This is a genomic window from Rhodanobacter sp. FW102-FHT14D06 (assembly GCF_043950705.1).
In the GTDB taxonomy this organism is placed as follows: Bacteria; Pseudomonadota; Gammaproteobacteria; order Xanthomonadales; family Rhodanobacteraceae; genus Rhodanobacter.
Genome location: NZ_CP170722.1, coordinates 2,273,103 through 2,388,445 on the forward strand (window position 1 = coordinate 2,273,103; position 115,343 = coordinate 2,388,445).

The window sequence follows — 115,343 nt, forward strand, 5'->3', positions numbered from 1 at the left end:
GTCGCGCTGGGCGGCTACAGCGTTGCGCCGGGCTTCCTGGGCACGGCGCTGGGCTACAACTCGATGGCCATCGGTGACTACTCCCTGGCCAGCGGCACGGGTGCAGCGGCCAGTGGCGCCAGCAGCGTGGCGGTGGGCGAGAACTCGGCGGCCAGCGGCGACGAGAGCGTGGCCGTGGGTGGCAGCGCCGTCGGCGGGCAGTTCTTCACCGAGGCATCGGGCGTCGGCGCGACCGCGCTGGGCGCCGGCAGTTACGCCACCGGCGACTATGCCGCGGCGTTCGGCTGGCTGGCCGGCGCCGACGCGGTCAACGGCACCGCTCTGGGTTCGGGCGCGTGGGTGCAGTCCACCGCCGACAACGCGGTGGCGCTGGGCGCGCAGTCGCTGGCCGATCGCGCCGACACGGTGTCGGTGGGCAGCGCCGGCTTCGAGCGCCAGATCACCAACGTGGCCGCCGGTACCCAGGGCACCGATGCGGTGAATCTGGACCAGCTCAATGCGCTGCAGGCGCAACTCGACCTGACCGGCACCGCGCTGGGCGACAATACCGCCGCGATCACCACCAACACCGCGGCGATCGGCGCGTTGGACGGCCGCGTCACCACCATCGAGGGGCAGATCGGCGATCTGCGGCAGAGCACGATGGAGCTGGGCGCGGTGGCGATCGATACGGTCGGCGACGGCAGCGACGACGCCAACGTGCTGGCCGGCTCCAGGGGCCTGGCGATCGGTTCGGCAGCCTCCGCCGGTGGCGATCATGCCACCGCGATCGGCGGTGACAGCCTGGCCGCCGGCGCGAACGACACCGCGATCGGCGGCAATGCCAGGGTGAACGCCGACGGCAGCACCGCCGTGGGCGCCAACAGCACGGTCGCGGCGAGCGCCACCAACGCGGTGGCGCTGGGCGAAGGCGCCTCGGTGACCGCTTCCGGCGCCGTCGCGCTGGGCCAGGGTTCGCTGGCCGATCGCGCCAACACGGTGTCGGTGGGCACGGCCGCGAACAACCGCCAGGTCACCAACGTGGCGGCCGGCAGCCAGGCCACCGACGCGGCCAACGTGGGCCAGGTCGAGCAGGCGCTGGTGACGGCCAAGAGCTACACCGATGCCAACGCGCAGCAGACCCTGCGCAGCGCCAACGCCTATGCCGACGCCAAGTTCGCCAACGTCGCCTCCACCGCCGACGTGAACGGCTTGCGCGACCAGATGAACGACCGCTTCCACGGCGTCGACAAGCGCATGGACCAGGTCGGCGCGATGGGCACGGCGATGGCGCAGATGGCGTTCAGCACGCAGGGCATCAACACGCCCAACCGGCTGGGCGTGGGTGTGGGCGGCTACCGCGGTGAAGCGGCGTTGTCGGTCGGTTATTCGAGGCAGCTGTCGCCGCGCGCCAACCTGACCTTCGGCGCGGCGGTGAGCGGCAACGAGGCATCCGGCGGCGTGGGTGTCGGCTTCGGCTGGTGACACGGTGGGGACGGCGGGCGGTCTGATGCCCGCCGTCCCCGTTTCGCGGTGGGTAATGCCCCGCAGGCTCCGTTGTGATACCAATGGCGTTTTCCGCGCGGTGTCGGGGGGCGCCGCGTATCGGGCATGCATTGAACGTGAGGTGACGGATGTCGGCAGCCATCGAGCCGGCGGGTGGCGGGGCAGGCGTGGGCGATGACCGCGAGGCCGCTGTCTGCGCCTGGCTGGTCGCGCGCGGCCGGCTGAAGGATTCCGACCTGGGCCGCGCACGGCGCCTGCACGAGGAATCCACCGAAGGTACGCTCACCACGCTGATGGCGCGGTTGGGGCTGGTTTCCGAACGCGACCTGGCCGAGGCCTGGGCCGAACTGCTGCAGGTGCCGCTGCTGGCCGCGCGCGACGCGCCGGAATTGCCGCCGGCCGAGCTGGAACTCTCGTTGCGCTTTCTCAAGCAGCAGCATGTGGTGCCCGTGCAGGAAGGCAGCGACGGGTTGGCCCTGCTGGTGGCCGATCCGGCCGATCCGTATCCGCTGCACGCGGTCGAGCTGGCCGCCGGACGCCCTGTCGCATTGCGCGTGGGGCTGCGTTCGGAGATCGATGGCCTGATCGAGCGCTATTACGGCTCCGGCCGTTCGGCGATGGGCACCATCGTGGAGAACCTCGACGGCAGCGCCGCCGAGGAGGACGACGTCGAGCACCTGCGCGACCTCGCCTCCGAGGCGCCGGTGATCCGGCTGGTGAACCTGATCCTGCAGCGCGCGGTCGAGCAGCGCGCCTCGGACGTGCACATCGAGCCGTTCGAGAACCGCCTGAAGGTGCGCTACCGCATCGACGGCGTCCTGCATGAAGTCGAAGCGCCGCCGTCGTCGTCGACCGCCGCGGTGATCTCGCGCGTGAAGATCATGGCGCGGCTGAACATCGCCGAGCGCCGCCTGCCGCAGGACGGTCGCATCCAGCTGCGCGTGCAGGGCAAGGAGCTGGACCTGCGCGTGTCCACCGTGCCGACCAGCTTCGGCGAATCGGTGGTGATGCGCATCCTGGACCGCGAATCGGTGGTGTTCGATTTCGAGTCGCTGGGTTTCACCGACAGCTTCAAGCAGCGCTTCGTCGAGGTGCTGAACAAGCCGCACGGCATCCTGCTGGTCACCGGTCCCACGGGCTCCGGCAAGACCACCACGCTGTACACCGCGCTGAGCCAGATCAACACCAACGACGTGAAGATCATCACCGTCGAGGACCCGGTCGAATACCAGCTCGAAGGCATCAACCAGATCCAGGTGAAGCCGCAGATCGGGCTGGATTTCTCCGGCGCCCTGCGCTCGATCATGCGCCAGGACCCGGACGTGATCATGATCGGCGAAATGCGCGACCTGGAAACCTGCCGCATCGCGATCCAGTCCGCGCTTACCGGCCACCTGGTGCTGTCCACGCTGCACACCAACTCGGCCGCCGGCGGCGTCACCCGACTGCTCGACATGGGCGTGGAGGATTACCTGCTCGGCTCCACCATCAACGGCATCCTGGCGCAGCGCCTGGTGCGCCGGCTCGATCCGGAAACCGCGATTGCCTACGAGGCCTTGCCCGAGGTGATCGCGCAGTTCGAACTGGAGAAATACACCGACGAACGCCCGATCCGCCTGTGGAAACCCGGCACCAGCGCGGCCAACCCCAGCGGCTACCGCGGCCGCCGCGCGATCATGGAGTTCCTCACCATGAGCGACCCGCTGCGTCGCCTGGTGATGCAGCGCGCCAGCGAGGGCGAGATCGAGAAACAGGCCCGCGCCGAAGGCATGCGCACCATGTACGAGGACGGCATCGCCAAGGCCGTCGCCGGCATCACCACGCTGGAGGAGGTGATGCGTGTCACGCAGGAAGGCTGAATCCCGGCTCACGAGGCACGCCCCGTGAGCCAATACCGCTACAAGGCCGTCAACGACGCCGGCGAAACGCTGCAGGGCCAGATGGAAGCGGGCAGCGTCGACGAGGTGATCGCACGGCTGCAGGACCAGGGGCACACGCCGCTGGAGGCACGCTCGGCGGAGGGCGCGGCGACCGGCAGTGGCCTGGCGGGCATGTTCAAGCGCGGGCCGTTCACCGGCGACCAGCTGGCGCTGTTCACCCATCAGCTGGCGACCCTGCTCGGCGCGGGCCAGCCGCTGGACCGCGCGCTGACCATCCTGCTCGACCTGCCCGAGGGCGAATCGGCGAAAAAGCTGATCGAGCGGGTACGCGACCGCGTGCGCGGCGGCACCACGCTGTCTGCGGCGCTGGACGAGGAGCACGGCGTGTTCCCGCGCCTGTACATCAGCCTGGTGCGCGCCGGCGAGGCGGGCGGTTCGCTGGAGGAAACCCTGCGCCGGCTGGCCGACTACCTGGAGCGCGCGCAGGCCTTGCGCGGCAGCATCACCAACGCGCTGATCTATCCGGCGTTCCTGATGGTCGGCGTGCTCGGTTCGCTGGTGCTGCTGCTGGCCTACGTGGTGCCGCAGTTCGTGCCGATCTTCCAGGACATGCAGGTGCCGATCCCGTGGATCACCGCGGCGGTGCTGGCGCTGGGCAACCTGCTGGCGGACTGGTGGTGGCTGATCGCGGTGCTGCTGATCGGTGGCGGGCTGGTGTGGCGCGCGCGGCTGCGCGATCCGGCGACGCGGCTGGCCTGGCACACGCGCCTGCTGGGGCTGCGCGTGATCGGCCCGCTGCTGCTGAAGATCGAGACCGCGCGCATCGCCCGCACGCTGGGCACCTTGCTGCGCAACGGCGTGCCGCTGCTCGGCGCGCTGACCATCGCGCGCCAGGTCACCGGCAACGTTGCGCTGGACGCGGCGCTCGGTGCGGCGCACGAACAGGTCAAGGGCGGTGCCGGCCTGAGCCTTGCGCTGGGCCAGTCGAAACTGTTCCCGCGCCTCGCGCTGCAGATGGTGCAGGTGGGCGAGGAAGCCGGCCAGCTCGACGGCATGCTGCTGAAAGTGGCCGACACCTTCGAACTGGAATCGCGCCGCTCGATCGACCGCCTGCTCGCCGCGCTGGTACCCGCGCTGACCATCGTGATGACCGTGCTGGTGGGCATCATCATGGCCGCCATCCTGCTGCCGCTGCTGAGCATGACCAGCAGCATCCAATGATGGCCGGGCATCGGGAATCGGGAATCGGAAGAGCGGCTTCCGGCGGGTGTCGCCACGAGCAACATGACGATGAATTCATGATGGAGAAAGCGTGATGAAGATGACGGGATTCGGGATGACCAGACGTTCGTCTGTTGAAAACCGGGATTCGAGGTGGGTAATAACCAGGGCAAGAGCGGACGGCCGGCGCGCGCGCGCTTTTCCGGTTCCCGATGCCCGACGACCGTCCGGAAGTCCCCTTGCGGGGTTCCCGCACCCCGGGCGCGCGCAGCGCGCCGGCGGCTTCACCCTCCTCGAAATGCTCGCCGTGATCGCGCTGATCGGCATCGTGGCGGTGGCGGTGATCACCAAGGTCATCCCCAGTTTCGACAAGGGCAAGTACAAGACCGGCAAGATCCAGTTGAGCACGCTGTCGCAGGACATCGACAACTACATGCTCGACAACGGCACGCCGCCGCAGCAGCTGGTCGACCTGGTGAAAAAGCCCGGCAACGCGCCCAACTGGCAGGGCCCGTACGCCAAGGAGTCGCAGCTGAAGGACCCCTACGGCCACGACTACGGCTACCAGTACCCCGGCCAGCACGGCAAATACGACCTCGTCTTCTACGGCGAGGATGGCAAGCCCGGCGGCGACGGGCTGAATGCGGATGCCGGGAACTGGCAATGAAACAGGGAATAGGGAATCGGGAATCGGGAATAGGAAGAGCGGCGGATTCGCGCGCTTTTGCCGTTCCCTATTCCCTATTCCCCACTCCCTATTCCCGGCGCGCGCAGCGCGCCACCGGCTTCACCCTCCTCGAAATGCTCGTGGTCATCGTGCTGATCGGGTTGGCGGCGGTGGCGGTGTCGGTGTCGGTGACGCGGGGGCTGGCCGGGGCGCGGGTGCGCGCGGCCAGCAGCGAACTGGCCGGGGCGTTGCGCGCGACGCGGGCGCAGGCGATCGTGCATGCCGACGAGCAGGTCTTCGACGTCGATACCCGCGCCAACAGCTACCAGGGTGCCGGCCATCGCGACGTCGCCCTGCCCAAGGGCCTCAAGGTCAGCATCACCAGCGCAAAGGAAGACCGCCCCGACGACCATACCGGCCGCATCCGCTTCTTTCCCGACGGCAGCTCCACCGGCGGCCGCATCACCTTGAAAGCCGGCCAGCGCGAATGGCACGTCAACGTGTCGTGGCTGACTGGCGAGGTGCGGGTGGTGGATCAGCCATGAGGGCGGGGAACAGGGAATCGGGAATAGGGAATAGGCAAAGCAAGTTGCCGCGGGGCCGTGGCTGTTGCTCTTCCCATTCCCTATTCCCTATTCCCCATTCCCGGCGCGCTCCGCGCGCCAACGGCTTCACCCTCCTCGAAGTGATCGCCGCGATCGCCCTGCTGGCGATCGCGTTCACCGTGTTGATGCGCGTGGCGGGCGGCTCGATTCGCCTGAGCGAGAATGCCGCCGACCACAGCGAGGCGGCGTTGTGGGCGCGCAGCCTGCTCGACACGGCGTTCACCAACGAGCCGGTGCGGCCGGGCAGCACGTCCGGGCGGTTCGACCAGCGCTTTCGCTGGCAGTTGAACGTGGCGCCGTGGCGTCCGGGCTCGACGCCGGCGCAGGCACCGCTGCAGCTCTATCAGCTCGATCTGGAAGTCAGCTGGGGTCCGGCGGTCCATCCGCAGGTGGCCCATTTCCGCACCCTGCGGCTGGCCGCGGCGGAGCCGGCGCAGGCGCAGCCATGAAGAAGCGCGCCGCCGGCTTCACCCTGCTGGAAATTCTCGCCGCGCTGGTGCTGCTGGCGCTGCTGCTGCTGGGCGTGTACTCGGGCATCGCCAGCGCCAGTCGCAGCGTGCGCTCGGGCACCGCCGCGATCGAGCGGATGGACCAGCTGCGCGCGGCGCAACAGTTCCTGCGTCGCGAACTGGCGCAAAGCCTGGCTGCGCCGATCAGCCGCACCGATCGTGGCGAGCCGGTCTATTTCCAGGGCGACGCGCACGAGATGCGTTATGTCGCGCCGCTGCCGGGCTACCTCGGCAAGCTCGGGCCGCAATTGCAGCAGTTGCAACTGGTCGACGACGGCGCCGGCGGCCTGCGCCTGGAGCTGCGCCTGGCCCTGCTGCCGCCCGATGGCGGCCCGCCGCAGGCGCTGGGTGAGCCGCAGGTGCTGTTCGACCACATTCGCGCAGGCGGCTTCCACTACCTGGGCACCGATGCCGACGGCAGCGCCTTGCCGTGGGCAGGCGAGTGGACGGCCGACCGCTCGCTGCCGCAAGTGGTGCGCATCGAGCTGCAGCCGCAGGGCCGCGCCAGCTGGCCGCGGCTGGACATCCCGCTGCGCATCGAACCGCTCGACGCCGGCGGGCCGTTGCGCATCCACGTACTGCGACGTACCCCGCCATGAGCGGCCGTCTCGCGAATGCGTCCAGCCAGCGCGGGGTCGCCCTGCTGCTGGTGCTGTGGGCGTGCACCTTGCTGGCGATCCTGCTCGGCGGTTACGCCGCGCTGGCACGCACCGAGGGCTTGCAGGCGCGCTACCAGTTCGCCGGCACGCAGGCGCACTACGCCGCGGAGGCCGGTCTGATGCGCGCGATCTACGGCTTGCAGGACCCGCGCATCAAGCAGCGCTGGATCGGCGACGGGCGGCCTTACCCGTTCACCTACGACCACGCCAGCGTGGTGGTGCGTGCGATCGACGAGGACGGCAAGGTCGATCTCAACAGCGCCACGCCGGAGGTGCTGCAGGGCCTGCTGCATGCCGCCGGCTTGCGGCCGCGCGAGGCCGGCGAACTGGTCCGGCACATCGTCGACTGGCGCAGCCCGCCCAGCCTCGCCGGTGAAGTGGACAGCCAGCGCGCCGCCTATGCCGCGGCCGGTCGCGACTACGGCCCGCGCCACGGCCCGTTCGTCACCGTGGAGGAGCTGCAACTGGTGCTGGGCATGACGCCGGCGCTGTACCGCCAGCTGGCGCCGGTGCTGACGATCTGGTCCGGCAGCCCCAGCCCCAACCCGAACACCGCGCCGCCGCTGGCGCTGGAGGCGATTCCCGGGATGACTCCGCAGCAACTGGCCGCGATCCGCGCCACCCGGGCGAAAAACGCCAGCGATCCGAGTCTGGCTCTCAACAACGGAACCACGCATAGTATCGAGTCCGTCGCCACCCTGGCCGACGGGACGAGCGCGGTGTTGCGCGCGACGATCCGCATGCAGCCGGGGCAGGCTGGCGAGAAGCCTTACGCCGTGTTGCGCTGGCAGGAGGGAAAGTCCGAATGAGTACGGCGATGCCGTCGCTGCAGCCGGGTTGGGAGCGCGTTCGCCGCCAGTGGCGCGCCTCGCCGCTGCCGGGCTTTCTTGCCTGGTGGGGCGGCGAACTGCGCGCGCTGCTGCCGCCGCGCTGGCGCAGCTGGTTCGGCAGCGGCGCGGACTGGTACCTGCTGCAGGTCGAGGGCGAGACCTGGTCGCTGCGCCGGCGTGGCCATGCCGAGGTGCTGGCGCAGTGGAACGAGGCGGTCGAGGATCTGCCCGGGCGCAGCTTCGGCGCGGCGCTGGCACAGGTCGATCGCGAGGATCTGCGCGTCGCCCTGCTGCTGCCGTCCGCCCAGGTGCTGCGCCGCAGCCTGTCGTTGCCGCTGGCCGCGCGCGACAACCTGCACCAGGTGGTCGGTTTCGAGATGGATCGGCAGACCCCGTTCGGCGTGGCGCAGGTGTATTACGCCGTGCGCGAACTGAACGCGACGGCCGCCGGGCGCTGCCAGGTGGAACTGGTCGCGGCGGCCCGCGCCGGCGTCGATCCGCTGCTCGCGCGCCTGCGCACGCAGGGCATCGCGGTCGATGCGGTGGACGTGGCCGCGGCCGACGGTCGCCTCGGCGTGAACCTGTTGCCGCCGGAACAGCGCCCGCGCCGCGCGCATCCGCGGCGACGGCTCAACCTGATCCTGGCTGCGGGCGTGGTGTTGCTGTTGCTGCTGGCCGGCCTGGAATGGCGGCACAACCGCGAGGTCGCGCTGGCCACCATGCAGGACCAGGTCGCCGCGATGCGCGGCGAGGCGGCGCAGGTCGCCTCGTTGCGCCAGCAACTGCAGGACAACGCCGGCGCGGCCGGTTTCCTTGCCCAGCGCAAGAAGAACGCCGTCGGCATGCTGGAGTTGCTGCGCGATGCCACCGCGCGCCTGCCCGACGGCACCTGGCTGGAGCGCCTGAGTGTCGATGCCACCGGCCAGATCGGCATGCAGGGACAGAGTCAGCAGGCGGCCAAGCTGCTCGATGCCTTGAAGGATTCCGGCGTGATCACCGATGCCGGCTTCCAGGGCAGCATCCAGCCCGACGCCGCCACCGGCAAGGAGCGCTTCTACCTCACCGCGCGCATCAAGCAGGCCGCCGCGGCCAGGCCCGCGCCGACCGCCGACGGCGGGGACACGCCATGACGCGCCCGACCCTCGCGCCGCGCGAACGCCGCATCGTTGCGGTGGCGCTGCTGCTGCTGGCGGTCGCGCTGGCTTACCTGGTGCTGCTGCACTGGTGGTTCGTCGCGCCGCTGCGGCAGATCCACGAGGAGATGGCGCACCTGCGCGACACGCACAGCCGCTACGCCGCCGCGATCGCGGAGAAGCCGGCGCTGCAGCGCCGGCTGGACGAGATGGGCGCGGGCCAGGCCGCCAGCGACGCGTTCCTCGCCGCCAGCGATCCGAACAATGCCGCCGCCGACCTGATGCAGCAGGTGGTGGACGTGGTCGGCCGCAACACCGGGCGCGGGCGCTGCGTGGTGAGCCAGAAGATGCCGTTGCCGACGCCGCCGACGTCGGCCGGCGAGCCGTATCGCAAGGCCGCCGTCAGCATCAGCCTGAGTTGCGACATCGAACCGCTGGCGGCGGTGCTGCAGGCGCTGGAGCAGGGCCGGCCGTACCTGTTCGTCGACGACCTCAGCATCTATCGCAACCCGGTCGCCGCACAGCGCGAGCAGGGCGCGCCGCTGGAGGTGCAGTTCACGCTCTCCGGTTACGTGCGCCCCTCGGCCGGCACGCCGATGCCCGCCGATGCCGATGCCGGAGCCGCGCCATGAACGCCGCCCAGCAACGTCGACTCACTCCCGTGCTGGCCGGCGTGGCCGTGCTGCTGGGCGTGCTGCTGCTGATGCTGCTCGGCGGGGTCGGCCGCGCCATTCGCTGGACGGCGCCGCGCACGCTGTCGCCGCTGCCGCCGGCCGGCAGCGCCGACCTGCCGCAAGCCGTGCCGCTGCAGCAGTTCAGCGTGGTGTGGAGCAAGCCGCTGTTCAATCCCGACCGCAAGCCGGTGGCGCATGCCAGCGAGGGCGGCAGCAACCTGGGCGACCTGGAGCTGACCGGCATCATCATCACCCCCAGCCTGCGCATGGCGCTGCTGCACGACAAGAACGGCAACCACGAGATCCGCCTGCGCCAGGGCGAGAGCCTGCCCGACGGCAGCGTGACCCTGGTCGAGGTGCAACAGCGTTCGGCGGTGTTCGATTCGGCCGCCGGCCGCACCGAACTGAAACTGCCGGCCGGCGCGCCGATCGACCAGGTTCGCGGCGACGCCGCACCGGATCGCGACCGACCGCCGGCGGCGGGCGCCTCGATGCTGCACCCGCAGCCCGATGCCTCGGCGCGACCGCACTTCGAATCCGGTCCCGGGCCCGCCCGCTCGTCCATGGCGCCGGCCGCCTCGAACAGCCCATCCCGGTCGACGCTGGAACAACTGCGTCGCACCATCGAAAAACGTCGTGCGGAACGCGCTGCCGCGTCCCACGAAGGAGAGCACTGAACCCATGCCTCGCCGATTCCTCATGCGCACCGCGCGCACCGCCATCCTGGCCGCCGTGGTCGCACTCGCCGGCTGCGCCAGCCTCCCGCAGCCGCGCGACGACGGTGCGCTGCAACGCGAAGCGATGGCCGGCACGCACGCCCCGGTGCCCGCGCCGCTGCCGCTCAACCGCGACCTGGCCGCGCCCACCGCCGCGCCGCCGGCGGCCACCATCAGCGCCGGCAGCGGGCAGTTCGTGCGGCCCCCCGCGCTGGTCACGCCGCGCAAGAGCGCCACCGGCAAGGATGCGGTCACCTTCAACTTCGAGAACCAGCCGGTGCAGGCGGTGGTCAAGGCGATCCTCGGCGACCTGCTCAAGCAGAACTACACCATCGTGCCGGGCGTGGAGGGCAACATCTCCTTCTCCACCGCCGAGCCGGTCGAGCAGGAGCAGGCGCTGCCGATCCTGGAAACCCTGCTGGGCTGGACCCACAACGCGCTGGTCAAGCGCGCGGGCGGTTACGTGGTGTTGCCGGAGAAGGATGCCGTCGCCGGCAACCTGGTGCCCAGCCTCGGCGCGGCCGCGCCCGGCGGCGGCCTGCAGGCGCGGCTGTTCCCGCTGCGCTACATCTCCGCCACCGAGATGCAGAAGCTGGTCAAGCCGTTCGTGCGCAAGGATGCGGTGCTGCTGGTCGATCCCTCGCGCAACCTGATCGTGCTGGCCGGCACGCCGCAGGAGCTGGCCGACGACGAGCGCATGATCCGCACCTTCGACGTGGACTGGTTGCGCGGCACCTCGGTGGGCGTGTTCAACCTGCAGTACGCCCGCGTCGCCGAGCTGATGCCCAAGCTGGATGCGTTGTTCGGTGAACACGGCAGCACGCCGCTGGCCGGCATGCTGCGCTTCATCCCGATCGAGCGCACCAATGCATTGGTGGTGATCAGCACCCAGCCCGACTACCTGCGCGAAGTGGGCGAGTGGGTCGCCAAGATCGACGCCGGCGGCGGCAACCAGCCGCAGCTGTTCGTCTACGACGTGCGCAACCTCAAGGCCTCCGACCTGGCCCGTTACCTGGCGCAGATCTACACCAACGGCGCCGGCAGTGGTGGCGACAACGGCGGCCAGGTCGGGCCGGGCCTGAGCAGCGGCACGCTGGGCAGCGCCGACAACGTCAACGCCAACCCGCTGGGCAGCACCGCCGGCAGCTTCGGCAACACCGGCACCGGCGCGGTCGGCGGCGGCGCGATGAACGGCGCCGGCAGCGGCGGCTTCAACAGCGGCGGCGAGAGTCGCGACGGCAGCGGCAACGGCCAGCCGGGCGCGATGTCCGGCGGCATGGCGACCAGCTTCGGCAACAGCGGCGGCAACGCGGAAACCAGCCAGCAATACGCCTCCAGCGACGGCAGCGTGCGGATCAGCTCGGTGGACAGCAACAACCAGTTGCTGATCCGCGCCCGCCCCTCGCAGTGGGAGGAGATCAAGCGCGCGATCGACAAGCTCGACAACGTGCCGCTGCAGGTGCAGATCGAGACGCGCATCCTGGAAGTCAGGCTCACCGGCGCGTTCCAGTTCGGCGTGCAGTGGTACCTGAAGGGTTTCGTCGGCAGCACCGTCGACAACAACGGCAACTTCATCCCCGGCTCCACCACCGCCAGCCAGTACGGCGCGCTGGGAGTGGGCGGGCCGGCGTACGGCGGCCAGCCGTTCTTCTACTCCTTCCTCAACTCCAACATGCAGGTCGCCGTGCGCGCGATGGAGACCAGCGGCAACACCAAGACGCTGTCGGCGCCCTCGATGGTGGTGATGAACAACCAGGTCGGCGCGATCCAGGTGGGCGACAGCATTCCGATCAACCAGACCACGGTCAACACCGGTATCGGCACGGGCACCAGCTACAACTCGGTGGACTATCTCAACACCGGCGTCATCCTCAAGGTTCGCCCGCGGATCAATCCCGGCGGCCTGGTCTACATGGACGTCAGCCAGCAGGTCAGCCAGCGCGATTCCTCGCAGCAATTGGTCAACGGCAACCCGTCGATCTCGCAGCGCGCGCTGTCCACCCAGGTCGCGGTGCAGAGCGGCCAGACCGTGCTGCTCGGCGGCCTGATCCAGCAGGACGAGGGCGTCACCAACACCGGCATCCCCGGCCTCAACCGCATCCCCGTCATCGGCCGGTTGTTCGGCAACACCAACCGCAACCGCGACCGCACCGAACTGATCGTGCTGATCACCCCGCGCATCATCCGCAACAGCGACGAGGCCAAGCAGGTCACCGACGAGTACCAGGAGAAGTTCGAGTCGCTGGCGCCGCTGCGCCAGGGCGGCGAGGCGAGCGCCGCGAGCGTGACGCCGGTGGCTGCCGCACCCGCGCCGAGCTGGCCCGAGCAGTTGCAGCAACATGCCGAGCTTGCGCTGGGCAAGGCCGACTACGCGAACGCGGAGCGCCTCGCGATGCAGTCGTGGCAGCAGGGCACGCGCCAGGGCAGCCTGTGCGAGCGCAACTGGCAGGTGATCGCCCAGGTGCGCCAGCACAACCAGGATGCCGCCGGTGCGCAGACCGCACGCCAGAGCCAGCAAGCCTGCCGCCAGCCGTCGCCCTGAGAGCGTGTGAAAAAATCCCCCGCCTGCTGCGGACATCGCCGAACGCCCCTGGCGGGGGCCGCGCCGTTGAATCAGCCTGGGGCGGCCACGTCATCGAGCGACAGGACGGACAGGTAGCCTTTGGCGACCAGCACGTCCAGATCCACCGTGATTTCCCCTGGGTCGGTGGCCAAGGCCGCATCCGTCGGGACAACCCCGACCCAGCGGTTGCGGCCATCGCGTTTGGCCCGATACAGGCACTGATCGGCCAGGTTGACCACGTCCTCCCAGCCAAAGTTGTGCTTCGATGCGGCAAACACCGGGTACGAGGCAAAGCCGACCGAACATGTGCGGTGTATCGTCAAGCCGTTGCCGAGGTCGAAGGGATGATCGGCAACCATGGTGCGGATCCGGTCGGCAACGACGGGGCCGAAGGCATTGTTGGCGAAGCGCGCGACGATGAGGAACTCCTCGCCGCCCCAGCGTACCGGGGTGTCCGTCTCGCGCGTCGCCGCGACAAGAATGTCCCGCAGCTGCGCCAGGACGCGGTCGCCGGCAGCGTGCCCGTAGCGATCGTTGACCTCCTTGAAGTGGTCAAGATCCATCATCAGGAACAGCAGATTGATGTTGGCGTCGGCGTGATCGGCATAGCCCAGGGCGAGGTTCCGGTAGTTGCGCTGAACCGTGGCGATGTCCTTGTCGACATGGTCGATGACGTAACGCCGGTTTCTGAGTCCGGTCAGTGCATCGGTAATCGTCTGATCGACCAGCGCGGAGTTGGCGCACTCCAGCGCTTCGGTACGTTCCTCCACCAGCTTTGTGAGCGCCTGGTTTCGTCGACGCAGCGTGCGCAGACGCCAGCGCATGGCCCCTTTGGCGACAAGCAATAGCAGGGCGCACCACGTCAGGTAAGCCCACCAGCTGCGATACCAGGGCGGCAACACGCGAAAGCTGAAGTTTGCCTCGCTGCCGAGACCGCCATAGGCGTCGCGCGCGCGAACGCGAAAACGATAGGAGCCCTCGGGCAGGTTGGTGTAGTCACGATAAGTTTCGTTGGTCCACGCCGACCAAGTGTTATCCATGCCCTCGAGCATGACCTGGTAGCGCTCGGCAGCACCCATTTCGAAGTCGGGTTGCGCGTAGTCGAAGCGCAAGCTGTTCTCGCGCCAATCCAGCTCGGCGGGGGCAACCCTGCCGGCCCCGCCCCAGAGCAGTTTCCCGCCGTGCGTGGCGACGTTCCGCAGCAGCGTCGCGGCAGGTGTCGCGTAGTCTTTTTGCCTGTGGGGATCGTGGCGATAGAGACCGTCGTTCGTGCCCACCCAGATCACGCCATCCGGTTCCGACGTCAGGGCGAACACCGTCTTTCCCGACAACGCCTGCAAGGGGCGCTCCTGCCAGTGATAGCGGCCTTGGGCGTCGGCCACGGCGACACCCAGCGCCTTGAGGTGGCGAGCAGGGTCGACCGTGTACATCCACACGCTGCCGAACGCATCCTGCTCAAACTTCCAGACTTGCCGGGTGCCGGACCCGAACAACCCGGAGAAGCGTTCGTCCGGCACCAGCGCGCGCCCGCTCGCGTCGAGTTCTTGAATGCCTGAGGCCGTACCGAATCGGATGTCGCCGTTGATAAGGCCAAGAGTGACGAAGCGAGGTTCCTCCGGATGGGTCACACTCGGCTGGAGCCTTTCCATCCGGGGTGATGTTGCTGGCCGCGCCTGTCCGGAGAGATCAAGCCTTGCCGCACCTTCATCCATGAAGCCGATCCACAAGGTGCCGGCGGCGTCCGCGAGCAGCGAATGGATTTCGCCCGCCACGACCTTGCCCTCGTCGACCAGCCTGCCCGATGCAAACCGCATCGACAGCAAACCGTCACGCTGGCCTGCCAGCAAACGGTCATCGTGCGGGGCAACGCGCGCAAGGGTGAAGGAAAACTCTCGCGAGAGTTGCCGCGCCGCACGGTTCCCATCGACCTCGAAAAGACCTTGCGCGCTGGCAACCAGCAAGGACCCATCCATGTCCAGCATGTCCCAGACCTGGCCATGGATGCCCGCAACCCGAGTGAACCGGGCCTTGGCCTTCGTCTCGTCGAGTCGGAACAGACCCTTGGCCGTGCCTGCGTACAAGGTGCGTCCATGGCGGTGGATCGCCATGACCGAACCGTCCAGGCCGCTCATGCGGGTGAAACGGGTCAGCGGCGAACCCACTTCGACCCGCGCCAGGCCATTGTCCAGCGCGAGCCAGAGCCCGGCGTCGCGATCCTGGGTCATGCCGTAGACGGTGTCGCCGATGAGACCTTCTGCCATGCCGATACGGCCCACTTCGTCGCCCTGGCGGTCGAGCAGCATCACGCCACCCTGCAGCGTGGCAACGGCGAGCCGGCCGTCGGCAAGCCACTGCGCGCCGTAGATCTGGTCGGCTTTGAGCGCTTCGGCGCTCCGGGTGGACCAGGGACGGTAGGCATGCCCGTCGAAGATCAACCATCCGGCCTGCCGGCTTCCGATCAGGATGGACGCGGGTTTCCCCGCCTCGTCCCAGGGAACCATGGCGTAGATCCTGTCGGTCGCGAATCGCGCGCCGCCCTCGACCCGTTCCAGCCGACCGGCCACCAGCTTCTCCAGCCCCTGGTCCATTTGCTGGATGTACAACTGATGATCCAGGTAGTAGGCGAGGTGGAACTGGGTTTGTGCCTTCCACACCCGTACCTTGCCGGATGCCAGATGGAACAGCCGGCTGCTGGTTGCAAAGTAGATTCCATCGTCGCCAGGCAGGACGTTCCACACGTCGGCGAAATCGCGATCCGCTGGCGGTATCCGGTCGAGCAGCGACACGTAGTGCATGCGACCTGCGGCATCCGGCGCGAGATATCCGAAATCGCCGACGCAGCCGACGTAGACGCGCCCCCGCGCATCGGTGGCCAGTGAACGCACCGTGCTCTGGCGGGGAACCGCGATGTGCCGCCAGTGGGTGCCATCGAACTCCATGACGCCATCGTCGCCATTCCCGACGTAGATGATTCCCCGTGCGTCCTGCACCACGGCCCAGTTCTGCGGGTAGCCGCCGTAGTCCTCGGGATTGAAGTTCTTCAGCAGCGGCATGCCGATCGGGCGTGCGGACGGAGGCGCGACATCAGGCGCCGGGGGCGCGGCCCAGGCGGCGGCTGCGAAAACCCAAAGGCCCCCAAACAGGCAACGCAGGAAGCGAAGGCGCCGCCCCTTGCTGGATGGTGGCATGGTGAACAATCGGGATACCCCTGGTTCCATGAAAACGTGTGGCGACCCATGAGCGGTTAGCCCAATCAGTACATCGGCCACCTGAAGCCACGCTTGAGGCCAGCTCGCGGGCAGTACCCCTGCTCTCGCGAATCCCGAATCCCGACGCGGGAGCATCGCTCGCGAGCGGCTCCTGGGTGTCCTGGTGGGGCGGGCCTTTATCATGCAGCGGATGACTGCGCCCGATTTCCCGATCCTCCCGTTGCTGCCCGAGATCCGCGCCGCGCTCGCGGCAAATCCGCGGCTGGTGCTGGAGGCGCCGCCCGGCGCCGGCAAGACCACTCAGGTGCCGCTGGCCCTGCTCGATGCGCCGTGGCTGGCCGGCCGCAGGATCGTGATGCTGGAACCCCGCCGTCTCGCCGCGCGCGCCGCCGCGCAGTTCATGGCGACGCAGCTCGGCGAGCCGGTCGGGCAGACGGTGGGCTACCGCATTCGCTTCGAGTCGAAGGTGAGCGCTGCCACCCGCGTCGAGGTGGTCACCGAAGGCATCCTCACCCGGCTGATCCAGGCCGATCCCGAACTGGCCGGCATCGGCGCGATCATCTTCGACGAGTTCCACGAGCGCCACCTGGCCGGCGACCTCGGCGCCGTGCTCGCGCTCGACGTGCAGGCCACCTTGCGGCCGGACCTGCGCCTGCTGCTGATGTCGGCCACGCTGGATGGCGAGCGCATCGCCGGCTGGCTCGACGCGCCGCGCCTTTCCAGCCCCGGGCGCAGCTTCCCGATACGCATCGAACATCCGCCGGCGCGCGTGCAGGAAAGCGCCGAGCAGCATCTCGCCCGCACCGTGCGCCAGGCGCTCGATGAAACCGACGGCGACGTGCTGGTCTTCCTGCCCGGTCGGCGCGAGATCGCGCGAACGCAGGCGCTGCTGGAGAGAATGCTCCCCTCCCCGTTCTGGGGAGGGGTTGGGGGAGAGGGTGCGGTCGGAGCCGAGCGCCCCGCTCCGCCCGTACCCTCTCCCGCCCCTAAAGGGGCCCCCTCTCCCGGAGGGAGAGGGGAACAAATCGACATCGTGCCCTTGCACGGCGAGCTGTCCCTCACCGAACAGCAATACGCCCTGGCCCCGGCCGAACCTGGCACGCGCCGCATCGTGCTGGCCACCAACGTGGCCGAATCGAGCATCACCTTGCCCGGCATCCGCGCAGTGGTCGACAGCGGCCTGGCGCGCGAGCCGCGCTTCGATCCGCACTCCGGCTTCACCCGGCTGGAGACGGTCACCATCTCGCAGGCCTCGGCCGATCAGCGCGCCGGCCGCGCCGGTCGCGTCGCGGCGGGCGTGGCGTATCGGCTGTGGCCGCAGAGCCGCCGGCTGGAGCGCAGCCGTGGCGCGGAGATCGCACAGGCGGAGCTGTCCGGCCTGGCGCTGGAGTTGGCGGCCTGGGGTGTCACGGCGGCGGATGGCGGCGACCTGGCCTGGCTCGACCCGCCGCCGCCCGGCGTGCTGGCCCAGGCGCGCGAACTGCTGCAGGCACTCGACGCGCTCGACCGCGACGCACGCATCACCGCGCTGGGTCGGCGCATGCTGGAGTTGGGCGCCAGCCCGCGGCTGGCCGCCGCCGCGCTGCGCACGCCGCACGAACAACGCGCCGTGGTCGCCGACCTGCTGGCCCTGCTGGAGGCGCGCTCGCCGTTGCGCGGGGCGCAGGCGCGCAACGACGATCTGCGCGTGCGCGTGGCCGCCTTGCACGCCTGGCGCGACCGCCGCGGCGGCGCGCCGCGCGGCGAGGTCGACGCCGGCGCGCTGGCCGCGATCGAGCAGGCCAGCAAGGGCTGGCGCAGACGTCTGGACGTCCGAACCGCGGCCACCGGCGTACCCGACAGCCACGCCGTGGGCGACCTGCTGGCGCACGCCTTCCCCGACCGCGTCGCCCATCGCGATGGCGACGATCCGCGCCGCTACGTGCTGGCCAACGGCCGCGGCGCCCGCCTGCACGAACACACGGCGCTGCTCGGCGAACCCTGGCTGGTGGTGACCGACCTGCGGCTGGAGTCGCGGGACAGCCTGGTGTTCAGCGCCGCGCCGCTGGACCCGCGCACGCTGGAGCGCGACTTCCCCGCGCATTTCACCCGCGAACGCACGCTGCGCTGGAACGGGCAGCGCGGCGCGGCCGAGGCGTTCGAGGAAAGCCGCTTCGGCGCCATCGTGCTGAGCCGCCACAGCGTGCCGGTGCGCCCGGCCGATGCCTTGCCGGCCATGCTGGCGGCGATCCGCGCGCGCGGCCTGGACGCGCTGCCGTGGAGCGACCACGCCCGCCGCCTGCGCGCGCGCATGCAGGCCTTGCGCGCATGGCTGCCCGAGCGTGGGCTGCCCGACGTGTCCGACGCAAACCTGCTGGTCACGCTGGAGCAGTGGCTGGCGCCGTACCTGCATGGCAAGCACCGACTCGACGCCCTGGGCGCGGAGGAGTTGTCGCAGGCGCTGGCGTCGCTGTTCGACCATTCGCAGCGCCAGCTGCTGGACGCCCAGGCACCGGAACAAGTCGTGGTGCCCAGCGGCCAGTCACGCCGCCTGGAATACGCCGGCGCCGACTCGCCGGTGCTGGCCGTGAAACTGCAGGAACTGTTCGGCCTGGCCGACACCCCGCGCGTCGGCGGCGGCCGCATCCCCGTCACCCTGCACCTGCTCTCCCCCGCCGGCCGCCCGATCCAGGTCACCCAGGACCTGCGCGGCTTCTGGGAACGCACCTACCCCGAGGTGAAAAAGGAACTCAAGGGCCGCTACCCGCGCCACCCCTGGCCCGACGACCCGTGGACGGCGCAGGCCACGCATCGGGCCAAGCCGCGGGGAAGGTGAGGCCGGCCAGCAACAGCTCAATCATCCGCCCCCGCGGCCGATAGCCGGGAAGGGGGAGATTCCGCCGGTCGACATGGGCGGGGACCCTGCGGCCGTGCGCTTTTCATCTGGCGCGCGCATTCTGCTCCTGTAGCATCGAACACACTGGACCCCATGGCAGCGGAATTGCCACAGCTTATGGATCTCCACGAGCTCCATCCAACGCGAACGGATCGCCGGACCGGCGGTGCGTTCGAGCCCGTGGCTGTGGCAGCTTCGGGCTGGCGCCGCAGCGCCCTGTGGTGGAGCTTGCTCGCCTTGCTGGCGGGCCTGGCGCTGGCCTTCGCGGCCCACCTGCAACAGCAGCGGCGGCATCTCACCGAGCAGTCGCTGGTGCGTGGCGAGATGGCGGGCAAGACCTATGCGGCCCTGCTGAACCGCCTGCACGAGTCCGAATCGCTGCTGCGCGCGGTGCAGACGCTGTTCCTCTCCTCGGACGAAGTCACCGAGACCGAGTTCACCAACTTCTACGACAACATGCGCCCGCACGTGCAGTTCCCCGGCCTGCTGGCGCTGGCCTACGCGCAGCGCGAGAGCGGCCCGCAGGGCGAGCATTTCATCACTAGCTGGGTGCAGCCGCGCAAGGGCAACGAGGCCGTGGTCGGCCTCGACGTCGCGGCGCAACCGAGCAACCTGGCCGGCCTGCTGGCGTCGCGCGACAGCGGCGAGGTGGCGTTGTCCGCGCCGTTCCGCCCGGTACAGCAGACCGGCGCCGGCGCACCGGACGGGTTCACCATGCGCCTGCCGGTGTTCAGCCCGGGCGATCCGCCGCGCACCATGGCGCAGCGCCGCGAGCGCATGCGTGGCTCGATCGCGGTGTCGTTCCGCATCAGCAAGCTGCTTGGCAACGTGCTGCAGCCGGACGTGGGGCGGCAGCTGCGGCTGACCTTGCACGACGTCACCGACCCGGCGCGCGCAGTGCCGATGTTCGATTCCGCGCCCGCGGCGGCGACCGGCGACGACTTCCGCTTCGAGCGCCGGCTCGCCTATGGCGGGCGCGTGCTGGACGTGGTGATGCGCTCGCGCCCGGTGCGCCCGACGGCGTTCGACTGGAGCCAGTCGGCGCTGCCGGTGGGCGTGCTGGCCAGCGTGCTGCTGGCCATGCTGGTGTACTCCATGGTCAACACGCGGCAGCGCGCGCTGGAACTGGGCTGGCAGATGAGCCGGCGCTACCGCGAGAGCGAGGAGCGTTTTCGCGCGCTCAACGAGTTGTTGCCGGCGCTGGTGATGCTGGCCGATGCCGACGGCGGGCGCATCACCTACGCCAACCAGGCGTCGCGCAATCGCCTCGGCGACCGCATCATCGATCAGCGCCTGCCCGAACTGTTCGACGACGACGACCTGCACCGGCAACTGCAGGCGCGCGACACCAGCGGCTGCGGCCGGATGGAGGCGCAGTTGCGGGACGCCGGCGGCGAGCGCTTCTGGGCCAGCGTGGCGGTTTCGCGGGTGGAGCTGGGCGGCCACGCCAAGCTGCTGCTGGTGGCCAGTGACATCAGCGAGGAGCGCCAGCTCAACCAGTTGCTGAGCTACCAGGCCAGCCACGACGTGCTGACCGACCTGTACAACCGCCGCGAGTTCGAGCACCAGCTGCAGGCGCTGCTGGCGGCCGGGTCGTTCGCCTCGCCGGTCGCCGCCCTGCTGTACGTGGACCTGGATCAGTTCAAGCTGGTCAACGACACCTCCGGCCACCCCGCCGGCGACCAGCTGCTCACCCAGCTGGCGATCGTGATGCGCCGGCAGCTGGGCACGGGCGACGTGCTGGCGCGGCTCGGCGGCGACGAGTTCGGCGTGCTGCTGACCGGCGTGGCCGACCGCGAGGAGGCCGAGCGCAGCGCCGAGCGCATCCGTCGCTGCATCGACGGTTACGTGTTCATCTGGGAGCAGACCAGCTACATGGTCAGCGCCAGCATCGGCGGGGTGGTGATCGACCACTCCGGCGTGTCGGCCCGCGACCTGCTCGCCCAGGCCGACACCGCCTGCTACATGGCCAAGGAGATGGGCCGCAACCGCGCGCATTTCTACTCCGGGCGCGACGACCAGACCGTGCGCCGGCGCAGCGAGATGGACTGGGCCAACCGCCTGCGCTGGGCGATCGACGAGCGCCGCCTGCAGCTGGCCTACCAGGAGGTGTGGCCGCTGCCGCCCGGCAGTGGCCGGCCGGGCATCGAGATGCTGCTGCGCTTCCGCGAGGAATCAGGCGAACTGATACTGCCCGGCGTGTTCGTGCCGGCGGCCGAGCGCTACGGACTGATGCCGCTGGTCGATCGCTGGGTGATCGAGACCACGCTGGCGAATTTCGACCGGCTGCATCCGGACGGCAGCGCGATGGAGATGGTGGCGATCAATCTCTCCGGCGCCAGCATCGAGGACACCGCCCTGGTCGAGGACATCATCGACTGGTTGCGCCGCTACCGCGTGGAGCCTGCGCAGGTGTGCTTCGAGATCACCGAGACGGTGGCCGCGCGCAGCCTCTCGGCGGTGGCGCGCTGCATGGCGCAACTGCGCGCCGCCGGCTGCCGCATCGCGCTGGACGACTTCGGCGCCGGCATGTCCTCGTTCACCTATTTGAAGCACCTGCCGCTGGACATCATCAAGATCGACGGCAGTTTCGTGCGTGACATGCTGACCGATCCGGTCAGCCACCTGATGGTCAAGGCGGTCACCGACATCGGCCACCGGCTGGGGCTGGAAGTGGTCGCCGAGTGGGTCACCGACACGCCCACCGTGCAGGCGCTGACCGCGCTGGGCGTGAATCGCGTGCAGGGCTTCGGCCTGCACCGGCCGGAGCTGGCGCTGTTCCAGCGCGAGTAGCGTTTGGGGAAGGTCCGGACAGTCCGTCATCCCGGCGAAAGCCGGGATCCAGCGCCTTGGCAGCGCCTTGACGACGCTGGATTCCGGCTTTCGCTGGAATGGCGCCATTGAAGGCTGATGCAGGTCATGGGGCCGGCATGCATGGCTGTGGCACGATGGGAAGTCATTCGCATTCGCGGGATCACGCCATGTCCGACCAGCCCTCCACCTCGTCGCCGCTTGCCGACATTCCCCGGCTGCTGGCGGCGGCGCCGCACCGGCCGCTGTTCCTCGCCGGCACGGTAGCGGTGATGTTGAGCATGGCGTGGTGGGCGCTGGAGCTGACCTCGCTGCGTTTCGGCCTGGCCGGCTGGCCGCAGCCGTCGATCCCGCCGCTGTATGCGCACGGCGTGCTGATCCAGTACGGCCTGTTCCCGCTGTTCATGTTCGGCTTCCTGATGACCACCTTCCCGCGCTGGCTGGGTCGCCCGGACCTGCCGCGCACGCGTTTCCTGCCGGTGGCCGGCTGCCTGTTCGGCGGCTACGTGCTGGCGCATGTGGGCCTGCTGGCGCTGCCGCGGGTGCTGGAGCTGGGCGTGCTGCTGATGCTGCTCGGCTACGCGATCGGCGTGTGGACGCTGGCCGGCGTGCTGCGTGCCTCGGTGGCCGAGCGCAAGGGGCATGCGCGCTCGTGCCTGGCGGCGCTGTCGCTCGGCACGCTGGGGCTGGCGATCTTCCTCGCCTACCTGTTCGGCGCGCCGGCGGAGTGCGCGCTGCTGGCGGTCAGGATCGGCACCTTCGGCCTGCTGCTGCCGATCTATTTCACGGTGATGCATCGCATGCTGCCGTTCTTCACCGGCAACATGGTCAAGGGCTATGCGGTGGTGCGCCCGGACTGGAGCATGCCGGTGGTGTGGATGCTGCTGCTGGCGCACCTCGTGCTGTCGTGGCGCGGCGTGCTGGGCTGGCTGTACATGGTCGACGTGCCGCTGGCGCTGGTGTTCGCCTGGCACTCGCTTACCTGGCGGCCGTGGCGGGCGATGCACCCGGGCCTGCTGGCGGTGCTGCACCTGGCATTCGCGTGGCTGCCGGTGGCGTTCGTGCTGTTCGCGGTGCAGGACGTGGTCTACGCCACCAGTGGCCAGTTCATCCTCGGCCGCGCGCCGCTGCATGCGCTGGGCATCGGCTTCTTCGGCTCGATGCTGGTGGCGATGGTGACCCGCGTGACCATGGGCCACTCCGGCCGGCCGCTGCAGATGGGCGCGGTGCCGTGGCTGTGCTTCGTGCTGCTGCAGGTGGTGGCCTTGCTGCGCATTCGCGCCGAACTGGGTGGCGACATGTACCTGTGGCTGGTGATCGCCGCCTACGGCTGGCTGCTCGCCTTCCTGCCGTGGGTGCTGCGCTCGGCGTGGATCTATCTGACCCCGCGGGTGGACGGCAAGGCGGGGTGATGGCGGAGCGCGGGCTGCGGCCTTCGCTTCGCGAGGTCGGCGAGCCTTCCCGGTTTCTGCAGGTTCTCCATGCCGCACCGCTCGCCCGCCGGTTGCCGCAATTCTCCCCGCCGTCATTCCCGCTTTCGCGGGAATGACGGCGGGGATATGGCGATTCTTGCGGGTCAGGCGCGCCGGCTGAAACCGATGTGGCGCGGTGACGCAGCGGGCGGGTTTCGGGGAGTCTTTTGACGCCGGTCAAATGGCGGCGGGTTTTGCCGGGCATGCTTCGCGCAGGCACAACCAACGGGAAGATCCCCCATGTCGCGTCCGCTGTCCACCGTTCTTGCCGCCCTCGCCGTGTTCGCGCTGGCGGCCTGCTCCGACAAGCCCCCGGCGTCGCCCGCCGCGGCCACCCCACCGGCCAGCACCTCGGTGGCTTCCCAGCGCGGCGATTTCGGTCCGCCGCAGGGTGAGCCGATCAAGGCGGTGCTGACCAGCCCGCCGCACGTGCCGCCACCGATCCATCGCAACTACCCGGCGAAGGTCATCGTCGAGCTGGAGGTGGTCGAGAAGGAGATGCAGATTTCCGAAGGCGTCAGCTACACGTTCTGGACCTTCGGCGGCACCGTGCCGGGCAGCTTCATCCGCGTGCGCCAGGGCGACACGGTGGAGTTCCACCTGAAGAACGCGCCGGACAGCAAGATGCCGCACAACATCGACCTGCACGGCGTGACCGGGCCGGGCGGTGGCGCGGCGTCCAGCTTCACCGCGCCGGGGCACGCCTCGCAGTTCACCTTCAAGGCGCTGAACCAGGGCATCTACGTCTACCACTGCGCCACCGCACCGGTGGGCATGCACATCGCCAACGGCATGTACGGCCTGATCCTGGTCGAGCCACCGGAAGGCCTCAGCCCGGTCGACCACGAGTACTACGTGATGCAGGGCGACTTCTACACCACCGGCAAGTATCGCGAAAAGGGCCATCAGCCGTTCGACATGGAAAAGGCGATCGACGAGCACCCGACCTATGTGCTGTTCAACGGCAAGGAAGGCGCACTCACCGGCGACAACGCCCTGACCGCCAAGACCAACGAGACGGTGCGCCTGTTCATCGGCAACGGCGGCCCCAACCTGGTCTCCAGCTTCCACGTGATCGGCGAGATCTTCGACAAGGTGCAGCCCGAAGGTGGCACGGAGGCCCAGCACAACGTGCAGACCACGCTGATCCCCGCCGGCGGCGCGGCCACGGTGGAGTTCCACACCGACGTGCCGGGCAGCTACGTGCTGGTCGACCACTCGATCTTCCGCGCGTTCAACAAGGGCGCGCTGGGCATCCTCAAGGTCGACGGGCCGGAGAACAAGCTGGTCTACTCGGGCAAGGAGGTCGACTACGTCTACCTGGGCGACCGCTCGGAGCCGAACCTCAAGGCGGTGACCGCCGCGGCCAAGGCACACGCGGCCGGCACGCTGACCAAGGACGAGCAGATCGCCGCCGGCAAGCAACTGTTCACCGGCACCTGCTCGGTCTGCCACCAGGCGAATGGCGAAGGCCTGGCCAACGTGTTCCCGCCGCTGGCGAAATCGGACTTCCTGGCCGCCGACCCGAAACGCGCCATGACGATCGTGACGCACGGCCTGACCGGCAAGATCACCGTCAACGGCCACGAGTACGATTCGGTGATGCCGCCGATGAGCCAGCTCAATGACGACGAGGTGGCCAACATCCTCACCTACGTCATCAACAGCTGGGACAACCCGGGCGGCCAGTACAGCAAGGAAGACGTGGCCAAGGCGCGTGCCGAAGCCGGCCCGCACGCGGACCCGGGGCACTGAGCATGCGCATGCGGCTGGCCCTGGCATGGTTCGGCCTGGTGCTGGCACTCCCGGCAGCGGCGGCGGAATACGCCGCGCTGCCGGGAGGCACCTTCGCCAGCGTGCTGCCCGCCGACGGCAAGGCGGCCGCGGCGCAGGTCGCGCCGTTCCGCCTGCGCACCGAGCTGGTCACCAATGGCGAGTACCTGGCGTTCGTGCGCGAGCACCCGCAATGGCGGCGCGACAAGGTCGCCGGCATCCTCGCCGACGCGCGCTACCTCACCCAATGGGCCGGCGCCGATGAACTCGGCGAGCAGGCACTCCCGCGCCAGCCGGTGACGCGGGTGAGCTGGTTCGCCGCGCAGGCGTATTGCGAAAGCGAAGGCGCGCGGCTGCCGAGCTGGTACGAGTGGGAGTTTGCCGCGGCGGCGGACGCCAGCCGTCGCGACGCGCGGGCCGACCCGGCCTGGCGCGAGAACATCCTGGGCTGGTATTCGCGGCCATCGAACGCCGCGCTGCCCGCCGTCGGCGGCACGGCCAACGTCTACGGCGTGCGCGACATGAACGGCCTGGTGTGGGAGTGGGTCGACGATTTCAACGCACTGATGGTGGCCAGCGACAGCCGCCAGCAGGGCGATCCCGACCTGTTGAAGTTCTGCGGCGCCGGCGCGATCAGCCTGCAGGAGAAGGAGAACTACGCGGTGCTGATGCGCATCGCGATGCTCTCCGCGCTGAAGGCCGCCGACACCACCAACAACCTTGGCTTCCGCTGCGCGAAGTCGAACTGAAGGAGCGGCGATGAAACACTTTCTGCGTGCACTGGTGCTGCTCGCCGTGCTCTTCGGCGGCAGCGCCGCGGCCGCCACGCCGCTGCCCGGCGATTCGGTCTACAACCTGCCGGTGCAACTGACCACGCAGGATGGCCGGCAGCAGATGCTGGCCGCGCGTCGCGGGCGGCCGCAGCTGGTCACGATGTTCTACACCTCGTGCCAGATGGTCTGCCCGATGATCATCGACAGCCTGCGCCTGACCCGCAACGCGCTCGATCCGGCCGCGCGCGCGAAGATCGACCTGCTCGCGGTGAGCTTCGACCCGGCGAAGGACGACGTGGCCACGCTGAAGAGCTATGCGGAGAAGCGCAAGCTGGACGGGCGCATCTGGACGCTGGCCCGCGCCGAGCCGGCGCAGGTGCGGCAATTGTCCGGCGTGCTCGGCCTGCAATACCGGCAGCTGCCCGATGGCGAGTTCAACCACTCCAGCGAGCTGATCCTGCTCGACGCCGAGGGCCGCATCGCCGCGCGCACCACGCTGATCGGCCGGCTCGATCCGGCGTTCGTGAAGGCCATCGAGGAGACGCTGGCGAAGCCGTGAACCGGTGCACCAAGTGGACGTCCATGCGTCCGTTGCCGAAGCCGCCGTCATGGCGGCTTTTTCGTGCACCCGCGCGGCGTGTTGTCACAGTCGCCACCTCGATGGCGCCGAGCTGACGGCGGTCAACTGGCCGGAGGCGGGCAGTCCGCAGACTGCGCGCATCCAACAAGGGGACATCCGATGAAGCCGATCCGCCACATGCTTTCCGCCAGCTGCGTGCTGGCCGCCACGCTGGGTGCACCAGCGGCCCGGGCCGCCGTCGACGCGATCGCGCCGCCAGCGGCGAACGCGCCGCTGCAGCTGGAATGGGATGCGCGACTGCGCCACGAACAGGTCGACGACGACGCCTTCAGCCGCGACGCGGCGGCCACGACCTTGCGCCTGCGGCTGGGCCTGCGCGCCAGCTTCGGGGAAGGCTGGAGTGCGCTGCTGGAAGGTGCCGGCGTGGCCGCGGCCAACGAGCACTACAACAGCGGCGCGAACGGCCGCACGCAGTATCCGGCGATCACCGACCCGCGTGGCAGCGAACTCGACCAGGCCTGGCTGGCATGGCAAGGCGACGTGTTCGGCGCCACGCTGGGGCGCCAGCGACTGCTGCTGGACAACCAGCGCTGGGTCGGCAACAGCGGCTGGCGCCAGCACGAGCAGACCTTCGATGCGCTGGCGCTGCAATGGCAACCGCTGGACAGCGTGACCGTGCGCTACGACTGGCTCGACCGCGTGCACCGCGTGGCCGGCCGCGACGCGCTCAATCCGCTGGCGCGCGAGCGCGCTCTGGACACGCACCTGCTCAACGCCGCATGGGTCCGCGGCGCGCAGCAGTGGGTCGGCTATGCCTACCTGCACGAGGACCGCGACGTGGCCAGCGCATCGAGCGCCACCTGGGGCGCGCGCTGGAGCGGCAAGGCGCTGCACGACGGCAACGGCGCGGGCTGGACGCTGGAAGCGGCGCGGCAGCGCGACTACGCCAACAATCCGCTGCATTTCGCGCACAACTACTGGCTGCTGGAACCGACCTGGACGCAGGGCGGCATCACCGCGAAGCTGGGCTGGGAACATCTGGGCGGCAACGGCCAGCATGCGTTGCAGACGCCGCTGGCGACGCTGCACGCGTTCAACGGCTGGGACGATCAGTTCAACGTGACGCCCGCCGGCGGCCTGGAGGATCGCTACGTCGGCGCCGCCGGCAAGTTCGGTCGCAGCGGGCTGGCCGGCAAGCTCGCCTGGGTGGTGGCCTACCACGACTACCGCGCGGATCGCGGCGGCCGCTACGGCAGCGAGTGGAACGCATCGCTGAGCCTTCCGCTGATCGCCGGCCTCGACGCCATGCTCAAGCTGGCCGACTATCGCGCCGATGGTCTCGGTCGCGACAATGCGCGGGTGTGGCTGCAGCTGGAATGGCGCGGTCGGCAGGCGCTGGCGGGCGCGCGTTGAGCGTCGCTGGCGCGGCTGCGTTGACCCAGGTCAGCGCGCCCGCGCCCCTGCTGCGTTGAGATGGCCGCATGCCTGTCTCTCCACCGCCGGCCCACCACGACCACGCCACCGACGATGGCACCACCATCGCGCTCGACCTGCGCGCGCTGCCGGCGCCGGAGCCGATGATGCGTGCGCTGGAGGCAGCCGATGCGTTGGCGCCGGGGCAGACGCTCGAGCTGCTCACCCCGCTGCTGCCGACGCCGCTGCTCGATCTGCTGTCCGGTCGCCGTCTGCATGTCCGTGCGGAGATGCTGCCCGCCGGCGGCGCGCGCGTGCGGATCCATCGCCCGGACGACGATGGCCCGACTGGCGCTTGACCAGGCGCCGCCGGCGTCGTTGCCGCGGCGGTTCCTGCTGAGTGCGCCGCTGTGGGGCGTGCTCGCCGGCGCGCTGCTGCTCGTCGACGGCGACGTTGCGCTGCGCACGCGCTGGCAGCCGGCCACGCTGGCGCTGGTGCACGTGTTCACCCTGGGCGTGTTCGGCAACGTGATGTTCGGCAGCGTGCTGCAATTCCTGCCTGCCGCCGCCGGCGTGCGGGTGCGTGGCGGCGTGCGGCTGGGGCGACCGCTGCACGCCGTGTTCAACCTCGGCGTGCTGTTGCTGGTGGCCGGCCTGCACGAAGGCTGGCGCGGCGCGCTGCGCGGCGGTGCCGTGCTGTTGCCGCTGGCGTTCGCAACGTTGGCCGGGATGACCGTGCCCGGCCTGTGTGTCGCTGCGGGTCAGCGGCTGCTGCGCGCGGGCATCGGCGCGGCGATCGGCTTCGGCGTGCTGACCGCGCTGCTCGGCGCGCTGTTGGCGCTCGCGCTGGTCGACGGCACGACGCTGTCGATGGCGGCGCTGGTGGACGTGCACGCCAGCTGGGGCGTGCTGGGCTGGATCGTGCTGCTGCTGGCCAGCGTGGCGCGGATCGTGATGCCGATGTTCCAGGGCACGGCGGCCATGCCGGCGCGGGCGCAGACCCTGTGGCTGGCCAGCGTGCTGCTGATGCTGCCGGCCGCGGCATGGTGGCGCTGGGCCCGCGACGACGGCCGCTGGCTGCTCGCCACCGTGGCGGTGCACGTCGCGCTGTTCGCCGGCGCTGCGTTGTGGCTGCAGTGGCGCTCGCCGCGCGTGCGTCGCGCACCCTTGCTGTGGAGTTGGCGCGGCGGCCTGATCGTGCTGGCGCTGGCCGCCGTGCTGCTGACCGGCGGCGCGCGCGGCGCCGTGCTGGCGGCGACGCTGGGGCTGGGCATCGCGCTGCCGCTGCTGCTTGCCGGCATGGCGCTGGAGATCGTTCCCTTCATCGGCTGGATCGACCTGCACCGACGCTGCGGCCGCGGCCTGCAGTTGCCCGGCGTGCAGCGGCTGCTGCCCGACAGCGACAAGCTCGGCGTGCTGCTGGCGCAATGGCCGCTACTGCTGTTGCCAGCCGCGGTGCTGTGGCCGTCGCCGTGGCTGGCGCGTGCGGCCGGCGTGGCGCTGGCGTGCGCGTGGCTGGGCACGTGGTCGGCGTTGCGCGGCGTGCACCGGCGCGCCGAGGCATTCGTGGCGGCGTTGCCGCAGCACCCGTGAGCGGAAAGCGTCCGACGTCATCGCGGTGGTGCGTCGGTTGCGGTTGACCTCGATCAAGGCGCGCCCGCGCGGTTGCCGGCGATGATGCGCGCCATCATGCCAAGCCTCTCGTTGCGTTGCTCCGTTCTCCCGCGCCTGCGGCCGCCGCCATCGCGGTTCGCCTCGCGCCCGCACATCGGGTTGCACTGCCTTGCGCGCATCGCGGCTCGTCGGGCGGACTGAACCGGCCAGCTGCGCCCTCGGATACTTCGCCCACCCTCCACCGCGGATCGCCATGCACGACCTCGCCGCCGTCCCCGTGCCTGTCTGGCGCGATGAACTCGAACACGAATACGCCGCGCTTGCCGAGCGGCTCGAACCGCTGGTGCCGTGCCTGGAGATCCCGCTGCACCTGCCGTGGATCGACGCGATCAACAAGCTGAAAAAGCAGCGCGGCGCGGTGATCATGGCGCACAGCTACCAGTCGCCGGAGATCTTCCACGGCGTGGCCGACATCACCGGCGACTCGCTCGGCCTGGCCCAGGCCGCGGCCGAGTGCGAAGCCGAGCTGATCGTGCTGTGCGGCGTGCACTTCATGGCCGAGACCGCGAAGATCCTGGCGCCGCACAAGACCGTGCTGCTGCCCGATCTCGAAGCGGGCTGCTCGCTGGCTTCCTCGATCACCGCCGCCGACGTGCGCGCATTGCGCGCGCAGCACCCCGGCGTGCCGGTGGTGAGCTACGCCAATACCTCCGCCGCGGTGAAGGCGGAGTCCGATGCGATCTGCACCTCGGCGAACGCGGTGCAGGTGGTGGAGGCGATGGGCGCGCCGAAGGTGATCTTCCTGCCTGACGAGTTCCTCGGCCGCCACGTGGCCAAACAGACGGCGGTGGAAATCATCCTGTGGCACGGCCGCTGCGAAGTGCACGAGCGCTTCACCGCGCAGGAAGTGCGGCACGTGCGCGAGCAGTTCGGCACCCGGGTGGTGGCGCATCCGGAATGTTCGCCCGAGGTGCTGGCCGAGGCCGACTTCGTCGGCTCCACCACCGCCATGGGCAAGTGGCTGGCGCGCGAGAAGCCGGCCCGGGTGGCGATGGTCACCGAGTGTTCGATGGCCGACAACCTCAAGTCGCAGTTCCCGCAGACCGAGTTCATCAAGCCGTGCAACCTGTGCCCGCACATGCAGCGGATCACCTTGCAGAACATCTACGCCTGCCTGCGCGACCTGCGCCACGCGATCGAGATTCCCGCGGACGTGAGCGTGCGCGCCCGCGCGGCGCTGGAACGCATGCTCGCCGTCGGCCGGCGCGAACGCGTGTGAGGCGAGCGCACCTGCCGATCGTGGTGGTGGGCGGCGGCGTGGCCGGGCTGGCGACCGCGCTGGCCGCGGCGCCCGCGCCGGTGCGCCTGCTGTGCCGCGCCCACGACGGTTGCGGCAGCGCCACGGCGCTGGCCCAGGGCGGCATCGCCGCGGCGCTCGATCCGCATGACAGCGCCGCCGCCCACGCTGCCGACACGCTCGCCGCCGGCGCGCAGCACAACGACGCGGCGATGGTCGCGTGGCTGACCGCCGCGGCACCGGCGGCGATCGACTGGCTGCAGGCGCAGGGCGTGGTCTTCGATCGGACTTCGGATGGCGCGCTGCAACTGGGTCGCGAAGGCGGCCATGCAACCGCCCGCATCGTGCACGCCGGCGGCGATGCCAGTGGCGCGGCGGTGTTCTGCGCCTTGCGCGAGCAGGCGCAGGCGGCCAGCCACATGCAGTGGCGCGGCGGCGTCGATGTCGATGGCTTGTTGCTGCGCGGCGGTCGCGTGGTCGGCGTGCGCACGTGCGACGAGCGCGGCCGCCACGAACAGGTCGAGGCGGCGGCGGTGGTGCTGGCCACCGGCGGCATCGGCGCCCTGTACGCGCGCACCAGCAATCCGCCGGGTGCCGATGGCGCGGGCCTCGCGCTCGGCCTGGCCGCCGGCGCGGCGGCGCGCGACCTCGAGTTCGTGCAATTCCATCCCACCGCGCTCGACGTGCCCGGCCACTGCCTGCCGCTGCTCACCGAGGCGCTGCGCGGCGCCGGTGCGCGATTGCACGACGATACGGGCACTGCGCTGATGGCCGGCGTGCATCCGCTCGGCGACTTGGCGCCGCGCGACGTGGTGTCGCGGCGCGTGGCTGCGGCGCAGGCCGCCGGTGGCCGCGCCTGGCTTGACGCGACGGCGGTGGAGGGCGCCTGGGAGCAGCGTTTTCCCACCGTGCTGGCCGCGTGCCTGGCGCATGGCATCGATCCGCGCCGGCAGGCGTTGCCGGTGACGCCGGCGGCGCACTTCCACATGGGCGGGCTGGCCACCGATGCGGACGGACGCACCAGCGTGCCGGGTTTGTACGCCGTGGGCGAGGTGGCCTGCAATGGCGTGCACGGCGCCAACCGGCTGGCCAGCAATTCGCTGCTCGAAGGCGTGCTCTGCGGACAGCGGCTGGGTCACGGCTTGCGTGCGGCTGCCGCCGCGGACGTCGGCGTCGGCCCGCTGCGCGTCATCGAACGCGGCGCCAGCCTGCCGCCGGCAGAGCTTGCCGGCTTGCGTGCGCTGCTGTGGCACGCGGCCGGTCCGCGGCGCGAGGCGGGTGCATTGCGCGACGCCTGGCGGATCGGCGCGGCGCTGGCCGACTCCGGCTGGCAGGCATGCCTGGCCAAGGCGCTGCTGCGCGCGATGCGCCTGCGTCGACGCTCGCTCGGCGCACACTGGCGTGAAGATCGCGGCTGCCCGTCCTGATGCCTGCGGACGTCGTCGCGAAGGCTTCACGATGCGCTGGCGTACGGCCGTCGCACGCGTCGCACGTCAAGACAGGACGGCGTCCAACTGGCACACTTGGCATTCCCCCACCCCCGAGCATTTCATGACACGTCCTTCCTCTTTCGACTACGAGCAGCTGCGCGCCTGCGGGCGCGGCGAACTGTTCGGCGACGACAACGCGCGGCTGCCTTCGCCGCCGATGCTGATGTTCGATCGCATCACGCACATTTCCGAAGAGGGCGGCAGCCACGGCAAGGGCTGCATCCGCGCCGAAATGGACATCCATCCGGACCTTTGGTTTTTCGGTTGCCACTTCATCGGCGACCCGGTGATGCCCGGCTGCCTGGGCCTGGATGCCATGTGGCAGCTCAGCGGTTTCTACCTGCCGTGGCTGGGCGAACCCGGCCGCGGCCGCGCGCTCGGCGTGGGCAACGTGAAGTTCTCCGGCCAGGTGATGCCCACCGCCAAGCTGGTGCGCTACGAGATCGACATCCGTCGCGTGATGCGCGGCAAGTTGCGGCTGGTGATCGCCGACGGCAAGACCTTCGTCGACGACCGCCTGATCTACGAGGCCAGCGACATGCGCGTGGGCCTGTTCCAATCCACCGAGGGTTTTTGACATGCGTCGCGTGGTGGTGACGGGCATGGGCATCGTCTCGTGCCTTGGCAACGATCTGGAAACGGTGGCTGGCGCCTTGCGCGACAGCCGCAGCGGTATCCGCGCGATGCCCGAATATGCCGAGCTGGGCATGCGCAGCCATGTGGCGGGCGTGCCGAACATCGACCTGGAGGCGGTGATCGATCGCAAGCTGAAGCGCTTCATGGGCGACGCGGCGGCGTATGCGTACGTGTCGATGCGTTCGGCGATGGCCGATGCCGGGCTGGATGCCGATCAGGTGCGCAACCCGCGCATCGGCGCGATCGCCGGCTCCGGCGGCGGTTCGCCGCGCTGGCAGATCGAGACCGGCGACCTGCTGCGCAACAAGGGCGTGCGCAAGATCGGCCCGTACATGGTGCCGCGCACGATGTGCTCCACGGTGTCGGCCACGCTGGCCACCACCTTCGGCATCCTGGGCCTGAGCTATTCCATCTCCGCCGCCTGCGCCACCTCGGCGCACTGCATCGGCGCGGCCGCCGACCTGATCCGCCACGGCGCGCAGGACGTGGTGTTCGCCGGCGGCGGCGAAGAGGAACACTGGGGCATGACCTCGCAGTTCGACGCGATGGGTGCGCTGTCCAGCCACCACAACGATACCCCGGTCAGCGCCTCGCGTCCCTACGACACCACCCGCGACGGCTTCGTCATCGCCGGTGGCGGCGGCATGCTGGTGCTGGAGGAGTACGAGCACGCCAAGGCACGCGGTGCGCGCATCCACGCCGAGCTGGTTGGCTACGGCGTCACCTCCGACGGCGCCGAGATGGTCGCGCCGTCCGGCGAGGGCGCGGTGCGCTGCATGCAGATGGCGCTGGCCGACGTCAAGGCGCCGGTCGACTACCTCAACACCCACGGCACCGCCACGCCGCTGGGCGACATCGTGGAACTCGACGCCGTGCGCGCCGTGTTCGGCGACGCGGTGCCGCCGCTGTCCTCGACCAAGGCGCTGACCGGCCACTCGCTCGGCGCTGCCAGCGTGCACGAGGCGATCTACAGCCTGCTGATGCTCAAGGAAGGCTTCGTCGCCGGCTCGGCCCACATCACCGACCTCGACCCCCGCGCCGAAGGCTTCCCGATCCTGCGCGAAAGCCGCCCGGCCACCCTGAACACGGTGATGTCCAACAGCTTCGGCTTCGGCGGCACCAACGGCACCTTGGTGTTCGCGCGGGTTTAGGCAGCTCTGCTCATCCTCCTCCTGCTTGCAGGGGGAGGCTGGCGACCGAAGGGAATCCTTGAGGTGTGGGGGTTGCCCCATGCCGCACGAGCGACTTCGCTACAGCCATTTCACCTGGCATTTGCCCGGGCTGACCGGCGCCACCTGCGACCTTTTGCCGTGCTGCCTTGCGCACACTGATCGGCTTGCCACAGATCAAGAAGGCGGTTGTCCGGACGACCTACGCTGCGCGGCAATCGACTTGTGGAGCGGCCCGTGTCCATCGACGCCCGTAGCCCGCGCGCCCTCGCGGCGCGCCTGTTGTCCCTGCTCGACCTGACCAGCCTTGGCGAAGGCGACACGCCTGCGCGGATCGAAGCCCTATGCGCGTCAGCGCGTGCCGCGCCGGTCTTGCCAGCAGCGCTGTGCATCTATCCGGAACACGTCGGCAGCGTGCGCCGCAGCCTGCAGGGAACCGCCGTCAAGGTAGCGACCGTGGTGAATTTCCCCGATGGCGGCAGCGACCCGCAGCGGGTGGAAGGCGAGACGCAGCGTGCGCTGGCTGCGGGGGCCGACGAGATCGACCTGGTGTTGCCGTATCGGGCGCTGCTGGGTGGGGATGCCGCGGGTGCGCGTGCCGTCGTCAGGCGCTGCCGCACTGTCTGCGCCGACGGCGTGCTGCTGAAATTGATCCTTGAAACCGGCGAACTGGGTACGCCCGAGCTGATCCGCATGGCGTGCGCGATCGGTATCGAAGAAGGCGCGGACTTCCTCAAGACCTCCACCGGCAAGGTGCCGGTCAACGCTACCCCGCAGGCTGCCGCCGTGATGCTCGATGCGATCGCCGCTGCCGGTGGCCGCTGTGGCTTCAAGGCGGCCGGTGGCATTCGCACGCTGGCGGCCGCGGTGACCTATCTCGATCTGGCCGAAGCGCGGCTGGGCGCCGGCTGGGCCGATCCGGCACATTTCCGGATCGGTGCCAGCACACTGTTCGGCGAGTTGTGCGCCACAGCCTCGTCCGCTGCATGAACAGCCTGTCTGCCGCCGCCCTGATTCGCTGCAAGCGCGACGATAGGCCGCTCGATGGTGGTCAGCTTCATGCGGTGGCGCAGGGCATCGGGGACGGCTCGTGGAGCGAAGGCCAGATCGGCGCGTTCGCGATGGCGGTCGCGTGGCGTGGCATGAGCGCGGAAGAGTGTCGCCATTTCACCCTGGCCTTGCGCGATTCAGGCCAGCGGCTGCATTGGGAGCACTTGCCGGGGCCGGTACTCGACAAGCATTCCACCGGTGGCGTGGGCGACGGCGTGAGCCTGTTGCTGGCGCCGCTGCTGGCTGCGTGCGGCGGCTATGTGCCGATGATCTCCGGCCGTGGCCTGGGGCATACCGGCGGCACCCTGGACAAGCTGGAAAGCGTGGCCGGCTACGACGTTCATCCGGGCATGGCGCGCTTGCGCGAGGTCGTCGAGGAGGTGGGCTGCGCCATCGTCGGCCAGGGTGCCGAGCTGGTGCCGGCCGACTGCCGGCTATATGCGGTACGCGATGTCACCGCGACGGTGGACGTGGCCGAGTTGATGGTGGCCTCGATCCTGTCCAAGAAACTGGCCGGCGGCGCGCGGGCGCTGGTGCTCGACATCAAGACCGGCAATGGCGCGCAGTTGCCGGGCATGGCGGCGGCGCGCGACCTGGCCGAACGCATGCTGGCGACGGCGCAGGGTACCGGCATCGACGTGCGCGTGGTGTTCAGCGACATGGACCAGGTGCTTGGCCGCGAGGCAGGCAATGCGCTGGAGCTGCGCGCCGTGCTCGACCTGCTGCGCGATCGTGGCGACAACCCGCGGTTGCGTGCATTGACCCTCGAACTGGCTGCCGAGTTGCTGCGCATCGGAGGCCTGAGCCACGACCGTCTCGATGCCGAGCGCCGCGTGCGGGTGGCGCTGTCGTCGGGCGCGGCCGCCGAACGCTTTGCACGGATGGTGAGCGCGCTGGGCGGTCCGCCCGATCTGCTGGAACGGCCGGATGCGTATCTGGAGACCGCGCCGATTCGGCGCGTGGTGACGGCGTTCGCATCGGGCCATGTCACAGCGGTCGACGTGCGTGCGCTGGGGCAGGTGGTGGTGGATCTGGGGGGTGGCCGCACGCGTCCGGGCCAGGCTATCGATCATGCCGTAGGCCTGGCCGAGTTGATCGGGCGGGGCGACACCGTCGCTGCGGGCCAGCCGCTGGCCATCGTGCATGCGCGCACGGCGCATGCGGCGGACAAGGCCGAGGCGAGCGTGCGCGAGGCCTTCCGCGTCGCGCCGGAAGCTCCGCCTTGCGCACCGCTGTGGCAATGGCACACGCCGATGGAGCGTGTTGCATGAGCCGCGCGATCTGGCTGGTACTCGATTCGCTGGGGCTGGGCGCCGGGCCCGATGCCGCGGATTACGGTGATGCGGGTGCCGACACCTTCGGTCATGTCGCCGCCGCCTGCGCCGCGGCGGCGCGGGGACCGTTGCGCCTGCCGAACTTCACGACGCTCGGCCTGCCGCAGGCGCATGCAGCGGCGCATGGGCAGCCCGCGCCAGGCTTCGGGAAGCTGCCCCCACCCGCGGGGCTGTGGGGTTACGCGGTGGAGCGCGCCTGCGGCAAGGACACGCCATCCGGCCACTGGGAAACCGCCGGCGTGGTGCTGAGCGAGCCGTTCGGCGTCTTTGCGCAGGCGGAGCATGCGTTTCCGCCCGCCTTGCTGCAGGCGCTGGTGGCACGGGGCGGGCTGCCCGGTGTACTCGGCGACTGCCATGCCTCCGGCACCGAGATCATCCAGCGGCTCGGCGCGGAGCATCTGCGCAGTGGCTGTCCGATCGTCTACACCTCGGCCGATTCGGTGTTCCAGATCGCCGTACACGAGCAGGCGTTCGGCCTCGATCGCCTGTACCGCCTGTGCGAGCTGGCGCGCGAACTGCTGGAGGACTACCGCATCGGCCGGGTGATCGCGCGGCCGTTCGCCGGCACGGTGGAGTCGGGCTTCAGCCGCACCGTGCATCGACGCGACTACGCCCTGCCGCCACCGGCGCCGACGCTGTTCGACGCGCTGCTGGCTGCCGGTGGCGAGGTGGTCGCGATAGGCAAGATCGGCGACATCTTTGCCCACCGCGGCGTGTCCCGCTGCATCGAGGCACACGGCCACGATGAGCTGTTCGATGCCACGCTGGCCGCCATGACGCTGGCCGGCAGCGGCAGCCTGATCGCGACCAACTTCGTCGATTTCGACATGGTGTATGGCCACCGGCGCGACGTGTTCGGCTACGCCGCCGCGCTCGAGGCGCTGGATGCGCGGCTGCCGGAACTGCTGCATGCGCTGCGCCCCGGTGACCTGCTGGCGATCAGTGCGGACCACGGCTGCGACCCGACCTGGCCGGGCAGCGACCATACCCGCGAATGCGTGCCGGCGCTGGTATTCGGCCCGGGCCTGGCGCCGCGGGCGCTGGGACGGCGCGACAGTTTTGCCGACATCGGCCAGAGCATGGCCAGCCACCTCGGCCTGCCGCCGCTGGCGGCCGGTCGCAGCTTTCTTCCCTCTGCATGATCGCCATCGCATGAGCACGCCCCATCTCGACGCCGCCCCGGACATGATCGCCGACACCGTGTTGCTGCCCGGCGATCCGCTGCGCGCGCGACACATGGCCTGCGAGTTTCTCGACGACGGGCGCGAAGTGAACACGCGCCGCAACATGCTCGGCTACACCGGCTTCTATCGCGGCATGCGCGTCTCGGTAATGGGCAGCGGCATGGGCATTCCCTCCTGCGCGATCTATGCGACCGAGCTGACGCGCGTGTTCGGCGTGCGCCGGATCGTGCGCGTCGGCACCTGCGGCGGCGTGGGCGACGTCGAGCTGGGCGACTTGCTGCTGGCGCAGGCGGCGTCGACCGATTCGAACTTCAACCGCCTGCATTTCGGTGGCCATGACCTGGCCGCCTGCGCCGATTTCGGCCTGATGCGCGCGGTGGTCGACACCGCTGCGGCACAGCGGATCGACCTGCGCATCGGCGGAGTGTTCAGCACCGACTGCTTCCATGGCGGCGACCCGGGGCTGGTCATGCGGCTGCTGCAGCACCGCATCCACGGCATCGAGATGGAATCGGCCGGCCTCTACGGCGTGGCCATGCGCGAAGGCTTCCAGGCGCTGTCGGTACTGACCGTGAGCGACCACGTGCAGCGCGGCACGCACATGCCGGCGGTGCAGCGCGAGCAGGGCCTGTCGCGGATGACCGCGCTGGTGCTCGACAGCCTGCTGCCGGCATCGGGCTGAGCAGGGTCGATTGTTCCGACGCTCAGCCCGGTTCTGGCTTTGTGCGCCGGCGCCTGGACCGGCGTGGGGCGGCGTCGGCTGCGCAGTAGATCCCGTACAGCGTGGCGATGATGGCGTGCGCGGGGCCCGCAGGCAGGGCGTACCACACCGTCTGCGCCTCACGCCGGGTGCTGACGAGATTCTCGTCGCGCAGCCGGGCCAGGTGCTGGGACAGCGCCGACTGGCTGAGTTCGGGTAGCTGTTCGTTGATCTGGCCCACCGACATCTCGCCGTCCAGCAACAGGCACAGCACGCGCAGCCGTTGCGCGTTGCCCAGGGTCTTGAGCAGCTGCGACGCGTCTTCGGCGCGCGATTGCATGAGGTCAAGATCCGCATCGGCAGGGATGTTCAACTTCGGATTCCTCCGGAAGGGCGCGGCTGTCTGTTTCATGGGGTTGACTTTACCATGGAAAACTAATTAAGATAAACCTAATTTAGTTAATATGAATTTTCGGCCCGCCGCCGGGCCCGTGTCGGCTGGTTGCGCACAAGGTTCCACTCACTTCAGGAGTTCGCCGTGAACGTCGATCGCATGGTTCTGGGTTTTGCCGGCACGGTCGTGCTGGCCGGTATCGCGCTGGCGCATTTCGTGGCGCCGGGCTGGATCTGGCTGTCGGTGTTCGTCGGCGCCAACCTGCTGCAGTCCTCGTTCACCGGCTTCTGCCCGCTGGCGATGATCTTGCGCAAGCTGGGGCTGAAGCCCGGCTGCGCGTTTCCTTCCTGACCCGAGCGAGGCCACGCCATGTACCACATCGTCGAGACATCCAAGGGCTTCGAGCAGGCCGCGGCGGATCTGGCCACCGCCGTCGCCGCGCACGGCTTCGGCGTGCTGCACGTGCACGACCTGGGCGGCACCTTGCGCGGCAAGGGCGTGGAGTTCGGCCACGAGTGCAAGGTGTTCGAGGTGTGCAACCCGCGCCAGGCCGGCCGCGTGCTGGCCAACGACCTGCGGCTGAACATGGCGCTGCCGTGCCGGGTGTCGGTCTACACGGAGGAGGGCAAGACCTGGATCGGCATGATCCGGCCGACGCCGATGCTCGGCATGCTCTCCGCCGATCCCGCGCTGGCGGCGATCGCGCGCGAAGTGGAGCAGACCCTGGTGGACGTCATCGCCGAGGCGGCGTAGCGCCGGCGAGGCAGCCTCGAATTGACCAGGCTCAAATCCGTTGCGGTGCCGCCGGCGCACGCTGTCGGCACCTTCAATGCAGGAGTTAGTCACCATGAGCGACGTCGTCATCCTGGGGTCGGGCCTGGGCGGCACCAGTGCCGCCTATGAGATCAAGGCTGCACTGGGCGATGCCTACCGCGTCACCGTGGTCGGCGAAGGGCGCCTGTTCTCCTTCACGCCATCCAACCCGTGGGTCGGCATCGGCTGGCGGCAACCGGCCGACGTGCAGCTCGATGCGGCCGCGGCGATGGCACGGCACGACATCGCCTTCATCGATTCGCCGGCCAGCGCGGTGCGCCCGGCCGACAACCTCGTGGTGCTGGCTGACGGCCGCGAACTGAGGTACGACTACCTCGTCGTCACCACCGGCCCGCGGCTGGCGTTCGACGAGATCCCCGGGCTGGGCCCGGTCGACGGCTACACGCAGTCGGTCTGCACCACGCCGCACGCGACCGCCGCGTGGCAGGCGTACCGGCAGTTCCTGGAGAACCCCGGCCCGGTGGTGGTCGGCGCGGCGCAGGGCGCCAGCTGTTTCGGTCCGGCGTACGAGTTCGCGCTGATCCTCGACACCGACCTGCGCCGGCGCAAGTTGCGCGACCGCGTGCCGATGACCTTCGTCACCAGCGAGCCGTACATCGGCCACATGGGCCTGGGCGGGATCGGCGATTCCCGCGGGCTGCTGGAGCGCCAGTTGCGCCAGCGCCACATCAAGTGGATCTGCAATGCGCGGATCGACAAGGTGGAGGATGGCAGCATGCACGTCACCGAAGCCGACGCGCATGGCCAGGCGCAGGAGCAGCACGCGCTCGCGTTCCGCTACGCGATGGTGATCCCCGCCTTCACCGGCGTCGCCGCCGTGCGTGGCATTGAGGGCCTGGTCAATCCGCGTGGCTTCGTGCTGATCGACAAGCACCAGCGCAACCCGACCTTCCGCAACGTGTTCGCCGCCGGCGTGTGCGTGGCGATCCCGCCGGTGGAGGCCACGCCGGTGCCCACCGGCGCGCCCAAGACCGGTTTCATGATCGAGTCGATGGTTAGCACGCTGACCGCGAACATCAAGGCGGACATCGAGAACCGTCCGGCCACGGCCGAAGCGACATGGAACGCGGTGTGCCTGGCCGACATGGGCGACAGCGGCGCGGCGTTCGTGGCACTGCCGCAGATCCCGCCGCGCAACCTGACCTGGGCGAAGGAGGGCAAGTGGGTGCATCTGGCCAAGGTGGCATTCGAGAAATATTTCATGCACAAGATCCGCACCGGCAATACCACGCCGGTCTACGAGAAGTACGTGATGAAGGCGCTGGGCATCGCGCGCATCCGGCCCGGCACGGGTGGCGAATGAGTACTCCCCGCGAACCGCTGACGGAAGCACGCGATGCAAACCCGCCATCCCGCCTGGCGTGTCGCGCGCGCCCACGCCGACCCGCGTTGCGAGGTCGCGTCGTGATGCGCGCGCTGCGCCCGGCCGTGCTTGCGCTCGCGCTGGCCGCGCTGGCCGCGTGCGGGCGCACGCCGGCGCCGCCGGCTGCCACGGCACCGCCGCCGCTGGCCGCGCTGACCGTGCACCTCGAAACGGCGCACGACGAGCAGGCCTGGGATGGCGTGGTCGAGGCGGTGCACGAGGCGGTGATCTCGGCGCAGACCAATGCGCGGGTGGTCGAGTTGCCGCATGACGTCGGCGATGCCGTGCGCAAGGGCGACGTGCTGGTGCGTTTCAGCGACGTCGAGCAGAAGTCCGCAGGGCGCGCCGCGCAGGCGCAGATCGCCGCGGCGCAGGCGGCGTATACCGAGGCGGATACGTCCTACCGGCGCTTCGCCGGGATATTCGAGAAAGGCTTCGTTTCCAAGGCGCAGCTCGACGCCGAGCGTGCCCGTCGCGACGCCGCGCTGGCGGCGCTGCAGTCGGCCCGCGCGCAGTCCAGCCAGGTCGGCCAGCAGCTCGATTACACGGTCCTGCGCGCGCCGTACGACGGCATCGTCACCCGCCGCTACGTGCAGGTGGGTGAGGCGGTGCAGTCGGGGCCGCCGGCGCCGCAGCCGCTGATCGCGCTGGCCTCGCTGCAGGATCTGCGGGTCGGCGTGCAGGTGCCGCAGAGCGCGATCGCCGCGATCCGCCGCTACCACGCCGCCGAGGTGGTGCTCGACGACGGCCGCCGCGTGGCGGCCGGCAAGCTCACCGTGTTTCCCTATGCCGACCCGCAGACGCACAGCTTCCGCGTGCGGCTGGAACTGCCCGGCGACGGTGCCGGCCTGGTGCCGGGCATGACGGTGAAGGTCGCCTTCGCCAGCGGCGAGGCGAAGCGATTGCTGCTGCCGATGAGCGCGCTGGTGCAACGTGGCGAGCTGGTCGGCGCGTACGTGCTGGGCGCGCATGACGTGACGCTGCGCCAGTTGCGCCTTGGCCATCGCCACGGCGATCGCGTGGAGGTGCTGGCCGGGCTGGACGACGGCGAGCGCGTCGCCACCGATCCGGCCGCGGCGGCGCGCTGGCTGGTCGCGCAGCGACGCGGGGACGCGCCGTGAGCGGGCCTCGGCTCGGCTTCTCCGGCCGCATCGCGCGCGCGTTCCAGGATTCGCCGCTGACCCCGATCCTGGCGATCGCGGCGCTGCTGCTGGGCCTGGTCGCGGTGATGATCACGCCGCGCGAGGAGGAGCCGCAGATCGACGTGACCATGGCCAACGTGATGGTGCCGTTTCCCGGCGCCGACGTGCGCGACGTGGAGAACCTGGTGGCGTTCCCGCTGGAGCAGAAGCTCGCCGAGATCGAGGGCGTCAAGCACGTCTATTCGGTGAGCCGGCCCGGCATGGCAGTGATGACGGTGGAGTTCCAGGTCGGCGTGCCGCGGCAGGCCGCGATCGTGCGGCTGTACAACCAGGTGTTCCAGAACCAGGGCTTCGTGCCGCCCGGCCTCGGCATCGGTCCGCCGCTGGTGCGACCGATGGGCATCGACGACGTGCCGGTGATGGCGCTCACGCTGTGGAGCGACGACCCCGCGCAAGGCCCGGTGCAGCTGGCCGAGGTGGCGCATGCTCTGGAGACCGAATTGAAGCGCGTGCCCGGCACGCGCGACGTCTACACCATCGGCGCGCCCGCCCGTGCGGTGGTGGTGGAACTGGATGCAGCGAAACTGGCTGCCTACGGCATGACCGCGGGCGACCTGTCCGGTGTGCTGAAGGCAGCCAACACGGTGACCCAGGCCGGCGACCGGGTGAGCGGCGACCGCGATGTGCCGGTGACCGCCGGGCGTTTCCTCGCCGACGCGGCGGAGGTGTCGCAGCTGGTGATCGGCCTGAAGAACGGCCAGCCGGTGTTCCTCTCCGACGTGGCCACGGTTCGTCCGGGCGCGGACCTGCCCGACAGCTACGCCTGGTTCGGCGCGCCGGCGGGCCGGGCCGGGCCGGCCACCGGCCACGCGCCGGCCGTGACCATCGCGGTGGCGAAGAAGCCCGGCACCAACGCCGCCGACATCACCGGCGCGATCCGCCAGCGGCTGGCCGCGCTGCGCAACGTGGCGATTCCCGCCGACGTGCACGTGGTGGTCACCCGCGACTACGGCCAGACCGCCACCGACAAGGCGGACAAGCTGATCCACAAGCTGATCTTCGCCACCTTGTCGGTGGTGCTGCTGGTGCTGCTGGCGTTGAGCTGGCGCGCGGCGGTGGTGGTCGGCAGCGCGGTGATCGTCACCCTGGCGCTGACCCTGTTCGCCTCGTGGGCGATGGGCTTCACCATCAACCGCGTCTCGCTGTTCGCGCTGATCTTCTCGATCGGCATCCTGGTCGACGACGCCATCGTGGTGGTGGAGAACATCCACCGGCACATGGTGCTGGGCGGACGCACCTTGCGCGAGGCCATCCCCGAGGCGGTCGGCGAGGTCGGCGGGCCGACCATCCTGGCCACCTTCACGGTGATCGCCGCGCTGCTGCCGATGGCCTTCGTGTCCGGCCTGATGGGGCCGTACATGCGGCCGATCCCGATCAACGCCTCGGCCGGCATGCTGCTGTCGCTGGCCGTCGCGCTGGTGGTCACGCCGTGGCTGGCGCTGAAACTGCTCGGCCACCAGCCGCATGCCGAGGCCGCGCCGGCGGGCGCCGACGGCACGCACGACACGCGCCTGCACCGCACGTTCCGACGGCTGATGCTGCCCTTCCTCGATGGCCCCCGCGCGCCGCGCCGACGGCACCTGCTGTTCGCCGCGATGGGCGCACTGGTGCTGGGGGCGGTGGGGCTGGTGGTGGTCAAGGCGGTGGTGCTGAAGATGCTGCCGTTCGACAACAAGTCCGAGTTCCAGGTGGTGGTGGACATGCCCGAGGGCAGCACGCTGGAGCGCACCAACCGTTTGCTCGGCGAGCTGGCGCAGGCGGTGGCCAAGCTGCCCGAGGTGAAGGACTGGCAGGGCTATGCCGGCACCGCGTCGCCGATCACGTTCAACGGACTGGTGCGCCAGTACTACCTGCGCAGCGGCCCGATCGTGGGCGACCTGCAGGTGAACCTGGTCGACAAGCACGAGCGCTCGCGGCAGAGCCACGCCATCGCGCTGGCCGTGCGCCCGGCGCTGGCGCAGATCGGCGCGCGCTACGGTGCCTCGGTGAAGGTGGTCGAGGTGCCGCCGGGGCCGCCGGTGCTGGCGCCGATCGTGGCCGAGGTCTACGGCCCGGACTACGCCACCGTACGCAAGGTGGCGCTGGGGCTGGAACAGGATTTCAGGGCCAACCCGGACATCGTCGACGTCGACACCAGCGTGGAAGCGCAGGCGCCGCGCGACGTGCTGGTGGTCGATCGCGCCCGCGCGGCGCGGCTGGGGCTGGATCAGGCGGGCATCGCGCAGGCGCTGCGCACCGCCTTGTCCGGCGACGACGCCACCTGGCTGATGGACGGCCACGCGAAGTACGCGGTGCCGATCCGCCTGCGCCTGGGCGCGGGCGACCAGGCGTCGATGGAGCAGCTGCTGGCGCTGCGCGTGCGTGCGGCCGGCGGCGCGCTGGTGCCGTTGTCCGAGGTGGTCCGCGTGCAGCCGGCGCAGCGCGAGCAGGCGATCTGGCACAAGGATCTGCTGCCCTACGCCACCGTCACCGGCGACGACGCCGGCGCCACCGACAGTCCGCTGTACGGCATGTTCTCGCTGGTCGGCAAGCTCGGCCACGACAAGGTGGCGGGGCAGCTGCTGCAGCAGCACTTCATCGCGCAGCCGACCGATACCACCGACGCCGCGGTGAAGTGGGACGGCGAATGGCAGATCACCTACGAGACGTTCCGCGACATGGGCCTGGCCTATTCGGCGGGCCTGCTGCTGATCTACCTGCTGGTGGTCGGCCAGTTCAAGAGCTACCTGGTGCCGCTGATCATCATGGCGCCGATCCCGCTGACCGTGATCGGCGTGATGCCCGGGCATGCGCTGGTGGGGGCGCAGTACACCGCCACCTCGATGATCGGCATGATCGCGCTGGCCGGCATCATCGTGCGCAACTCGATCCTGCTGATCGACTTCATCAACCACGCGCTGGCCGCCGGCCGCCCGCTGCGCGAGGCGGTGGTCGAGGCCGCGGCGGTGCGCGCCAAGCCCATCATGCTGACCGGGCTGGCGGCGATGATCGGCGGCTTCTTCATCATCGACGATCCGATCTTCCAGGGCTTGGCGGTGTCGCTGATCTTCGGCATCCTGGTCTCGACCGCGCTGACCCTGCTGGTGATCCCGCTGCTGTACTACGCCTGGCTGCAGCGGCGCGCCGGCCCGGATGGCCGATTGTCGCAGGCGCCGCCGGCTTGACCCCGATCAGGCCGGAGTGCCGGCGCCGGGCGCTAGCATGCATGTGTCCGCGGCGTCCGCGCCGCCAAGCCGGAGATATCCGCATGAAAGCTGTACGCATTCTTCTCGCCAGCGCCTGTGCGCTCGGCCTTGCCACTGCGGCGCAGGCCGGTCCGCAACACGCCCACGCCGAGCACGACAGCCACGCGGCACACGCCGCCAGCGCCGCCACGCAGGTGCCGGCGCAGCGCTGGACACCGGATGCCCCGCTGCGCGCGGGCATGCGCCGCGCGCACACCGCGGTGGCCGAGCTGGCCCACTACGAGATGGGCCACATGAGCGCGCCGATGGCGGTCGATCGCGCCACCGAGGTGGAGAGCGCGGTGACCTACATGTTTGCCAACTGCAAGCTGTCGGCCGAGCCCGATGCCGCGCTGCACGGCATCCTGGTGCCATTGCTCACGGCCGCGCAGGCGCTGAAGGCCGACCCGGCGAAGGTGTCCGCGGTGGCCGACATGCGCGCGGCGATCGCGCATTACCCGCAGTACTTCGACGATCCCGGCTGGGACAAGCCGGTGCCGGCCGAACACGTGATGCACGACGAGCCCTGAACATCGCGCCGCGCCCGTGATCAGCCGATGCCGCCCAGCACCGCGGCGGCATCGCGCGCGGCGATCCATTCCTCGTTGGTCGGTTCGACGCCGACGATCACGCGACTGCCGTCGGCGGAGATGATCGGCGCGTGTGCCGCGTTGCGGCCCTCGTCCAGCGCGATGCCGAGGAAGGCAAGATCGCGGCACACGCGCTCGCGCACGAAGGCGTTGTGCTCGCCCACGCCGGCGGTGAACACCAGCAGCTCGAGCCCGCCCAGTACCGCCGCCAACGCGCCGATCTCGCGGACGATGCGGCGCACGTAGAGTGCGAGCGCCAGGCGTGCGCGTTCGCCGGGCTCGCCCGCGTCGCCTTCGTGCTGCACGATCACGCGCGGTTCGGACGACACGCCGGAGACGCCGAGCAGGCCGCTGCGGTGGTAGAGCAGGCGGCCCACCTCTTCGAGCGAGAGCTTTTCGATTTCCATCAGGTACAGCAGCGCGCCGGGGTCGAGCGCGCCGGTGCGCGTGCCCATCATCAGGCCGTCGAGCGCGGAGAAGCCCATCGTGGTGGCGACGCTTTCGAGCTTGTTCATCGCGCACAGGCTGGCGCCGCTGCCCAGGTGCGCGACGATGCTGCGTCCGCGTGCCGCCTCGCCGTGGCGTTCGGCCAGCGCGGTTGCCATGAAGGCATACGACAGGCCGTGGAAACCGTAGCGGCGCAGGCCGCGCTGCCAGGCATCCCACGGCAGCGGCAGGATCTGCTCGACCGTCGGCATGGTGTGATGAAAGCCGGTGTCGAAACAGGCCACCTGCGGCAGCTCGGGCGACTCCCGCAGCAGGATCTCGATCGCCTCCAGCGCGAACGGCTGGTGCAGCGGCGCCAGCGGCACGTAGCTCGTCAGGTCGGCCAGCACGCCCGCATCGATGCGCGTGGGCTGGAAATAGCGGCTGCCGCCGTGCACCACGCGATGCGCGACCACGGCGAGGCGCCGGCCATCGAGCCGTGCGCGCACGCGCTGCAGGATCAGCGTCAGCGCCGCGCGGTAGGGCTGTGCCGGGTCGAGCGAGATCGTGAACGGCGCGACCCCGGTCTCACCGAAGTCGGGCGTCGGGCCACCGATGCCCTGCACCTTGCCGTTCCACAATGGCTTGCGCGGCAGCGGCACGGCGGCTGCATCGAACAGCGCGAACTTGATGCTCGACGAGCCGCAGTTGAGGACCAGGATCAGGGGCGTCATGGCGACGGTCGGCTCAGGGCGGGCTGGTGCGGTAGTGGTGCGCCAGCATCAGCGCGATGGCGCACGAGGCGAGCCGCGAGCGGCGCGAATCGGAGCGGCTGGTGAGCACCACCGGCACGCGCGCGCCCAGCACGATGCCGGCGCTGTCGGCATGGCCCATGTATTCCAGCTGCTTGGCCAGCATGTTGCCGCTTTCGAGATCGGGCACCACCAGGATGTCGGCCTGCCCGGCCACGGCCGAGACGATGCCCTTGACGCGCGCGGCTTCGGGCGAGACCGCGTTGTCGAACGCCAACGGCCCGTCCAGCAACCCGCCGGTGATCTGGCCGCGGTCGGCCATCTTGCACAGCGCCGCCGCGTCCAGCGTGGAGGGCATGCGCGAGTTGACGGTTTCCACCGCGGCCAGGATCGCCACCTTCGGCTCGGCCACGCCGAGGACGTGGGCGAGGTCGATCGCGTTGCGCACGATGTCGGCCTTGTCCTCCAGCGTCGGCGCGATGTTGATGGCGGCGTCGGTGATGATGAACGGGCGCGGATACGCGGCCGTTTCCATCACGAAGCAGTGCGTGATGCGCCGCCTGGTGCGCAGCCCGGCCGCGGTCGGCACGATCGCGCCCATCAGCTCGTCCGAATGCAGGCTGCCTTTCATCAGCGCATCCACCTCGCCGCGACTGGCCATCGCCGCGGCTTCCTCGGCGGCGGCGTGGCTGTGCGGCACGTCGATGCACGGGATGCCGTCCAGGTCGATCCCCGCTTCCGCAGCAGCGGCCTGCAGCCGGGCGCGCGGGGCGACCAGCACCGGCCGGATGATGCCGGCATCGCGCGCGTCGATGGCGCCGGCAAGGCTGAGCGCGTCGCAGGGATGGACCACCGCCATGCGCACCGGCTCCATCGAGCGCACGTGCGCGATCAGGCGTTCGACCCCGCGCAGCACGGGTGGCGCCGATGGCGCGCGAACGGTGCTGGCAGGCTGGCTGCGGCTCATGGTGTTTTCCTCGTTGTGCCGGTGACCGCCCGCTGGGGTCACTCCTGCGTGCGCACGCCGGGCGCGCGCCCGGCAAGTGTCGCATGGGCTCGTCGTCGACGGATCAGGCGGCCTGCCGCCGGACTTCCGGCATGATCACGATGGCTTGCGGTCCCGGATCGAGCCCTGCCACGTCCAGTTGCGCACTTCGGGCAGGTCCTGGCCGTGCCGGTTGATGTACTGGCGGTGTTCGACCAGCTTGTCGCGCAGCTGCTGCTTCAGGTAGGTGCCCTGATTGCCGGTCTGCGGCAGGCGGTCGATCGCGCTGATCACCAGGTGGAAGCGGTCGAGTTCGTTCAGCACGGTCATGTCGAACGGCGTGGTGACGGTGCCTTCCTCTCGGTAGCCGCGCACGTGGATGTTGTCGTGATTGGTGCGCCGGTAGGTGAGCCGGTGGATCAGGTACGGGTAGGCATGGAAGGCGAAGATCACCGGCCTGTCCCGCGTGAACAGGGCGTCGAAGTCGGTGTCGTCCAGGCCGTGCGGGTGCTCCGCGCGAGGTTGCAGGCGCATCAGGTCGACCACGTTGACCACGCGGATCTTCAGCTCGGGCAGATGCTCGCGCAGGATCGACACGGCGGCGAGGGTCTCCAGCGTCGGCACGTCGCCGCAGCAGGCCATCACCAGATCCGGCGCATCGACCTCCTGGTCGTTGCTGGCCCACGACCAGATGCCGATGCCTTCGCTGCAGTGCCTGACCGCCTGCTCCATGGTCAGCCACTGCGGTGCGGGATGCTTGCCGGCGATCACCACGTTGACGTAATGCAGGCTGCGCAGGCAGTGATCCATCACCGACAGCAGGCAGTTCGCGTCCGGTGGCAGGTAGACCCGCACCACGCCGGCCTTCTTGTTGACCACGTGATCGATGAAGCCGGGATCCTGGTGGCTGAAGCCGTTGTGGTCCTGCCGCCACACATGCGAGGCCAGCAGGTAGTTCAGCGAGGCGATCTTGCGTCGCCACGGCAGGGATGCGGTGACCTTGAGCCACTTGGCGTGCTGGTTGAACATCGAATCGATGATGTGGATGAACGCCTCGTAGCAGTTGAACAGACCGTGTCGCCCGGTCAGCAGATAACCTTCCAGCCAGCCTTCGCACTGGTGTTCGCTGAGCATCTCCAGTACCCGGCCAGTGGCGGCAAGGTGCTGGTCGGTCGCCTGGGTGCCGGCGTTCCACTGCCGGTCGGTGACGTCGAACACGGCCTCCAGTCCGTTGGAGATGGTCTCGTCCGGGCCGAACACGCGGAAGTTGCGCTGGCTCTGGTTGAGCGCGGTGACGTCGCGCAGGAACGGCGCCAGCACCCGGGTATCGCCGATGCCGCGGACGCCGGGCTCCGCCACGGTACAGGCGTAATCGCGAAAGTCCGGCACGCGCAGTTCACGCAGCAGGCTGCCGCCGTTGGCGTGGGGATTGGCGCCCATCCGGCGCGGGCCCACCGGCGCCAGCGCGGCCAGCTCCGGCAGCAGCCGGCCCGCGGCGTCGAACAGTTCCTCGGGCCGGTAGCTCTTCAGCCACGCTTCGAGCTGCCGCAGGTGTTCGACAGGAGTCGAGGCGGAGACGGCGATCGGTATCTGGTGCGCGCGAAAGGTACCTTCCACCGGCAAGCCATCGACGACTTGCGGGCCGGTCCAGCCCTTGGGCGAGCGCAGCACGATCATCGGCCAGCGCGGTCGTTCGCGCCGGCCGTGCTCGCGTGCCTCGCGCCGGATCGCCTTGATCTGCTCCACCGCCTGATCCAGCGCGCTGGCCATCGCTTCATGCATCGCGGCCGGTTCGTTGCCCTCGACGAAGAATGGCGACCAGCCGTAGCCGCGCAGCAACTGCTCGAGTTCCTCATGGCTGATGCGCGCCAGCACGGTCGGGTTCGCGATCTTGTAACCGTTGAGGTGCAGGATCGGCAGTACCGCGCCGTCCGTGGCCGGGTCGAGAAACTTGTTGGAATGCCAGGCGGTGGCCAGCGGCCCGGTCTCGGCCTCGCCGTCGCCGACCACGCAGGCGACGACCAGTTCGGGGTTGTCGAAAACGGCGCCGAACGCGTGGCTCAGCGAATAGCCCAGTTCACCGCCCTCATGGATCGAGCCGGGGCATTCCGGCGAGGCATGGCTGGAAATGCCGCCGGGAAAGGAGAACTGCAGGAACAGTTTCTGCAACCCCGCCTCGTCCTGGCTGATTTCGGGGTAGATCTCGCTGTAGCTGCCTTCCAGATAGGTGTTGCCGACCACGGCCGGGCCGCCGTGGCCGGGGCCGGAGACATAGATCATGTCGAGGTCGTGCTGCCTGATGATCCGGTTCAGATGCACGTAGATGAAGTTCTGTCCCGGCGTGGTACCCCAGTGCCCCAACAGCATGGGCTTCACGTCGGCGAGCGTCAGTGGGCGCTTCAGCAACGGGTTGCTGCGCAGGTAGAGCTGGCCGACCGCCAGATAGTTGGCGGCGCGCCAGTAGGCGTCCATGCGTCGCAGCAGGTCGGGGGTGAGGCTGGGGGATTTCATCGGCAGTGACTCCCGTGGCGGGCAAATCCCCCGATGTCGGCGTCGGCTACGGTGGTGGGGGACACCCGTTCAGTGCCGGAGCATGCGACTGCCCGGCGTGACGACGGCGTATCGCTTGTTTCATTCTGGAATGTTTCCCGTGCCGGTCATTTGACGGCGATCAACAACGCTCATCGTTCGCGTCGGGCTCGGTCGAGCTTCACGCATGCTCAGCGTGATCCGCGCTGGTAGCGCGTGAAGAACCAGCGGTTCGCCAGGTGGACCACACCCAGATAGGCCGTCGCGACGAGCGCGAGTGCGGCCAACACCGGAGCGGGCAGCGGCACGAACCCCAGCCAGTGGGCGAGTGGCGAATAAGGCAGGCCCACCGCCACCGCGATGGCAAACAGGGCGCCCGCCACCAGCAGGGGATGCGGGTGGTCGCGGAAGGGGTTTCTGCTCCGGATGATGAAGATCACCAGCACCTGGGTGGCGAGCGATTCGACGAACCAGCTGGTGTGGAAAAGCCCTTCGTCGGCCTGGAAGACCCACAGCAGGAGCCCGAACACCATGAAGTCGAACGCGGAGCTGATCGGTCCGAAGGTGAACATGAATCGGCGCACGACGCCCAGATCCCAATGACGCGGCCGGGCCACCATCGCCTCGTCGACGCGGTCCAGCGGGATGGCCATTTCGGACAGGTCGTACAGCAGGTTGTTGAGCAGGATCTGGATCGGCAGCATCGGCAGGTAGGGCAACAGCAGCACGCCGCCGGCCATCGAGAACATGTTCCCGAAGTTCGAGCTGGTGCCCATCATGATGTACTTGAGGATATTGGCGAAGGTGCGGCGGCCTTCGCGGACGCCTTCCGCCAGCACGCCGAGGTCCTTGCGCAGCAGGATCATGCAGGCGGCCTCCCTGGCCACGTCGACGGCGGTATCCACGGAGAACCCGACGTCGGCGGCATGCAGCGGCGGCGCATCGTTGATGCCGTCGCCGAGGTAGCCGACCACGTGGCCCTTGCGGCGCAGCGCGCGGATGACGCGGGACTTCTGCACGGGCGTCATGCGGCAGAACAGCGTGGTGGCGTCGAGCCGGGCCGCCAGTGCGTCATCGTCCAGGGAATCGAGCACCGGGCCGGTCAGCGTGTCGCCCACCGCGAGGCCGAGCTCGCGGCAGACGTGCCGGGTCACCTGCTCGTGGTCGCCGGTGACGACTTTCACGGCGACGCCCAGTCCGGCCAGCGCCACCAGCGCTTCCCGCGCGCCGGTTTTCGGCGGGTCGAGGAAGGCGAGGAAGCCGGCGAGGGTCAGGCCGGTTTCATCGATGACCCCGGCATGCTGCCGGTCCTGTTCGACGGTTTTCCACGCGACCCCCAGTACGCGATAGCCTTCGCTGCCGAGGGCATCGAGAGTCCCGGCCGCGATGGCACGCGAAGCGTCGTCCAGCGGTGCCGACGGCAACCCGGGCCGCTCGTACGCCGTGGTCAGGCGCAGCACGTCTTCCGGTGCGCCCTTGACCACGAGCAGGCGCTGGCCGTCGCTTTCCACCAGGATCGAGACCCGGCGGCGCTGGAAGTCGAATGGCACCTCGTCGATCTTCCGCCATGCCGCCGGATCGAACGCGGCGGCTTCGAGGATGGCGTCGTCCAGCGGGCTCTTGAGGCCGGTTTCGAATGCCGCATTGACCTGCGCCATGCGCAGCACCGAGGCGCTTGCCGCTCCGCCCAGGTCGACCTCGCGCACCAGCCGGATACGGGCTTCGGTGAGCGTGCCGGTCTTGTCGCAGCACAACACGTCCATGCCGCCAAGATCGTGGATGGCGGTCAGGCGCTTCACGATCACGTTCTTGCGCGCCATGCGCAGCGCACCGTGGGCGAGCGTCACCGACACCACCATCGGCAGCAGTTCCGGCGTGAGACCGACGGCGAGCGCCAGCGCGAACAGGAACGATTCGAGCGCCGGTCGATGGAGCAGCAGATTGACCAGCAGTGCGAACAGCACCAGCAGAACGGTCAGGCGCACGATCATCATGCCGAAATCGCGGATGCCGCTGGCAAACACGGTGGGTGGCGGCGTCTTCTGCAGTGATCGGGCAATCGAGCCCAACTGGGTGTCGCGACCGGTGCTCACCACCAGCGCCCTGGCCGTGCCGCTGACCACGGAGCTGCCGGTGAAGACGAGATTTGCCGGAAAGGCGTCCTGCCCCGGGGTGGACGTGGCCAGCTCCGCTCGTTTCCCGGTCGGATACGGTTCGCCGGTGAGCAGCGCATCGTCGACGTAGAGGTCCCGCGCCTCGATCAACCGGCAGTCGGCCGGAACCAGGTCGCCCGCAGCCAAGAGGATCACGTCGCCCGGAACGAGGCCGACGGCGGCGACCTGTTCCGGGCTGCCCCCGCGCAGCACGCTTGCCGACAGCGAGACCTGGCTGCGCAGGCTTTCCGCGGCGTTCTGCGCGCGGTGCTCCTGGACCACGTCCAGCGCCATCGACATGGCCACGATGAGGGTGATCACGACGAAGCTGGCGACGTCGCCGGTGAACGCCGACACGGTGGCCGCGCCGAGCAGGACCAGGACGAGCGGGTTGCGGAAGCGCGCCGAGACGGCCGACCACAGCCGCCTCGGCGCCGCGGTGTCGATGCGGTTCGGCCCGGCCGTGGCGAGCCTGGCCGCGGCGGTGGCCGCGTCCAGCCCGCTGTCGGCGGAACCCAGCGAGCGGAAGAGATCGTCCAGCGGCAGCGTGGCCGTGCGGATCATCGCCGCCCCGGCCGCTGCCGGTCCTGCGGGAGTCGCCGCGGCGTCCTGGACGGGTGCATCGGAACGGCGCGTGCCCATTTCGCCTCTGCCGGCTCGCCGACGGGACCGTCAGCGCGACGGTGGTGAGCCGATGGCGGCCGCCGCTCCGGCCGGGCCGGAACAGCCGGGCGGCAGGCCGGTGCGATCGGCAAGCGGGTCCGGGCAAACCATCGGTGTCGGTTGCATGGCGGTTTCTTCGCGCGTGGGACGGGCAGCTCTCAGTGCGCGAGGAACAGCGGCAGGCTCGCGTTCCTGAGCATCCAGCGCGTGACGCCGCCCATGGCCAGCTCGCTGAGGCGCGAGCGGCCCCAGGCGCCCATCACCAGCAGGTCGGCATCGAATGCCCGGGCGGCGGCCAGCAGCGCGGGTCCTTCGTCGTGTTCGGCCGGGAACGGCTGCCATTGGGCCTCGATGCCGTGGCGCGCGAACCAGCCGCGCAGCGGCAGCGGCGGCGGGCTGATGCCGGGCAGGCCGCCGCGCTCGCCGTCGAGCACCCGCACGGCGGATGCCTGCGCCAGCAGCGGCAGCGCCGCCTTCACCGCCTGCGCGGCTTCGCCGGAGCCGTTCCATGCGATGACGATGCGCTGCGCCTGCAGCGTGTGGCTGCCGAGGTCGGGCACCAGCAGCATCGGTGAGCTGCGGGCGAACAACGCGCGGGTGACATCGTCGCCACCGAGCGCGGCATCCGGGTCGCCGACCTTCAGTTCGCCGATCATGAAGTCGGCCAGCCGCGAGCGCTTGGCCAGCGCCTGCGCGGAGATGCCGCGCATCACTTCCCATTCGCCCTCGACGCCCGCGCTTCGGCACTGCTGCAGCCACCAGTCGCGTCGGGCCAGCGCCGCCTGTTCCTCGGCGGCCAGCACGTCGATCACGTCCGGTATCGCCATCAGCGAAGGGCACACCGCGACCACCTGCAGCCCGGTGACGAAGGCGCTTTGGCGCTTGGCCAGCGCCAGCGCCGCGCCCGGCCACGACGGGTTGTCCGAGGTCCCGCCGACGTTGACGATGATGTCCAGCACGATCTCTCCCGCACCGGCCGTGATGGCCGGGCACGCTGGCATGCTCTGGCCGATGGCGCCGCGCGGTTTTGACCGTGGTCAAACCCCGGCACGAAAGCGGCGTGACCGGGCCGGTGGCGCGCCGCGGGACCCGACGGCCTACGCCATGTCGATGTCGCCGCCACACAGCTCGTCGAGCAGGTCGCGGCGCAGGATCTGCACCGACTTGCGATTCACCGAGAGGATGCCGGCCGATTCCATCTTGCCGAACAGCCGGCTGACCGTCTCCAGCGCCAGCCCGAGATAGTTGGCGATGTCCTCGCGCGACATCGGCAGGATCAGCGCCAGCGGGTCGCGCGACAGGCGCGCATAGCGGTCGGACATGCGCCGGATGAAGAACGCCAGCCGCCGCTGCGCCTGCTGCTTGCCCATCAGCACCAGGTGGCTCTGCTCGTTGACCAGCGCGCCGCTGATCACCCGCATCAGCTGGTGGTTCAGCGCCGGCAGGTTGGCGGTGGCCTCCTGCAACTGGGCGTAGCGCAGTTCGCACACGCTGGAGCGTTCCAGCGCCTGGGCAGTGCACGGGTAGTGCTCGTTGATGAGGCCGCCGATGCCCATGATGTCGCCGGGCAGGTGGAAACCGAGGATCTGCACGTCGCCTTCGGAACCTTCCACGAAGGTCTTCAGCGCACCGGCACGCACCACGTACAACGCGCTGAACTTGCGCCCCTGCGGGAACAGCGTCTGCCCGCGATCGAGCGGCAGCATGTCGTGCGCGGAGGCGTTGAGCGTGTGCAGGTCGCCCGCGCTGAGTCCCACCGGCAGCTGGAAATCGTGGATCGCGCAGTAGCCGCAGTTGCGCCTGAGCTCGTCAAGATCGAGATCTGATGTCATGCCGTTCGACGCCCTCGCTGCCTTCAATGGCTCATCCGCCGGCACACGTGGCAGCAGGATCGAACCTGCCGTGCGTCCATCGACGGGAGGCTCAGATTAACCCTTCTGCCGTCGGGCGGGCGCATCGCCCTCATTCGCATTCGGGCCGCGCCGCGATCGCCATGCCGTCGTCCGGGTCGACCAGCAACTGCCGGTGGATGCGCTCCAGTTCGCGCAGCAGGCTTTCGCGCGCTTCGGCGGCGTACGGGTTTTCGCGCTGGATTGCGCCGAACAGGTGGCCGGCATCGCCGCGCACCGCCTCCAGCATGCGCTGCAGGCCCTGGAACGACGGCGGCGCCATCGGCATGCCCTCGTCCACGCCCATGTCGATCAGCCCCTTGGCGATGAAGAACGCCAGCGCGTGCGTGCCGGCCATGGCGCGGTCGTGGCTTGCCGGGTCCTGCACGATGACCTCGCAGTCCAGTGCGCGGAACAGTTCGCCGGCGCGCGCGGCGGCTTGCGGGTGCGCCGCAGCGGGACACAGCACCACGCGGCGCGGGCGATCGCCGCGGGCGAGGCTGAGCGGGCCGAACAGCGGATGCGTGCCGAGGTGCGGGATGTCCGTGCCGAGCAGTTCGTCCATCAACGCGCACGGATGCAGCTTGACGCTGCCCACGTCGAACACGGTCTGCCCGGCGTGCAGCAGCGGGCGCAATGCCGGCAGCGCGGCGCGCAGGTGCGGCACCGGCATGGCCAGCACGATCCAGTTGGCGTCGGCAGTTGCCGCGACCAGCGAGGGTGCCGCCAGCTCCGCCGGCACCGTCGCATGCGGGTCGAACACCTGCACCGGATGGCCGGCCTGCAGCAGCAGTTCGACGAAGGCCTTGCCGAAGCGGCCGTAGCCGAGCACGGCCACGCGCGGCAGCGCGGCGCTCACGGCGGCGCGACCGGCGTCGCAAGCAGGCTGCGCACGCGACGGGCGAGGAAGTCGAAATAGCGGTCGATGTAGCTGATGCCGTTCTCGTGGTCGAGCAGGAACGGGTTCATCAGCGTATGGCGCAGGATCAGCAGGCGGTCGTCGTCGGCGACGAAGCTGGCCGGGTCCAGCCCGAGTGCGGCGAAGATGCGTGCGGTCTGCGCCGTGCCGAGCATGTCCGCGCGCAGGCTGGTCACCGAGCCGAAGAACTCCTTGGTCTGCAGTGGCTGGCGCGGATCGCAGCGCAGTTCGTCGTGCAGCGCGCGCACGAAGGCGTTGGCCGTCGCCACCGACGTGTTGCCGCGCGGGTTGAGCGCGAGGCAGACCAGGTTGCTGTCCGGCGCGAACGGCACCAGCGCGTGCACGCCGTCGGCCAGCTCCAGCGCGAAGCGCTGCGCACGCGCGTGGAAGGTCTCGGCGGCACGCACGGTGGCGCGCGGCAGGGCGCCGAAGTGGGCATGGTCCAGCGGCAGCACCTTGTGCGTCACGTACACCGCGGCCGCCGCGGCGCCGGATTTGGAACCTTCCGGGATGAACTGGCCGAGGCTGCGGTAACGCGCCAGGTAATCCTTCGGCGTGCCGCCGTGGAATACGTAATCCGCGCGCTCGGCCAGCAGCGCCATCGCGCGGTGGTCGCGGCAGACGAAGGCACCCGAGCCGTAGGGCAGGTAGCCGAGCTTGTGCGGGTCGACGGTGGCCGAGTCGGTATCGCCCAGCGCGGCGAAGGCGGCGTGCACTGCCGGCGTGGGGAACTGCACGTAGTCGGCGGCCACCTCATCGCGTGTGCGCAACGAGCCGTCCTCGTGGCGGAACACGGTGGCCAGGTAGCCGCCCCAGGCGGCGTCGACGTGCACGGCGAAGTCCAGCCCGCGCCCGCGTGATGCCTGCCGTGCGGCCAGCACGGCGTCGATCGGGTCGATGGTGCCGTACTCGGTGCCGCCGAGCACGGCCACGCACATCAGCACACTCTGGCGTTCGCGCGCGCAGCGTTCCAGCGTGTCGCACAAGGCGGCGCCGTCCAGCCGCATGCCGTCGGTGGGCAGCAGTTCGAGCTGGTCGCGGCCGAGGCCGAGCAGCTTCAGCCCCTTGCTCCACGAGTAGTGCGCGGTGACCGGTGCCAGCACCAGCGGGACCTTCAGCTGCACATGCGCGGCGAAGAAGCCGACCAGGCCGCGCTGTTCGATGCGCTCGCGCTCGACGCGCCGCAGCCAGCGCGAACGTTCGGCCGGCGTCTGCGCGGCGAGCCAGGCTTGCCACGCCGTCAGCAAGGCGATGCTGTCGGCCTGGGTGAGGTTGAAGGCGCTCCAGTCGTCCGTTGGCAGGTCGAGATCCGGCACCTGCGCCGCGCGCAGCGCCACCGGGAATGCCTTCAGCGCCAGCGCCAGGCGCAGCGCCTGGTAGTTGGCCAGGGTGCCGCCGGAGGTTAGGTGGCCGAACGCGCAGGCGTCCTGCGCCGGATCGTGCGGGTAGCCGAGCATGCGCGCCAGCTGCAGGCCGGCCTGCACCTCCATGTCGACGGTGACCGGGGCGGCGTCCTCGCTGACGTTGTTGGGGTTGTACGGCAGCGTGAGCATCTGCGCGGCCAGCCCCGGCAGCAGCAGGTCGCTGGCCATGTGCCCGATGTAGCGCGGGCTGTGGAACGGCACCGACTTCTTCAGCGCGGCGGAGAGCTGGTGCAGCTCGCGGCGCATGCGCGATTCGAACGCGAGGTAGTCCGGGTGATGCGCGGCGCCGGTGCCGATCGCCGGCGGATCTTCGGGGTGGAAATTGCGCCGCCAGTACACGTGGTCGCGCAGGAACTCGACCAGCATCTTCTCCAGCAGCGTGTCGTTCTCGCCGTAGGGGCCGAGGAAGCACGCGTCCAGCGTGTGGTCGCGCGAGACGTCGTGGTTGAATGGCTGCGCCGCGCTCATGCCAGCCATCCGTGCAGCCAGCCCAGCGGGTGGTGCATGCGCGCGACGCCGAGCATCCAGGCGTAGGTGGCCAATGCAGCCACATAGAAGATCATTCGGGCGCGCGGCGCATGCACGCGCTTCATCGCCAGCATGGCCAGCGCAACGTAGGCAAGCAGCAGGATCAGCTTGACCGTGAGCCAGCCGTTGGCGAACAGCGCACCGGGCAGGATCGATACCAGCATCAGCGCGGCGGTCAGCAAGACGGTGTCGATGGTGTAGCTGAGCAGGCGCAACGGCGCGCCCTGCGCCACGCCGGCCAGCCGCGTCTGTGCCATCAGCCCGCGCAGCGCGAACAGGCCGCCGCTGAGCAGCACGCAGAGGATGTGGACGGCCTTGATCTGGGGGTAGAACTCGATCATTTCGGCGCCGGGATTCGTGATTCGGGACTTGGACAAGCATCAGGGCGCGCCATGTGGCGCGCCCTGATGTGGGTCATGCGCTCTCGGACGCTGCGTCCGGCAGCGGCGTGGCGGCGACCTGTCGTTTCGGCCACAGCCACAGCGAGGCGACGAAGCCGGCGATCAGCATGGCGCCGATGGCGAACACGGTGTCGCCGGGCACGCGCATCCATACCAGCATGTGGATCAGCGGGCGGTCCATGAACTCGGCCGAGCGGGCGAACCAGTAGCCGTGTTCCAGCACGGCCTTCAGTTGCAGGATACCCAGCGGCAGCAGGGTCAGCACGGCCATCAGGCCGAGGCCGAGGTTGAGCGTCCAGAACGAGCCCTTCAGCCAGCCCTCGCGCCACTCGGCCTGCGGCTTGATGCCGCGCAGGCAGAACAGCATCAGGCCCATGCCGAGCATGCCGTAGACGCCGAACAGCGCGGTGTGGCCGTGCGCGGCGGTGAGGTTGAGGCCCTGCATGAAGTACAGCGCGATCGGCGTGTTGACCAGGAAACCGAGCAGGCCGGCGCCGACCAGGTTCCAGAAGCTCACCGCCACGAAGAACATGATCGGCCAGCGGTAGCGCGCCATCCACGGCGCGGCGTGCTGCTTCTTCCAGGTGTCCCAGGCTTCCAGCCCGATCAGTGCCAGCGGCACCACTTCCAGCGCCGAGAAGCTGGCGCCGAGCGCGATCACCGCCGTGGTGGTGCCGCTGAAGTACAGATGGTGCAGCGTGCCCAGCACGCCGCCGGCCATGAACACGATGGTGGCGAACAGCACGCTGGTGGTCGCCGTGCCCACGCGCAACAGGCCGAGGCGCACGAACAGGTAGCTGATCACCGCGGTGGCGAAGACCTCGAAGAAGCCCTCCACCCACAGGTGCACCACCCACCAGCGCCAGTACTCCACCATCGCGATGTGGGTGTGTTCGCCCCACATCAGGCCGGCGCCGTAGAGCAGGCCGATCGCCACGGTGGAGAGAAACAGCAGGCCCACGATGGAGGCACCTTCCTTGCCGCCGCGCATCGCCGGCCACAGCGCGCGGCCGACCAGGAACAGCCACAGCATCAGGCCGATGAACAGGAATATCTGCCAGAAGCGGCCGAGGTCGACGTATTCCCAGCCCTGGTGGCCGAACCAGAAGTTCTTCGACAGGTCCATCTTGTCCATCACCGCCATCCACTGGCCGGCAAACGAGCCGACCACGATGACCAGCAGGCACACCCACAGGAAGTTCACTCCGAGTCGCTGGTATTTCGGCTCGTGGCCGGAGATCAGCGGCGCGATGTACAGGCCGGTGGCCAGCCACGCGGTGGCGATCCACAGCACGGCCAGTTCGGTATGCCAGGTGCGGGTGAGGGCGTAGGGCAGGTAATTCGCCAGCGCGAAACCGTAGGCCTGCTGGCCTTCCACCTGGTAGTGCGCGGTGGTGGCGCCGAGCAGGATCTGCACCAGGAACAGGCCGATCACCGTCCAGAAATACTTGGCGGTGGCCTTCATCGAGGGCGTGGGTTTCAACTCGGTGAGCGGATCGCGCGCGGGGATCGGCGGCAGCGGCTCATGGCTCACCTGGCGCGCGTGGTGCCAGCCGAGCAGGCCGATGCCGAGGATCAGGAACAGCACGCTGAAAACCGACCACATGAAGTTGGCCGCGGTCGGCGTGTTGCCGGCCAGCGTGTCGTGCGGCCAGTTCTGCGTGTAGCTGATGGCGCTGCCCGGGCGTTCGGCCGCGGTGGCCCAGCTGGCCCACCAGAAGAACGCGGTGACTGCGCGGCGCTGGTCAAGCTCGGCGATGGTGTTGTCGCGCATCGCGTAGGTTTCGCGCAGCTTGGCGGTGGCCGGGTCGTTGCTGAACAGGCTCATGTAATGCGCGCCGACCACCAGCATCGCCTGCGCGCGCAGCGGGGAGACGTAGATGGTGCCCTTGGCCGGGTCCCACGTGTTCGTGCGCAGCTCGCGCTGCACGCGCGAGCGCAGTGCGGCCTGTTGCGGCGCGTCGAGTTCGGCGTAGGAGCCGGCGCCTTCGTCGCGCGCCAGCAATTCCAGCATGGCCACGCCTTCGCGGTGCAGCCAGTCGGCGCTCCAGTCCGGCGCGAGCAGCGCGCCGTGACCCCAGATCGAACCCAGCTGCTGGCCGCCGATGCGCTGCCAGACCTGCTTGCCCAGCTCGATGTCGTCGCCGGTGAACAGGGTCTCGTTGCCGCTGGTGACCACCGCCTCCGGCAGTGGCGGCGCGTACTGGTGCACCTGGTCACCCACCCACAACAGCACGCCAAACGAGGCGATCAGCAAGGCTGCCAACCCCAGCCAGAGTTTTCGAGTACTGCTCATTGCGCGACTCCCTGAAAGATGCGCGCATGCTCATTGACGGCTGCCGGATCGCTCTTGATGCAGGTCAAGCGGTCCAGCGCTCGCCGTGCGCGAATTGTCGCGGCCGGCGCCCGGGCGCGTGGCATCATCGGCACGACGCATGACGCGGAGGGATGGCACACAGCAATGAACGAACGACCCGGATCGAAGGACGCCCGTTTTCCGCTGCTGCTGCTGGCCGCCTTCCTGGTCGTGGCGGTGGCGCTTGCCATCGCGCCGCACTATCGCCAGGACTGGTTGCTGGAGAACCTGCTGGTGATGCTGGCGTTGCCGGCGCTGGTGCTGGGGTTCCGCCGGCTGCGCTTTTCCGATGCCAGCTACGCGGCGCTGTTCGTGTTCCTCGTGCTGCACGAGATCGGCGCCCACTACACCTATGCCGAGGTGCCGTGGGATCGCTGGTTTGCCGCGCTGTCCGGCTTCTCGCTGCACGATGCGCTGGGCTTGTCGCGCAATCCTTTCGACCGCGCCATCCATTTTGCCTACGGCCTGCTGCTGACGCCGGCGGTGGTGGAACTGGTCGCTGCGCGCACGGTGTCGCCGGGCGCGTGGCGCTGGATCGTGCCGGTTAGCATGGTCACCGCCAGCTCCGCCTTGTTCGAGCTGTTCGAATGGGCTGCCGCGGTGTGGTTCGGCGGCGACCTGGGCGTCGCCTACCTCGGCACCCAGGGCGATCCGTGGGATGCGCAGCAGGACATGCTCCTCGCCCTGCTGGGCAGTGTCGTCACCGTGGTCGTGCTGGCGGTCGTGAGCGGGCATCGCCGCCGGCGGGCCGCAGCATCCGCCAACCAATAGCGCCTGCGCCGCTGCGGCGGCACGTCGGCTAGTGCTGCATCAGCACCGGGATGGTGGCTTCCTCCAGCACGCGCCGGGTGGCGCCGCCGAACACGCGTTCACGCATGCGCGAATGGCCGTAGGCACCCATCACCAGCAGGTCGGCGTCGATGTTGCCGACTTCCTGCAGCAGGATTTCCCCGGCCATCGCGGAGGAGGCGCGGACGTAGCTGGGCCGGGGCGTGATGCCGTGACGCAGCAGGTAGACGAACGGGTCGAAGCGCGGATACGCATCGTCGCCGTTGCCCAGGTCGCCGTCGACCAGGGTCACCTGTTTCGCCACCTTGAGGAACGGCAGCGCGGCGTGGATTGCGCGGATCGCCTCGGTGCTGCCGTTGCAGCCGATCACGATGCGTTCGAAGCGGATCTCCCGCCGCCACTGCGGAGGCAGGACCAGGCACGGCACGCCGCAGGACAGGATCGCTTCGCCGAGAATGTCGAGCAGGCCCGATGCGTGCACCATGTCGCGCTCGATCACCGCCAGGTCGTGCCGTGCGCCGAGCCGGCGCAAGGTGGATGCGATGTCGGTCCGGGCAATGACCCAGTCGGCGTTGCGCAAGCCGGACTGGCGTGCAAAGGCTGCGAAGGCGGCGTGCTCGTCGGGGGATTCGATGCGCGGTTCGAGCAGCAGGCCGAGCACGGTGGGCTCGCTGCCGGCTTTGCCGCCGGCGGGTTTGCGCAGCGCCGGGTCGATGAAGCATCCGGTCAGGTTGGCCTCCCAGCGCAAGGCGATGGCGATGGCGGCGACGGCAGCCGGGCTCCACGGCTCGGTCGCGGTCACCAGCGCGAGGATGTCGCCCGGGCGCGTCGTGCGCGGTATTTGTTCGGTGCTTGTCATGGCGATGCGGCCCGAGTTCGGCGTCGTTCAAAGATCCAGGGTGTGGATCACCTGCGTGCCGTCGTCCGGGTCGAGCCGGCGCTGGAAGCCGAGGTAGCCGGCCAGTTCGCGCATCGGTTCGTTCTCCGCGGCATCGATCGAGAACATGGTGTGGAAGCCGTTCTTGCGCGCGATGTCGATCAGGCGCCGCATCAACAGCACGGCGAGGCCGCGCTGGCGCCAGTCGTCGGCCACCGTCACCGCGCATTCGCACTGCTTCTCGTCGCCGCTGGCGCCGTAGCGGCTGACGCCGACCATGCGCAGTTCGCCGTTGTCGTGGGCGAGCGCGACGAAGGCCATGCGGCTGCGCTGGTCGACATCCATCAGCTGGTCGAGCAGGGCCGGGCTGGCTTCCTTCAATTTGCCCAGGAAGCGGAAGCGGCAAGCCTGCTCCGACAAGCGCTTGATGAAAGCCGTTTCGCGCTGGCGATCCTCCGGGCGCAGCGGGCGGATCAGCACCGGGCTGCCGTCGTTCAGGGTCTCGATCCAGTGGGTGCCTTCGATGGCGCCGAACGGCGTGGCGGAAGCAGTGTGGTGGTCGGCGGAACGGATCTCGGACATGGGCGGTTCCCGATGGTGCAGCGTGATGCTCATTCGTGCCGGATGGACGGCCACTCGGCGCAGCCTTGCCGGATCAGTTCTACGCCGGGTCGTGCGGGTCCGAGTTGACCGCGGTCAATTTGGACAGGCGCGCAGGCATGCGGCAATCGGCCGCTGCCGTGGCGCCGTTCGCGCGCATTTGACGGGGATCAAATCACGCTGGCACCGTTCGTCGCAGGCTGCCGGCATGGGCCGGATCGAGGCCGCCGAGACACCACCTGCGGAGATTGCCGTGAACTGGAAAAACACCACTGACCGCTACGGCTCGCTGTCGATCGGCATGCACTGGCTGATGCTGCTGTTGCTGGTTGCCGTGTACGCCTGCATCGAGCTGCGCGAGTTCTACCCGCGCGGCAGCGACCTGCGCGACGGACTGAAAACCTGGCACTTCATGCTGGGCCTGAGCGTGCTCGCGCTGGTCTCCGTGCGGCTGGCGATCCGCCTGGTGTCGGGCCCGATCCCGCCGATCCGGCCGGCACCGCCGGTGTGGCAGGAGCGCCTGGCCGCGCTGATGCACCTGGCGCTGTACGCCTTCCTGATCGCGATGCCGCTGCTCGGCTGGCTCACCCTCAGCGCTTCGGGCAAGCCGATCCCGTTCTTCGGACTGCAGCTGCCGGCGCTGGTGGGTGCGGACAAGGCGCTTGCCGATTCGCTGAAGGAGATCCACGAAACCATCGGCACGGTGGGCTATTACCTGGTCGGCCTGCATGCGGTGGCCGCGCTGGGGCACCACTACGTGAATCGCGACGACACCTTGCGACGCATGCTGCCAGGACGGGGCGGACAGGCCTCGTGAGGCCATGCGCCGACGCCGCCGGCCCCGGCGGCGGACGCAGCACGCGGCGAGCGTCGGCGGCCTGCGAAGTGCTCCTGCATCGCGACGGCTGCAAGGGGCCACATGCGTAACCTCAAGCGTGCATTCTGGGGGACGCTCGCCTTCCTGGTCCTGCCGTGGCTCGTCGTCGAGCCCACCATGTTCCGCTCGGGCACCTTCTTCGGCCTGCGCGATGCGATGGTGCAACTGGCGGGTTTCGTGGCGATCGGGTGCATGAGCCTGGCGATGGTCCTGGCGCTGCGGCCGCGATGGCCCGAGCAGTGGCTGGGCGGCCTCGACAAGATGTACCGCATGCACAAATGGCTCGGCATCGCCGCGCTGGTCGTTGCCATCATCCATTGGCTGTGGGCGCAGGCGCCGAAATGGGCGGTGGGTTGGGGCTGGCTGGAACGCCCGGCGCGTGGCATGCGGGGCAAGCCCGACAACCCGGTGGCGTCCCTGCTGTCGAGCCAGCGCGGCGCCGCGGAGAGCGTGGGCGAATGGGTTTTCTACGCCGTCGCCGTGCTGATCGTGCTGGCCCTGATCCGGCGTTTTCCGTACCACTGGTTCTACCGGACGCATCGCCTGCTTGCCGGCGGCTGGCTTGCCCTGGTCTTCCATGCGGTCGTGCTGCTGAAGTTCGGCTACTGGGCGACGCCGCTCGGCTGGCTGACTGCGGTGTTGCTCGCCTGCGGCAGCTGGGCGGCCATCGTGGTGCTGTTGCGCCGGGTGGGCACGCGCTCGCAGGTGGAGGGGAGAATCACCTTGTTGCACCATTTCGACGGGGTGGATGCGCTCGAAATCGAAACCGAGGTGCAGGGGTGGCCGGGCCACAAGCCGGGCCAGTTCGCCTTCGTCACCGCGGACCCCGCCGATGGCGCGCACCCCTACACCATTGCCTCCGGCTGGCGGAAGGAAATCCCCAGGATCACCTTCGTGGTCAAGGATCTGGGCGACCATACGCATCGCCTGCACGAGAGGCTGCGCGTGGAGCAGGCCGTGAAGGTCGAGGGTCCGTATGGGTGTTTCACGTTCGACGACGGCCGCCCGCGCCAGATCTGGGTCGGCGGCGGCATCGGCATCACCCCTTTCATCGGGCGCATGAAGCACATGGCGTGGCAGAAAGAGGATCGGGATTGGCCCGAAGGCCAGAAGATCGATCTCTTCCACAGCACCGCGGATGTCGATGAGGAAGCACTCGACCGGCTGGCGGGTGACGCCCGCTCCGCCAACGTGCGGCTGCACGTGCTGATCGACGCGCGCGACGGCTACCTGACGGGCGAGCGCATACGGGCCACCGTGCCCGAATGGCGCGAGGCGAGCATCTGGTTCTGCGGGCCGACAGGCTTCGGCGACGCATTGAAGCGCGATCTGGCCGGGCAGGGATTTCCGGTGGAGCGGCATTTCCACCGGGAGTTTTTCGCGATGCGTTAGGTCGCCACCGCCACCGCTGTCGGTGCGATGGCGCCGGTGAACGTGCGGCGGAAGGCGGTGACCGGGACCAAGGGAAAAGGCCGCGGGGTCTCCCCCGACGGCCTTCCCCGTTGCTCCTTGCCACCGTTTCCGGTGTCGGCGCTCAGCCCTGCGCCGGCAGTACCCGCAGCAGCGGCGAGATGGCCGGTGCGCTGGCCCGCGCTTCCAGCGAGGCGATGAAGCGCCACACGAACAGCAGGGTGACCAGCAGCAGGCCGGGGTAGCCCACGCCGGCCAGCACGTAGGGCAGGGTGGGGTCGCCCGCCACGCGCACGTGCGGCAGGTTGAAGCTGAGCAGGCCGAGCGTGATGATCGTGCCGAACAGCCACATCAGCAGCAGCCAGATGCCGGCTTCGAATCCGGTCAGTGGCCGCCGCCAGCCGGTGGCCGGATGCGGGGTCGTTTCGGCGTCGACGGCAGCCTGCGGACGCATGCGCCGGCCCAGGGTGAACAGGTCGTACGCCAGCACGCCGGCGCCGGTGCTCAGCACCAGGCCGAACAGCGGCAGCATGACCTTGTAGGTGCCCATGGCGCGGTTGACGTCGCCGCCGAACCAGTCAAGCCCCAGGATGCGATAGACATAGACCTGCACCGTGCCGCCGATGGCGAACGCGAACGCCATGCCCAGCACGCCGGTGAACACCAGCCAGAAACCGAGCTTGCCCAGGCGCGGATCGAACTGCGGCACCTTGCGCAGGATCGGCGTGGCGTAATACGCCGCGGCGATGCCGAGCATGCCGAAGGTGCCGAACAGCGCCAGGTGCGCGTGCCCGGCGGTGACCCAGGTGCCGTGCGACCACACGTTGGTCAGCGCGAAGGTCATCACGAAGCCGAGGATGCCCGCGCCGACCAGCTCCAGCACGGTCGAGCCGAGCAGGAAGTAGAACGCCGGCGCGTTCTCCAGCGGGCGCTTGTTGGTGTGCGCGTCCAGGTAGATGTGCCAGAAGCAGAACACCAGCGGCAGCGGCTCCAGCGCGCTGAACAGCGAACCCCAGAATTGCCAGAACTCCGGCGTGCCGATCCAGAAGTAGTGGTGCGCGTTGCCGATCAGTCCGGACAGCCACACCAGCGCGATGCCCCAGAACACCGCGAAGCCCACCGACTTCACGTCGGCCTTGAACATCAGCACCAGGAAGTAGCCGATCAGGCTGATGTGGATCACCTCCCACACGCCTTCCACCCAGTAGTGCACCACGAACCAGCGGAAGTATTCCTGCAGGTCCAGCCGCACCACGTAGAACAGGCCGAACACCCACACCACCGCCAGCGCGCCGACGCCCAGGCCCAGGCCCCAGTGCACCTCGTTCCATTCGCGCACGCGCGGGAACGTGCGCAGCACCACGAAGGCCAGGATCAGGAAGCCGACCAGGATCAGCAGGCCGGCGATGCGCCCGGCTTCCAGATACTCAAGCCCCTGCTGCAGCCACGGTTGCCCCAGCCACCAGCCGGCGATGCCGCGCTCGGCCAGGAATTGGGTGAAGAAGTTCCAGACCACGATGCCGATGACCGCGTAGAACAGGAACTTGACCAGCCACGGCGCCACCAGCTCGCGCTTCGCCAGCAGTGGCGCCACGAACAGGATCGCGCCGATGAAGCCGCAGACGATCCACATGATGCCCAGGTTGAGATGCTCGGCGCGGGCGACGTTGAAGTTGAGCCAGCCTTGCAGGATGGTCGGGTCGACCTGCTGCGCGGCCAGGATCATGCCGTAGATCACCTGCACCACGAACAGCACCAGCATCAGCATGAAAAAGCGCAGGCTCAGGCGTTGGGTCTGGTATTCGGTCTGCATCACTGCTTCTCCAGCGTGTGGAGGTAGGCCACGATGGCGTTGACTTCTTCGGTCTTGAGCAGGGTGTCGTAGGCCGGCATCACGCCCGGCGGATAACCGGCCACGATCTTCGCGTTCGGCTGGCGGATCGACTCGGCCAGGTAGGCGTCGTCGGCGGTGACCTTGCTGCCGTCGGCCAGGCTCACGCTGGATTCGTACAGGCCGCCCCAGCCCGGCCCCACCAGTCGCTTGTCGTCGCTGGCGTGGCAGGCCACGCAGCCGTAGTCCTTGACCAGTTGCGCGCCGAGCGCGGCGGGATCGCTGGCCGCTGCCGGCGTGGCCGCCGCGGCGGGCGCGGCCTGCGCCAGTGCGACGGTGCCGTGCGCCAACTGCAGGCGGCGATCCAGCGTGCCGGCCTCGACCTTCGGCGGCCAGCCCTCGGTGTTCATCGCCGAGGTGTACTTGAGGTAGGCGATCAGCTGGCCGATCTCGTCCTTGCTCAGCGGCAGGTTCGGCATCAGCGTGGTGCCGCCGCCGCGTCGCTGGATGCGGGCTGCCGCGCCGGGATACTTCTGCAGGTAGGCGTCGATGGTGTCGGTGCCGGTGTCGGCGTGCTGGTTCGGATCAAGCAGCTGGGCGCGCACCGCCGCCTCGGTCGGCCAGCCGCCGGCCGAGGGCAGGAACGCCGCCAGCCACGCCGGTCCGGCGTGCTTGTACACCTCGGTGAGGTCCGGCCCCAGATAGGCGCCGTTGCCGACCATGGTGTGGCAGCCCATGCAGTTGTAGGCCTGGAACACGCGCTTGCCGTCGTTGGCCTGGTACGGGCCGAAGCTCACCGTGTCGGGGGTGGCCTGCCCGCGCGAGGGCAGGAAGGAGAACACCGACAAGGCGATGAAGATCAGCGCCATGAGGCCCAGCAAAACCAGCGCGGCGCGGCGCCGCGGTTTTTCGCAACTGCTGTCACCCGATCCGCAGCTCATGGCCGGCTCCCCTTGTCGTCGACGGAAGGCGGCGTGGCCTGGGTGTCGTGCAGGAACAGGATGCGCAGGCTGCCGATGAACATGCAGAACACCCACACCGCCAGCACGAAGCCGACGGCGAAGTAGATCCACCACGCGAGGTGCGATTCGGCCCAATACTCGAAATCGCGCCAGAAAGGCCAGGACAACCAGAACGCTGCCACGCAGGCCAGCACCGAAAGCACGAGATCCGAAGCCCGCTGCGACATGCGATTCTCCCCTGGACTGTAAGTGAGCCTTGCCGGGAAACGCTGTACACCGCGCGTCCCTCCCCCCCGAGGAATCCGCGTCAGTCGCGCCGACTATAGGAACGGCATCCGACGTCGCCCCTGATCCAGGTCAAGCGAAGTGCCTTCGCCGGCGTGCCGACCGCCGCGTCGACTCGGCGTCCGAGGCTCAGTCGAGCTTGATCGGCTCGTGGAGGCCGGGCAGTTGCACGGCGACGCCGCGTGCCTGCAACACCTCCTGCATTGCCTGCATGCCGCGGCCGTATTCGCCGTGCACCAGGAACACCCTGCGTCGCGGCGCGTCGCCCAGCCAGGCCAGCAGCGCGGGTTGGTCGGCGTGCGCGGAGAAGCCGTTGATCGTCCACACCTGCGCGCGCACCGGGATCTCCTCGTTGAACACGCGCACGCTGGGCGCGCCGTCGATGATCCGCCGCGCCAGCGTGCCTTCGGCGGCATAGCCCACGAACACCACGCTGCAGCGCTCGCGCCACAGGTTGTGCTTGAGGTGGTGGCGCACGCGGCCGCCGTTGCACATGCCCGAGCCGGCCAGGATGATCGCGCCACTGTCGACGCTGTTGATCGCCATCGACTCGGCCGTGCCGCGGGTGAAGTGCAGGCCGGGCATGGCGAACGGGTCGCCGTGCCGAAGTTCGTCGAGGAAACCGTCGTCGAAGCACTCCGGGTGGCGGCGGAAGATCTCGGTGGCGGAGATCGCCATCGGCGAATCGAGGAATACCCGCACGTGCGCGGGGATCGCACCGTCGCGGATGCCGCGGTGCAGGTAGTAGAGGATTTCCTGGGTGCGTTCCAGCGCGAAGGTGGGGATCACCACGTTGCCGCGCCGGTTCACCGTGTCGCGGATGGCGCGATGCATCTCGTCGACCGAATCCGGCACCGAGCGGTGCGGACGGTCGCCGTAGGTGCTTTCCAGCACCACGTAGTCGGCCGGCGGTGCGGGTGTCGGGTCGCGCAGCAGCGGGCGGCCCGGGTTGCCGAGGTCGCCGGAAAAAAGCATGCGGCGTGGTTGCCCGCCGTCGTCGACCTGCAACAGGACCGAGGCCGAGCCGAGGATGTGGCCGGCATCGAGAAAGCGTGCGCTGATGCCATCGGTGACTTGCACGGTTTCGCCGTAGCCGGCGTCGTCGCCGAAGAAGTCCAGCGCGTGCAGCGCATCGTCCAGGGTGTACAGCGGTGGCGCCACCGTCTCGCCGCGGCGGTTGGTGCGTTGCGCGCGGCGTGCGTCCTCTTCCTGCAGGCCGGCGGCATCCAGCATCACCACGCGGGCCAGTTCGCGGGTGGCGGCGGTGGTGACGATGCGGCCGCGAAAGCCCCGGCGCACCAGCAGCGGAATCCGCCCGCAATGGTCCAGGTGCGCGTGGGTCAGCAGCAGCACGTCGATGCTGGCCGGGTCGAAGCCGAACGGTTCGGCATTGGCCCGCTCGACCTCTTCGCTGCCCTGGAACATGCCGCAGTCGATCAGCACGCGGCGATCGTTGCAGGTGATCAGGTGGCAGGAGCCGGTGACCTGCTTGGCGGCACCGTGGCAGCTGTAAATGAACATCATTTCCTCGACGGCGCAGGCGGCTGGCGCAGACTCTGGCAGGACGCGCCGGTCGCCGGCTTGATCGTCGTCAAGTCGGGGCACCGGCCGACTGTGCCATGGTGGGCCTGGTGCCGTCGTACTGCCGAAACCACGGCAGGCTCGCCGGAGCATGAGGGTGGCGATGATCACCGTGCCGTTCCATCACGATCTCGGCGCCGTGCGCGGGTTCCTGCGTTTCTCGCGTGCAGCTGCGTTGCTGGACTGCGCGACGGCGCTGGTCGTGCTCGCCGGCTGGTGGTCGCAGCGTCCGCTGCTGACCACGATGTGGCCGGGGCAGCCGGCGATGAGCGCGACTGCGGCGGTCGGATTCGTGTTGTGCGGAGGCTCGCTGCTGCTCAGCCACCATCCGGTGCCGTCGTGGTCCGGCATGGGCCGCTGGCTGTCGTTGGGCGTGCTGGCGCTCGGCGCGGCGACGCTGGCGGAGCATCTGTGGCTGGTCGACTTGCGCATTGATCGCCTGCTTGGCGAGCTGTCGGCCTACGACTCCGGACGCTGGCCCGGGCGCATGGCCGAACCGGTTGCGGCGGGCTTCGTGCTGCTCGGTGCGCTGGGCCTGCTGCCGGCGCGACGCTGGCCGCGCCTGCGCGACGCGCTGGCCCTGGTCGCGTTGGTCATCGCGATGAGCGGGCTGGCCTCCTATGGCATTGCGCTGGCCGGCAAGGGCGCAACGCCGTTCGGGCGCATGCCGCTGCACTCCACGTTGTTGCTGCTGCTGGCGACGCTCGGCTGGCTGTGCGCCTCGCCCACGCTCGGGCTGACCCGCGTGGCCACCGCCGACACGCTGGGCGGCGCCCTGGCGCGGCGGCTGCTGCTGCCGGCCTTGCTGCTGCCGGCGGTGTTCGCGTTCGTGTTCGAGTTGCTGCAGTCCTGGCTGGGCCTGCCCGAAGCGCTGGCCTTCGTGTTCGTGGCCCTGTTCAGCGGCGGCGCGGTGGCCGGGCTGGTGTGGTGGGTGGCCAACCTGTTCGACAAGCTGGAACGCCAGCGCCGCGAAAGCATCGCGTTGCGCAACGATGCCGGCACCGACATCCTCACCGGGCTGCCCAACCGGCGCGCGCTCGACGAGGCGCTGGCCGGCCTGCTGCGCGGGCAGCGCGAGCACGACACGACGTTCTCGCTGCTGATGCTCGATCTGGACCGCTTCAAGACCTTCAACGACGACTTCGGCCACCTGGCCGGCGACCAGGTGCTGCGCATCACCGGCCACCTGCTGCGCGCGGCGCTGCGCCCGGCGGACATGGCCGCGCGCTACGGCGGCGAGGAGTTCGTGCTGCTCTTGCCGGGTACCGACTTGAGCGGCGCCAGCGAGGTGGCGGCGCGCCTGCTCGACGCATTCCGCGGTTTCGCCTGGCCGCAGTGCACGGTCACGGTGAGCATCGGCATGGCGCAGGCGGTCGCCGGCGATGCCGCGGAGGACCTGATCCGGCGCGCCGACGGCTCGCTGTACGACGCCAAGCGCGGGGGACGCGACCGTGCGGTGGCGGCGATCGCGCCGCCCGAGGTGTTGCGCCCGGGAGCCTTCCCGCGCGCCGTTTCGGGTTCTTAAGACCCACATAAGCCGTCCCGGTTGCAATGCCGTCCAAGGCAATCCTGCCGATACCGGAGACGCACCATGAAACGCATCGTCATCGCCCCGTTGTTCCTCGCCGCCGCCGTCCTGTCGGCGTCCGCCTTCGCCGCACCGCAATGCACCAGCGCACCGCGTGCGCAGTGGCTGACCGAAGCGGCGATGAAGCAGAAGGTGCTCGACCAGGGCTACACCATCAAGGTGTTCCAGGTCTCGGGCAATTGCTACGAGATCTACGGCAAGGACAAGGCCGGCAAGAACGTGGAGATCTACTTCGACCCCACCGACGGCCGCATCGTCAAGAAGAAGGGCGGTTGATCGTCACCTGACCCCTAGCGAGGACAAGCCATGAACGCGATGGTCAAAGTGTGGGACCCGCTGGTCCGCCTGTTTCACTGGTCGCTGGCGGGCTTGTTCCTCGCCAACTTTTTCACCGAGGACGGCGAGCTGGTCCACCGCGGGATCGGCTACGCCGTGCTGGCCCTGCTCGCGGTGCGTTTCGTGTGGGGCTGGGTCGGCACGCGGCACGCGCGCTTCGCCGACTGGGTGCCCGGCCCGCGCCGGCTGCGCGATTACCTGCGCGAGCGCCTGGCCGGGCGCTCGCGGCGGCAGCTCGGGCACAACCCGGCGGCCGCCGTGATGATCCTGGCCCTGCTCGTTGGCGTGCTGCTGGTCGGCGTCACCGGCTGGCTGCAGACCACCGACCGATTCTTCGGGGAGGGCTGGCTGGAGGAGCTGCACGAAGCGCTGGCCTACGGCGTGCTGGGACTGGTCGTGCTGCACGTGCTGGCCGCGGTGGGCGAGAGCGTGCATTACGGCGAGAACCTGGTCGCCGCGATGATCCACGGCCGCAAGCGCGCGCCATGAGCCTGTCGGGCTTTGGCTGGTCGAGGCGAAAATCTGGCTGCGCGAGGACAGATTTTCGCCGGTTCGCCGCGCCATGGTGGTTCCATGGCGCAAGAATCGACGGAAATATGGACCGCGCAGTCGGATTTGCAGCCCGGCCAGCCAAAGCCCGACAGGCTCATAGGGCAGGATGCCGCAGCCGGCGAAAAAGCGGCGCCAATTGCTGCAAGTCAAGTGAGCGGCCTGATCCCGCGACAAGAATGAGGCCATGCGCATCCTGCTAGCCGAAGACGACCGGGCACTGGGGCAGGCGCTGGCCGATGGCCTGCGCCAGCTCGGCCATGTGGTGGACTGGATCACCGACGGCACCCAGGCGGCTGCCGCCCTGAGCGACACCGCGTATGCCGCCGCGATACTCGACTGGAACCTGCCGCGCAGCAGCGGCCCGGCGATCATCGCCGGCATGCGCCGCCGCCAGGACGCCACCCCGGTGCTGCTGCTGACCGCGCGCGACGAACTGGCCGACCGCGTCGCCGGGCTGGATGCCGGCGCCGACGATTACGTGGTCAAGCCGGTGCATCTGGACGAACTGGCCGCCCGCCTGCGCGCCTTGCTGCGGCGGGCCGACGGCCAGGTCGAGCCGGCGATCCGCGTGGGCGCGCTGGAAGTCACCCCGGCCGCGCGCAGCGCCACGCTTGCCGACGCGCCGCTGGAGCTGACCGCCCGCGAGTACGCGTTGCTGGAAATGCTGGTGCGCCATCCCGGGCGGGCGTATTCCCGCGAGCAACTGGAAGACGCGCTGTACGGCTGGGACCGCGAAGTGGCCAGCAACGCGGTGGAAGTGCACATCCATCACCTGCGCCACAAGCTGGGACCGGGCTGGATTCGCACCCTGCGCGGCATCGGCTATGCCATCAACCCGCCCGGCGGGGTCGCCGCGTGATCCGCCCCTCGCTCAACCGGCGGCTGGTGCTGCGGCTGCTGGCCGGCATCGTGCTGGTGTGGTGCGCCGCCGCCGGCTGGTTGGCCTGGCGCAGCCTGCACGAGGTCGACGAGATCTTCGACCAGATGCTGGTGCGCACCGCCGCCAGCGTGTTTGCGGTGATGCCCGACGACGTCGCCCGCGTCGGCGCGGTGCGCCTGCCGGACAAGCCGCTGCTCGACTCGGACGACACCGCCCAGCGCCCGGCCATCGTGCTGCGCGATGCGCGCGGCGAACTGCTGGTCGAGAGCGCCGAGCTGCCGCTGCTGCGTTTCGATCCGGGCGACGCGCATTTCCATTCGGTCGTGCACGACGACCGACGCTGGCGGGTGTTCCAGCGCTGGGATGCGCAGCATCGGTACTGGGTCCAGGTCGGCGCGCCGCTGGACGAGCGCGACGAGCTGCTGCGCAAGCTGCTGGCGCCGGCGCTGCTGGCCTTGCTCGCGCTGCTGGTGCTGGTGCCGCCGATCGTGTTCGCCGGTTTGCGCAGCGGGCTGAAACCGCTGCGCCGGCTGGCGCGCGGCCTTTCCGCCGGCGCCGATCCGGCCGCCGCCTCGCTCACCGACGCGCGGGTGCCGGTCGAACTGGCGCCGTTCACCGAGGCGATCGACAAGCTGGTCGATCGCCTGCGGCTCAGCCTGGAACACGAACGCCGCTTCACCGCGGACGCCGCGCACGAACTGCGCCACCCGCTGGCGGCGCTGCGGCTGGAGCTGGACCTGGCCGGGCGCGGCGACGATGTGCCCGCGCGCACGCAGCACCTGCAGCGCGCGCAGGAGGCGCTGGACCGCATGCAGCGACTGGTGGCCCAGCTCCTGATGCTGGCGCGGGTCGAGAAACTGGCCGAGCTGGACGACGCCGGCCCGCTGCGTCTGGCGAGCGTGGCCGAAGCGGCCTTGCGTGACGCCAGCGAGCGCGCGGCGGCGCGTTCCATCGAGCTGTCGCTGGACCACGACGGCAACGACTTCGTGCTGGGCAGCCGCAGCCTGCTCGACATCCTGGTGCAGAACCTGCTCGACAACGCGCTGCGCCACGCGCCCGAGCACGGCCAGGTGAACGTGCGTGTCGGCGGACGCGACGAACAGGTGACGCTGGAGGTGAACGACAACGGCGGCGGCTTCGCGGACGCCGCCGTGGCACGACTGGGCGAGCGTTTCCACCGCCCCGAAGGCAGCATCGGCGAGGGCAGCGGCCTGGGGCTGTCGATCGCCTGGGCGATCGCCCGCCTGCACCACGGCGAGCTGGCCTTCGGCCGCTCCGCGCTGGGCGGCGCGCAGGTCAGTTTCAGCCTGCCGCGCGTGGCAACCGACGCGGCGCATGCGCCCGGCTACGTTTGACCCATCGGCCGTCTCATTCCGGAGAACTCCCATGACCGAACCCGCTGGCAAGCTGAGCTTCCACGTCATTGCCCATCGTCTCGATGCCCACGGCAGCGTCGCCCGCTGCAAGAGCGCCGAGCTGTCGCTGGACACGGCTCTGTCCGGTCGCCTCGATGCGTTCAATCCCGCCGAACTGCTGCTGGCCGCCCTGTCGGCCTGCATGATCAAGAGCATCGAGCGGGTCACGCCGATACTGAAGTTCCAGTGGCGCGGGGTCGAGGTGCGCGTGCACGGCGTGCGCCAGGAGGTGCCGCCACGGCTGGAATCGATCGACTACGAGATCCTGGTGGACAGCGACGAGAGCGAGCAGCGGCTGGCCCTGCTGCACGACAACGTGCGCAAGTTCGGCACGGTGTTCAACACGGTCGCGCCGGGCACCCGCCTTTCCGGTGTGCTGCGGCGCGCGGGCTGACCCAGGACCGATCTTCGACGTGCGGTCCGGAAGCGCCTTCGCGGCACCGTCGCGACCAGTGCCAACTGGCAATCTTCCTTCGCGACGCGCCTTCATTTCCCCCAGGTGACGAACATCACCACGGCCGCCGTCGCCATGGCTGCGGTAGCCAACCAGCCGAAAATCCTGAGCGGCCACGGCATGGTGAATTTGCCCATGACCTTGCGCCGCGAGCCCATCAGCATCATCACGACCATCAACGGCACGGCGGTCACGCCGTTGATCACCGCGCTCCAGTACAAGGCCTTGATCGGGTCCAGCGGCGTCAGGTTCAGCGCGATGCCGGCCAGGCTGGCGACGATCAGCACGCCGTAGAAAAACCTGGCGTTTTGCGGCTTGTACTCCAGCCCGCTGCGCTGGCCGAACGCGCCGGCGGCGGCATAGGCGGTGGCGCCGGCCAGCACCGGTACGGCAAGCAGGCCGGTGCCGATGATCCCGGCGGCGAACAGTGCGAATGCCATGTCGCCGGCCAGCGGTCGCAGTGCCGCGGCCGCTTCGGCCGAGGTCTGGATGTCGACCTTGCCATGCGCGTGCAGCACGACCGCGGCGGCAAGAATGATGAAGAAGGAGATCAGGTTGGAGAAGATCATGCCGACCGTGGTGTCGATGCCGATGCGACGCAGGGCGCTCGGTGCCTGCTTCGGCGCGCGGCGCAAGGGCTTGCGGCGCTTGCTCGACTCCATTTCCTCGACCTCTTGTGCTGCCTGCCAGCAGAACAGATAGGGGCTGATGGTGGTGCCGAGCAGCGCGACCAGGCCTACGGCGTACGACGCGTTCCACGTGATGGGCGGCAGCACCAGGCTCTTGAGCACAGCCAGCCACGGCACGTCGATCACCAGCACGGTGGCCACGTAGGCAAACAGGCTGAGGGTGAGCAGCTTGAGGATCGGGGCATAGCGGGTGAACGGGATGAACACCTGCAGCACCAGCGACAACAGGGCGAAACCCGCGGCATAGATCAGCGCCGGCCCGCCAATGAGCAGTTTCAGCGCGGCACCCATCGCGCCGATGTCGGCCGCCAGGTTGATCACGTTGGCGATCACCAGCGAGGCGGTCAGCGCGTAGACCAGCGGATGCGGGTAGTACTTGCGCATGCCGTCCATCAGGCCGTGGCCGGTGACGCGGCCGATGCCGGCGCTGACCGCTTGTATCGCGATCATCAACGGCATGGTCACCAGGATGCACCACAGCATGCCGTAACCGAACGCGGCGCCCACCTGCGAGTAGGTGGCAATGCCGCTGGGGTCGTCGTCTGCCGCACCCGTGACCAGGCCCGCACTCAGATTGGCCCACAGCGGTTTTTCGGTGCCGCCGTCCTCGGTGTTCCTGCGGCCGGATGGCACCGTGGCCGTGCCGGCGGGCGTCTTCTTCATGCGTGGCTTCCGGTGAGCCAGCGGGGCGTTGGGGGTGGCTGATCGCGCAGGCCGACGACGTACTGTACGCGTGTATCGATGGCCGATGGGGGCTCGGGAAATCCGCATGCGGGCGGTGCCATCGAGGTCATCGCCTCGGCGCCCGTGAGGTCACGGCAGGAGCGCCGTGGGAGGCGTCGCCTGCTGCCGTGTCGCGGGTCAGCGCGGCACGCGCGCGCTGGTGCGCATCGAGCGACGCAGCAGTTCCAGCCAGGCGACGGCGGCGGCCAGCATCCCGGCGACGGTGAGCAGCATCGCTGCGTTCGGTATCGCCAACCCCATCACGTCGCGGAAGAACGGCACGCCGATCACGATCGCCAGCATCAGCGCCACGCCGCCGAACATGCGCACCAGCCAGGGATTCTTCGCCGGCGTGCGGACCAGTGCCGGGCGGGACGCGTCGCGGTTGGCCAGGGTCAGCAGGAACAAGCCCAGCACCAGCGCGATGAACACCGCGCCGCGGCTTTGCGCGGCGTCGAGGCCCTGGCCGAGCAGCGCGCCGTAGCCGAGCAGCAGGGTGCCGGCGAAGCCGAGTCCCTGGATCACCGCGTAGCGCAGGTTGGCAACGGCGAACGGGGAGTCCGACGGTGCGCGCGGCGGTCGCCGCATGATGTCGTCGGCAGCGGGCTCGGCCTCGTACACCACCGAGCAGGCCGGGTCGATCAGCAGCTCCAGCAGCACGATGTGCACCGGCATCAGCAGCACCGGCCAGTGCAGCAGGGTCGGCACCAGCGCCAGCGCGATGATCGGCATGTGCACGGCGAACACGAAGCGGGTGGCCTTGGTGATGTTGGCGTAGATGCGCCGGCCCTGGCGGATCGCGTTGACGATGCTGGCGAAGCTGTCGTCCAGCAGCACCAGGGCGGCCGCCTCGCGCGCCACGTCGGTGCCGCGCTCGCCCATCGCCACGCCGACGTCGGCGGCCTTCAGCGCGGGCGCATCGTTGACGCCGTCGCCGGTCATCGCCACCACCTCGCCGCCTTCGCGCAGCAGCTGCACCAGGCGCAGTTTCTGCTCGGGCTGGAGCCGTGCGCACAGGTCGACGCGACGCAGGCGCTCGCGCAGCGCCGCGTCGTCCAGCGCGGCCATCTCCGCGCCGGTGATCACCTCGGCGCGTTCGCTCAAGCCCACCTCGCGGGCGATCGCGCGCGCGGTGGCCGGGTGGTCGCCGGTCATCATGATGATGCGGATGCCGGCGCTGCGGCATTCGGCGATCGCCGCCGGCACTTCGGGGCGCGGCGGGTCGACGAAACCGAGCAGACCGAGGAAGCGGAACTCGAAGTCGTGCTGGCTGCGCGGCCACGCCTCGCCTTGCCACTCGCCGCGGGCCACGCCGAGCACGCGCAGGCCGCGCTCGGCCATCCCCTCGACCTGGTGCAGGATGGCCGCCGCGTCAGTGGCGGCCAGATGGCACAGGTCGATCACCGCTTCCGGCGCGCCCTTGGTCGCCAGCAGGTGCGTGCCGCGCGCGTCGCCGCGGAACACGTGGGTCATCGCCAGGATCTCCGGCGACAGCGCGTACTCGAATTCCGGCGCCCACTCGGCGTGCACGTGCTCGGTATCGGTGAGCCAGTGCAGCCCGAACTGCTGGATCGCCTTCTCCATCGGGTCGAACGGGTCGGCCGGCGTCGCCAGCATGGCGAACTCGACCAACGCATGAAACGGCTCGGGCAGCTCGTGCGCGTCCTGGTCGTGCGTGCTGCCGTCGACCAGGCGCAGTTCGGCGACCTGCATGCGGTTCTGGGTCAGCGTGCCGGTCTTGTCCACCGCCAGCACCGAGATCGCGCCCAGCGCTTCCACCGCGGGCACGCGGCGCGTCAGCACCTTGTGCCTGGAGATCCGCCACGCGCCCAGCGCCAGGAACACGGTGAGGATCACCGGGATCTCTTCCGGCAGGATCGCCATGGTCAGCGCGATGCCGGCGAGCACGCTCTGGAGCAGGCCGTGGCCGTCCCACAGCCAGCCGAGCAACGCGTACGCCGCGGCCAGCAGCAGGCCGCCGACGGTGAGGTTGCGGATCAGCCGGCGCGAGGCCTGTTGCAGGCCGGACACCGGTTCGACGGTATCGGCCAGCGCCTGACCGATGCGGCCGACTGCGGTGGCACTGGCGATGGCGCGGACCTCGGCGACGCCGACGCCCTTGGTCGCCACGGTGCTGGCGAACAGCTGGCCGGTATCCTCGCCGGGGAGCTTGGTGACCGGCACCGCCTCGCCGGTGAGCAGCGATTCGTTGACGTCGAGATGGCCGTCCAGCAGCACCGCGTCGGCGGCGATGCGATCGCCCTCGTGCAGCACCAGCAAGTCGCCCACCACCACTTCGCGGCCGGGAATGCGCTTTTCCTCGCCGCCGCGGATCACCAGCGCGCGCGGTGCGGACAGCTCGCGCAACGACTCCAGCGCCCGCTGGGTCTTGCGCTCCTGCGCCAGCGTGATGCCCATCACCACGAACACGAACGACAGCAGGAACGCCGCCTCGGCGCGGTCGCCCAACGCCAGATACAGGCCGCCGGCAACCAGCAGCATCAGGAACATCGGCTCGGTCAGCACGCCGCCGACGATCGCGAGCATGCTCCTGGGGGCGCTGCCCGGCAGCAGGTTCGGGCCGTGTGCCGCCAATCGGCGCGCCGCCTCGGCCGGGTCGAGGCCGCTGCGGGCGGGCGGCGCTGTCTTCCCGTTCACGCCGCGGCCCGCCGGCCGTTGCTCAACGGCAAACCAGCACCGGCACGTCGCCGTTCAAGATCACCTTGTGCGTCTCGCTGCCCAGCAACAGCCGGTCGAAGCCGCGCCAGCCGTGCGAGGCCATCACGATCAGGTCGCACTGCTGCTTGCGCGCGGCGCCGACGATGGCCGAGTAGGGACGCGCATCGATTTCGTGGCTGCCTTCGCAGGCAACGCCGGCGGCTTGCGCCCGCCCGCGCACGTCGGCCAGGTAGCGTTCGGCGTTGGCGATTGCCTCGCGGGTGTAGCCCGGCTCGTTGGCCACGACGAACTCGGCGAAGTAGACCGAGGCGGGGAATGGCGCGATGACGTGGAATGCGTACACGCGGGCGCCGAGTCTGGCAGCCAGTTCGATACCGGTGTCGACCGCCCGCAGCGACAGCTCGGACCCGTCGGTGGGCAGCAAAATGTGCTTGAACATGGTGGAGTCCTCCAGCAGTGGATGGTCAGTGGCAGGTGTAGCCGCCGTCGATGACCAGCTCGCTGCCGGTCACGAATTTCGATTCGTCGGACGCCAGGTAGACCACTCCCCAGGCGATGTCGTCCGGCTCGCCCATGTGGCCCAGCGGGTGCAGCGCGCCGACCTCGCGCCGGTGTTCGGCCGGGTCGCCGCCCATCGAGGCGATGTGCTGCTCCACCATCGGCGTCCAGATGAAGCCGGGATGGATCGAGTTGACCCGGATGCGGTCGGCAGCGTACAGCATCGCGTCGGTCTTGCTCATCAGCCGCACCGCGCCCTTGGACGCGTGGTAGGGCGGTGAATCCGGCGCGCCGACCAGGCCGTAGATCGACGACAGGTTGATGATGCTGCCGCCGCCGGCCGCGCGCAGCGGCGCGATCGCGTGCTTGGTGCAGAAGAACACGCCCTTCACGTTGATCGCCTGCACCCGGTCCCACTCGGCTTCGGTGATTTCGTGGGTCGGCTTGTTCGCGCCGGCGATGCCGGCGTTGTTGACCAGGACGTCCAGACGTCCAAACGCGGCGACCGTGCCGGCTATCGCCGCGGCCACCTCGGCCTCTACCGCCACGTCGGCGTGGAAATAGCGCGCGCCCTCGCCGAGTTCCGCGGCCAGCTGCTGGCCCGGTCCGTCGTGCATGTCGACCAGCGCCACTTTCGCGCCGGCTTCCAGCAGCCGGCGCGCGCAGGCGGCGCCGATGCCCACGGCGGCGCCGGTCACCAGTGCCACCTTGCCGCTCAGTCTGCCCATCGCCGTGTCTCCCGTGAAATATGGAAGCCAGCATGGGCCGGCTGCGGGTTGCCGGTGTTGACCATGGTCAAATCGCCCCGGCGGTGCCTGCGGCGGATTGGCGCGGCGTCAGGCGGAGGCTGTCCGGCGCAGCGGCGCGCAGCCGGTCTCGATGCTGTGGCGCAGCGACGCTTCGCTGTGCGAGCGGTCGATGCCGTGCGCGGTCAACCAGTGCGGGTCGAACAGGGTTTCGGCGTAGCGCTCGCCGCGATCGCACAGCAGGCTGACGATGCTGCCGCGCTGGCCTTCGGCGCGCATCGTGGCCGCCAGGGTCAGGCAGGCGACGAAGTTGGTGCCCGAGGAGCCGCCGTAGCGATGCCCGAACAGCTCGCCGAGCAGCCACGCGCCGGCGATGGAGGCTTCGTCCGGCACGCCGATCACGTGGTCCACCACCTCGAACACGAAGCCCGGCTCGACCCGCGGCCGGCCGATGCCTTCGATCAGGGTGGGGCGGCTGGCCACGGCGCTGCGGTCGTTGCTTTGCCAGCCGCACACGAAACCGCTGCCGACGGGGTCGGCGATGCACAGCCGGGTGTGCAGACGGCGATAGCGCAGGTAGCGGCCGATGGTGGCCGAGGTGCCGCCGGTGCCGGCACCGCAGACGATCCAGTGCGGCTCGGGCGAGCGCTCACGGGCGAGCTGGCCAATGATCGACTCGGCGATGTTGTTGTTGCCGCGCCAGTCGGTGGCGCGCTCGGCCAGGCCGAACTGATCCAGGTGACAGGCGCCGCGCGCCGCGTGCTCGGCGGCGCGCGCATGCACCTTGGCGGGGTCGTCCACCAGGTCGACCTCGCCGCCCAGCGCCTGCACGTCGCGGATTTTCCCCGGCGCGGTGCACGCCGGCATCACCGCGACGAAACGCAGGCCGAGCAGGCGCGCGAACCAGGCCTCGGAGATCGCGGTGCTGCCGGAGGAGGCGTCGACCACCGTCTGGTCCGGGCCGAGCCGGCCGTTGCACAACGCGTACAGGTACAGCGAGCGCGCCAGCCGGTGCTTGAGGCTGCCGCTGGGATGGCTCGCCTCGTCCTTGAAGTAGAAGTCGATGCCGTGGAAGCCGGGGAAGTTGAGTTTCAGCAGGTGCGTGTCGGCCGAGCGCGCGGCTTCCTGGGCCAGACATTCGAGTGCTTCGTGGACCCAGCGCCGCCCGGTGTGGCGCAACGGATGGATGAGCGGGACGACACTGTTCACGCGGAGCCTCGACTTGCCATGGGTGGCGAAAGAACGCGAATGCCGACAATCGGCAGGGGACATGCTCGCGGCGGCGTGCGGCCGCGGCCCTGATGCAGGTCAACCGCGATGGCGGCGACGCGGGGCGGATTGTCACAGACCGGTGCAGCGGCTGCGCCGCCGGCACCGGTTGATGCAGGTCATGGCCGGCGCCGCTTGGGCGGCGGATGCTGGGCGTTGGTTCTTTCTCATGGCCAACGCGCATGCTTGCCTGGTATCCGTGGATCGTCCTGCTGCACCTGGCCTGCGCCATCGTGTTCGTCGGTGCGGTGGCGTTCGAGGTGATCGTGGTGGAGTCGCTGCACAAGCACTTCGACATCGTCACCATGCAGCGCATCGAGCAGGCGGTGATGGCGCGGGTACGGCGCTACATGCCGGTGGTGGTAGTGCTGCTGTTCGCCAGCGGCTTCATGCTGTTCGACATCCGCTGCGACGGCTTTGCCTGCGTCGGCTCGCGCTTCGGCAACTGGCTGCTGCTCAAGGTGGTACTGGCGTTTGGCGTACTGGGCGTGTTCGTCAACGCGATGTGGGCGATGCGCCACGGGAAGATGGACGTCTGCCGGTTCAAGCACACCCACCGCATCGTGCTGGCGCTGATGGTCGGCATCGTGTTTCTGGCCAAGACCATGTTCTACTTGTAGCCTTTCACAAAGCAGGAGTCGCACCATGTCCACAGTTACCCTCCACGGCAAGCCGGTTCGCGTCGACGGCAGCTTTCCCGCGGTCGGCGCGGCCGCACCGGCGTTTTCGCTGGTGGCGGGCGACCTTTCCGACGCCGGGCTGTCGCGTTTCGCCGGCAAGCGCAAGGTGCTCAACATCTTCCCCAGCGTCGACACGCCGACCTGCGCGGCCTCGGTGCGCCACTTCAACGAGGCCGCGGGCAAGCTCGACAACACCGTGGTGCTGTGCATTTCCGCCGACCTGCCGTTTGCGCAGAAGCGGTTCTGCGGCGCGGAAGGGCTGGACCAGGTGGTCAACCTGTCGATGATGCGCGGCCGCGCATTCCTCGCCGATTACGGCGTGGCGATCGCCGACGGCCCGCTGGCCGGCCTTGCCGCCCGGGCAGTGGTGGTGCTGGACGAGCACGACAAGGTGCTGCACACCGAGCTGGTGGGCGAGATCGGCGACGAGCCGGATTACGCCGCCGCGCTGAAAGCGCTGGGCTGATCAGGACTTTCGCTTGCCTGTGAGTAGGGCGGGCACTGCCCGCCGAGGCTGGCCGCGCATCTTGTCGAAGAGCCGGCGGGCAATGCCCGCCCTACGCTGAATGCTGTAGCGCACCCTGTGCGCGATGCTCCTGGTAGACGTCGCGCAGAGGGTGCGCTCCTGCAATGGCCTTGCGCGAATCGGGGTGTGGCCGATCAGCGATGGATGCCGATCACAGGCACACCGAACGGCTTCGCTTCGGGATGCAGGCCCAGGCCGTACTTCAGGCTGCGGCCGATGCGCTGGGCGTACTCCAGCATGTGCTCGGCGTGGACCGGATCGAGTTCCTCGCCGCAGGTTTCACGCCACAGTGCCAGCCAGCGATCGAAATGCTCGGCGCGGATCGGGTGCGGGCGGTGTGCTGCCATCGGGTTGCCGCGATAGCTGCCCGCACGCAGCGCCACCGAACACCAGAACGAGGTCAGCAGGCGCTTGTGCTCGTCCCAGTCGTGCACGGCTGCATTGAACACCGGGCCGATCTCCGGATCGCGCCGCACCTTCTCGTAGAAGTGGTCGACCAGCGTGGCGATGGCGGTTTCGTTGAAGGGCTCGGCTGGGCTCATGTCGGGGCAGGGTGCACGAAACGGACGCATGACGCAGAAAAGGCGCACCCGGCCATCTCGGCCGGGCGCGCTGCCGTTGCGGCAAAGCTTACTTGCCGAGGCTCAGCGTGCCCTTCATCAGGGCGGCATGGCCGGGGAAGGTGCAGAAGAACGCGTACTGCTCGCCGGCCTTGAGCTTGGCCACGTTGATCGTGGCGGTGTCGCTCTCGCCGGCGCCGATCAGCTTGGTGTGGGCGATGATGCGGCTGTCACCGGGCTTCTCGTAGCTGTTGGCCGCGCCGGCCTTCATGCCGTCGGCGACCACGCCGGCTTCATCCGAGGCGTGCGACAGCACCCAGTTGTGGCCCATCGCGGTGACCGGCAGCTTGCCGGTGTGCTTGAGCGTGACCTTGAAGGTCTTGCAGGTACTCGGCACGGTGATGGTCTTCTTGTTGAACTGCATCGCATCGCTGCCCTCGATGGTGGTGGCGCACTCGGCAGCCATCAGCGGAGTGGAGAGCAGCCCGAGCAGGGCAACGGCAATCAGTTTGCGCATGGTGTCGCTCCTTGGGGAAGATGAGAGAACGGAAGGATTCTGCGTGGGCAGCGAGCGTGGCACACTGATCTGGATCATGGTCACGGCAGCAGTTGCCGCGGACACTGTAGTTACCGCGGCGAGGCTGCGGAAGGAGGCATGATGACGCACGTCGTCACCGACAACTGCATCAACTGCAAGCACACCGACTGCGTCGAGGTGTGCCCGGTCGATTGCTTCCACGCCGGGCCCAATTTCCTGGTGATCGATCCCGACGAATGCATCGACTGCACGTTGTGCGTGGAGGAGTGTCCGGTCGGGGCGATCTTCCCCGAGCTCGACGTACCGGCCGGGCAGGAGATCTACATGTCGATCAATGCGGAGCTGGCGAAGGAATGGCCGGTGCTGACCAGCAAGATCCCGTCGATGGAAGACGCCGACAAGTGGGACGGCGTACCGAACAAGCTGCCGCTGCTCAAGCGCTGAGTCCACCCGGCACGTCGCCCTGCTGCGGAGGAGCAAAAAGGTTTATGGTAGGCGGGCGATGCGTTGACGGGGGAACCAGAACCACCGCATCGATCCGCGCGAGCCGGTTCGACACGCAGGGCGGGAGCGTTTCGCCGCCTTGTTGCGCCACAGGCTTGCGCGCACTCATCCTGCCGGAGGAGCGACGATGAACGAGGCAGCGCAACCCTTGACCGACGACGATACCGAACTGTCACCATGGTGGCTGCGAACGGTGGCGATCGTGCTGGTGTTCGGCTTTGCCGGATTGCTGGCGATCACCTCGCTGGCCTATCGCAACGCGCCACCGATTCCCGCGCAGGTGGTCGATGCCCAGGGCACGGCCCTGTTCAGCGGTGACGACATCCGCGACGGCCAGGCGGTCTTTCTCAAATACGGCCTGATGGACAACGGCAGCATCTGGGGACATGGCGCGTACCTCGGGCCGGATTACTCCGCCGAGGCACTGCACCGGCTGGGCGTGGACACCGCGGCGGCGATCGCCGGCAAGCAGTACGGCAAGCCTCCGGGCGAGCTGGATGCGCAGCAGCAGGCCGCGGTGCGTGGGCAGACGGCGGTGGTCCTGAAGACCAACCGCTACGATGCGCAAACCGGCGTGCTGCAGCTGACCGATGCCGAAGCCGTCGCCTACCGGCAGCAGATCGGCTACTGGACGGACTATTTCAAGGACCCGACGAAAAACGGGGGACTCAAGCCGGGCCTGATCAGCGATCCGGTGGAGTTGCACCAGTTCACCGCCTTCGTGACCTGGGCGGCGTGGGCCTCGGTGGCGACGCGGCCGGGCACGGAGGCGTCGTATACCAACAACTTCCCCTACGACCCCAGCGTCGGCAACGTGGCCACCGGCAGTGCCTTGCTGTGGAGCGCGCTGAGCCTGCTGGTGCTGCTGGCCGGCATCGCGACCGTGCTGCTGGCGTTCGGCAAGTTCGACTACCTGGGCTGGATCAGCCGCGGCCACCACGTGCACCCGCAGCTGTTGCCGGGGCAGGTCGGCGCGGGCCAGCGGGCGCTGATGAAGTTCTTCGTGGTGGTGGCCTTGCTGTTCCTGATGCAGACCCTGGTCGGCGGCGGCGTGGCCCACTTCCGCGCCGACCCGGGCAGTTTCTACGGCTTCCAGCTGGAGAACATCTTTCCCAGCAACCTGCTGCGTACCTGGCATCTGCAGACGGCGATCTTCTGGATCGCCACCGCGTATGTCGCCGCCGCCCTGTTCCTCGGCCGCTCGCTGCGTGCGCCGGATGACGAGCCGCGCTGGCTCGCCGGCTGGGTGCACCTGCTGTTTGCCGCCTTCGTGGTGGTGATCGGCGGCAGCCTGCTCGGCGTCTGGGCCGGCATCGAACAGAAGCTGGGCCATCTGTGGTTCTGGTTCGGCGACCAAGGCTGGGAGTACCTGGAACTGGGCCGGTTCTGGCAGTACCTGCTGGTGGTCGGCCTGCTGGCCTGGTTCGTCATCCTGTGGATGCTGGCACGCCCGCGTGCGGTGGCCAACGAGGCGGCACGCCCGCTGGCGAAGATGTTCATGTTCGCGGCCGTCGCCATTCCGGTGTTCTACGTGCCGGCGCTGTTCTTCGGCGCGAAGACCAACTACACGGTGGTCGATACCTGGCGCTTCTGGATCATCCACCTGTGGGTGGAAGGCTTCTTCGAGTTCTTCGCCACCACGGTGGTGGCGCTGACCTTCTACCAACTGGGCCTGACCCGACGCAACGTGGCGCTGCGGGTGATCTACCTGGACGCGATCCTGTATTTCCTCGGCGGCCTGATCGGCACCGGGCACCACTGGTACTTCACCGGCCACACGAACTTCAACATGGCCTTGTCGGCCCTGTTCTCGGTGCTCGAGGTGGTGCCGTTGACCCTGCTGACGCTGGATGCCTGGGATTTCGTGCGTACCACCCGCGGCGACTGCGCCGTGTGCGGCAAGTCGGTCAGGGTGCCGCACAAGTGGACGTTCTACTTCCTGATGGCGGTGGGCTTCTGGAACTTCGTCGGCGCGGGCATGTTCGGCTTCTTCCTCAACCTGCCGATCGTCAGCTACTACGAAGTGGGCACCCAGGTCACGCCGACCCATGGCCATGCGGCACTGATGGGCGTGTTCGGCATGCTGGCGATCGCGCTGATGGTGTTCTGCCTGCGCCAGGTCAGCAGCGACGCGCGCTGGCCGGGCATCGAGAAGTACGTCAAGGTGGCCTTCTGGGGGACCAATATCGGCCTGATGCTGATGATCCTGATGAGCCTGTTCCCCAGCGGGGTGATGCAGCTGTGGGACGTGGTCGAGCACGGCTACTGGCACGCGCGCAGCGTGGAGTACATGGCCACGTCGCGTTCGCACCTGGTGGAGTGGCTGCGCCTGCCCGGCGACCTGATCTTCATCGGCTTCGGCGCGATTCCGCTGGTGATCGCCTCGGTCAAGGGCTGGCTCGGCGTGCGGGCGGACGCCCGGGCACAAGCGCGCTGAGCCGCCGCCGCACATGAAAAAGCCCGCGCCGACGATGTCGGCGCGGGCCTCGCGGATTGCGTGGGAGGCGACTACTTCGCGACGACGCGCACCATCTCCAGGCACTTGTTGGAGTAGCCCCACTCGTTGTCGTACCAGCTGACCAGCTTGACGAAGCTGTCGTCCAGCGCGATGCCGGCGTCGGCGTCGAAGATCGAGGTGCGCGCGTCGCCGCGGAAATCGGTGGCCACCACCTTCTCCTCGGTGTAGCCCAGGATGCCCTTCAGCGCGCCTTCGCTCTGCGCCTTCATCTCGGCCTTGATTTCCTCGTAGGTCGCCGGCTTCTCCAGCTCCACCGTGAGATCGACCACCGACACGTCGGAGGTCGGCACGCGGAAGCTCATGCCGGTGAGCTTCTTGTTGAGCTCGGGGATCACCACGCCGACCGCCTTGGCCGCGCCGGTGGAGGAAGGGATGATGTTCTCCAGGATGCCGCGGCCGCCGCGCCAGTCCTTGTTGCTCGGGCCGTCGACGGTCTTCTGCGTCGCGGTGGCGGCGTGCACGGTGGTCATCAGGCCGCGCTTGATGCCCCACTTGTCGTTGAGCACCTTGGCCACCGGCGCCAGGCAGTTGGTGGTGCAGCTGGCGTTGGAGATGATCGCCTCGCCCTTGTAGGTCTTGTCGTTGACGCCGTAGACGAACATCGGCGTGGCGTCCTTCGACGGCGCGGACAGGATCACCTTCTTGGCGCCGGCGTCGATGTGTTTCTGCGCCGATTCCTTGGTCAGGAACAGGCCGGTGGATTCGATCACCACTTCGGCGTTCACCTCGTTCCACTTCAGGTTGGCCGGGTCGCGCTCCTGGGTCAGGCGGATGCGCTTGCCGTTGACCACCAGGTGGTTGCCGTCGACCTCCACGTCGCCATCGAAGCGGCCGTGCACGGAGTCGTGCTTCAGCATGTAGGCCAGGTAATCGGGCTCCAGCAGGTCGTTGATCGCCACGATCTCGATGTCGTTGCCGAAGTTCTCCACGGCGGCGCGCAGCACGTTGCGACCGATGCGGCCGAAGCCGTTGATGCCGACCTTGATGGTCATGAGGGAACGTCCTCCTGAAGGATGCCGCGAGCGCGGCGGAAAGAACGCCGATTTTACCGCCATTTCCGGGTGCCTGCCTGCCCCGCGGGCCGTGGTGCGCGCCGGCGGCGGCAAAAAGCCGCAGTGCTCTGTGGCAGACTGCGGCGATCCCTCCCTTGCCGGAATGACTCGCATGAGCTTCGCCCGTCGCGCCACCACCGCCGTGCTCGCCTGCCTGCTGGTTACGCCGGCGCTGGCGTGGGGGCCGCTCGGCCACAGCGTGGTCGCCGAGCTGGCGCAGCGGCACTTGAGCCCCGCTGCGGAAGCCGAGGTCCAGCGCCTGCTGGCGCCGGAGCATACCGATTCGCTGGGCGACGTCGCCAACTGGGCCGACCAGATGCAGGACGATCCGGCCATGGCGAATCTGTGGAGGCAGACACGCAGCCAGCACTACATCAATTTCCGCGGTGGCCCCTCGTGCGACTACGTGCCGCCGCGCGATTGCCGCGACGGTCGCTGCGTGGTGGCGGCGCTGCAGTACTACGTGGGTGTGCTGGGCGACCGCAGCAAGCCGGACGCCGTGCGCCGCCAGGCGCTGAAGTTCGTGGTGCATTTCGTCGGCGACGTCCACCAGCCCTTGCATGCCGGCTATCGCGAGGACAAGGGCGGCAACACCTATCAGGTGCAGTTCGACGGCAAGGGCAGCAACCTGCACCGGGTCTGGGACTCCGGCATGCTCTACACGCGCGGGCTGGACTGGCAGCAGTATGCGCAGCGCCTGGATTCGGCGGTGCCGGTGCCGTTGCCGGCGCCGAGTGCGCCGCTGGACAACCCCTACGCGCAGTGGGCGCAGGAGTCGTGCCGGATCACCGCCGAGGCCGGCTTCTACCCCGTCGGCCACAAGATCACCCCGGGCTACGTGTCGACCTGGCTGCCTGTGGCCGACCGCCGCCTGCGCGAAGCCGGCCGTCGCCTCGCGCAAGTGCTCAACCTGGCGCTCGGCGCCGGTTCCGCTGCGCGTTGAGCGTGGACCGGCGGCGCGGCGTGACGATTCTGCTAGGCTCAGCTGATGCTCATTTCCAAAATCCGCCGCACCAAGATCGTCGCCACCCTCGGCCCGGCCACTGACGCACCGGGCGCGCTGCGCAAGCTCATCGACGAAGGCGTCGACGTCGTGCGCCTCAACCTCTCGCACGGCGCGCCCGATGATCACCGCGCCCGCGCGCGGGCGGTGCGCGAAGCGGCCGAGGCTGCGGGCCGCGAGGTCGGCGTGCTGGCCGATCTGCAGGGGCCGAAGATCCGCATCGAGACCTTCGCCGACGGCCCGGTGCAGCTGGTCGAAGGTGCCAGCTTCGTGCTCGATTGCCGCCCCGGCGTGCCGCCCGGCGACGCCACCCGCGTGGGCGTGAGCTATTACGGCTTGCCCGATGACGTGAGCGCCGGTGACGTGCTGTTGCTGGACGACGGCCTGGTGGGGCTCACCGTGCGCGAGGTGGTCGGCAGCGAAGTGCGCTGCGAGGTGCTGGTGGCCGGCAAGCTGTCCAACCGCAAGGGGCTCAACCGGCAGGGCGGCGGGCTTTCCGTCGACGCGCTGTCGGACAAGGACAAGGCGGACATCCAGCTGGCCGCCGAGATCGGCGCGGATTTCCTCGCCGTGTCCTTCGTGCGTTCGGCCGACGACATGCACCAGGCCCGCCGCCTGCTCAAGCTGGCCGGCGGGCGTGCCGCGCTGGTGGCCAAGATCGAGCGCGCCGACGCCATCCCGGTACTGGGCGAGATCATCGACGCCTCCGACGTGGTGATGGTGGCGCGCGGCGACCTGGGCGTGGAGATCGGCGATGCCGAGCTGCCCGGCCTGCAGAAGAAGATCATCCGCGAGGCAGTGCAGCGCAATCGCGCGGTGATCACCGCCACCCAGATGCTGCAGTCGATGGTGCGCTCGCCGATCCCGACCCGCGCCGAAGTGCTCGACGTGGCCAATGCCGTGATCGACGGCACCGATGCGGTGATGCTGTCGGAGGAAACCGCCGCCGGTGCGCATCCGGACAAGGCGGTGGCCGCGATGACGCGGATCTGCCTCGGCGCCGAGCGCCAGTTCGAGCCCAAGGACGACCTCTCCGCCGGCGGCCACCGGCTCGACCGCACCGACCAGGCGATCGCGCTGGCCGCGATGATGCTGGCCGGCCAGCTCGGCGTACGGGCGATCGTGGCACTGACCGAATCCGGCGCCACCGCGCAATGGCTGTCGCGCTACCGCAGCGCGGTGCCGATCTACGGCATGTCGCCGTCGGCCTCCGCACGGCGGCGCATGCAGCTGCTGCGCGACGTGCAGCCGGTGGAGTTCAGCCACGGCGAGAAGCAGAGCATGGCCGCTTCCACCCGCGCCGCGGTGCGCCTGCTGTTCGAACAGGACAGGCTGGTCCAGGGTGACAGCGTGGTGATCACCTACGGCGACCGCGTCGGCCACGTCGGCGGCACCAACACGCTGAAGCTGCTCGCGGTCGGCCCCGACGGCACCATCGACAGCCTGCGCGACCTGTGAAGCCTGAACCGGCCGCGTCGCCGCGACATCGTTGACGCTGGCGCGGCGTGCAGGCAGCTACACTGTGGCCATCGACACGTTGCCGGAGCCTGCCATGAACATCCCGTTTTCCTCCGTGTGCCGCGGCGTGCTGTTCGCGCTCGCCCTGGGCGCCGCAGCGCCGGTGCTGGCGCAGACGGTCAAGATCGACCAGCAGGACTTGTACCGCTACTGGATCCTGCTCAACACCCAGGTGCAGATGGATGCGCCCAACAGCGGCCTCAACCTGGACAAGCCCGGTTGCGTGGCGGTGACCTACACCATCGGTTCCGATGGCGTGCCGATGGACGTGCAGGTGGCCAAGGTGGAGCCGAAGAGCGACCTCGGCCCGATGGCGCGCAGCGCAGTGGCCAATTTCCGCTACGGCCCGTCGCTGAACAACAACATCCACCAGCCGGTGGCCACGTATTACATCGTGGTGTTCAACGGTCCCAAGGACCCGGCCGCGCGCGCCCAGCTGATGGCCCCGTGCAAGCTGCCCGGCTACCCGGCCTGAGCTGAGCCGGCAGTGCCTGCGGGGTGCGGCGTCGTTTCGGCCCGTCGCGGCCCGGATCTGGCCTATAATCGACGTTTTTCACCATGCCGCTTCGTTCTCGAGGCGGCGCCCACCATGGGTGGCCGGGCATCGCCCCCACCATCGCGGAGTCACCAATGAGCATTGAAGATCTCGAAAGCGTCGCCCTGGCGATGGTTGCGCCCGGCAAGGGCATCATCGCGATCGACGAGTCGACCAACACCATCCGCAAGCGCTTCGAGGCCGTCGGCATCGAGAACACCGAGGAGAACCGGCGCGCCTACCGCGAGTTGCTGCTGACCACGCCGGGCCTGTCCGAGCACATCTCCGGCGCGATCCTGTTCGACGAGACGATCCGCCAGTCCACCAAGGACGGCGTGCCGTTCACCCAGGTGATGAAGAAGAACGGCATCATCCCCGGCATCAAGGTCGACAAGGGCCCGCAGCCGCTGGCCGGTTTCCCCGGCGACGTGGTCACCGAAGGCCTCGACGGCCTGCGCGAACGCCTGCAGGAATACGCGAAGCTGGGCGCCCAGTTCGCCAAGTGGCGCGCGGTGATCAACATCTCCGAGGAAAACCCCAGCTCCACCGCGATCGAGGCGAACTGCCACGTGCTGGCTCGTTACGCCGCGTTGTGCCAGGAGGCCGGCCTGGTGCCGATGGTCGAGCCCGAAGTGATCATGGACGGCGACCACACCATCGAAGTCAGCTACGAAGTGCACGAAGCCGTGCTGCGCAGCCTGTTCAATGCGCTGTACGAGCAGAACGTGATGCTGGAAGGCACCATCCTGAAGGTCAGCATGGTCATCCCCGGCAAGGATTGCGAGGAGCAGGCCGAGATCGGTGAAGTAGCCGAGGCCACCGTGCGCGTGCTCAAGTCCACCGTGCCGGCAGCGCTGCCGGGCATCGTGTTCCTTTCCGGTGGCCAGAGCGACCAGCAGTCCACCGCACACCTCAACGCGATGAACCAGATCGGCCCGCACCCGTGGCCGCTGTCGTTCTCCTACGGCCGCGCGATGCAGCAGGCCGCGCTGCAGTTGTGGTCGAAGGACCTGAAGGGCAATGTCGCCGACGCGCAGAAGATCGTTCACGCCCGCGCCAGGGACAATGGCCTGGCGGCGCTGGGGCAGTGGAACGGCTGATTGCCTTTCAGGCGGGGAATAGGGAATAGGGAACAGGGAATCGGCAGAGAAGAAAAGGGCGCCTTGCGGCGCCCTTTTTGCGTCACGCGATGGAGTTCAGAAGCGGTACTCGGCGCTCACCGTGTAGATGCGGTTGCCGATGTCCAGGCCCTGCTTGGAGATGCTGTAGTAATCGAAGTTGGCGCCGATGCTCCAGCTCTTGTTGATGTCGTAGCCGGTGCCGACGCCGGCATACCAGCCCAGCGACTGCCTGCTGGCCTTCTCGTTGAACGAGTTGGCCGGATCGCTGGACTGCGCCGTGCCGTGCAGCTTCCACACGAAGGCGCCGCCGCGCGCGGAGATGTACCAGGCGTCGGTCGGGTTGAAGTGACCGTTGATGCCTGCGGTCCAGCCGTCACCCGAGAGTTTGGCGTAGGTGGTGCCATCGCGGCTGCTGATGCTGCCGAGGTCGGTGTAGCCCGCCTCGAAGCCGATGAACTGGGTGCGGTAGCCGGCGTTGAGAATGACGGCCGTGCCGTGTTCGCTGCCGAGGTCGTAGTTGTCCAACGTGGCGTGGTAGCTCACGCGACCGGCGCCGAGGTTGACGAAACCGCCGGTGAGATCCTTTGCCTGCACGCTGGCCGTGGCCAACGTCGCACCGGCCAGAGCGGCCAGCGTCAAGAATGAGTTTTTCATTTGAAATCCCCTGTTGTGGTGTTTCCCGATCTTTCCTGTCGCAGTCCTGCGCGTCGGGACGCAAGGCGCCAACCACGTATTTTATATGTGGCGCAGTTCGCATAAAGAAAGAGAGCGCCCTCAGGCGCCCTCTTCTTGTAGGTGAACATCCCGACGCGATGTCGGAATCAACCTCTGCGGATCAGAAGCGGTATTCGGCGCTGGCCGAGACCATGTCCGTGCTGAGGTTCACGTGGTCCTTGCTGGCGTCGAAGTAGTCGTAGTTCACGCCCACGCTGAGCTGCGGGGTGATGTTGTAGCCGATGCCTGCGCCGGCGTACCAGCTGTTGTCGTCCAGGCTCTTGCGGATCGGGTTCACGTCGTTGTTCATGCCGTGACCGGTCCAGCTGTACAGGCCCGCGCGACCGCTGAGGTACCAGTTCGGGGTCATGTCCAGCCGGGCGTTGGCGCCCACCGTCCAGCCGTGCAGCTGCGACTTGTTGTCGGCGATCACCGGGTCGCTGTTGAAGATGTTCTTGGCGTGGATGTTGCCCAGGTCGTTGTAGCCCACCTCGGCGCCCAGCGCGAAGTTCGGCGCCAGCGACCAACGGTAGCCGCCGTTCAAGGCATAGCCGGTGTCATGGCCATCGTACGGCCCATGGTTGATCGCGGTGCGGCCGATGTTGCCGTTGACGAACCAGCCGGCGTTGTCGGCGGGCGCGTTCTGCGCGAAGGCGGCGGGGACGGCCACCAGGCCGGCAGAGACGAGAGCGAGGGCGAGCAGTGTTTTCTTGGTTTTCATGGATGAGGCTCCAATGGTCAGGACAGTTGGCCCCGGATGGGGAGGGCCGTTTGTCGAATGCGCCCCGCCCAAGACGGGCGGCGACACGAAGACTTAGATGGGTGGTGCCCCGAAAGATTCAATACTCATTAGTTCAGTATTAAGCGCAGATTAAGCCGGCCGAATGCGGGCCGTGCCCAGGGCCGTGTCCGGCGCGCGACACCGCGCGACCGGATCGGCGACAATGGACGCTTTTGCACCCTCCGGAGACGCCTGATGACCACCCGCCGCGAACTCGCCAACGCCGTGCGAGCCCTTGCCATGGACGCCGTGGAAGCGGCCAAGTCCGGTCATCCGGGCATGCCGATGGGCATGGCCGACCTCGCCGAGGTGCTGTGGAACGACTTCCTGCGGTTCAATCCGGCCAATCCCAAGTGGTGCAACCGCGACCGCTTCGTGCTCTCCAATGGCCACGGCTCGATGCTGCAGTACGCGCTGCTGCACCTGAGCGGCTTCGACCTGCCGATGGAGCAGCTCAAGCGCTTCCGCCAGCTGCATTCGAAGACCGCCGGCCACCCGGAAGCCAGCGAAACGCCGGGAGTGGAGACCACCACCGGTCCGCTCGGTCAGGGCCTGGCCAATGCGGTCGGCTTCGCGCTGGCCGAGAAGGTACTGGCGGCGCATTTCAACCGTTCGGGCCACGATGTGGTCGATCACCACACCTACGTATTCCTCGGCGACGGCTGCCTGATGGAAGGCATCTCGCACGAAGCTGCCTCGCTGGCCGGCACCTGGCAGCTCGGCAAGCTGGTGGCGATCTACGACGACAACGGCATCTCGATTGACGGCGAGGTACACGGCTGGTTTACCGACGACACGCCGGCGCGCTTCGAGGCCTACGGCTGGAACGTGATCCGCGGCGTGGACGGGCACGATGCCGAGGCGATCAAACAGGCGATCGCCAAGGCCACCACGCAGCACGACAAGCCCACCCTGATCTGCGCGAAAACCGTCATCGGCTTCGGTGCGCCGCACAAGCAGGGCAAGGAGGAAAGTCACGGCGCGCCGCTGGGCAAGGACGAGATCGCCGCCGCGCGCGAGCAGCTGGGCTGGAAGTACCCACCGTTCGAGATACCGGCCGAGATCTATGCCGGCTGGGATCACAAGGCCAAGGGCGCCGCCGCGGAGCAGGCGTGGAACGATGCGTTCGCCAGGTACGCCGCCGCGCATCCGGAACTGGCCGCCGAGTTCAAGCGCCGCATGCGCGGCGAACTGCCGGCCGACTGGGCCGCGAAGTCGCAGGCGTTCATCGACAAGCTGCAGGCCGACGGTCCCGAAGTGGCCTCGCGCAAGGCTTCGCAGATGAGCATCGAAGCGTTCGCGCCGCTGCTGCCGGAGCTGATCGGCGGCTCGGCCGACCTGGCCGGCTCCAACCTGACCAAGTGGAAGGGCAGCCTCGACGCCGCCACCGGCGACAGCGCGGACGGCAAGGGCAACTACGTCTATTACGGCGTGCGCGAGTTCGGCATGACCGCGATCGCCAACGGCGTGGCGCTGCATGGCGGCTTCATCCCGTACGACGCGACGTTCCTGGTGTTCTCCGACTACGCGCGCAATGCGGTGCGCATGAGTGCGCTGATCCCGGCCCATGCGATCCACGTTTACACGCACGACTCGATCGGCCTGGGCGAGGACGGCCCGACCCATCAGCCGGTGGAGCACATGGCGAGCCTGCGCTACATCCCGAACAACCAGCTGTGGCGTCCGTGCGATGCGGTGGAATCGGCCGCGTCGTGGAAGGCGGCGATCGAGCGCAAGGGCGCGCCGTCGTGCCTGATCTTTTCGCGGCAGAACCTCAGGCACCAGCAGCGCAGCGCACAGCAGGTGGCCGACATCCTGCGCGGCGGCTACGTGCTGTCCGATCCGCTGGACACGAAGTTCCAGGCGATCCTGATCGCCACCGGTTCGGAAGTGGAACTGGCGATGGAGGCGTCGCGCGCGCTGGCGCAGCAGGGCGTGGCCGTGCGCGTGGTGTCGATGCCGTGCACCGAGGTGTTCGACGCGCAGCCGCTGGAATACCGCGAAGGCGTGCTGCCGCTGTGGTGCCGCGCCCGCGTGGCGGTGGAGGCGGCCAGCGCCGATTTCTGGCGCAAGTACGTGGGCCTGGACGGCGAAGTGGTCGGCATGACCACGTTCGGTGCCTCCGCTCCTGCGCCGCAGCTGTTCGAGCACTTCGGCTTCACCGTGGCGCATGTGATCGATGCGGTGAAGCGCGTCGTCAAATAAGGCTACTCGCGGTCGCCTCCCGGTGATCGCGGGAATGCCTGTGCGAGCGCCTCATTCGGTAGGGCGGGCACTGCCCGCCGTTCTGCCTTATCCAGCGACCGAAACAAAAGCCGGCGGGCGGTGCCCGCCCTACGGAGCGGCCGCCGGGATTTCCAGCAAGGCGGCCAGTTCGTCCGGCGTTGCCGCAATGGCGTGGGCGCCGGCCTGTTCCAGTTCCGCGCGGCCGCCGAAACCCCACAGCACGCCGAAGCCACGTACCCGGTTGGCGACGGCGCCGTCGATGTCGAAGTGGCGGTCGCCGATCATCACTGTGTCGGCCGGATCGGCGCCGAAGTCAGCCAGTGCTTCGCCGATCATCGTGGCCTTCTCGCTGTGCGCGCTGTCCGGGTGCGGGCCGTACAGGCGCAGGAACGCGTCGCCGAACGGCAGGTGGGCGAGGATCGGCGCGGCGTGGCGGTGCGGCTTGCTGGTGACCACGGCGAGCTGGTGGCCGGCGCCGCGCAGCCGCTCGATCAGCAGCTCGATGCCCGGATAGATCTCGTGCTCGCGCCAGCCGAGCGTGTTGAAGCGCTCGTGGTAGTACGCCACCGCCGCCTCGATGCGTTCGGCGTCGTGGTCCAGCAGCGGCGCGAAGCTGTGCCGCAGCGGCGGGCCGATCCAGCGGCGCAGTTCCGCATGTGCCGGCGCGGGCACGTCCAGCCGCGCCAGCGCATGCTTCACGCAGGCGGTGATGCCGTGCTCGGAATCGATCAGGGTGCCGTCGAGATCGAACAGGCAGAGCATTACTTCGCGGCTCGCGCCTTCAACGCGGTGACCGCCGGCAGTTCCTTGCCTTCGAGGAATTCCAGGAACGCGCCGCCGCCGGTGGAGATGTAGGAGACCTGGTCGGCGATGCCGTACTTGTCGACCGCGGCCAGCGTGTCGCCGCCGCCGGCGATCGAGAACGCGTTCGACGCCGCGATCGCGCGCGCCAGCGTTTCGGTGCCCTTGCCGAACGCGTCGAACTCGAACACGCCGACCGGGCCGTTCCACACCACGGTGCCGGCCTTGGCGATCAGGGCGGCGTAGAGTTCGGCGGTCTGCGGGCCGATGTCGAGGATCATCTCGTCCGCACCGACTTGGTCGACCGGCTTGATCGTGGCCGGGGCCTGCGCGGAGAACGCCGGCGCCACCACCACGTCGATCGGCATCGGCACTTCGGCGCCGCGTCGTTTGGCGTCGGCCAGCACCTTCTTCGCCGCGTCGAGCAGATCCATCTCCACCAGCGAGTTGCCGACCGAGTGTCCCATCGCGGCGATGAAGGTGTTGGCGATGCCGCCGCCGACGATGAGCTGGTCGACCTTGCCGATCAGGTTGTCCAGCAGGGTCAGCTTGGTCGACACCTTGGAGCCGGCCACGATCGCCAGCAGCGGATGCGCCGGGTGCTCCAGCGCCTTGCCCAGCGCATCCAGCTCGGCGCACAGCAACGGGCCGGCGGCGGCGACCGGGGCGTACCTGATCACGCCGTGGGTCGAGGCTTGTGCGCGATGCGCGGTGCCGAACGCGTCCATCACGAAGATGTCGCACAGCGCGGCATATTTCTTCGCCAGCGTGTCGTCGTCCTTGCCCTCGCCGACGTTCATGCGGCAGTTTTCCAGCAGCACCACCTCGCCGGCGGCCACCTCCACCCCGTTGACCAGGTAGTCGGCCACCAGCCGCACCGGCTGGTCGAGTTTGCTGCTCAGCCACAGCGCCACCGGCGCCAGCGAGGATTCGGCGTCGAACTGGCCTTCCTTGGGCCGGCCCAGGTGCGACATCACCATCACCTTCGCGCCGGCGTCGCGGGCGGCCAGGATCGTCGGGAGGGCGGCGTCGAGGCGCTGGGTCGAGGTGATCCGGCCCTGTTCGTCGATCGGCACGTTGAGATCTTCGCGGATCAGCACGCGCTGGTTGCGCAGGTCGAGGTCGCTCATGCGGATGACGGACACGGCACAACTCCGTTGGATGGTGGGGGCTAGCCAGAACCGGCTGCAACCGCCTATTGTCCGGTGGCCGCGGCAGTGATGCAAACGCGGCCTGGCGAGGCACGCCGGGCCGACGACACGCGGGCGCGCGCAACGGCTGCACTTGTGGCTAAACTGCAGGCTATCCACGCAGGGGGGGACCGCTCATGGCGACCGGCTTGGTGCTCTACAGCTACTGGCGTTCCAGTGCTGCCTATCGCGTGCGCATCGCGCTGAACCTGAAGGGCCTGGACTACGAGACGCGTCCGGTGCACCTCGTGCGCGACGGCGGCGAGCAGCACACGGCGCAATACCAGGCGCTGAACCCGCTCGAATCCGTGCCGGTGCTGTGCGACGGCGACCGTGTGCTGACCCAGTCACTGGCGATCATGGAATACCTGGACGAGATGCACCCGGAGCTGGAGACCGCGCTGCTGCCGGTCGACGCCCGCGGCCGCGCCCAGGTGCGCGCGCTGGCCATGGCGGTGTGCTGCGACATTCACCCGCTGGGCAACCTGCGCGTGCTGCAGCATCTGGAGAAGGAGTTCGGCGCCAGCGAGGAGCAGCGGGCAGCCTGGTCGCGGCACTGGATCGATGCCGGCTTCAAGGCGATCGAAGCCATGCTGGCGGAGAGCGCCGCCACCGGCCGCTACTGCCACGGCGAAACCCCGAGCATGGCCGATGCCTGCCTGATCCCGCAGGTCTACAACGCCATTCGCTGGAAACTGCCGCTCGACGACTACCCCACCATTACGCGCATCCACGCCGCCTGCAACGAGCTGGAAGCGTTTCAGCGTGCGGCGCCGGAGGCGCAACCCGACGCACCGTAAGCCGGGAATAGGGAATGGGGAATAGGGAATCGGGAATAGGGAATAGGAACTGCAAGAGCAGGAGCCGCGCTCCGCGCTTGGTTTTTCCGATTCCCGATTCCCGATTCCCTATTCCCTATTCCCGGCCCTTCAGAACCCCATCCCGTACGGGTCGTTGCCGGCCAGTTCGGCGCTGCTGTTGCCGCCTTCGGCGAGGCGGATCTTGAGGGCGAGGCCATCGCGGGAGTCGGATTTGCTGAGGGCCTCGTCCAGTTCCACGCGGCCTTCCTTGTACAGCTTGTACAGCGACTGGTCGAAGGTCTGCATGCCTTCCTGCAGACTGCGATCCATGGCGTCCTTGATCTCGTGGATCTGGCCGCGGCGAATCATGTCGCGGATCAGCGGCGTGTTCAGCAGCACCTCGGCGGCCGGGATGCGGCGGCCGTCCTTGCCGATCACCAGGCGCTGGCTGATCACCGCGCGCAGGTTCAGCGCCAGGTTCATCAGCACGTTCTTGTGCGCCGATTCGGGGAAGAAGTTGAGGATGCGCTCCAGCGTCTGGTCGGAGTTGTTGGAGTGCAGCGTGGCCAGGCACAGGTGGCCGGTCTCGGAGAAGGCAATGGCCGCCTCCATCGTGTCGGTGTCGCGGATCTCGCCGATCATGATGACGTCCGGCGCCTCGCGCATCGCGTTCTTCAGCGCCTCGTGGTAGCTGTGCGTGTCCAGCCCGACCTCGCGCTGGTTGACGATCGAGCGCTTGTGCCGGTGCAGGTATTCGATCGGGTCCTCGATGGTGAGGATGTGCCCGGGCGACTGCGAGTTGCGCTGGTCGATCATCGCCGCCAGCGTGGTCGACTTGCCCGAGCCGGTGGCGCCCACCACCAGGATCAGTCCGCGCGGCTCCATGATCAGGTCGCGGAAGATCGGCGGCAGCTGCAGCTGCTCGATCGAGGGGATCTCGCTCTTGATCGCGCGGATCACCATGCCCACTTCGCCGCGCTGCTTGAAGACGTTGATGCGGAAGCGGCCGGCTTCCTTCACCGCCAATGCCATGTTCAGTTCGAGGTTGCGCTCGAACTGCGGCACTTGGCCCTCGTCCATCAGCGAATAGGCGATCTTCTTGACCATGCCGCTCGGCAGGCCGGTATTGCCCAGCGGATAAAGCTTGCCCTCGACCTTGATGTTCACCGGGGCACCGGTGGACAGGAACATGTCCGACGCGCCCTTGTCTACCATGAGCTTGAGGAAGTAGCCGATGTCCACGTTTTACCCCTGGGTTCCCGATGTACATTGCATTGCACGATTATGCCTGCCCACAATACGCTGCAACACACCATGAGGACTGTGATGTACTTCTTTTCCCCATCGGCCGCGCTCGCGCGCCGCATGCGCGCGGCGGCCACCATGCTGGCGCTGACCCTGGCCGTGGCCGGTTGCGCCACGGCGCCGCCGCCGAATGACGCGATGAACCTGGCCCAATACCAGCTGCAGGCCGCCCGTGACGCCGGCGCGGCGGATTACGCGCCGGTCGACCTCGGTTTCGCGCAGGACAAGTTCCAGCAGGCGCAGGAGGCGATGGCGGCGCGCAAGTTTGCCGATGCCGCGAACCTCGCCGAGGAATCCGGCGCCGATGCCGAGCTGGCGCGGGTCAAGGCGCGGCTGGGCGCGGCCCGTGCCGAGATGCAGGGCAAGCTGCAGGAAAACACCCGCCTGCGCAGCGAGGGCGAGCAACTGGCCGCCCGGCAGCAGCAGATGGAACAGGCGATCCCGGCACCCGCCGCCGACTCTTCCGCGCCGTTGCCGGTGGGCGACATGCCGGCGCCTTCGGCCTCGGTGCTCTCCGCGCCGGTCGACGGCACGCCGATCCCCGGCAATGACGATCCCGCGGCCGCCAGCAGCATTCCCGGAGGCCAGCCATGAAGCGCCTTGCCCAACTGCTCGCTGGCGCAGGCCTGGCGCTGGCCCTGGTCGGTGCCGCGCAGGCACGCCAGGACGACATCGACATCAACCGCCTGCGCGGCAGCCTGGACCAGCTTGCCAACGATCCCGGCCTCGGCCATTACGCCCTGTCCGAACAGGCGCGAGCCCGCGAGGCGATCCGCGCGCTGGAGGAGGCCGGACGTGGCGACCGGCCGCATGCCTTGTACCTCGCCGAGCGCCGCGTCGACCTGGCCAAGACCGCCGCGCAGTTGCAGGACGCCCAGGTCAAGCTGAACCAGCTCGATCGCGAACACGACCAGATCCTGCTCGCCAACAGCCGCCGCGAGGCGGACATGGCCCGGCTGGAGCTGGCCCGGCAGCGCCTGCAGAACCAGTTGGCGCAGGAGGAGGCCGCGCGCCTGCAGCAGCAGGGCATCGAATATTCGCAGCAGGCCGAGCAGGCGCGGGCCGAAGCCGAGCGGGCCAAGAAGCTGGCCGCGGCACAGAGCAAGGTGGCGCGGGCGGCCCGCCGCGAGGCGGCGCTGGCGGCGCAGGCGGCCAAGGCGATGCGCGCGCAGATGGACGATGGAAACACCCCGCCACCGGCTCCCGCCGAGCAGAAAAAGCCCACCCGCAAGCACTCCGCGGGGCACTGAAACGGCGCCGGGCGGCGCTTTGCCGCAGCGCCTCCACGGGCTGCGGCCAGCCGCCGCCCAATGCCTGCAAAACACTGTTTTGACAGGTATTTAATGCACCGGCCGAAGTGTGATCCGACGCCTTGCACCGGCCAGATCGGCGGAGTAGGGTCAAAGCCCCGGGAGGCATCCAGGCCACCGGGGTCAACGACCTGAATCATGCGCCCATCCCACGTTCAGATCCCCACCTGCGTTCCGGTTGACCGGCGTGGGTCGCGGGTGTGCGCCGATTCAGCTGTCGGCGGTCCGCCAACGTGGCGGCAACCGTCCGTTCACTCGCAGGAGGTCGGATCATGTTCGAAAACCAGCAGCGCGATGATGTCGAGGCATTGATGAAGGCGGACGCGGAGTTCCGCCGGCTTTATCAGCACCATCGGGAGCTCGACAGCAAGGTGCACGACGCCGATATCGGCGTGCTTCCCATCGACGACGCCACCCTCGCCGGCATGAAGAAGGAGAAACTGCTGGCCAAGGCGCGGCTTGAACGCATGTGGGCCGACAGGGCGCACCTCATCCACTGACGCAACGGTTCGCTGGCGCGGCCCCGGGTCTTCCCTGAAACAGTCATCGGGAAGATTGCCGGGGCCGCAGCGTATCCGGCGGCTCGGTTATCATGGGGGTTCTGCGGCCACGGCTTTGCGCCGACGCCGCCACGCCAGCGACGGAGCCCCCATGACGGTTCACCAGAGTGTCCTCGAACTGATCGGACACACCCCGATGGTTCGCGCGAGGCGCCTCGATACGGGTGCGTGCGAATTGTTCCTGAAACTCGAGAGCGCCAACCCCGGCGGCTCGATCAAGGACCGCATCGGCCTGTCGATGATCGAGGGCGCCGAGAAGGACGGCCGCATCCGCCCGGGCGACATCCTGGTCGAGGGCACCGCCGGCAACACCGGCCTGGGCCTGGCCCTGGTCGCGCAGCAGAAAGGCTACCGCCTGATCCTGGTGGTGCCGGACAAGATGAGCCGCGAGAAGATCTTCAACCTCAAGGCGATGGGCGCCGAAGTGGTGCTGACCCGCTCCGACGTGGCCAAGGGACACCCCGAGTACTACCAGGACATGGCCGAGCGGATCGCCCGCGAAACGCCCGGCGCCTACTTCATCAACCAGTTCGGCAACCCCGACAACCCGGCCGCGCACATCGCCAGCACCGGGCCGGAAATCCTCGAACAGATGGGCGGCAAGGTGGATGCGGTGGTGGTCGGCTGCGGCTCGTCCGGCACGCTGAGCGGGCTGTCGAAGTTCTTCGCCGAACACTCGCCGCAGACCGAGCTGATCCTTGCCGATCCGGTCGGCTCGATCCTGGCCCAGTACATCAACGAGGGCACGCTCTCGACCAAGTCGGCGAGCTGGATGGTCGAAGGCATCGGCGAGGATTTCCTGCCCTCGATCAGCGACTTCACCCGGGTGAAGAAGGCCTACGCGATCTCCGACAAGGAGAGCTTCCTCACCGCGCGTGAGCTGCTGGCGAAGGAAGGCATCCTGGGCGGCTCGTCGACCGGCACCCTGCTTGCCGCGGCGCTGCGCTACTGCCGCGAACAGACCACGCCGAAACGCGTGGTGACCCTGGTCTGCGACACCGGCAACAAGTATCTGTCCAAGCTCTACAACGACTACTGGATGCTCGACAACGGCTTCATCGAGCGCGAGCAGCACGGCGACCTGCGCGACCTTCTGCTGCGCCCGTTCGCCCAGCGCGACACCGTGGTGGTCGGCCCCAACGAGCTGCTGATCACCGCCTACAACCGCATGAAGCTGTACGACGTGTCGCAGTTGCCGGTGATGGACGGCCGCAAGCTGGTCGGCATCGTCGACGAGTCCGACGTGCTGATGCACGTGCACGCCGACGAGACGCGCTTCCGCGACCCGGTGTCCACCGCGATGATCGCCGACCTGCACCGGCTCGACGTGCGCTCGCCGATCGAATCGCTGCTGCCGGTGTTCGAGCGCGGCCACGTGGCCATCGTGGTCGACGGCGACGATTTCCTCGGCCTGATCACCCGCATCGACCTGCTGAACTGGCTGCGCCGCAAGGTGAATTGACCCGCCGCGCCAGGCACTTTCAAAACAGCCCGGGGCGACCCGGGCCAGAACCGAAGGAAGCTTCGCCATGTGTGGAATCGTTGCCGCCGTAGCCCAACGCGATGTCGCCCCGCTGCTTATCGCCGGCCTGAAAGCGCTCGAATACCGGGGCTACGACTCCTCCGGCGTGGCCGTGCTCGACCACGGCGCGATCCGCCGCGTGCGCGCCAAGGGCAAGGTGCGCGAGATGGAGGCGCTGTACCTGGCCGACCCGCTGTCCGGCGGCACCGGCATCGCGCATACCCGCTGGGCCACCCATGGCGTGCCGAACGAGGCGAACGCGCACCCGCACATCGCCGGCCGGGTGGCGATCGTGCACAACGGCATCATCGAGAACTACGCCGGCCTGCGCGCCGAACTGCAGGCCGCCGGCCACGTGTTCACTTCGGAAACCGACACCGAGGTGATGGCCGCGCTGATCGACCGAAGCATCGGCCAGGGCCAGAACCTGCGCGAGGCGGTGCTGGCCACCGTGCGCGAGCTGGAAGGCGCCTACGCGATCGCGGTGCTCAGCAGCGACGAGCCCGATCGCGTGGTCGGCGCGCGCCGCGGCGCCCCGCTGCTGGTCGGCCTCGGCATCGGCGAGAACTTCCTCGGCTCCGACGCGCAGGCGCTGATCCAGGTCACCAACAAGATGCTGCACCTGGACGAGGACGACGTGGTGGAAATCACCCGCGACAGCGTGCAGGTGTTCGCGCTGGACGGCACGCCGGTCGAGCGCAAGGTGTACGAGAGCGAGCTTTCCACCGACGCGGTCGAGCGCGGCGAGTACCGCCACTACATGCAGAAGGAGATCTTCGAGCAGCCGCGCGCGGTGGCCGACACGCTTGAAGCGCGCATCGGCCCGCACGGCGTGCTGCCGAACATCTTCGGCATCGACAGCGAGGCGCTGCTCGCCGCCACCCGCGGCGTGCACATCATCGCCTGCGGCACCAGCTACCACGCCGGCCTCGTCGCCAAGTACTGGATCGAGGAATTCGCGCGCCTGCCGGTCGCGGTGGAGGTGGCCAGCGAGTACCGCTACCGCGAGACCGTGGTGCCGCCCGGGACGCTGTTCCTGGCGATCTCGCAGTCGGGCGAAACCGCCGACACGCTGGCCGCGATGCGCGAGTCGCGCCGACGCGGCTACCTCGGCACCCTGGTCATCTGCAACTCGCCGGAGTCGTCGCTGGTGCGCGAGGCCGACCTCAAGCTGATGACCCGCGCCGGCCCCGAGATCGGCGTGGCCTCGACCAAGGCGTTCACCACGCAGCTGGCCGGCCTGGCGCTATTGGCGCTGGAGCTGGCGCGCCGCAACGGCCTCGACGCGTCGCGCTACGCGGCGCTGTGCGAGGAGCTGCAGCGCCTGCCGCGCGCGATCGAGAACGCACTGAAGCTGGAGCCGGCGATCATCGACTTGGCCGGCGATTTCATCCATCGCCAGCACGCGCTGTTCCTCGGCCGCGGCGCGCACTACCCGGTGGCGCTGGAAGGTTCGCTCAAGCTCAAGGAAATCTCCTACATCCACGCCGAGGCCTACCCCGCCGGCGAGCTCAAGCACGGCCCGCTGGCGCTGGTCGACGAGAACATGCCGGTGGTGGCGGTGGCGCCGAACGGACCGCTGCTGGACAAGCTGAAATCCAACCTGCAGGAAGTACGCGCCCGCGGCGGTCGCCTGATCGTGTTCGCCGACGGCTCCGCCGGCATGGACGACACCGCCGGCAACGGCGTGACCCTGCGCGTGGAATCCGGCGGCAACTTCATCGCCCCCGCCGTGTTCACCGTGCCGCTGCAACTGCTCGCCTACCACGTCGCCGTGCTGCGCGGCACGGACGTGGATCAACCGCGCAACCTGGCCAAGTCGGTCACCGTGGAGTAGGGCCCGATCCGCCGGCGCTGCCCGGCGTGGCGGGTGGCGTGATCGTGGCAGCCGTGGCCGGCTTGGCCGCGACGGCTCCCGGTTGCCACACGAAGGTCGCCACGCTTTCCGCCGGCATGGTGTAGCGGAAGTCGAGCCCGCCCTGCTGCACGGAGACTTCGTGCGGCACGGTCTTGCCGTTGACCAGTATCAGCACGATCGATCCGCCGTCTGGGTTGCGGAAGGCGACGTTCTTGATGTCGTTGCCGGTGTCGGTGGACCAGATGCGCACGGCGCCGGGGTGGATGAAGCGGCTGTAATGGGCGAACGCGTAGTACTCGTCGTTGCGGCTCACCGCGCCGCTGCGCGAGTCGATCGTGACGATGCCCTTGCAGGTGTCGCAGCCGCCGAAGTGCGGGCCGTAGTTTTCGTCCAGCGCAAGGTTCCAGTACACCACGCCGCGCGCCCAGTTGCGCAGGCCGCCGAGCAGCAGGTCGCGCGCGAACCAGAGCAGTTCGCCGTGCTTGCTGGATTCCCAGTCGCCGCCGGAACACTCGGTGATGTAGGCGTCCTTGCGCGGAAAGGAGTGGTGCACGTCGCTCTGCGCGCCGGGCGTGCCGCGGTAGCAGTGCCAGGCGATGCCGTCCAGGTAGCGCGCGGCCTCGGCGTCGTAGAGCACGTCCAGCGGTTGCTGCGGTTCGTCCCAGTTGTGGTCCCAGCCGAAGATGTGCGTGGGCGGCTTGCGCCCGGCCAGCGCGGGGCCCAGGTACTGCGCGATGATGCGCGCGCGCTGCCCGGCGGAGAGCAGCATGCCGGGGTAGGTCAGCGGCACGAAGCCGGGCTCGTTCTGCAGGGTCAGCGCGAAGATCGGGATGCCGTAGCTGCGGTAGGTGTCGACGTACTTCACCAGGTACTGCGCATAGGCCGCCTCGTACTCTTCGAGCAGGCTGCCGCCGATCAGGTTGGCGCTGGTCTTCATCCACGCCGGCGCGCTCCACGGCGAGGCGATGATGCGCAGCTGCGGGTCGATCGCCAGCGTCTCCTGCACGGTGGGGATGAGGTAGGGCACGTTGGCCGCGACGTTGAAATGCTGCAGCTCGGGGTCGACCTCGCCGGCGGGCATGTCGTCCAGCGTGTACGGTTGCAGCGAGAAATCCGAGGCGCCGATGGTCAGCCGGACCATGTTGAAATCGAGCCCGGGCGGCGGGCCGAACAGTTCGAGCAGCAGCGCGTGGCGCGCCGGTGCGCTCAGCTTGTTCTGCAGCAGCCAGGCCGAGGCGTCGGTCAGTGCCGCGCCGAAGCCGACGATGGACTGGTAGGTCTTGCTGGTGTCGATGACCACGTCGGCAGGCGTCGATGTCGCGTTGCTGGCCGGCACGTCGGCCTGCCGCGCCAGCCGCAGGCGGCGATCCTGCGTGCTCAGCCACAGCTCGATGCCGGGGCCGCTCGGTTGCGCGACCGGCGCGGCGGGGAGGACGATCGGCGCTGCCGGGCGCTGCGCCACCCGCAGCGCGAGCAGCGCCAGCAGCGAGATCAGCGCGAACGACGCGATGGCGAACCAGCGCGGGACACCGCGAGCGTCATCCATGCAGCATGCCGGCCGGAGGCGTGGTCTGGGGCGGCATGGGGGAGACGCCGGTCGTCACGGCGTGCCCGGCTTGGCACAGGCGTGGATCGCCGACCAGGTGGGCAGCGTTTCCACCTCGTGCGCCGCCGCGTAGCGCAGCCCGTAGCCGGGAGCGAACAGCCAGGCCCGGTCGTGGTCGGCGCTCTGGTACGGGCAGGGCAGGCCGGGCCAGGGCATCGGCAGCGTGCCGTGGAAATCGTGCGGCCCTGCGCCACCGGCGTGGGCGAACAGCACGTCCGCCACGCCGCCGCCTTCGGTGCCCGGCAGCCACGCTGCGACGAAGGCATCGGACAGGTTGAGCAGGTCGTTGACGAACAGCGGTCGCCCGGACACGAATACCGTCACCACCGGCTTGTGCGACTTGGCCACGGCCTGCAGCACGGCGAGATCCTCCGGGTAGCGATCGCTGTGGCGCAGCGTGGCCGGCAACGTGATGTCGCCTTTCATCTCCGCGTACGGGGTTTCCCCGATCACCGCCACGATGGCGTCGAAGGGTGCAAGGTCGATGCCGGCGGCGGTCGGGCTGTAGCTGACGTTCGCGGCGCCGTCGGCGGCGCGGATGCCGGCCAGGATCGTCTCGCCGTGCGGGAAGTCGGCGTTGCCGTTGTCGTTGCCTTGCCAGCTCAGCGACCAGCCGCCGGCCTGATTCGGCAGGCTGTCGGCGCTCTTGCCGACCACCAGGATCTTCGCGCCGGCCCGCAGCGGCAGCGCGCGGTGGTTGTTCTTCAGCAGCACCAGCGACTCGCGTACCGCGCGGCGCGCCAGCTCTCGATGCTGCAGGGCGGTGGCGTCGCCGGCGCCTTGTCGCTGCGAGGGCCGCTTGCCGAACAGGCCCATGCGCAGCTTGGCGCGCACGATCCGGCTCACCGCGTCGTCGATGCGGCTGATCGGGATCTGGCCGTCCTCGACCTGCCGGGTGGTGTTGGCGATGAAGGCCTGCCAGTCGTCGGGCACCATCACCATGTCGATGCCGGCGTTGATCGCCTGCGCGCAGCTGGCGTTGTTGCAGCCGGGCAGCTGGCCGATCGCGTTCCAGTCGGATACCACGAAGCCGTCGAAGCCCATCTTCTCCTTGAGCACGCCGGTGAGCAGCGCGCGGGCGCCGGACATCTTGCCGTAGTCGATCCCGTCGGCCACGTCGTCCCAGCTGTTGTAGGACGCCATCACGCTGAGCACGCCGGCGCGCAGCGCGCCGAAGTAGCCGGCGCCGTGCACGTTGATCATGTCCTGCCGGCTGACCCGGGCCTGGCCCTCGTCGACGCCGTTCCAGGTGGCGCCGTCGCCGATGAAGTGCTTGGCGGTGGCCATCACGTGGTGATCGTCGAAGTCGCCCTGCAACCCGGTGACGTAGGCGCGCGCGTACTCGCGCACCAGCGGCGCCTCGCTGGAAAAGCTCTCGTAGGTGCGGCCCCAACGCACGTTCTGCGCCACCGCCAGGGTCGGCGCGAAGGCCCAGTCGATGCCGGTGGCGCGCACCGCCCTGGCGGTGGCCCGGCCGATCGCCTCGACCAGCGCCGGGTCGTGCGCCGCGCCCAGGCCGATGTTGTGCGGGAACAGGGTGGCGCCGAACACGTTGTTGTCGCCATGCACCGCGTCGGTGCCCCAGATCACCGGGATCTGCACCTTCGCATCGGTGGCCATCGAGGCGTCGCGATAACGGTCGGCCAGGGCGAGCCAGTCGCCGATGCCGGCGTGCTTGTTCTTCTCCGGCCAGGAACCGCCGCCGTTGAGCACCGAGCCGATGTAGTACTGCTTCACCTGCGCCGGCGTGATCGACTTGATCTCGGCCTGGGTCATCTGGCCGATCTTCTGCGCCAGCGTCATGCCGGCCACGATCGCGCGCACGCGCTGCTCCAGCGCCGGGTCGGCACCCGACGGGCCGCGTATCGACGGCCAGTCCCGGTAATGGGTCGGGCCGGGCGGGGCGTCGGCGACCGGCGCCTGATGCGCTGGCGAGGGGCCGGTATCGGCGGCGGGGGCGCTGCCGGCGCAGGCCAGCAGCAGGGGCAGGGAGAAAAACCACGGGCAGCGGATACGAACCATGGGAAAGCCTCATCGCGTGGACCATCGCCCGGCAAGATCCTCGCGCGCGCGGCGCAGGCAGGGGAACGATGTCGTCAGCGCCACTTTAGCGCGCTCGCGGAGCGCCTGATTCGATTCTGCGTCACATCACGCGCGACGGCATGGCCGCTGCCCGCATGAGCAGGCAGCGGCGTGTCGCGGACGGCTAGAAGTCCTGCTTGAAGCGGATGCCGATGGTGCGCGGCAGGCTGTAGCCGGTGTAGACCTGACCGTTCGGGTACTGCGCCACCACGCCGTGCGCGCCGCAGACGTCGACGCCGCACTCGGTGTACTTGTATTGCGCGGCGCGCTTGTCGAAGGCGTTGTTGATGTAGACGTCGGCCGACCAGCTGCCTTTCTGCACGCCGGCGGACAGGTCCAGCGTGTTGTACGCGGGCAGGTCGCCGAGCAGCGCTCGCTCGCTCAGGCGAAGGTCGGTCGTGCGCTTGCCGACGTGGACCAGCGCCGCCTGCACGAACGCATCGCTGTCACCGAGGGTGAAGCTGTAGTGCGCGATCAGGTTGCCCTTGAACTTCGGCGTGATCGGCAGCTGGGTGCCCTTGGGCGCCAGTGGCCCGGACACCACGCTGCCGTCCTGCGGATTGAGCGAGCCGGGCGGGCAGTCGGTGATCGGGCGTCCGCTGGCGTCGGTGAAGCCGCAATAGTTGGCGGTGAGTCGCGCGCGGTACAGCGCCCAGCCGGCGGTCAGCTGCAGGTTGTAGGTGGCCTGCCAGTTCAGTTGCGACTCGAGGCCTTCGATGCGCGCGGAGTTGGCGTTCTTGATTTCGGTGAGGCCGTTCGCGCCCAGGATCGGGAACTGGAAATCGTTCCAGGTTTCGCGGAACACCGCACCGTTGAAGGACACCCGGTTGTCCAGCCACGAGGTCTTCCAGCCCAGCTCCTGGTTGATCAGGAAGTCGGCGTGGTACGGCAGCAGGGTGCCGCGCCGGTTGACGCCGCCGGGGCGGAAGCCTTCCGAGCGGGTGGCGTAGATCATCTTGGTGTCGCTGATGTTCCAGGTCAGGTTGAACTTGGTGAGGTTGCCGCTCTCCTTCACCCGCTTGTCGAAGTCCAGGCACGGCGCGCCCATGAACGGCTCGGGCGACACGCAGGCGGCCTCGCCCTGGCTGGAGGAGAAGCCCGCGCCGTAGCCGAAGTAGCCGTACAGCTGGTTGCTGGTGCGGTAGTAGCGTTCGCCGACGGTGCCGGTGAGCACGTCGGGGATGAAATCCCACGACAGTTCGCCGAACAGCGCCTCGTCGCGGTCGTAACGCATCTGCCGGGTCAGCCAGATGGTGTCGTTCCAGCCGGTGACGGAGATCGCGTCGGCCAGGCCGTCGACCTGGTAGTTCTGCAGGATGTCGTGCTTCTGCTTCTGCCAGAAGGCGCCGGCGACCAGGCGCAGGCGATCGTCCGCCGGCGAGACCAGGCGCAGCTCGTGGCTGCTGTTGGTGTAGCCGTCGCGGTCGCTGATGTGCTGCGAAGGATTGACCAGCGCGCCGTTGTTGTCATAGAAGGACGCGCCGGAGCCGTACAGCGCGTCGTACCAGAAGCCGTAGTCGCTGTAGTCGGTCTGTTCCTCCTGGTTGCGCTTGAGGTGCGCGTAGGCATAGGTCAGGTCGAAGTTGCCGATCTTGCCCTGCACGGTCAGCGCACCCTGCCACCAGCGGTCGTTGACGCGCTCGGGGTAGAAGTGCGTGACCGCCAGGTCGCCCACCGCCGGGTCGCTGGCGAAGTTGCCGTGCGAGATGGTCTGCTGCCCCATCAGCATCGGCGTGATCGACCAGTTATCGTCGAGGTCGACCTTCAGCGCGGCGCGCGCGCCGCTGATGTTGGCGTCGTTGTAATTGTCCTTGGCATGGCCGACGCACTGGAACGCCGACGAGGGCGAGGTTCCGCTCGCCGTGCAGTCGGGCGCGTTGCTGATGGTGATGCCCGAGGTGGGGAAGGTGCGCGAGCCGGCCTTGTTGTCGATGTAGCCGGCGTCGTGCTCGCGCCAGCCGACCAGGCGGATCGCGGCCTTCGAGTTGATCGGCAGGTTGAGCATGCCCTCGGCCGTGTAGCCGATGCCGCCGTGCGCGAGCGTGTCCACGCCCAGGCTGTAGCCGGCCGCGTAACCGCTGGGGTCGGGCTTGTTGGTGATGATGCGCAAGGCGCCGGCCTCGGCGCTGGCGCCGTACAGCGTGCCCTGCGGGCCGGCCAGCACCTCGATGCGGGCGATGTCGTACATGTGGATGTCGAGCGGACCCTGGATCGTCGTCACCGGCTGGTCGTCGAGGTACACGCCCACGCTCGGCTGCGAGCCGGAGTGGTTGGTGTTGCCGCCGCTGGTCACGCCGCGCATGTAGATCGAGACGAAACCGGGGCCGGTGGCGATGCCGCCGCCGCCCTGCTGGAACGTCACGCTGGGCAGGTACTTCACGTAGTCGTCGAAGCTCTTCACGTGCAGCGCTTCGAGCTGGTCGGTGGCCAGCACATCCATGCTGATCGGCACCTTCTGCAGGTTCTCCGTGCGCTTCTGCGCGGTCACCGTGACCACGCCGAGCGTGGTGGTTTTCTGTTTTGCCGATGACGTGGTGTCGGGCGGCGTGGACTGCCCGGTGTCCTGCGCCACGGCGGGTGCCGCCATGGCGAGGCAGATGGCGGCTGCCAGCGGCAACCGGATCAACGTCGCCCGCCGGGCGTTCATGACCTGTCTGGACCTGCTTGTGTGCATGCGATCTCCCCTTGTCCGGTGAACGGCAAACCAACCAAACCCCCAACCTTTCAGATGAACCCTGGCACCTCGGGATAGCTGTGCAGCACCGGCCCGAGAGCGCGTTCCAGCGGTCCCAACCACGGCGCAAACCGGCGCCAGTGGTCCACGCCTTCGCGATAGATCGGTCGGCGCACCTGCTCCGAACTGGCGGTGTGCACCGGCCGCGGGTTCTCGAAGAAGCGCAGGCACGCGTCCTCGAACGGCAGGCCGCAATAATCGAGCAGGCGGCGAACCTCGCCTTCGGTGTCCGCCACCATGCGCTCGTAGAACACGCGGTGGATGCGCCCGGGCAGCACCGTGTCGAAGTGCGCCATCAGGCGGACATAGTCGCGGTAGTAGCGCCCGACATCCTCGAGGTCGTAGCTGAAACTCTGCCCGCGCGCGAAGTGCTGCTTGAACGCCGAGAAGCAGCACGCCAGCGGATGCCGGCGCGCGTCGATGATCTTTGCATTCGGCAGCATGAGGTGGATCAGGCCGACGTGCATGAAGTTGTTCGGCATCTTGTCGATGAACAGCGGTGCTGCGGTCTTGCGCTGGATGCGGGTGTGCGCGAGGTAGTGCTCGCCGAGCGCGCGCAGCGCGTCGGCGTCGAGCGCGGCCAGCGCATCGTGGTAGGGCGTCGCGCTGTCGCCCTCGCCCTGCCGGCGCAGGCTGCGGGAGATCGAGGCGACTTCGGGCAGCTCCATCGTGCCTTCGACCTGGCTGTGGCTGGACAGGATCTGCTCGATCAGGGTGGAGCCGGCGCGCGGCAGCCCGACCACGAAGATCGGATCGCGCGCCGGGCAACCCATGCCCGCGCGCGTGGCAAAGAACTCGCCGGTGTAGTGCGCGCAGGCGCGGGTCACCCGTGCGCTGGTCTCGTCCGCGCTGTAGTGCAGTTGCGCGCGGCGGATCGCGTTGCCGCGCGCGTAGTGGGCGAAGGAATCCGCGCAGGCGTCGGCGTCCTCGCGCGCCTTGCCCATGGCGAACTCCAGGTGCAGGCGATCCTCGTCCGACAGGTCGGCGCGTGCCAGCTGATCGCTCATGGTGGCGAGGTCGGCCGCGCTGAAGCGGAAGGTCTTGAGGTTGGCCAGGCTCCACCAGACTTCGCCGAAGGAGGGCAGGCGTTCCACGCTGTGCCGGTAGGCGGCGATCGCGCGGTCGCCGAAGCCGGCGGTCTTCAGCGCGTGGCCGTAGCTCATCCACAGGCGCGGGTTGTCGGGGTAGCGCTGCACCAGGTCGGCGTAGATCGCGATGGCCGGCTCGTAATCGCCGATGCGGCACAACACCACCGCCTTGAGGTTGCGGTAGGCCGGGTGCTGCGGGTCGTTCGCCAGCAGGTGTTCGATCTGCGCCAGTGCCTGCTCGGGCTGGTTGCTGCGATGCAGGACCATGGCGTAGTGCTGACGTGCGGCGTCGAAACCGGGGGCCAGTTCGAGGCAGCGTGCGAGCAGGTTCAGCGCATCCTCGTTGCGGCCCACGCGGGCGGCGACTTCGGCGAACATGCGGATCGCCGCGACGTCGGTGGGCGCCTGTTTGAGATGCTCGCGCAGCAGCGCCTCGGCCTGCGGGATGCGGCCTTCGGCGAGCGCCACAGCGGCGCCCATCAGGCGCGGGTCGTGGGTGGAATGCAGCACGTGCCGGGCGTAGGCGGCGTCGGCCGCGTCCTGCTCGCCGGCTGCCATCAGGTGGTCGCCGAGTTCGCGCCAGGCTTGCGGCAGGTCGGGTTTCAGGGCGACCGCGCGGCGCAGCGCGGCGATCGCCTCCTCGCCGCGGCCGAGCCGGCCCAGCACCACGCCCAGGTCGAGCTGCAGCGCCGCCCATGTCGGTTGCGACGGCGCCAGCGGAAGCAGGATGTCGAGCGCGGCCTGGGCATCGCCCTGGCGCAAGTGCGCGGCTGCCAGCAGTTGCAGCGCCAACGGATGCGCGCCGGCCACTTGCAGGATCTCCTCCAACTGCTCCACTGCCAGCGCGGGGTCGCGTTGCAGCAGCCGCTCCGCGTGCGCCAGCGCCTGTTCCAGCGTGCCGCTGGCCGACGCCGCGATCATGCGTCGCCTCGTCGCGGCGACGAAAACGGCCCACGCGGTGCGATGGGGCGAAGTGGCGACAGCAGTACGGCGCCTGGCATGGACGGCAGCGGCTTCTCGCAGGTTTCACCGCAATCTACAACCGAATCCGGCCGGTAGATAGGGGTGCCGGATCGTACCGGCCGGCCGGGCGTCAGTGCGGTTGCCGCCGGTTCGGCACAAGCGCTAGGCTCAGCGGGGCGCCCCTGCCGGGACGGGCGGGCGGCGCCGGCCGGGTTGTTTGCGGCCATCCAACCGGGGACAGCAATCCATGCACACCGACACCGTCGCTGAACCGCTCGACCGCGCGCACGCCTTGCCCGCGCGCTACTACGCGGGGGAGGCGATGCTGGCGATGGAGCAGCGCGCGGTGTTCGCGCGCAGCTGGCAACTGGTCGCGCAGCAGGGGCAGCTGGCCGGGCCCGGTGACCACGCGGTCGAACAGGTCGCCGGCGTGCCGTTGCTGCTGGTGCGCGGCGAGGACGGCGTGCTGCGTGCCTTCCCCAATGTCTGCCGCCACCGCGCCGGTCCGCTGGCGCTGTGCGACGGCAAGGGCGCGCGGGCGCTGCACTGCAAGTACCACGGCTGGACCTACACCCTCGACGGCCAGCTGCGCAGCGCGCCGGAAATGCAGGGCGCCGCCGATTTCCGCGTGGAGGACATCCGCCTGCCGCCGTACCGCGTGCACGAGTGGCAGGGGCTGGTGTTCGTCGCGCTGGACGAGGAGGTGCCGCCGTTCGAGCAGGTCTATGGCGGCATCGCCGAGCGCATCGCGCCGATCGACCTGGCGGCGATGCGCTACCTGCGCCGCGACACCTACGACATCGACTGCAACTGGAAGGTCTATGTCGACAACTTCCTCGAGGGTTACCACCTGCCGCACGTGCATCCGGGCCTGTCGAAGGTGCTGGACTATCGCGCCTACGACACCGAGCTGTTCGCGTGGCACTCGCTGCAGTCCTCGCCATTGCGCAACAGCACCGACATCTACGGCGACGGCGAGGCGTTCTATTACTTCGTCTACCCCAACGTGATGCTCAACATCATGCCCGGCCGGCTGCAGACCAACCGCATCCTGCCGCTGGGTCCGGATCGCTGCCGCATCGTGTTCGACTACTACTACGCGCAGGACGCCGCGGCGCAGGCGCGCATGGAGGCCGACCGCAGCTTCAGCGACGAGGTGCAGAACGAGGACATCGGCATCTGCGAAGCGGTGCAGCGCGGGCTGGCTTCCGGCGCCTACCGTCCGGGCCGGCTCAACCCGAAGCGCGAGAGCG

92 protein-coding genes and 3 pseudogenes (2 of these 95 cut by a window edge) are annotated in these 115,343 nt (G+C 69.1%); 60 read left to right on the forward strand and 35 right to left on the reverse strand.

All coding sequences use genetic code 11. The features are described from left to right. The 12 genes and pseudogenes from ACFCQI_RS10230 to gspD all read left to right on the forward strand — a co-directional run. Nucleotides 1-1,464, forward strand: partial view of an ESPR-type extended signal peptide-containing protein gene (locus ACFCQI_RS10230; protein ID WP_395116330.1) — the 3' portion only. Its footprint begins 987 nt before the window's first position; only the last 1,464 of its 2,451 coding nucleotides appear in the window; its start codon lies beyond the left edge, outside the window; the stop codon is at nucleotides 1,462-1,464. A gap of 149 nt (nucleotides 1,465-1,613) precedes the next feature. Continuing rightward, a complete protein-coding gene (gspE, locus tag ACFCQI_RS10235; protein ID WP_395116332.1) occupies nucleotides 1,614-3,344 on the forward strand; it encodes a type II secretion system ATPase GspE in 1,731 nt (576 codons plus the stop codon). A 24-nt stretch (nucleotides 3,345-3,368) separates the two neighbouring features. Then, entirely contained in the window at nucleotides 3,369-4,586 is a 1,218-nt protein-coding gene (gene gspF / locus ACFCQI_RS10240) for a type II secretion system inner membrane protein GspF (RefSeq protein WP_395116334.1), read from the forward strand. Between the two features lie 277 nt (nucleotides 4,587-4,863). Then, nucleotides 4,864-5,253: pseudogene (gene gspG / locus ACFCQI_RS10245) on the forward strand (type II secretion system major pseudopilin GspG); the annotation flags it as partial. Between the two features lie 107 nt (nucleotides 5,254-5,360). After that, nucleotides 5,361-5,798: pseudogene (locus tag ACFCQI_RS10250) on the forward strand (GspH/FimT family pseudopilin); the annotation flags it as partial. An 89-nt stretch (nucleotides 5,799-5,887) separates the two neighbouring features. Next, nucleotides 5,888-6,307 carry a prepilin-type N-terminal cleavage/methylation domain-containing protein gene (locus ACFCQI_RS10255; protein ID WP_395121333.1) on the forward strand — a complete coding sequence of 140 codons (420 nt, stop codon included), beginning with the start codon at nucleotides 5,888-5,890 and terminating at the stop codon, nucleotides 6,305-6,307. Further along, nucleotides 6,304-6,966: a prepilin-type N-terminal cleavage/methylation domain-containing protein gene (locus ACFCQI_RS10260; protein ID WP_395116336.1), complete on the forward strand. Its 663-nt coding sequence runs from the start codon at nucleotides 6,304-6,306 to the stop codon at nucleotides 6,964-6,966. Before ACFCQI_RS10255 ends, ACFCQI_RS10260 begins: the two co-directional genes overlap by 4 nt. Further along, nucleotides 6,963-7,835, forward strand: coding sequence for a general secretion pathway protein GspK (locus ACFCQI_RS10265; RefSeq protein WP_395116338.1), 873 nt, complete (start codon nucleotides 6,963-6,965; stop codon nucleotides 7,833-7,835). The genes ACFCQI_RS10260 and ACFCQI_RS10265 overlap by 4 nt, the downstream gene beginning before the upstream one ends. Continuing rightward, nucleotides 7,832-8,986: a type II secretion system protein GspL gene (locus ACFCQI_RS10270; RefSeq protein ID WP_395116340.1), complete on the forward strand. Its 1,155-nt coding sequence runs from the start codon at nucleotides 7,832-7,834 to the stop codon at nucleotides 8,984-8,986. The genes ACFCQI_RS10265 and ACFCQI_RS10270 overlap by 4 nt, the downstream gene beginning before the upstream one ends. Beyond that, nucleotides 8,983-9,621 (forward strand): type II secretion system protein GspM, encoded by a 639-nt coding sequence (gspM, locus tag ACFCQI_RS10275; RefSeq protein WP_395116342.1) that lies wholly within the window; start codon nucleotides 8,983-8,985, stop codon nucleotides 9,619-9,621. Before ACFCQI_RS10270 ends, gspM begins: the two co-directional genes overlap by 4 nt. Next, nucleotides 9,618-10,340: a hypothetical protein gene (locus ACFCQI_RS10280; RefSeq protein WP_395116344.1), complete on the forward strand. Its 723-nt coding sequence runs from the start codon at nucleotides 9,618-9,620 to the stop codon at nucleotides 10,338-10,340. The genes gspM and ACFCQI_RS10280 overlap by 4 nt, the downstream gene beginning before the upstream one ends. Before the next feature lie 4 nt (nucleotides 10,341-10,344). Further along, the gene (gene gspD / locus ACFCQI_RS10285; RefSeq protein ID WP_395116346.1) at nucleotides 10,345-12,921 is read left to right on the forward strand and encodes a type II secretion system secretin GspD; all 2,577 of its coding nucleotides are present in this window, start codon (nucleotides 10,345-10,347) and stop codon (nucleotides 12,919-12,921) included. A 71-nt stretch (nucleotides 12,922-12,992) separates the two neighbouring features. On the opposite strand, the gene ACFCQI_RS10290 is transcribed toward gspD, so the two are convergent. Further along, on the reverse strand, nucleotides 12,993-15,995 hold the full coding sequence (locus ACFCQI_RS10290; protein ID WP_395116348.1) for a diguanylate cyclase: 3,003 nt from the start codon (nucleotides 15,993-15,995) through the stop codon (nucleotides 12,993-12,995). 346 nt (nucleotides 15,996-16,341) lie between these two features. Between ACFCQI_RS10290 and hrpB the strand changes: the two genes are divergently transcribed. From hrpB to deoD, 17 genes are all read left to right on the forward strand, one after another. Next, nucleotides 16,342-18,966 (forward strand): ATP-dependent helicase HrpB, encoded by a 2,625-nt coding sequence (gene hrpB, locus ACFCQI_RS10295; protein ID WP_395121334.1) that lies wholly within the window; start codon nucleotides 16,342-16,344, stop codon nucleotides 18,964-18,966. Nucleotides 18,967-19,206: 240 nt separating this feature from the next. Next, on the forward strand, nucleotides 19,207-21,819 hold the full coding sequence (locus ACFCQI_RS10300; RefSeq protein ID WP_395116350.1) for an EAL domain-containing protein: 2,613 nt from the start codon (nucleotides 19,207-19,209) through the stop codon (nucleotides 21,817-21,819). A gap of 188 nt (nucleotides 21,820-22,007) precedes the next feature. Next, on the forward strand, nucleotides 22,008-23,249 hold the full coding sequence (locus ACFCQI_RS10305) for an NnrS family protein (protein ID WP_395116352.1): 1,242 nt from the start codon (nucleotides 22,008-22,010) through the stop codon (nucleotides 23,247-23,249). 300 nt (nucleotides 23,250-23,549) lie between these two features. Then, nucleotides 23,550-25,064, forward strand: a complete 1,515-nt coding sequence (gene nirK / locus ACFCQI_RS10310; RefSeq protein WP_395116354.1) for a copper-containing nitrite reductase — start codon at nucleotides 23,550-23,552, stop codon at nucleotides 25,062-25,064. 2 nt (nucleotides 25,065-25,066) lie between these two features. Continuing rightward, nucleotides 25,067-25,831 (forward strand): formylglycine-generating enzyme family protein, encoded by a 765-nt coding sequence (locus ACFCQI_RS10315; protein ID WP_395116356.1) that lies wholly within the window; start codon nucleotides 25,067-25,069, stop codon nucleotides 25,829-25,831. A 10-nt stretch (nucleotides 25,832-25,841) separates the two neighbouring features. Then, the gene (locus ACFCQI_RS10320) at nucleotides 25,842-26,414 is read left to right on the forward strand and encodes an SCO family protein (RefSeq protein WP_395116358.1); all 573 of its coding nucleotides are present in this window, start codon (nucleotides 25,842-25,844) and stop codon (nucleotides 26,412-26,414) included. Nucleotides 26,415-26,594: 180 nt separating this feature from the next. Beyond that, entirely contained in the window at nucleotides 26,595-27,848 is a 1,254-nt protein-coding gene (locus tag ACFCQI_RS10325; RefSeq protein ID WP_395116361.1) for an alginate export family protein, read from the forward strand. A 68-nt stretch (nucleotides 27,849-27,916) separates the two neighbouring features. Continuing rightward, the gene (locus tag ACFCQI_RS10330; protein WP_395116363.1) at nucleotides 27,917-28,207 is read left to right on the forward strand and encodes a DUF2249 domain-containing protein; all 291 of its coding nucleotides are present in this window, start codon (nucleotides 27,917-27,919) and stop codon (nucleotides 28,205-28,207) included. Then, the gene (locus ACFCQI_RS10335) at nucleotides 28,188-29,441 is read left to right on the forward strand and encodes a hypothetical protein (protein ID WP_395116365.1); all 1,254 of its coding nucleotides are present in this window, start codon (nucleotides 28,188-28,190) and stop codon (nucleotides 29,439-29,441) included. Before ACFCQI_RS10330 ends, ACFCQI_RS10335 begins: the two co-directional genes overlap by 20 nt. 274 nt (nucleotides 29,442-29,715) lie before the next feature. Further along, complete coding sequence (gene nadA, locus ACFCQI_RS10340) at nucleotides 29,716-30,741, forward strand: quinolinate synthase NadA (RefSeq protein ID WP_395116368.1); 1,026 nt, start codon at nucleotides 29,716-29,718, stop codon at nucleotides 30,739-30,741. Next, a complete protein-coding gene (locus ACFCQI_RS10345) occupies nucleotides 30,738-32,186 on the forward strand; it encodes an FAD-binding protein (protein WP_395116370.1) in 1,449 nt (482 codons plus the stop codon). Before nadA ends, ACFCQI_RS10345 begins: the two co-directional genes overlap by 4 nt. A gap of 124 nt (nucleotides 32,187-32,310) precedes the next feature. Next, the gene (gene fabA / locus ACFCQI_RS10350; protein WP_395116372.1) at nucleotides 32,311-32,826 is read left to right on the forward strand and encodes a 3-hydroxyacyl-[acyl-carrier-protein] dehydratase FabA; all 516 of its coding nucleotides are present in this window, start codon (nucleotides 32,311-32,313) and stop codon (nucleotides 32,824-32,826) included. 1 nt (nucleotide 32,827) lies between these two features. Further along, the gene (gene fabB / locus ACFCQI_RS10355; RefSeq protein ID WP_395116374.1) at nucleotides 32,828-34,036 is read left to right on the forward strand and encodes a beta-ketoacyl-ACP synthase I; all 1,209 of its coding nucleotides are present in this window, start codon (nucleotides 32,828-32,830) and stop codon (nucleotides 34,034-34,036) included. Nucleotides 34,037-34,291: 255 nt separating this feature from the next. Beyond that, nucleotides 34,292-35,044, forward strand: a complete 753-nt coding sequence (deoC, locus tag ACFCQI_RS10360) for a deoxyribose-phosphate aldolase (protein ID WP_395116376.1) — start codon at nucleotides 34,292-34,294, stop codon at nucleotides 35,042-35,044. Next, entirely contained in the window at nucleotides 35,041-36,375 is a 1,335-nt protein-coding gene (locus ACFCQI_RS10365; RefSeq protein ID WP_395116378.1) for a thymidine phosphorylase, read from the forward strand. Before deoC ends, ACFCQI_RS10365 begins: the two co-directional genes overlap by 4 nt. Then, nucleotides 36,372-37,580 (forward strand): phosphopentomutase, encoded by a 1,209-nt coding sequence (locus ACFCQI_RS10370; RefSeq protein WP_395116380.1) that lies wholly within the window; start codon nucleotides 36,372-36,374, stop codon nucleotides 37,578-37,580. Before ACFCQI_RS10365 ends, ACFCQI_RS10370 begins: the two co-directional genes overlap by 4 nt. A 10-nt stretch (nucleotides 37,581-37,590) precedes the next feature. Further along, nucleotides 37,591-38,304 carry a purine-nucleoside phosphorylase gene (deoD, locus tag ACFCQI_RS10375; protein ID WP_395116382.1) on the forward strand — a complete coding sequence of 238 codons (714 nt, stop codon included), beginning with the start codon at nucleotides 37,591-37,593 and terminating at the stop codon, nucleotides 38,302-38,304. Nucleotides 38,305-38,326: 22 nt separating this feature from the next. On the opposite strand, the gene ACFCQI_RS10380 is transcribed toward deoD, so the two are convergent. After that, nucleotides 38,327-38,695, reverse strand: a complete 369-nt coding sequence (locus ACFCQI_RS10380; protein WP_395116384.1) for an ArsR/SmtB family transcription factor — start codon at nucleotides 38,693-38,695, stop codon at nucleotides 38,327-38,329. 165 nt (nucleotides 38,696-38,860) lie between these two features. Here ACFCQI_RS10380 and ACFCQI_RS10385 point away from each other — a divergent pair, with 165 nt between their 5' ends. From ACFCQI_RS10385 to ACFCQI_RS10410, 6 genes are all read left to right on the forward strand, one after another. Continuing rightward, a complete protein-coding gene (locus ACFCQI_RS10385) occupies nucleotides 38,861-39,067 on the forward strand; it encodes a DUF2892 domain-containing protein (RefSeq protein WP_395116386.1) in 207 nt (68 codons plus the stop codon). Nucleotides 39,068-39,085: 18 nt separating this feature from the next. After that, nucleotides 39,086-39,469: a DUF302 domain-containing protein gene (locus tag ACFCQI_RS10390; protein ID WP_395116388.1), complete on the forward strand. Its 384-nt coding sequence runs from the start codon at nucleotides 39,086-39,088 to the stop codon at nucleotides 39,467-39,469. 94 nt (nucleotides 39,470-39,563) lie between these two features. Beyond that, the gene (locus ACFCQI_RS10395; RefSeq protein WP_395116390.1) at nucleotides 39,564-40,853 is read left to right on the forward strand and encodes an NAD(P)/FAD-dependent oxidoreductase; all 1,290 of its coding nucleotides are present in this window, start codon (nucleotides 39,564-39,566) and stop codon (nucleotides 40,851-40,853) included. A 104-nt stretch (nucleotides 40,854-40,957) separates the two neighbouring features. Further along, a complete protein-coding gene (locus ACFCQI_RS10400; RefSeq protein ID WP_395116392.1) occupies nucleotides 40,958-42,034 on the forward strand; it encodes an efflux RND transporter periplasmic adaptor subunit in 1,077 nt (358 codons plus the stop codon). After that, nucleotides 42,031-45,279, forward strand: a complete 3,249-nt coding sequence (locus ACFCQI_RS10405) for an efflux RND transporter permease subunit (RefSeq protein WP_395116394.1) — start codon at nucleotides 42,031-42,033, stop codon at nucleotides 45,277-45,279. The genes ACFCQI_RS10400 and ACFCQI_RS10405 overlap by 4 nt, the downstream gene beginning before the upstream one ends. Before the next feature lie 83 nt (nucleotides 45,280-45,362). Beyond that, on the forward strand, nucleotides 45,363-45,869 hold the full coding sequence (locus ACFCQI_RS10410; RefSeq protein ID WP_395116396.1) for a DnrO protein: 507 nt from the start codon (nucleotides 45,363-45,365) through the stop codon (nucleotides 45,867-45,869). Nucleotides 45,870-45,889: 20 nt separating this feature from the next. On the opposite strand, the gene ACFCQI_RS10415 is transcribed toward ACFCQI_RS10410, so the two are convergent. From ACFCQI_RS10415 to ACFCQI_RS10460, 10 genes and pseudogenes are all read right to left on the reverse strand, one after another. Beyond that, nucleotides 45,890-47,089 (reverse strand): acetate/propionate family kinase, encoded by a 1,200-nt coding sequence (locus ACFCQI_RS10415; RefSeq protein WP_395116398.1) that lies wholly within the window; start codon nucleotides 47,087-47,089, stop codon nucleotides 45,890-45,892. A gap of 13 nt (nucleotides 47,090-47,102) precedes the next feature. Beyond that, nucleotides 47,103-48,014: pseudogene (locus ACFCQI_RS10420) on the reverse strand (bifunctional enoyl-CoA hydratase/phosphate acetyltransferase); the annotation flags it as partial. Nucleotides 48,015-48,209: 195 nt separating this feature from the next. Beyond that, nucleotides 48,210-50,603: a phosphoketolase gene (locus tag ACFCQI_RS10425; RefSeq protein ID WP_136257642.1), complete on the reverse strand. Its 2,394-nt coding sequence runs from the start codon at nucleotides 50,601-50,603 to the stop codon at nucleotides 48,210-48,212. A gap of 209 nt (nucleotides 50,604-50,812) precedes the next feature. Further along, entirely contained in the window at nucleotides 50,813-53,416 is a 2,604-nt protein-coding gene (gene mgtA, locus ACFCQI_RS10430) for a magnesium-translocating P-type ATPase (RefSeq protein ID WP_395116400.1), read from the reverse strand. A 179-nt stretch (nucleotides 53,417-53,595) separates the two neighbouring features. Continuing rightward, on the reverse strand, nucleotides 53,596-54,396 hold the full coding sequence (locus ACFCQI_RS10435) for a universal stress protein (protein WP_395116402.1): 801 nt from the start codon (nucleotides 54,394-54,396) through the stop codon (nucleotides 53,596-53,598). Nucleotides 54,397-54,534: 138 nt separating this feature from the next. Beyond that, nucleotides 54,535-55,269, reverse strand: coding sequence for a cyclic nucleotide-binding domain-containing protein (locus tag ACFCQI_RS10440; protein ID WP_395116404.1), 735 nt, complete (start codon nucleotides 55,267-55,269; stop codon nucleotides 54,535-54,537). Nucleotides 55,270-55,399: 130 nt separating this feature from the next. Beyond that, nucleotides 55,400-56,185 carry a prephenate dehydrogenase/arogenate dehydrogenase family protein gene (locus ACFCQI_RS10445; protein ID WP_395116406.1) on the reverse strand — a complete coding sequence of 262 codons (786 nt, stop codon included), beginning with the start codon at nucleotides 56,183-56,185 and terminating at the stop codon, nucleotides 55,400-55,402. Continuing rightward, nucleotides 56,182-58,137: a pyridoxal phosphate-dependent decarboxylase family protein gene (locus ACFCQI_RS10450; RefSeq protein ID WP_395116408.1), complete on the reverse strand. Its 1,956-nt coding sequence runs from the start codon at nucleotides 58,135-58,137 to the stop codon at nucleotides 56,182-56,184. Before ACFCQI_RS10450 ends, ACFCQI_RS10445 begins: the two co-directional genes overlap by 4 nt. Next, on the reverse strand, nucleotides 58,134-58,538 hold the full coding sequence (locus tag ACFCQI_RS10455; protein WP_136257637.1) for a SirB2 family protein: 405 nt from the start codon (nucleotides 58,536-58,538) through the stop codon (nucleotides 58,134-58,136). Before ACFCQI_RS10455 ends, ACFCQI_RS10450 begins: the two co-directional genes overlap by 4 nt. Before the next feature lie 73 nt (nucleotides 58,539-58,611). After that, nucleotides 58,612-60,894 (reverse strand): nitric-oxide reductase large subunit, encoded by a 2,283-nt coding sequence (locus ACFCQI_RS10460; RefSeq protein ID WP_395116410.1) that lies wholly within the window; start codon nucleotides 60,892-60,894, stop codon nucleotides 58,612-58,614. 165 nt (nucleotides 60,895-61,059) lie between these two features. On the opposite strand from ACFCQI_RS10460, the gene ACFCQI_RS10465 reads away from it, so the two are divergent. Next, complete coding sequence (locus ACFCQI_RS10465) at nucleotides 61,060-61,725, forward strand: DUF2238 domain-containing protein (RefSeq protein ID WP_395116412.1); 666 nt, start codon at nucleotides 61,060-61,062, stop codon at nucleotides 61,723-61,725. 28 nt (nucleotides 61,726-61,753) lie between these two features. On the opposite strand, the gene ACFCQI_RS10470 is transcribed toward ACFCQI_RS10465, so the two are convergent. Beyond that, complete coding sequence (locus ACFCQI_RS10470) at nucleotides 61,754-62,602, reverse strand: universal stress protein (RefSeq protein WP_395116414.1); 849 nt, start codon at nucleotides 62,600-62,602, stop codon at nucleotides 61,754-61,756. A 27-nt stretch (nucleotides 62,603-62,629) separates the two neighbouring features. Continuing rightward, on the reverse strand, nucleotides 62,630-63,202 hold the full coding sequence (locus ACFCQI_RS10475) for a GNAT family N-acetyltransferase (protein ID WP_136257633.1): 573 nt from the start codon (nucleotides 63,200-63,202) through the stop codon (nucleotides 62,630-62,632). A gap of 271 nt (nucleotides 63,203-63,473) precedes the next feature. On the opposite strand from ACFCQI_RS10475, the gene ACFCQI_RS10480 reads away from it, so the two are divergent. Both ACFCQI_RS10480 and ACFCQI_RS10485 read left to right on the forward strand, forming a co-directional pair. Then, nucleotides 63,474-64,037, forward strand: coding sequence for a cytochrome b (locus ACFCQI_RS10480; RefSeq protein WP_395121335.1), 564 nt, complete (start codon nucleotides 63,474-63,476; stop codon nucleotides 64,035-64,037). Between the two features lie 102 nt (nucleotides 64,038-64,139). Continuing rightward, nucleotides 64,140-65,489, forward strand: a complete 1,350-nt coding sequence (locus ACFCQI_RS10485) for a ferric reductase-like transmembrane domain-containing protein (protein WP_395116416.1) — start codon at nucleotides 64,140-64,142, stop codon at nucleotides 65,487-65,489. A gap of 142 nt (nucleotides 65,490-65,631) precedes the next feature. On the opposite strand, the gene ACFCQI_RS10490 is transcribed toward ACFCQI_RS10485, so the two are convergent. From ACFCQI_RS10490 to ACFCQI_RS10505, 4 genes are all read right to left on the reverse strand, one after another. Beyond that, nucleotides 65,632-67,320 (reverse strand): cbb3-type cytochrome c oxidase subunit I, encoded by a 1,689-nt coding sequence (locus tag ACFCQI_RS10490; protein WP_395116418.1) that lies wholly within the window; start codon nucleotides 67,318-67,320, stop codon nucleotides 65,632-65,634. After that, nucleotides 67,320-68,279: a c-type cytochrome gene (locus ACFCQI_RS10495; protein WP_395116420.1), complete on the reverse strand. Its 960-nt coding sequence runs from the start codon at nucleotides 68,277-68,279 to the stop codon at nucleotides 67,320-67,322. The genes ACFCQI_RS10490 and ACFCQI_RS10495 overlap by 1 nt, the downstream gene beginning before the upstream one ends. Further along, nucleotides 68,276-68,527 carry a hypothetical protein gene (locus ACFCQI_RS10500; protein WP_395116422.1) on the reverse strand — a complete coding sequence of 84 codons (252 nt, stop codon included), beginning with the start codon at nucleotides 68,525-68,527 and terminating at the stop codon, nucleotides 68,276-68,278. Before ACFCQI_RS10500 ends, ACFCQI_RS10495 begins: the two co-directional genes overlap by 4 nt. Nucleotides 68,528-68,714: 187 nt before the next feature. After that, entirely contained in the window at nucleotides 68,715-70,106 is a 1,392-nt protein-coding gene (locus ACFCQI_RS10505; protein ID WP_395121336.1) for an MBL fold metallo-hydrolase, read from the reverse strand. 163 nt (nucleotides 70,107-70,269) lie between these two features. Between ACFCQI_RS10505 and ACFCQI_RS10510 the strand changes: the two genes are divergently transcribed. The 6 genes from ACFCQI_RS10510 (at nucleotide 70,270) to ACFCQI_RS10535 (ending at nucleotide 75,331) form a co-directional block, all read left to right on the forward strand. Continuing rightward, nucleotides 70,270-71,691, forward strand: a complete 1,422-nt coding sequence (locus ACFCQI_RS10510) for a diguanylate cyclase (RefSeq protein WP_395121337.1) — start codon at nucleotides 70,270-70,272, stop codon at nucleotides 71,689-71,691. Between the two features lie 66 nt (nucleotides 71,692-71,757). Further along, the gene (locus ACFCQI_RS10515; RefSeq protein ID WP_056081726.1) at nucleotides 71,758-72,030 is read left to right on the forward strand and encodes a PepSY domain-containing protein; all 273 of its coding nucleotides are present in this window, start codon (nucleotides 71,758-71,760) and stop codon (nucleotides 72,028-72,030) included. A 30-nt stretch (nucleotides 72,031-72,060) separates the two neighbouring features. Further along, nucleotides 72,061-72,579 (forward strand): cytochrome b/b6 domain-containing protein, encoded by a 519-nt coding sequence (locus ACFCQI_RS10520; protein WP_395116424.1) that lies wholly within the window; start codon nucleotides 72,061-72,063, stop codon nucleotides 72,577-72,579. Between the two features lie 247 nt (nucleotides 72,580-72,826). Next, on the forward strand, nucleotides 72,827-73,501 hold the full coding sequence (locus ACFCQI_RS10525; protein WP_395116426.1) for a winged helix-turn-helix domain-containing protein: 675 nt from the start codon (nucleotides 72,827-72,829) through the stop codon (nucleotides 73,499-73,501). Further along, entirely contained in the window at nucleotides 73,498-74,877 is a 1,380-nt protein-coding gene (locus tag ACFCQI_RS10530; RefSeq protein WP_395116428.1) for an ATP-binding protein, read from the forward strand. The genes ACFCQI_RS10525 and ACFCQI_RS10530 overlap by 4 nt, the downstream gene beginning before the upstream one ends. Nucleotides 74,878-74,908: 31 nt before the next feature. Further along, a complete protein-coding gene (locus tag ACFCQI_RS10535; RefSeq protein ID WP_395116430.1) occupies nucleotides 74,909-75,331 on the forward strand; it encodes an OsmC family protein in 423 nt (140 codons plus the stop codon). Between the two features lie 92 nt (nucleotides 75,332-75,423). Here the strand turns inward: ACFCQI_RS10535 and ACFCQI_RS10540 are convergent, their stop codons facing one another. The 5 genes from ACFCQI_RS10540 to ACFCQI_RS10560 all read right to left on the reverse strand — a co-directional run bounded on the left by ACFCQI_RS10540 (nucleotide 75,424) and on the right by ACFCQI_RS10560 (nucleotide 81,935). Next, nucleotides 75,424-76,743, reverse strand: coding sequence for an NRAMP family divalent metal transporter (locus ACFCQI_RS10540; RefSeq protein ID WP_395116432.1), 1,320 nt, complete (start codon nucleotides 76,741-76,743; stop codon nucleotides 75,424-75,426). Nucleotides 76,744-76,941: 198 nt separating this feature from the next. Then, complete coding sequence (locus tag ACFCQI_RS10545) at nucleotides 76,942-79,461, reverse strand: cation-translocating P-type ATPase (protein ID WP_395116434.1); 2,520 nt, start codon at nucleotides 79,459-79,461, stop codon at nucleotides 76,942-76,944. A gap of 22 nt (nucleotides 79,462-79,483) precedes the next feature. Next, nucleotides 79,484-79,921, reverse strand: coding sequence for a universal stress protein (locus tag ACFCQI_RS10550; protein WP_395116436.1), 438 nt, complete (start codon nucleotides 79,919-79,921; stop codon nucleotides 79,484-79,486). Between the two features lie 25 nt (nucleotides 79,922-79,946). Then, a complete protein-coding gene (locus ACFCQI_RS10555; RefSeq protein ID WP_395116438.1) occupies nucleotides 79,947-80,708 on the reverse strand; it encodes a glucose 1-dehydrogenase in 762 nt (253 codons plus the stop codon). Between the two features lie 108 nt (nucleotides 80,709-80,816). Then, nucleotides 80,817-81,935 carry a PLP-dependent cysteine synthase family protein gene (locus ACFCQI_RS10560; protein WP_395116440.1) on the reverse strand — a complete coding sequence of 373 codons (1,119 nt, stop codon included), beginning with the start codon at nucleotides 81,933-81,935 and terminating at the stop codon, nucleotides 80,817-80,819. Nucleotides 81,936-82,177: 242 nt separating this feature from the next. Between ACFCQI_RS10560 and ACFCQI_RS10565 the strand changes: the two genes are divergently transcribed. Then, complete coding sequence (locus ACFCQI_RS10565; RefSeq protein ID WP_395116442.1) at nucleotides 82,178-82,615, forward strand: CopD family copper resistance protein; 438 nt, start codon at nucleotides 82,178-82,180, stop codon at nucleotides 82,613-82,615. Between the two features lie 25 nt (nucleotides 82,616-82,640). Beyond that, nucleotides 82,641-83,141 carry a thiol peroxidase gene (gene tpx / locus ACFCQI_RS10570; RefSeq protein WP_395116444.1) on the forward strand — a complete coding sequence of 167 codons (501 nt, stop codon included), beginning with the start codon at nucleotides 82,641-82,643 and terminating at the stop codon, nucleotides 83,139-83,141. Between the two features lie 194 nt (nucleotides 83,142-83,335). On the opposite strand, the gene ACFCQI_RS10575 is transcribed toward tpx, so the two are convergent. Further along, nucleotides 83,336-83,743 carry a group III truncated hemoglobin gene (locus ACFCQI_RS10575; protein WP_395116446.1) on the reverse strand — a complete coding sequence of 136 codons (408 nt, stop codon included), beginning with the start codon at nucleotides 83,741-83,743 and terminating at the stop codon, nucleotides 83,336-83,338. 88 nt (nucleotides 83,744-83,831) lie between these two features. Continuing rightward, nucleotides 83,832-84,278 carry an azurin gene (gene azu, locus ACFCQI_RS10580; protein WP_395116448.1) on the reverse strand — a complete coding sequence of 149 codons (447 nt, stop codon included), beginning with the start codon at nucleotides 84,276-84,278 and terminating at the stop codon, nucleotides 83,832-83,834. Nucleotides 84,279-84,419: 141 nt separating this feature from the next. Between azu and fdxA the strand changes: the two genes are divergently transcribed. Beyond that, nucleotides 84,420-84,743, forward strand: coding sequence for a ferredoxin FdxA (fdxA, locus tag ACFCQI_RS10585; protein ID WP_395121338.1), 324 nt, complete (start codon nucleotides 84,420-84,422; stop codon nucleotides 84,741-84,743). A gap of 187 nt (nucleotides 84,744-84,930) precedes the next feature. Next, complete coding sequence (locus ACFCQI_RS10590; RefSeq protein ID WP_395116450.1) at nucleotides 84,931-87,240, forward strand: nitric-oxide reductase large subunit; 2,310 nt, start codon at nucleotides 84,931-84,933, stop codon at nucleotides 87,238-87,240. Between the two features lie 71 nt (nucleotides 87,241-87,311). On the opposite strand, the gene gap is transcribed toward ACFCQI_RS10590, so the two are convergent. Next, entirely contained in the window at nucleotides 87,312-88,313 is a 1,002-nt protein-coding gene (gene gap / locus ACFCQI_RS10595) for a type I glyceraldehyde-3-phosphate dehydrogenase (RefSeq protein WP_395116452.1), read from the reverse strand. 172 nt (nucleotides 88,314-88,485) lie between these two features. On the opposite strand from gap, the gene ACFCQI_RS10600 reads away from it, so the two are divergent. The 4 genes from ACFCQI_RS10600 to ACFCQI_RS10615 all read left to right on the forward strand — a co-directional run bounded on the left by ACFCQI_RS10600 (nucleotide 88,486) and on the right by ACFCQI_RS10615 (nucleotide 92,529). Then, nucleotides 88,486-89,316, forward strand: coding sequence for a S1/P1 nuclease (locus ACFCQI_RS10600; protein ID WP_395116454.1), 831 nt, complete (start codon nucleotides 88,486-88,488; stop codon nucleotides 89,314-89,316). 45 nt (nucleotides 89,317-89,361) lie between these two features. Then, on the forward strand, nucleotides 89,362-90,834 hold the full coding sequence (pyk, locus tag ACFCQI_RS10605) for a pyruvate kinase (protein ID WP_395116456.1): 1,473 nt from the start codon (nucleotides 89,362-89,364) through the stop codon (nucleotides 90,832-90,834). A 94-nt stretch (nucleotides 90,835-90,928) separates the two neighbouring features. Continuing rightward, a complete protein-coding gene (locus tag ACFCQI_RS10610) occupies nucleotides 90,929-91,369 on the forward strand; it encodes an energy transducer TonB (RefSeq protein WP_395116458.1) in 441 nt (146 codons plus the stop codon). Nucleotides 91,370-91,524: 155 nt separating this feature from the next. Next, on the forward strand, nucleotides 91,525-92,529 hold the full coding sequence (locus ACFCQI_RS10615) for a class I fructose-bisphosphate aldolase (protein WP_395116460.1): 1,005 nt from the start codon (nucleotides 91,525-91,527) through the stop codon (nucleotides 92,527-92,529). 96 nt (nucleotides 92,530-92,625) lie between these two features. Here the strand turns inward: ACFCQI_RS10615 and ACFCQI_RS10620 are convergent, their stop codons facing one another. Both ACFCQI_RS10620 and ACFCQI_RS10625 read right to left on the reverse strand, forming a co-directional pair. Continuing rightward, nucleotides 92,626-93,204 carry an outer membrane protein gene (locus tag ACFCQI_RS10620; protein WP_395116462.1) on the reverse strand — a complete coding sequence of 193 codons (579 nt, stop codon included), beginning with the start codon at nucleotides 93,202-93,204 and terminating at the stop codon, nucleotides 92,626-92,628. A gap of 181 nt (nucleotides 93,205-93,385) precedes the next feature. Further along, nucleotides 93,386-93,985 (reverse strand): outer membrane protein, encoded by a 600-nt coding sequence (locus ACFCQI_RS10625; protein ID WP_395116464.1) that lies wholly within the window; start codon nucleotides 93,983-93,985, stop codon nucleotides 93,386-93,388. 255 nt (nucleotides 93,986-94,240) lie between these two features. Here ACFCQI_RS10625 and tkt point away from each other — a divergent pair, with 255 nt between their 5' ends. Next, on the forward strand, nucleotides 94,241-96,250 hold the full coding sequence (gene tkt, locus ACFCQI_RS10630; RefSeq protein WP_395116466.1) for a transketolase: 2,010 nt from the start codon (nucleotides 94,241-94,243) through the stop codon (nucleotides 96,248-96,250). A 129-nt stretch (nucleotides 96,251-96,379) separates the two neighbouring features. Here tkt and ACFCQI_RS10635 read toward each other — a convergent pair whose 3' ends face one another. Beyond that, a complete protein-coding gene (locus ACFCQI_RS10635; RefSeq protein ID WP_395116468.1) occupies nucleotides 96,380-97,033 on the reverse strand; it encodes an HAD hydrolase-like protein in 654 nt (217 codons plus the stop codon). Further along, nucleotides 97,033-98,217 (reverse strand): phosphoglycerate kinase, encoded by a 1,185-nt coding sequence (locus ACFCQI_RS10640; RefSeq protein WP_395116470.1) that lies wholly within the window; start codon nucleotides 98,215-98,217, stop codon nucleotides 97,033-97,035. The genes ACFCQI_RS10635 and ACFCQI_RS10640 overlap by 1 nt, the downstream gene beginning before the upstream one ends. Nucleotides 98,218-98,399: 182 nt before the next feature. On the opposite strand from ACFCQI_RS10640, the gene maiA reads away from it, so the two are divergent. Beyond that, nucleotides 98,400-99,062, forward strand: a complete 663-nt coding sequence (gene maiA, locus ACFCQI_RS10645) for a maleylacetoacetate isomerase (RefSeq protein ID WP_395116473.1) — start codon at nucleotides 98,400-98,402, stop codon at nucleotides 99,060-99,062. 129 nt (nucleotides 99,063-99,191) lie between these two features. Here the strand turns inward: maiA and ACFCQI_RS10650 are convergent, their stop codons facing one another. Continuing rightward, complete coding sequence (locus ACFCQI_RS10650) at nucleotides 99,192-100,304, reverse strand: PilT/PilU family type 4a pilus ATPase (RefSeq protein WP_395116475.1); 1,113 nt, start codon at nucleotides 100,302-100,304, stop codon at nucleotides 99,192-99,194. Nucleotides 100,305-100,376: 72 nt separating this feature from the next. Between ACFCQI_RS10650 and ACFCQI_RS10655 the strand changes: the two genes are divergently transcribed. The 5 genes from ACFCQI_RS10655 (at nucleotide 100,377) to glmS (ending at nucleotide 105,596) form a co-directional block, all read left to right on the forward strand. After that, nucleotides 100,377-100,961 (forward strand): DUF4398 domain-containing protein, encoded by a 585-nt coding sequence (locus ACFCQI_RS10655; protein ID WP_395116477.1) that lies wholly within the window; start codon nucleotides 100,377-100,379, stop codon nucleotides 100,959-100,961. Further along, nucleotides 100,958-101,617 (forward strand): hypothetical protein, encoded by a 660-nt coding sequence (locus ACFCQI_RS10660; RefSeq protein WP_395116479.1) that lies wholly within the window; start codon nucleotides 100,958-100,960, stop codon nucleotides 101,615-101,617. The genes ACFCQI_RS10655 and ACFCQI_RS10660 overlap by 4 nt, the downstream gene beginning before the upstream one ends. 332 nt (nucleotides 101,618-101,949) lie before the next feature. Then, a complete protein-coding gene (locus ACFCQI_RS10665) occupies nucleotides 101,950-102,177 on the forward strand; it encodes a YdcH family protein (RefSeq protein WP_136257589.1) in 228 nt (75 codons plus the stop codon). Between the two features lie 151 nt (nucleotides 102,178-102,328). Beyond that, nucleotides 102,329-103,699 carry a pyridoxal-phosphate dependent enzyme gene (locus ACFCQI_RS10670; RefSeq protein WP_395116481.1) on the forward strand — a complete coding sequence of 457 codons (1,371 nt, stop codon included), beginning with the start codon at nucleotides 102,329-102,331 and terminating at the stop codon, nucleotides 103,697-103,699. Nucleotides 103,700-103,766: 67 nt separating this feature from the next. Then, a complete protein-coding gene (gene glmS / locus ACFCQI_RS10675; protein ID WP_395116483.1) occupies nucleotides 103,767-105,596 on the forward strand; it encodes a glutamine--fructose-6-phosphate transaminase (isomerizing) in 1,830 nt (609 codons plus the stop codon). Here the strand turns inward: glmS and ACFCQI_RS10680 are convergent. The 4 genes from ACFCQI_RS10680 to ACFCQI_RS10695 all read right to left on the reverse strand — a co-directional run bounded on the left by ACFCQI_RS10680 (nucleotide 105,583) and on the right by ACFCQI_RS10695 (nucleotide 114,048). After that, the gene (locus ACFCQI_RS10680) at nucleotides 105,583-107,163 is read right to left on the reverse strand and encodes a glycoside hydrolase family 30 beta sandwich domain-containing protein (protein WP_395116485.1); all 1,581 of its coding nucleotides are present in this window, start codon (nucleotides 107,161-107,163) and stop codon (nucleotides 105,583-105,585) included. The two genes, glmS and ACFCQI_RS10680, sit on opposite strands and share 14 nt — an antisense overlap. A gap of 54 nt (nucleotides 107,164-107,217) precedes the next feature. After that, entirely contained in the window at nucleotides 107,218-109,245 is a 2,028-nt protein-coding gene (locus ACFCQI_RS10685) for a glycoside hydrolase family 3 protein (RefSeq protein ID WP_395116487.1), read from the reverse strand. Nucleotides 109,246-109,429: 184 nt separating this feature from the next. Beyond that, the gene (locus ACFCQI_RS10690) at nucleotides 109,430-111,979 is read right to left on the reverse strand and encodes a TonB-dependent receptor (RefSeq protein WP_395116489.1); all 2,550 of its coding nucleotides are present in this window, start codon (nucleotides 111,977-111,979) and stop codon (nucleotides 109,430-109,432) included. A gap of 50 nt (nucleotides 111,980-112,029) precedes the next feature. Then, entirely contained in the window at nucleotides 112,030-114,048 is a 2,019-nt protein-coding gene (locus ACFCQI_RS10695) for a tetratricopeptide repeat-containing sulfotransferase family protein (RefSeq protein ID WP_395116491.1), read from the reverse strand. 289 nt (nucleotides 114,049-114,337) lie between these two features. Here ACFCQI_RS10695 and ACFCQI_RS10700 point away from each other — a divergent pair, with 289 nt between their 5' ends. Further along, on the forward strand, nucleotides 114,338-115,343 hold the 5' portion of the coding sequence (locus ACFCQI_RS10700; protein WP_395116493.1) for an aromatic ring-hydroxylating dioxygenase subunit alpha. Its footprint extends 65 nt past the window's final position; the window shows 1,006 of its 1,071 coding nt (coding positions 1-1,006); its start codon is at nucleotides 114,338-114,340; the stop codon falls past the right edge of the window.

Coding starts and splice junctions, on each gene's coding strand:
- ACFCQI_RS10325 (WP_395116361.1), top strand. CDS start 26,595: ATGAAGCCGATCCGCCACATGCTTTCCGCCAGCTGCGTGCTGGCCGCC.
- tpx (WP_395116444.1), top strand. CDS start 82,641: ATGTCCACAGTTACCCTCCACGGCAAGCCGGTTCGCGTCGACGGCAGC.
- fdxA (WP_395121338.1), top strand. CDS start 84,420: ATGACGCACGTCGTCACCGACAACTGCATCAACTGCAAGCACACCGAC.
- ACFCQI_RS10455 (WP_136257637.1), bottom strand. CDS start 58,538: ATGATCGAGTTCTACCCCCAGATCAAGGCCGTCCACATCCTCTGCGTG.
- ACFCQI_RS10540 (WP_395116432.1), bottom strand. CDS start 76,743: ATGAAGAAGACGCCCGCCGGCACGGCCACGGTGCCATCCGGCCGCAGG.
- ACFCQI_RS10265 (WP_395116338.1), top strand. CDS start 6,963: ATGAGCGGCCGTCTCGCGAATGCGTCCAGCCAGCGCGGGGTCGCCCTG.
- ACFCQI_RS10505 (WP_395121336.1), bottom strand. CDS start 70,106: ATGTTCATTTACAGCTGCCACGGTGCCGCCAAGCAGGTCACCGGCTCC.
- ACFCQI_RS10425 (WP_136257642.1), bottom strand. CDS start 50,603: ATGAAATCCCCCAGCCTCACCCCCGACCTGCTGCGACGCATGGACGCC.
- ACFCQI_RS10500 (WP_395116422.1), bottom strand. CDS start 68,527: ATGTCGCAGCGGGCTTCGGATCTCGTGCTTTCGGTGCTGGCCTGCGTG.
- ACFCQI_RS10575 (WP_395116446.1), bottom strand. CDS start 83,743: ATGAGCCCAGCCGAGCCCTTCAACGAAACCGCCATCGCCACGCTGGTC.
- pyk (WP_395116456.1), top strand. CDS start 89,362: ATGCTCATTTCCAAAATCCGCCGCACCAAGATCGTCGCCACCCTCGGC.
- azu (WP_395116448.1), bottom strand. CDS start 84,278: ATGCGCAAACTGATTGCCGTTGCCCTGCTCGGGCTGCTCTCCACTCCG.
- ACFCQI_RS10615 (WP_395116460.1), top strand. CDS start 91,525: ATGAGCATTGAAGATCTCGAAAGCGTCGCCCTGGCGATGGTTGCGCCC.
- ACFCQI_RS10635 (WP_395116468.1), bottom strand. CDS start 97,033: ATGCTCTGCCTGTTCGATCTCGACGGCACCCTGATCGATTCCGAGCAC.
- gap (WP_395116452.1), bottom strand. CDS start 88,313: ATGACCATCAAGGTCGGCATCAACGGCTTCGGCCGCATCGGTCGCAAC.
- ACFCQI_RS10370 (WP_395116380.1), top strand. CDS start 36,372: ATGAGCCGCGCGATCTGGCTGGTACTCGATTCGCTGGGGCTGGGCGCC.
- ACFCQI_RS10315 (WP_395116356.1), top strand. CDS start 25,067: ATGCGCATGCGGCTGGCCCTGGCATGGTTCGGCCTGGTGCTGGCACTC.
- ACFCQI_RS10270 (WP_395116340.1), top strand. CDS start 7,832: ATGAGTACGGCGATGCCGTCGCTGCAGCCGGGTTGGGAGCGCGTTCGC.
- ACFCQI_RS10305 (WP_395116352.1), top strand. CDS start 22,008: ATGTCCGACCAGCCCTCCACCTCGTCGCCGCTTGCCGACATTCCCCGG.
- ACFCQI_RS10690 (WP_395116489.1), bottom strand. CDS start 111,979: ATGCACACAAGCAGGTCCAGACAGGTCATGAACGCCCGGCGGGCGACG.
- fabB (WP_395116374.1), top strand. CDS start 32,828: ATGCGTCGCGTGGTGGTGACGGGCATGGGCATCGTCTCGTGCCTTGGC.
- ACFCQI_RS10515 (WP_056081726.1), top strand. CDS start 71,758: ATGAAACGCATCGTCATCGCCCCGTTGTTCCTCGCCGCCGCCGTCCTG.
- tkt (WP_395116466.1), top strand. CDS start 94,241: ATGACCACCCGCCGCGAACTCGCCAACGCCGTGCGAGCCCTTGCCATG.
- ACFCQI_RS10450 (WP_395116408.1), bottom strand. CDS start 58,137: ATGAGCGCGGCGCAGCCATTCAACCACGACGTCTCGCGCGACCACACG.
- glmS (WP_395116483.1), top strand. CDS start 103,767: ATGTGTGGAATCGTTGCCGCCGTAGCCCAACGCGATGTCGCCCCGCTG.
- ACFCQI_RS10465 (WP_395116412.1), top strand. CDS start 61,060: ATGAACGAACGACCCGGATCGAAGGACGCCCGTTTTCCGCTGCTGCTG.
- ACFCQI_RS10660 (WP_395116479.1), top strand. CDS start 100,958: ATGAAGCGCCTTGCCCAACTGCTCGCTGGCGCAGGCCTGGCGCTGGCC.
- hrpB (WP_395121334.1), top strand. CDS start 16,342: ATGACTGCGCCCGATTTCCCGATCCTCCCGTTGCTGCCCGAGATCCGC.
- ACFCQI_RS10565 (WP_395116442.1), top strand. CDS start 82,178: ATGCTTGCCTGGTATCCGTGGATCGTCCTGCTGCACCTGGCCTGCGCC.
- ACFCQI_RS10395 (WP_395116390.1), top strand. CDS start 39,564: ATGAGCGACGTCGTCATCCTGGGGTCGGGCCTGGGCGGCACCAGTGCC.
- gspD (WP_395116346.1), top strand. CDS start 10,345: ATGCCTCGCCGATTCCTCATGCGCACCGCGCGCACCGCCATCCTGGCC.
- ACFCQI_RS10685 (WP_395116487.1), bottom strand. CDS start 109,245: ATGGTTCGTATCCGCTGCCCGTGGTTTTTCTCCCTGCCCCTGCTGCTG.
- ACFCQI_RS10620 (WP_395116462.1), bottom strand. CDS start 93,204: ATGAAAAACTCATTCTTGACGCTGGCCGCTCTGGCCGGTGCGACGTTG.
- ACFCQI_RS10695 (WP_395116491.1), bottom strand. CDS start 114,048: ATGATCGCGGCGTCGGCCAGCGGCACGCTGGAACAGGCGCTGGCGCAC.
- ACFCQI_RS10470 (WP_395116414.1), bottom strand. CDS start 62,602: ATGACAAGCACCGAACAAATACCGCGCACGACGCGCCCGGGCGACATC.
- ACFCQI_RS10600 (WP_395116454.1), top strand. CDS start 88,486: ATGAGCTTCGCCCGTCGCGCCACCACCGCCGTGCTCGCCTGCCTGCTG.
- ACFCQI_RS10415 (WP_395116398.1), bottom strand. CDS start 47,089: ATGACGCCCCTGATCCTGGTCCTCAACTGCGGCTCGTCGAGCATCAAG.
- ACFCQI_RS10260 (WP_395116336.1), top strand. CDS start 6,304: ATGAAGAAGCGCGCCGCCGGCTTCACCCTGCTGGAAATTCTCGCCGCG.
- ACFCQI_RS10460 (WP_395116410.1), bottom strand. CDS start 60,894: ATGAGCAGTACTCGAAAACTCTGGCTGGGGTTGGCAGCCTTGCTGATC.
- fabA (WP_395116372.1), top strand. CDS start 32,311: ATGACACGTCCTTCCTCTTTCGACTACGAGCAGCTGCGCGCCTGCGGG.
- ACFCQI_RS10670 (WP_395116481.1), top strand. CDS start 102,329: ATGACGGTTCACCAGAGTGTCCTCGAACTGATCGGACACACCCCGATG.
- ACFCQI_RS10665 (WP_136257589.1), top strand. CDS start 101,950: ATGTTCGAAAACCAGCAGCGCGATGATGTCGAGGCATTGATGAAGGCG.
- ACFCQI_RS10520 (WP_395116424.1), top strand. CDS start 72,061: ATGAACGCGATGGTCAAAGTGTGGGACCCGCTGGTCCGCCTGTTTCAC.
- ACFCQI_RS10535 (WP_395116430.1), top strand. CDS start 74,909: ATGACCGAACCCGCTGGCAAGCTGAGCTTCCACGTCATTGCCCATCGT.
- mgtA (WP_395116400.1), bottom strand. CDS start 53,416: ATGGGCACGCGCCGTTCCGATGCACCCGTCCAGGACGCCGCGGCGACT.
- ACFCQI_RS10610 (WP_395116458.1), top strand. CDS start 90,929: ATGAACATCCCGTTTTCCTCCGTGTGCCGCGGCGTGCTGTTCGCGCTC.
- ACFCQI_RS10550 (WP_395116436.1), bottom strand. CDS start 79,921: ATGTTCAAGCACATTTTGCTGCCCACCGACGGGTCCGAGCTGTCGCTG.
- deoD (WP_395116382.1), top strand. CDS start 37,591: ATGAGCACGCCCCATCTCGACGCCGCCCCGGACATGATCGCCGACACC.
- ACFCQI_RS10485 (WP_395116416.1), top strand. CDS start 64,140: ATGCGTAACCTCAAGCGTGCATTCTGGGGGACGCTCGCCTTCCTGGTC.
- ACFCQI_RS10680 (WP_395116485.1), bottom strand. CDS start 107,163: ATGGATGACGCTCGCGGTGTCCCGCGCTGGTTCGCCATCGCGTCGTTC.
- ACFCQI_RS10390 (WP_395116388.1), top strand. CDS start 39,086: ATGTACCACATCGTCGAGACATCCAAGGGCTTCGAGCAGGCCGCGGCG.
- ACFCQI_RS10335 (WP_395116365.1), top strand. CDS start 28,188: ATGGCCCGACTGGCGCTTGACCAGGCGCCGCCGGCGTCGTTGCCGCGG.
- ACFCQI_RS10625 (WP_395116464.1), bottom strand. CDS start 93,985: ATGAAAACCAAGAAAACACTGCTCGCCCTCGCTCTCGTCTCTGCCGGC.
- maiA (WP_395116473.1), top strand. CDS start 98,400: ATGGCGACCGGCTTGGTGCTCTACAGCTACTGGCGTTCCAGTGCTGCC.
- ACFCQI_RS10410 (WP_395116396.1), top strand. CDS start 45,363: ATGAAAGCTGTACGCATTCTTCTCGCCAGCGCCTGTGCGCTCGGCCTT.
- ACFCQI_RS10655 (WP_395116477.1), top strand. CDS start 100,377: ATGAGGACTGTGATGTACTTCTTTTCCCCATCGGCCGCGCTCGCGCGC.
- ACFCQI_RS10525 (WP_395116426.1), top strand. CDS start 72,827: ATGCGCATCCTGCTAGCCGAAGACGACCGGGCACTGGGGCAGGCGCTG.
- ACFCQI_RS10400 (WP_395116392.1), top strand. CDS start 40,958: ATGCGCGCGCTGCGCCCGGCCGTGCTTGCGCTCGCGCTGGCCGCGCTG.
- ACFCQI_RS10590 (WP_395116450.1), top strand. CDS start 84,931: ATGAACGAGGCAGCGCAACCCTTGACCGACGACGATACCGAACTGTCA.
- ACFCQI_RS10555 (WP_395116438.1), bottom strand. CDS start 80,708: ATGGGCAGACTGAGCGGCAAGGTGGCACTGGTGACCGGCGCCGCCGTG.
- ACFCQI_RS10280 (WP_395116344.1), top strand. CDS start 9,618: ATGAACGCCGCCCAGCAACGTCGACTCACTCCCGTGCTGGCCGGCGTG.
- nadA (WP_395116368.1), top strand. CDS start 29,716: ATGCACGACCTCGCCGCCGTCCCCGTGCCTGTCTGGCGCGATGAACTC.
- ACFCQI_RS10365 (WP_395116378.1), top strand. CDS start 35,041: ATGAACAGCCTGTCTGCCGCCGCCCTGATTCGCTGCAAGCGCGACGAT.
- ACFCQI_RS10510 (WP_395121337.1), top strand. CDS start 70,270: ATGATCACCGTGCCGTTCCATCACGATCTCGGCGCCGTGCGCGGGTTC.
- ACFCQI_RS10440 (WP_395116404.1), bottom strand. CDS start 55,269: ATGACATCAGATCTCGATCTTGACGAGCTCAGGCGCAACTGCGGCTAC.
- ACFCQI_RS10330 (WP_395116363.1), top strand. CDS start 27,917: ATGCCTGTCTCTCCACCGCCGGCCCACCACGACCACGCCACCGACGAT.
- ACFCQI_RS10495 (WP_395116420.1), bottom strand. CDS start 68,279: ATGAGCTGCGGATCGGGTGACAGCAGTTGCGAAAAACCGCGGCGCCGC.
- ACFCQI_RS10490 (WP_395116418.1), bottom strand. CDS start 67,320: ATGCAGACCGAATACCAGACCCAACGCCTGAGCCTGCGCTTTTTCATG.
- gspE (WP_395116332.1), top strand. CDS start 1,614: ATGTCGGCAGCCATCGAGCCGGCGGGTGGCGGGGCAGGCGTGGGCGAT.
- gspM (WP_395116342.1), top strand. CDS start 8,983: ATGACGCGCCCGACCCTCGCGCCGCGCGAACGCCGCATCGTTGCGGTG.
- ACFCQI_RS10290 (WP_395116348.1), bottom strand. CDS start 15,995: ATGCCGCTGCTGAAGAACTTCAATCCCGAGGACTACGGCGGCTACCCG.
- ACFCQI_RS10475 (WP_136257633.1), bottom strand. CDS start 63,202: ATGTCCGAGATCCGTTCCGCCGACCACCACACTGCTTCCGCCACGCCG.
- ACFCQI_RS10320 (WP_395116358.1), top strand. CDS start 25,842: ATGAAACACTTTCTGCGTGCACTGGTGCTGCTCGCCGTGCTCTTCGGC.
- nirK (WP_395116354.1), top strand. CDS start 23,550: ATGTCGCGTCCGCTGTCCACCGTTCTTGCCGCCCTCGCCGTGTTCGCG.